The sequence below is a fragment of the Rhizobium sp. BK313 genome (genome assembly GCF_014193655.1).
Classification (GTDB): domain Bacteria; phylum Pseudomonadota; class Alphaproteobacteria; order Rhizobiales; family Rhizobiaceae; genus Rhizobium.
The window spans coordinates 514,774-630,116 of the sequence record NZ_JACHZQ010000004.1 but is presented as its reverse complement, the minus strand read 5'-3'; the positions used below and the strand labels follow the sequence as shown (position 1 = coordinate 630,116).

At 59.2% G+C, this 115,343-nt stretch carries 103 protein-coding genes and 1 pseudogene (2 of these 104 only partly in view); 55 read left to right on the top strand and 49 right to left on the bottom strand.

What is annotated here, in order from left to right; all coding sequences use genetic code 11:
• The 4 genes from FHT86_RS23130 to FHT86_RS23115 all read left to right on the top strand — a co-directional run.
• Positions 1-224, top strand: the 3' portion of a protein-coding gene (locus FHT86_RS23130) for a BON domain-containing protein (protein WP_133709880.1). The gene continues 424 nt to the left of window position 1, outside the view; 224 of the gene's 648 nt are visible here — the last part of the coding sequence; its start codon lies beyond the left edge, outside the window; the stop codon is at positions 222-224.
• Positions 225-607: 383 nt separating this feature from the next.
• Positions 608-1,042 (top strand): universal stress protein, encoded by a 435-nt coding sequence (locus FHT86_RS23125; RefSeq protein ID WP_133709788.1) that lies wholly within the window; start codon positions 608-610, stop codon positions 1,040-1,042.
• Positions 1,032-1,208: a hypothetical protein gene (locus FHT86_RS23120; RefSeq protein WP_166656916.1), complete on the top strand. Its 177-nt coding sequence runs from the start codon at positions 1,032-1,034 to the stop codon at positions 1,206-1,208. The genes FHT86_RS23125 and FHT86_RS23120 overlap by 11 nt, the downstream gene beginning before the upstream one ends.
• A complete protein-coding gene (locus tag FHT86_RS23115) occupies positions 1,201-3,069 on the top strand; it encodes a heavy metal translocating P-type ATPase (protein ID WP_133709787.1) in 1,869 nt (622 codons plus the stop codon). The genes FHT86_RS23120 and FHT86_RS23115 overlap by 8 nt, the downstream gene beginning before the upstream one ends.
• A gap of 1 nt (position 3,070) precedes the next feature.
• On the opposite strand, the gene FHT86_RS23110 is transcribed toward FHT86_RS23115, so the two are convergent.
• Positions 3,071-3,892 carry a universal stress protein gene (locus FHT86_RS23110; RefSeq protein ID WP_133709879.1) on the bottom strand — a complete coding sequence of 274 codons (822 nt, stop codon included), beginning with the start codon at positions 3,890-3,892 and terminating at the stop codon, positions 3,071-3,073.
• Between the two features lie 91 nt (positions 3,893-3,983).
• Positions 3,984-4,151 carry a hypothetical protein gene (locus FHT86_RS23105; RefSeq protein WP_166656915.1) on the bottom strand — a complete coding sequence of 56 codons (168 nt, stop codon included), beginning with the start codon at positions 4,149-4,151 and terminating at the stop codon, positions 3,984-3,986.
• A gap of 83 nt (positions 4,152-4,234) precedes the next feature.
• On the opposite strand from FHT86_RS23105, the gene FHT86_RS23100 reads away from it, so the two are divergent.
• Complete coding sequence (locus FHT86_RS23100) at positions 4,235-4,741, top strand: Hsp20/alpha crystallin family protein (protein ID WP_133709786.1); 507 nt, start codon at positions 4,235-4,237, stop codon at positions 4,739-4,741.
• 91 nt (positions 4,742-4,832) lie between these two features.
• On the opposite strand, the gene FHT86_RS23095 is transcribed toward FHT86_RS23100, so the two are convergent.
• Both FHT86_RS23095 and FHT86_RS23090 read right to left on the bottom strand, forming a co-directional pair.
• The gene (locus FHT86_RS23095; protein ID WP_210297853.1) at positions 4,833-4,997 is read right to left on the bottom strand and encodes a BON domain-containing protein; all 165 of its coding nucleotides are present in this window, start codon (positions 4,995-4,997) and stop codon (positions 4,833-4,835) included.
• A gap of 37 nt (positions 4,998-5,034) precedes the next feature.
• Entirely contained in the window at positions 5,035-5,868 is an 834-nt protein-coding gene (locus FHT86_RS23090) for a universal stress protein (RefSeq protein ID WP_183868881.1), read from the bottom strand.
• A gap of 180 nt (positions 5,869-6,048) precedes the next feature.
• Here FHT86_RS23090 and FHT86_RS23085 point away from each other — a divergent pair, with 180 nt between their 5' ends.
• On the top strand, positions 6,049-6,399 hold the full coding sequence (locus FHT86_RS23085; protein WP_312862467.1) for an MBL fold metallo-hydrolase RNA specificity domain-containing protein: 351 nt from the start codon (positions 6,049-6,051) through the stop codon (positions 6,397-6,399).
• 52 nt (positions 6,400-6,451) lie between these two features.
• Positions 6,452-6,808, top strand: a complete 357-nt coding sequence (locus FHT86_RS23080) for a hypothetical protein (RefSeq protein WP_183868879.1) — start codon at positions 6,452-6,454, stop codon at positions 6,806-6,808.
• 154 nt (positions 6,809-6,962) lie between these two features.
• On the opposite strand, the gene FHT86_RS23075 is transcribed toward FHT86_RS23080, so the two are convergent.
• On the bottom strand, positions 6,963-7,388 hold the full coding sequence (locus tag FHT86_RS23075; protein WP_133709784.1) for a DUF2267 domain-containing protein: 426 nt from the start codon (positions 7,386-7,388) through the stop codon (positions 6,963-6,965).
• Between the two features lie 327 nt (positions 7,389-7,715).
• Between FHT86_RS23075 and FHT86_RS23070 the strand changes: the two genes are divergently transcribed.
• On the top strand, positions 7,716-8,216 hold the full coding sequence (locus FHT86_RS23070; RefSeq protein WP_133709783.1) for a cytochrome b: 501 nt from the start codon (positions 7,716-7,718) through the stop codon (positions 8,214-8,216).
• A 134-nt stretch (positions 8,217-8,350) separates the two neighbouring features.
• Here the strand turns inward: FHT86_RS23070 and FHT86_RS23065 are convergent, their stop codons facing one another.
• Complete coding sequence (locus tag FHT86_RS23065; RefSeq protein WP_133709782.1) at positions 8,351-9,088, bottom strand: CBS domain-containing protein; 738 nt, start codon at positions 9,086-9,088, stop codon at positions 8,351-8,353.
• Between the two features lie 327 nt (positions 9,089-9,415).
• Between FHT86_RS23065 and FHT86_RS23060 the strand changes: the two genes are divergently transcribed.
• Positions 9,416-10,408 (top strand): zinc-dependent alcohol dehydrogenase family protein, encoded by a 993-nt coding sequence (locus FHT86_RS23060; RefSeq protein WP_133709781.1) that lies wholly within the window; start codon positions 9,416-9,418, stop codon positions 10,406-10,408.
• A gap of 116 nt (positions 10,409-10,524) precedes the next feature.
• Here FHT86_RS23060 and FHT86_RS23055 read toward each other — a convergent pair whose 3' ends face one another.
• On the bottom strand, positions 10,525-10,734 hold the full coding sequence (locus FHT86_RS23055) for a hypothetical protein (protein WP_133709780.1): 210 nt from the start codon (positions 10,732-10,734) through the stop codon (positions 10,525-10,527).
• 378 nt (positions 10,735-11,112) lie between these two features.
• Between FHT86_RS23055 and FHT86_RS23050 the strand changes: the two genes are divergently transcribed.
• Positions 11,113-11,283, top strand: a complete 171-nt coding sequence (locus FHT86_RS23050; RefSeq protein WP_166656914.1) for a hypothetical protein — start codon at positions 11,113-11,115, stop codon at positions 11,281-11,283.
• A 379-nt stretch (positions 11,284-11,662) separates the two neighbouring features.
• Here FHT86_RS23050 and FHT86_RS23045 read toward each other — a convergent pair whose 3' ends face one another.
• The gene (locus tag FHT86_RS23045; RefSeq protein ID WP_133709779.1) at positions 11,663-12,334 is read right to left on the bottom strand and encodes a CBS domain-containing protein; all 672 of its coding nucleotides are present in this window, start codon (positions 12,332-12,334) and stop codon (positions 11,663-11,665) included.
• Positions 12,335-12,444: 110 nt separating this feature from the next.
• The gene (locus FHT86_RS23040; protein ID WP_133709778.1) at positions 12,445-12,678 is read right to left on the bottom strand and encodes a hypothetical protein; all 234 of its coding nucleotides are present in this window, start codon (positions 12,676-12,678) and stop codon (positions 12,445-12,447) included.
• 246 nt (positions 12,679-12,924) lie between these two features.
• On the opposite strand from FHT86_RS23040, the pseudogene FHT86_RS23035 reads away from it, so the two are divergent.
• Positions 12,925-13,296: pseudogene (locus FHT86_RS23035) on the top strand (YihY/virulence factor BrkB family protein); the annotation flags it as partial.
• 259 nt (positions 13,297-13,555) lie between these two features.
• On the opposite strand, the gene FHT86_RS23030 reads toward FHT86_RS23035, so the two are convergent.
• The 10 genes from FHT86_RS23030 to FHT86_RS22985 all read right to left on the bottom strand — a co-directional run bounded on the left by FHT86_RS23030 (position 13,556) and on the right by FHT86_RS22985 (position 27,420).
• The gene (locus FHT86_RS23030; RefSeq protein WP_133709777.1) at positions 13,556-14,803 is read right to left on the bottom strand and encodes an oxalate decarboxylase family bicupin; all 1,248 of its coding nucleotides are present in this window, start codon (positions 14,801-14,803) and stop codon (positions 13,556-13,558) included.
• Positions 14,804-14,836: 33 nt separating this feature from the next.
• Positions 14,837-17,944, bottom strand: coding sequence for an efflux RND transporter permease subunit (locus FHT86_RS23025; protein ID WP_133709776.1), 3,108 nt, complete (start codon positions 17,942-17,944; stop codon positions 14,837-14,839).
• A gap of 4 nt (positions 17,945-17,948) precedes the next feature.
• On the bottom strand, positions 17,949-19,133 hold the full coding sequence (locus FHT86_RS23020; RefSeq protein ID WP_133709775.1) for an efflux RND transporter periplasmic adaptor subunit: 1,185 nt from the start codon (positions 19,131-19,133) through the stop codon (positions 17,949-17,951).
• Between the two features lie 49 nt (positions 19,134-19,182).
• Positions 19,183-19,392, bottom strand: coding sequence for a hypothetical protein (locus FHT86_RS23015; RefSeq protein WP_133709774.1), 210 nt, complete (start codon positions 19,390-19,392; stop codon positions 19,183-19,185).
• 207 nt (positions 19,393-19,599) lie between these two features.
• Positions 19,600-19,716 carry a LuxR C-terminal-related transcriptional regulator gene (locus FHT86_RS38145; RefSeq protein WP_409527618.1) on the bottom strand — a complete coding sequence of 39 codons (117 nt, stop codon included), beginning with the start codon at positions 19,714-19,716 and terminating at the stop codon, positions 19,600-19,602.
• A 1,149-nt stretch (positions 19,717-20,865) separates the two neighbouring features.
• Positions 20,866-21,234 carry a response regulator transcription factor gene (locus tag FHT86_RS23005; protein ID WP_133709773.1) on the bottom strand — a complete coding sequence of 123 codons (369 nt, stop codon included), beginning with the start codon at positions 21,232-21,234 and terminating at the stop codon, positions 20,866-20,868.
• A gap of 68 nt (positions 21,235-21,302) precedes the next feature.
• Positions 21,303-21,959, bottom strand: coding sequence for a response regulator transcription factor (locus FHT86_RS23000; protein WP_133709772.1), 657 nt, complete (start codon positions 21,957-21,959; stop codon positions 21,303-21,305).
• The gene (locus tag FHT86_RS22995; RefSeq protein ID WP_133709771.1) at positions 21,952-23,535 is read right to left on the bottom strand and encodes a sensor histidine kinase; all 1,584 of its coding nucleotides are present in this window, start codon (positions 23,533-23,535) and stop codon (positions 21,952-21,954) included. The genes FHT86_RS23000 and FHT86_RS22995 overlap by 8 nt, the downstream gene beginning before the upstream one ends.
• 512 nt (positions 23,536-24,047) lie before the next feature.
• Positions 24,048-24,881, bottom strand: a complete 834-nt coding sequence (locus FHT86_RS22990; RefSeq protein WP_133709770.1) for a formate/nitrite transporter family protein — start codon at positions 24,879-24,881, stop codon at positions 24,048-24,050.
• A 244-nt stretch (positions 24,882-25,125) separates the two neighbouring features.
• Positions 25,126-27,420: an FdhF/YdeP family oxidoreductase gene (locus FHT86_RS22985; protein WP_133709769.1), complete on the bottom strand. Its 2,295-nt coding sequence runs from the start codon at positions 27,418-27,420 to the stop codon at positions 25,126-25,128.
• 507 nt (positions 27,421-27,927) lie between these two features.
• Between FHT86_RS22985 and FHT86_RS22980 the strand changes: the two genes are divergently transcribed.
• From FHT86_RS22980 to FHT86_RS22950, 7 genes are all read left to right on the top strand, one after another.
• On the top strand, positions 27,928-28,068 hold the full coding sequence (locus FHT86_RS22980; RefSeq protein WP_246779616.1) for a hypothetical protein: 141 nt from the start codon (positions 27,928-27,930) through the stop codon (positions 28,066-28,068).
• 503 nt (positions 28,069-28,571) lie between these two features.
• Entirely contained in the window at positions 28,572-29,501 is a 930-nt protein-coding gene (locus FHT86_RS22975) for a sugar phosphate isomerase/epimerase (protein ID WP_133709768.1), read from the top strand.
• An 11-nt stretch (positions 29,502-29,512) separates the two neighbouring features.
• Positions 29,513-30,634 (top strand): Gfo/Idh/MocA family protein, encoded by a 1,122-nt coding sequence (locus tag FHT86_RS22970; RefSeq protein WP_133709767.1) that lies wholly within the window; start codon positions 29,513-29,515, stop codon positions 30,632-30,634.
• Positions 30,635-30,857: 223 nt separating this feature from the next.
• A complete protein-coding gene (locus tag FHT86_RS22965; protein ID WP_166656913.1) occupies positions 30,858-32,105 on the top strand; it encodes an ABC transporter substrate-binding protein in 1,248 nt (415 codons plus the stop codon).
• Between the two features lie 76 nt (positions 32,106-32,181).
• Positions 32,182-33,120 (top strand): carbohydrate ABC transporter permease, encoded by a 939-nt coding sequence (locus FHT86_RS22960; RefSeq protein WP_133709766.1) that lies wholly within the window; start codon positions 32,182-32,184, stop codon positions 33,118-33,120.
• Positions 33,120-34,028: a carbohydrate ABC transporter permease gene (locus tag FHT86_RS22955; protein ID WP_208116676.1), complete on the top strand. Its 909-nt coding sequence runs from the start codon at positions 33,120-33,122 to the stop codon at positions 34,026-34,028. The genes FHT86_RS22960 and FHT86_RS22955 overlap by 1 nt, the downstream gene beginning before the upstream one ends.
• Before the next feature lie 3 nt (positions 34,029-34,031).
• Complete coding sequence (locus FHT86_RS22950; protein ID WP_133709765.1) at positions 34,032-35,117, top strand: ABC transporter ATP-binding protein; 1,086 nt, start codon at positions 34,032-34,034, stop codon at positions 35,115-35,117.
• Between the two features lie 46 nt (positions 35,118-35,163).
• Here FHT86_RS22950 and FHT86_RS22945 read toward each other — a convergent pair whose 3' ends face one another.
• The 11 genes from FHT86_RS22945 to FHT86_RS22895 form a co-directional block, all read right to left on the bottom strand.
• Positions 35,164-36,225: a class I SAM-dependent methyltransferase gene (locus FHT86_RS22945; protein ID WP_133709764.1), complete on the bottom strand. Its 1,062-nt coding sequence runs from the start codon at positions 36,223-36,225 to the stop codon at positions 35,164-35,166.
• A gap of 178 nt (positions 36,226-36,403) precedes the next feature.
• The gene (locus FHT86_RS22940) at positions 36,404-36,955 is read right to left on the bottom strand and encodes a glutathione peroxidase (RefSeq protein ID WP_133709763.1); all 552 of its coding nucleotides are present in this window, start codon (positions 36,953-36,955) and stop codon (positions 36,404-36,406) included.
• 79 nt (positions 36,956-37,034) lie between these two features.
• Positions 37,035-38,885 carry an ABC transporter ATP-binding protein gene (locus FHT86_RS22935; RefSeq protein WP_133709762.1) on the bottom strand — a complete coding sequence of 617 codons (1,851 nt, stop codon included), beginning with the start codon at positions 38,883-38,885 and terminating at the stop codon, positions 37,035-37,037.
• A 51-nt stretch (positions 38,886-38,936) separates the two neighbouring features.
• Positions 38,937-39,695, bottom strand: coding sequence for a DUF1028 domain-containing protein (locus FHT86_RS22930; RefSeq protein ID WP_133709761.1), 759 nt, complete (start codon positions 39,693-39,695; stop codon positions 38,937-38,939).
• A 6-nt stretch (positions 39,696-39,701) separates the two neighbouring features.
• Positions 39,702-41,489 carry a gamma-glutamyltransferase family protein gene (locus FHT86_RS22925; RefSeq protein ID WP_133709760.1) on the bottom strand — a complete coding sequence of 596 codons (1,788 nt, stop codon included), beginning with the start codon at positions 41,487-41,489 and terminating at the stop codon, positions 39,702-39,704.
• Between the two features lie 22 nt (positions 41,490-41,511).
• Entirely contained in the window at positions 41,512-42,390 is an 879-nt protein-coding gene (locus FHT86_RS22920) for an ABC transporter permease (protein ID WP_133709759.1), read from the bottom strand.
• Positions 42,387-43,334 (bottom strand): ABC transporter permease, encoded by a 948-nt coding sequence (locus FHT86_RS22915; RefSeq protein WP_133709758.1) that lies wholly within the window; start codon positions 43,332-43,334, stop codon positions 42,387-42,389. Before FHT86_RS22915 ends, FHT86_RS22920 begins: the two co-directional genes overlap by 4 nt.
• A gap of 80 nt (positions 43,335-43,414) precedes the next feature.
• Positions 43,415-44,923: an ABC transporter substrate-binding protein gene (locus FHT86_RS22910; protein ID WP_133709757.1), complete on the bottom strand. Its 1,509-nt coding sequence runs from the start codon at positions 44,921-44,923 to the stop codon at positions 43,415-43,417.
• 91 nt (positions 44,924-45,014) lie between these two features.
• Positions 45,015-45,752, bottom strand: coding sequence for a FadR/GntR family transcriptional regulator (locus FHT86_RS22905; protein ID WP_133709756.1), 738 nt, complete (start codon positions 45,750-45,752; stop codon positions 45,015-45,017).
• A gap of 158 nt (positions 45,753-45,910) precedes the next feature.
• Positions 45,911-47,356 carry a M81 family metallopeptidase gene (locus FHT86_RS22900; RefSeq protein WP_133709755.1) on the bottom strand — a complete coding sequence of 482 codons (1,446 nt, stop codon included), beginning with the start codon at positions 47,354-47,356 and terminating at the stop codon, positions 45,911-45,913.
• Between the two features lie 8 nt (positions 47,357-47,364).
• Positions 47,365-48,498: an ROK family transcriptional regulator gene (locus FHT86_RS22895; RefSeq protein WP_133709754.1), complete on the bottom strand. Its 1,134-nt coding sequence runs from the start codon at positions 48,496-48,498 to the stop codon at positions 47,365-47,367.
• A 170-nt stretch (positions 48,499-48,668) separates the two neighbouring features.
• Here FHT86_RS22895 and FHT86_RS22890 point away from each other — a divergent pair, with 170 nt between their 5' ends.
• The 3 genes from FHT86_RS22890 to FHT86_RS22880 all read left to right on the top strand — a co-directional run bounded on the left by FHT86_RS22890 (position 48,669) and on the right by FHT86_RS22880 (position 52,102).
• The gene (locus tag FHT86_RS22890) at positions 48,669-50,195 is read left to right on the top strand and encodes an ABC transporter substrate-binding protein (RefSeq protein WP_166656912.1); all 1,527 of its coding nucleotides are present in this window, start codon (positions 48,669-48,671) and stop codon (positions 50,193-50,195) included.
• Between the two features lie 114 nt (positions 50,196-50,309).
• The gene (locus FHT86_RS22885; protein ID WP_133709752.1) at positions 50,310-51,230 is read left to right on the top strand and encodes an ABC transporter permease; all 921 of its coding nucleotides are present in this window, start codon (positions 50,310-50,312) and stop codon (positions 51,228-51,230) included.
• Positions 51,230-52,102 carry an ABC transporter permease gene (locus tag FHT86_RS22880; RefSeq protein WP_133709751.1) on the top strand — a complete coding sequence of 291 codons (873 nt, stop codon included), beginning with the start codon at positions 51,230-51,232 and terminating at the stop codon, positions 52,100-52,102. The genes FHT86_RS22885 and FHT86_RS22880 overlap by 1 nt, the downstream gene beginning before the upstream one ends.
• Positions 52,103-52,128: 26 nt before the next feature.
• On the opposite strand, the gene FHT86_RS22875 is transcribed toward FHT86_RS22880, so the two are convergent.
• Positions 52,129-53,028 (bottom strand): LysR family transcriptional regulator, encoded by a 900-nt coding sequence (locus FHT86_RS22875; RefSeq protein WP_133709750.1) that lies wholly within the window; start codon positions 53,026-53,028, stop codon positions 52,129-52,131.
• A gap of 114 nt (positions 53,029-53,142) precedes the next feature.
• Here FHT86_RS22875 and FHT86_RS22870 point away from each other — a divergent pair, with 114 nt between their 5' ends.
• The 4 genes from FHT86_RS22870 (at position 53,143) to FHT86_RS22855 (ending at position 58,070) form a co-directional block, all read left to right on the top strand.
• On the top strand, positions 53,143-54,564 hold the full coding sequence (locus FHT86_RS22870) for an aldehyde dehydrogenase family protein (protein WP_133709749.1): 1,422 nt from the start codon (positions 53,143-53,145) through the stop codon (positions 54,562-54,564).
• A gap of 99 nt (positions 54,565-54,663) precedes the next feature.
• Positions 54,664-55,140, top strand: coding sequence for a nucleoside deaminase (locus FHT86_RS22865; RefSeq protein ID WP_133709748.1), 477 nt, complete (start codon positions 54,664-54,666; stop codon positions 55,138-55,140).
• 250 nt (positions 55,141-55,390) lie between these two features.
• Positions 55,391-56,887: an MDR family MFS transporter gene (locus FHT86_RS22860; protein WP_133709747.1), complete on the top strand. Its 1,497-nt coding sequence runs from the start codon at positions 55,391-55,393 to the stop codon at positions 56,885-56,887.
• A gap of 253 nt (positions 56,888-57,140) precedes the next feature.
• On the top strand, positions 57,141-58,070 hold the full coding sequence (locus tag FHT86_RS22855; RefSeq protein WP_133709875.1) for an NADP-dependent oxidoreductase: 930 nt from the start codon (positions 57,141-57,143) through the stop codon (positions 58,068-58,070).
• Positions 58,071-58,198: 128 nt separating this feature from the next.
• Here FHT86_RS22855 and FHT86_RS22850 read toward each other — a convergent pair whose 3' ends face one another.
• The gene (locus tag FHT86_RS22850; RefSeq protein WP_133709746.1) at positions 58,199-58,996 is read right to left on the bottom strand and encodes a FadR/GntR family transcriptional regulator; all 798 of its coding nucleotides are present in this window, start codon (positions 58,994-58,996) and stop codon (positions 58,199-58,201) included.
• Between the two features lie 422 nt (positions 58,997-59,418).
• Here FHT86_RS22850 and FHT86_RS22845 point away from each other — a divergent pair, with 422 nt between their 5' ends.
• Together FHT86_RS22845 and FHT86_RS22840 are read left to right on the top strand one after the other, a co-directional pair.
• The gene (locus FHT86_RS22845) at positions 59,419-60,366 is read left to right on the top strand and encodes an NAD(P)-dependent oxidoreductase (RefSeq protein WP_133709745.1); all 948 of its coding nucleotides are present in this window, start codon (positions 59,419-59,421) and stop codon (positions 60,364-60,366) included.
• Between the two features lie 165 nt (positions 60,367-60,531).
• Positions 60,532-61,287, top strand: coding sequence for a 2-keto-4-pentenoate hydratase (locus tag FHT86_RS22840; protein ID WP_183868877.1), 756 nt, complete (start codon positions 60,532-60,534; stop codon positions 61,285-61,287).
• A 52-nt stretch (positions 61,288-61,339) separates the two neighbouring features.
• On the opposite strand, the gene FHT86_RS22835 is transcribed toward FHT86_RS22840, so the two are convergent.
• The gene (locus tag FHT86_RS22835; protein ID WP_133709743.1) at positions 61,340-62,038 is read right to left on the bottom strand and encodes a GntR family transcriptional regulator; all 699 of its coding nucleotides are present in this window, start codon (positions 62,036-62,038) and stop codon (positions 61,340-61,342) included.
• An 82-nt stretch (positions 62,039-62,120) separates the two neighbouring features.
• Here FHT86_RS22835 and FHT86_RS22830 point away from each other — a divergent pair, with 82 nt between their 5' ends.
• From FHT86_RS22830 to FHT86_RS22800, 7 genes are all read left to right on the top strand, one after another.
• Positions 62,121-63,125: an Ldh family oxidoreductase gene (locus tag FHT86_RS22830; RefSeq protein ID WP_133709742.1), complete on the top strand. Its 1,005-nt coding sequence runs from the start codon at positions 62,121-62,123 to the stop codon at positions 63,123-63,125.
• A 24-nt stretch (positions 63,126-63,149) separates the two neighbouring features.
• On the top strand, positions 63,150-64,400 hold the full coding sequence (locus tag FHT86_RS22825; RefSeq protein WP_133709741.1) for an iron-containing alcohol dehydrogenase: 1,251 nt from the start codon (positions 63,150-63,152) through the stop codon (positions 64,398-64,400).
• Positions 64,401-64,402: 2 nt separating this feature from the next.
• Positions 64,403-65,881: an NAD-dependent succinate-semialdehyde dehydrogenase gene (locus FHT86_RS22820; RefSeq protein ID WP_133709740.1), complete on the top strand. Its 1,479-nt coding sequence runs from the start codon at positions 64,403-64,405 to the stop codon at positions 65,879-65,881.
• A 65-nt stretch (positions 65,882-65,946) separates the two neighbouring features.
• The gene (locus tag FHT86_RS22815; RefSeq protein ID WP_133709739.1) at positions 65,947-67,062 is read left to right on the top strand and encodes a mandelate racemase/muconate lactonizing enzyme family protein; all 1,116 of its coding nucleotides are present in this window, start codon (positions 65,947-65,949) and stop codon (positions 67,060-67,062) included.
• 122 nt (positions 67,063-67,184) lie between these two features.
• On the top strand, positions 67,185-68,648 hold the full coding sequence (locus FHT86_RS22810) for an MFS transporter (protein ID WP_183868875.1): 1,464 nt from the start codon (positions 67,185-67,187) through the stop codon (positions 68,646-68,648).
• Positions 68,649-69,098: 450 nt separating this feature from the next.
• Entirely contained in the window at positions 69,099-70,145 is a 1,047-nt protein-coding gene (locus FHT86_RS22805; RefSeq protein WP_133709738.1) for an NAD(P)-dependent alcohol dehydrogenase, read from the top strand.
• A gap of 193 nt (positions 70,146-70,338) precedes the next feature.
• Positions 70,339-72,081, top strand: a complete 1,743-nt coding sequence (locus tag FHT86_RS22800) for a cation:proton antiporter (RefSeq protein WP_133709737.1) — start codon at positions 70,339-70,341, stop codon at positions 72,079-72,081.
• A 37-nt stretch (positions 72,082-72,118) separates the two neighbouring features.
• On the opposite strand, the gene FHT86_RS22795 is transcribed toward FHT86_RS22800, so the two are convergent.
• From FHT86_RS22795 to FHT86_RS22785, 3 genes are all read right to left on the bottom strand, one after another.
• Positions 72,119-73,027: an acetamidase/formamidase family protein gene (locus tag FHT86_RS22795; RefSeq protein ID WP_133709736.1), complete on the bottom strand. Its 909-nt coding sequence runs from the start codon at positions 73,025-73,027 to the stop codon at positions 72,119-72,121.
• 84 nt (positions 73,028-73,111) lie between these two features.
• The gene (locus tag FHT86_RS22790) at positions 73,112-74,809 is read right to left on the bottom strand and encodes a phospholipase D-like domain-containing protein (RefSeq protein WP_133709735.1); all 1,698 of its coding nucleotides are present in this window, start codon (positions 74,807-74,809) and stop codon (positions 73,112-73,114) included.
• A gap of 287 nt (positions 74,810-75,096) precedes the next feature.
• Positions 75,097-75,678 (bottom strand): dienelactone hydrolase family protein, encoded by a 582-nt coding sequence (locus FHT86_RS22785; protein WP_133709734.1) that lies wholly within the window; start codon positions 75,676-75,678, stop codon positions 75,097-75,099.
• A gap of 757 nt (positions 75,679-76,435) precedes the next feature.
• Here FHT86_RS22785 and FHT86_RS22780 point away from each other — a divergent pair.
• The 12 genes from FHT86_RS22780 to FHT86_RS22725 all read left to right on the top strand — a co-directional run bounded on the left by FHT86_RS22780 (position 76,436) and on the right by FHT86_RS22725 (position 90,946).
• On the top strand, positions 76,436-77,764 hold the full coding sequence (locus tag FHT86_RS22780; protein ID WP_312862461.1) for an adenylate/guanylate cyclase domain-containing protein: 1,329 nt from the start codon (positions 76,436-76,438) through the stop codon (positions 77,762-77,764).
• 376 nt (positions 77,765-78,140) lie between these two features.
• Positions 78,141-79,478 (top strand): lactate racemase domain-containing protein, encoded by a 1,338-nt coding sequence (locus FHT86_RS22775; RefSeq protein ID WP_133709732.1) that lies wholly within the window; start codon positions 78,141-78,143, stop codon positions 79,476-79,478.
• 476 nt (positions 79,479-79,954) lie between these two features.
• The gene (locus FHT86_RS22770; protein ID WP_166656911.1) at positions 79,955-81,709 is read left to right on the top strand and encodes a substrate-binding domain-containing protein; all 1,755 of its coding nucleotides are present in this window, start codon (positions 79,955-79,957) and stop codon (positions 81,707-81,709) included.
• Between the two features lie 31 nt (positions 81,710-81,740).
• A complete protein-coding gene (locus tag FHT86_RS22765) occupies positions 81,741-82,961 on the top strand; it encodes an ABC transporter substrate-binding protein (protein WP_246779615.1) in 1,221 nt (406 codons plus the stop codon).
• Between the two features lie 53 nt (positions 82,962-83,014).
• A complete protein-coding gene (locus FHT86_RS22760) occupies positions 83,015-83,899 on the top strand; it encodes a carbohydrate ABC transporter permease (RefSeq protein ID WP_133709730.1) in 885 nt (294 codons plus the stop codon).
• Positions 83,896-84,729 carry a carbohydrate ABC transporter permease gene (locus FHT86_RS22755; RefSeq protein WP_133709729.1) on the top strand — a complete coding sequence of 278 codons (834 nt, stop codon included), beginning with the start codon at positions 83,896-83,898 and terminating at the stop codon, positions 84,727-84,729. Before FHT86_RS22760 ends, FHT86_RS22755 begins: the two co-directional genes overlap by 4 nt.
• A gap of 2 nt (positions 84,730-84,731) precedes the next feature.
• Positions 84,732-85,517 (top strand): enoyl-CoA hydratase/isomerase family protein, encoded by a 786-nt coding sequence (locus tag FHT86_RS22750; RefSeq protein ID WP_133709728.1) that lies wholly within the window; start codon positions 84,732-84,734, stop codon positions 85,515-85,517.
• A gap of 2 nt (positions 85,518-85,519) precedes the next feature.
• Positions 85,520-86,296, top strand: a complete 777-nt coding sequence (locus FHT86_RS22745; protein WP_133709727.1) for an SDR family NAD(P)-dependent oxidoreductase — start codon at positions 85,520-85,522, stop codon at positions 86,294-86,296.
• 2 nt (positions 86,297-86,298) lie between these two features.
• Positions 86,299-87,405 carry a hypothetical protein gene (locus FHT86_RS22740; RefSeq protein ID WP_133709726.1) on the top strand — a complete coding sequence of 369 codons (1,107 nt, stop codon included), beginning with the start codon at positions 86,299-86,301 and terminating at the stop codon, positions 87,403-87,405.
• 1 nt (position 87,406) lies between these two features.
• Positions 87,407-88,468, top strand: a complete 1,062-nt coding sequence (locus FHT86_RS22735) for an ABC transporter ATP-binding protein (RefSeq protein ID WP_133709725.1) — start codon at positions 87,407-87,409, stop codon at positions 88,466-88,468.
• A gap of 118 nt (positions 88,469-88,586) precedes the next feature.
• Positions 88,587-89,741, top strand: coding sequence for an extracellular solute-binding protein (locus FHT86_RS22730; protein ID WP_166656910.1), 1,155 nt, complete (start codon positions 88,587-88,589; stop codon positions 89,739-89,741).
• The gene (locus FHT86_RS22725; RefSeq protein WP_133709724.1) at positions 89,738-90,946 is read left to right on the top strand and encodes a CaiB/BaiF CoA transferase family protein; all 1,209 of its coding nucleotides are present in this window, start codon (positions 89,738-89,740) and stop codon (positions 90,944-90,946) included. The genes FHT86_RS22730 and FHT86_RS22725 overlap by 4 nt, the downstream gene beginning before the upstream one ends.
• Positions 90,947-91,555: 609 nt before the next feature.
• Here the strand turns inward: FHT86_RS22725 and uxuA are convergent.
• The 9 genes from uxuA to FHT86_RS22680 form a co-directional block, all read right to left on the bottom strand.
• Entirely contained in the window at positions 91,556-92,743 is a 1,188-nt protein-coding gene (uxuA, locus tag FHT86_RS22720) for a mannonate dehydratase (protein WP_133709723.1), read from the bottom strand.
• A gap of 35 nt (positions 92,744-92,778) precedes the next feature.
• Positions 92,779-94,572 carry a GH39 family glycosyl hydrolase gene (locus FHT86_RS22715; protein WP_183868873.1) on the bottom strand — a complete coding sequence of 598 codons (1,794 nt, stop codon included), beginning with the start codon at positions 94,570-94,572 and terminating at the stop codon, positions 92,779-92,781.
• A 12-nt stretch (positions 94,573-94,584) separates the two neighbouring features.
• Positions 94,585-95,337, bottom strand: coding sequence for an SDR family oxidoreductase (locus FHT86_RS22710; RefSeq protein WP_133709721.1), 753 nt, complete (start codon positions 95,335-95,337; stop codon positions 94,585-94,587).
• 5 nt (positions 95,338-95,342) lie between these two features.
• Positions 95,343-96,179 carry a 5-deoxy-glucuronate isomerase gene (locus FHT86_RS22705; protein ID WP_133709720.1) on the bottom strand — a complete coding sequence of 279 codons (837 nt, stop codon included), beginning with the start codon at positions 96,177-96,179 and terminating at the stop codon, positions 95,343-95,345.
• An 11-nt stretch (positions 96,180-96,190) separates the two neighbouring features.
• A complete protein-coding gene (locus FHT86_RS22700; protein WP_133709719.1) occupies positions 96,191-97,237 on the bottom strand; it encodes an ABC transporter ATP-binding protein in 1,047 nt (348 codons plus the stop codon).
• A complete protein-coding gene (locus FHT86_RS22695; protein ID WP_133709718.1) occupies positions 97,237-98,319 on the bottom strand; it encodes an ABC transporter ATP-binding protein in 1,083 nt (360 codons plus the stop codon). The genes FHT86_RS22700 and FHT86_RS22695 overlap by 1 nt, the downstream gene beginning before the upstream one ends.
• The gene (locus FHT86_RS22690) at positions 98,294-99,418 is read right to left on the bottom strand and encodes an ABC transporter permease (RefSeq protein WP_409527617.1); all 1,125 of its coding nucleotides are present in this window, start codon (positions 99,416-99,418) and stop codon (positions 98,294-98,296) included. The genes FHT86_RS22695 and FHT86_RS22690 overlap by 26 nt, the downstream gene beginning before the upstream one ends.
• 22 nt (positions 99,419-99,440) lie before the next feature.
• A complete protein-coding gene (locus tag FHT86_RS22685) occupies positions 99,441-100,427 on the bottom strand; it encodes an ABC transporter permease (protein WP_133709717.1) in 987 nt (328 codons plus the stop codon).
• Positions 100,428-100,520: 93 nt separating this feature from the next.
• Positions 100,521-102,452 carry an ABC transporter substrate-binding protein gene (locus tag FHT86_RS22680; protein WP_133709716.1) on the bottom strand — a complete coding sequence of 644 codons (1,932 nt, stop codon included), beginning with the start codon at positions 102,450-102,452 and terminating at the stop codon, positions 100,521-100,523.
• Positions 102,453-102,656: 204 nt separating this feature from the next.
• On the opposite strand from FHT86_RS22680, the gene FHT86_RS22675 reads away from it, so the two are divergent.
• Entirely contained in the window at positions 102,657-103,652 is a 996-nt protein-coding gene (locus FHT86_RS22675; RefSeq protein ID WP_133709715.1) for a LacI family DNA-binding transcriptional regulator, read from the top strand.
• A gap of 63 nt (positions 103,653-103,715) precedes the next feature.
• On the opposite strand, the gene FHT86_RS22670 is transcribed toward FHT86_RS22675, so the two are convergent.
• The gene (locus FHT86_RS22670; protein WP_166656909.1) at positions 103,716-104,525 is read right to left on the bottom strand and encodes a sugar phosphate isomerase/epimerase family protein; all 810 of its coding nucleotides are present in this window, start codon (positions 104,523-104,525) and stop codon (positions 103,716-103,718) included.
• Positions 104,526-104,826: 301 nt separating this feature from the next.
• Between FHT86_RS22670 and FHT86_RS22665 the strand changes: the two genes are divergently transcribed.
• From FHT86_RS22665 to FHT86_RS22645, 5 genes are all read left to right on the top strand, one after another.
• Positions 104,827-105,885, top strand: coding sequence for a LacI family DNA-binding transcriptional regulator (locus FHT86_RS22665; RefSeq protein ID WP_133709713.1), 1,059 nt, complete (start codon positions 104,827-104,829; stop codon positions 105,883-105,885).
• 22 nt (positions 105,886-105,907) lie between these two features.
• On the top strand, positions 105,908-106,627 hold the full coding sequence (locus FHT86_RS22660) for an SDR family oxidoreductase (protein ID WP_133709712.1): 720 nt from the start codon (positions 105,908-105,910) through the stop codon (positions 106,625-106,627).
• Between the two features lie 40 nt (positions 106,628-106,667).
• Positions 106,668-107,420, top strand: a complete 753-nt coding sequence (locus tag FHT86_RS22655; protein WP_166656908.1) for an SDR family NAD(P)-dependent oxidoreductase — start codon at positions 106,668-106,670, stop codon at positions 107,418-107,420.
• 47 nt (positions 107,421-107,467) lie between these two features.
• Entirely contained in the window at positions 107,468-108,511 is a 1,044-nt protein-coding gene (locus tag FHT86_RS22650; RefSeq protein WP_133709710.1) for a hydroxyacid dehydrogenase, read from the top strand.
• 228 nt (positions 108,512-108,739) lie between these two features.
• Positions 108,740-109,744, top strand: coding sequence for a DUF4105 domain-containing protein (locus FHT86_RS22645; protein WP_133709709.1), 1,005 nt, complete (start codon positions 108,740-108,742; stop codon positions 109,742-109,744).
• Between the two features lie 361 nt (positions 109,745-110,105).
• Here the strand turns inward: FHT86_RS22645 and FHT86_RS22640 are convergent, their stop codons facing one another.
• The 3 genes from FHT86_RS22640 to FHT86_RS22630 all read right to left on the bottom strand — a co-directional run bounded on the left by FHT86_RS22640 (position 110,106) and on the right by FHT86_RS22630 (position 112,879).
• On the bottom strand, positions 110,106-110,873 hold the full coding sequence (locus FHT86_RS22640; protein WP_133709708.1) for an ATP-binding cassette domain-containing protein: 768 nt from the start codon (positions 110,871-110,873) through the stop codon (positions 110,106-110,108).
• A 3-nt stretch (positions 110,874-110,876) separates the two neighbouring features.
• Positions 110,877-111,863 carry an ABC transporter permease gene (locus FHT86_RS22635; RefSeq protein WP_133709707.1) on the bottom strand — a complete coding sequence of 329 codons (987 nt, stop codon included), beginning with the start codon at positions 111,861-111,863 and terminating at the stop codon, positions 110,877-110,879.
• A gap of 71 nt (positions 111,864-111,934) precedes the next feature.
• Entirely contained in the window at positions 111,935-112,879 is a 945-nt protein-coding gene (locus FHT86_RS22630) for a substrate-binding domain-containing protein (RefSeq protein ID WP_133709870.1), read from the bottom strand.
• Positions 112,880-113,283: 404 nt separating this feature from the next.
• On the opposite strand from FHT86_RS22630, the gene FHT86_RS22625 reads away from it, so the two are divergent.
• The 3 genes from FHT86_RS22625 to FHT86_RS22615 form a co-directional block, all read left to right on the top strand.
• Positions 113,284-113,493 carry a hypothetical protein gene (locus FHT86_RS22625; RefSeq protein WP_133709706.1) on the top strand — a complete coding sequence of 70 codons (210 nt, stop codon included), beginning with the start codon at positions 113,284-113,286 and terminating at the stop codon, positions 113,491-113,493.
• Between the two features lie 87 nt (positions 113,494-113,580).
• Positions 113,581-114,546, top strand: a complete 966-nt coding sequence (locus FHT86_RS22620; protein WP_133709705.1) for a hypothetical protein — start codon at positions 113,581-113,583, stop codon at positions 114,544-114,546.
• Positions 114,547-114,705: 159 nt separating this feature from the next.
• On the top strand, positions 114,706-115,343 hold the 5' portion of the coding sequence (locus FHT86_RS22615; RefSeq protein ID WP_133709704.1) for a DMT family transporter. 277 nt of this gene lie beyond the right edge of the window; only the first 638 of its 915 coding nucleotides appear in the window; its start codon is at positions 114,706-114,708; the stop codon falls past the right edge of the window.

Sequence of the window (115,343 nt, the reverse complement as noted above, 5' to 3'; positions counted from 1 at the left end):
AAGTCGCTCCCCGCGTCAGCGCGGCGGACGTCAAGAAGCGCATCGAGAATGCTTTGGAGCGTAATGCCGAACTTGAGGCGAAGGCAATTCATGTCGATGTCTCCGGCGGCAAGGTTACCTTGAAAGGCAGGGTCAAGACTTGGTCTGAACGGTATACGGCCGAACGCGCGGCATGGTCGGCTCCGGGTGTCACCACGCTCGATGATCAGCTGTCCATTGGTTGAGCAGATTTCGACAAATGTCGCGGCAGACAGAGGCTGTCGCCGCATCAAGATGCGAAGACGGATGCAACAACTATGAGCGCGACTTATACGCGAACAGGCGAAGCACTTCTTGCAGGTGCCGGGTACTCCCTCCCGCATCATCACCGGGACTGTGACTTTTGCCTCGACCAAACAGCGAACAACGAATGGCAAATTACGGTCCTGTCACCTAGCGCCCGTGCGTGGGTTCATAACGAATTGTGCAGTCCTCTCGGCCAAAGTTTAAGCGACAGCTTCAAAGTGGATATACTGAGTGCAGACCAATTTCTCAAAGAAGCACGTGCGCTCGGATTTCGAACCGAATTTGTCGGAAGAAGCGGCAAAGATCTCTTCTGAGGTGAAACATGTATAAGACAATCGTTTGCGCAGTGGGCCTTGGATCACGAGAAAGGGCCGAGCATCTGGTTCGCACGGCTCAGGCGCTTCTCGACACCGATGGAAGCTTGCATGTGGTTCATGTCGTGGAGCGTTTTCCTTCGCTTGTTAGTCAAGGACCAGACGACTGGGCTGTCTCGGTGATCGATGAGGCCGAAAAAAAGCTGTCACTGCTCTGCAAGCAGCTGTCGGTTCCTGCACTTATCCATGTTCGCACAGGCCGTGCCGCCGATACCATCCTGGCAATTGCCGCTGAAACCAAAGCTGATTTGATCGTCGTCGCCGCCCACGCCTCCGACATCCTCGATCGCGTCTTCGGATCCACCGTCGACCACATTATGCACCATGCAAAATGTTGCGTGCACGTCGATCGGATTATTCCGAGGCGAAGCAATGAAGACTGAAGGTATCGAATACTGCTTTGAGAAGCGGCGGGGCGCCATCGCAAACGATCTCGGCCGAATGTTCACTGATGATGATGGCGCCGATCGCATATCCAGCCGTGTTGTTCTTGATAGAGACATTGGCGTCCCCGCCGAATCCGACAGCGCCGAACAAGCTCATGCGTGAGGTCGTCGACCCCGTAGAGACAGCCGCCTCTGGCCAAGGGCCCACCGTCCTTTCTCTGATCCTGCGAGCCCGGCCAACACTGCTCCTTGTCTTAGCGGCCGTTGGTCTTGCAGCTGGTACGCTATTGCAGTGGTTTAGCGTTTCTTCCTGGTCAGTCTTGACTCTGATTGGTGGAGCGGTCGTCGTTTTGCTCGCGCTTGTGACCGAGGTTGTCTTTAGCTTGCGCAAAGGCGAATTCGGCCTGGATATCATCGCGGCTCTCTCCATGAGTGCGGCACTTTGGTTCGGTGAATATTTTGCAAGCGCAATCATCGCCGTGATGTATGCCGGGGGACAATTTCTGGAAAGTTATGCTCAAAAGCGAGCGGAGAGTGGGATGACGGAGCTTCTGTCGCGAGCGCCGCGCGTGGCTCTGCGGATCACTGATGCGGGTCTGTCGGATGTTCCCATCGCCCAGGTCGTCGCCGGCGATAGGCTTCTCATTCGCACAGGCGATCTGATCCCGGTCGACGGCCATATCGAGAGCGGACTCGCCGTCTTGAATGAGGCAGCTTTAACCGGCGAGTCCTCGCCTATGCGGCGGGATCCGAGTCAGATGATCATGAGCGGTGCATCCAATGTTGGCGATGCCTTCGAAATGATTGCAGTTTGTTCGGCGGCCGAGAGCACCTATGCCGGCATTGTTCGCCTGGTCACGCAGGCGCGAAGCTCCAAGGCGCACATGTCCAGACTGGCTGATCGCTATTCACTTGCCTTCCTTGCATTGACTCTCGCAATTGCCGGGCTTGCTGCATTCTTCTCAGGTGATCCGGCCAGGATTGTCGCAGTGCTCGTCGTTGCGACTCCTTGCCCCCTCATTCTTGCTGTTCCCGTCGCCCTCGTGGCTGGAATGTCGAAAGCTGCGCGAACCGGTATCCTGATCAAAGGTGCGAGCGCTCTAGAAGCCCTGGCGGCAATCACGGTCGTCGTCTTCGACAAGACAGGTACTCTGACCACCGGAGAGCCGACCGTCACCCGGATTGAGACAAGTCGGGATCCCGATGAACTGCTTGCCCTTGCGGCATCTTTGGACCAGGCGTCCGCACATACGATCGGTCGCACCATCGTCGAGGAGGCGAAGAAACGCGGTCTCAGGCTTTCGAAGCCCATAACGGTCAAGGAAGTGCCAGGAGAGGGCATTGAGGGGTTTGTTGGCAATCGCAAGGTCGCAGTCGGCGGTTGGAATTTCATCGCTGCGAAGACGAAGCTCGTTGCTCGCCCCCTGGGAAGCGCTAGACGTTCAGCCATGAGTTATGTGGCAGTCGACGGAACATGTGCCGGTACGATTGTCCTTGAGGATCCGATACGAAACGACGCCTCGGCAGCGATTGACTGCCTTCGACAGTCGGGTGTCAAGCGCTTCACTCTTGCCACCGGCGACAGGATGGAAGTCGCTAGTGCAATCGGTAAAGTTCTTCGTCTTGATGCCGTGAAGGCGGAGCTCACGCCGATCGAAAAGGTGGAAACCGTTAAAATGGAAGGAAAGCACGGTCGCGTGATGATGATCGGCGACGGTGTCAACGATGCGCCGGCGCTGGCTGCTGCCGATGTCGGCGTTGCCGTTGGCCAGCGAAATCTTGCTGCAGCAGCGGAAGCAGCAGACGTGGTCTTGTTGCGCAATGACCTTCGACACATTGCAGCCTCGCTGGAGATAGCGCGCCGATCCCGGACGATCGCCCTTCAGAGCGTCTACTCGGGAATCGGGCTTTCGGTCATAGCTATGATTGTCGCGAGCCTCGGATATCTGACACCGGTGCAGGGGGCGCTGTTGCAGGAAGTTATCGACGTCGCGGTTATCTTCAACGCCCTGCGCGCACTTTAGGTTAATGGGAAATCAGAACAGGCATCTCAAGTCTGGTCAGCAACGATCGGGTGACACCTCCGAGGATAAATTCGCGCAGTCTGGAATGCCCAAATGCTCCGGCGACAAGTAGGTGCGAGTAATTTTCTTTGGCGACAGATTGGATGACGTCGGCCGCCTGTTCCTTATGGGCTTTGACGGAGGCGGTCTCGACATTCAGGCCGGCATTGCGAAGCACGGTCGCGAACCGATCGCGGGCCTTCTCATTGATTGGCTTGTCATCAGTGACGGAGATCAACACGACTCGCGATGTATTCTCCAAGAGCAGTCGCGCACCCGTGAGTGCGCGCGATAGGTTAGCGCTCCCGTCCCAGGCAATCGCTATCGTGTCGATCCGGCCGCAGAAATTGTCCGAAGGAAACAGGACGAGAGGCCGGCCGCTTTCAAACAGAATGCTCTCGACAATTGGCCTTGTTACCACAGATGCTTCCATGATCGAAAAGTCGTAAGCGCGCGAAAGCTCGGCCAGTGTGCTGGCGACGAAGGGCTCCCGCTCTTCGAATGGCTGAATCAAGGCCCGTATTCCCGCCTTCTGTGCATAATCATGGACCGTCTCGCTCAGTGCCGTTCCATTGTCGCGGCTAAAGTGCTCCGCCTCGGAACTCATTTTCTTCGCATCGGCTTTGGGTAAAAATGATTGCGGGACAGGTGGCATCCTAATTTGCAAAACGCTTGCGGTGAGGTCGGCCTTTTGATGGCGGGCGAAGTCGACGGCATTCTGGACGACAGCAAACGAACTGGCCTCCGGATAAGTGACCAATGGCAAATGGAATTGAGGTTTCATATCAATCTCCTCACACACACTGCCGTCACGATTGCTCACCCGGTCCATCCTCACATTGATGAAAGTCAAGGTCTCCAGCTCGCCGGGCGGCTTATGGGTTCACAATGGTTTCCGCCACCGGCGCATGAGGCCACTGGCCCGGGCCTTCCGTCGCCTGAAGCGGCATTCCCTTCTTCATAATATTTCCGACGCCGACTGCGCCGTCACTGTCATTTTGATGCGGGTCAATGAAATGCCGGGCAGCAAAGATTTTAATCAACTTGCGTCTCACGCAGACGATTTGGAAAAGGACCGAGGATGAAGGGAAGTCCTAACGGTCACCGTAACGAAGAGGAGAAAGATATGGCCGATACGGCGAAGAAGCTCCCTGTGAGCCCTGAGAACAAACCTACACCCGCGATGGAACGCTGGTCGCCATTTGATAGCTTGCGGTCGGAGATCGATCGTGTCTTCAACGAATTCACGCCCGGCTTTTTCGACCGCACATTCGCCCGCTTGCCCACCGCCTTCACGCGCGGCGTGCCGGCGGTCGACTTCGTCGAGTCCGACAAATCCTATGAGCTTACGGCGGAGCTGCCGGGCATTGAAGCTAAGGAACTGGACGTGACGCTCGCAAACGGCATTCTGACAGTCAAAGGCGAGAAGCAAGAAAGCAAGGAAGAAAAGGCGAAGGAATTCTACCTTTCAGAACGCCGCTATGGCTCGTTCCAACGTAGCTTCCAGCTTCCCGATGGCGTTGAAGCGGATAAGATCGATGCCTCTTTTTCGAACGGCGTTTTAAAGGTTGTCCTGCCGAAAACACCTGCCGCACAAAAGAATGACCGGAAAATCACCATCAAGACAACCTAACGGCGCTTTGGGTGATCGTCGCGGCTCGGCTGCAATATCGCCAAAGCGCGGAGATGGACAAAGGGAGGGGCCTGCCCTCCCTTTTTTGGTATCAGCCGACATGAAGGTGGTTTTCAACAATCGTGACGCCGGGGACTGACCACGCGGCCTGCTCTGCCGCGCGCAGCTCATTCAATGCGTGCACGTCGCCTTCAAGTACGACTCTACTGTCGGACACGCGAACGTTTATCGCGTTTGCGCCAGCCGGAAAGATCAATTGGAAGCGCCCGGAGAAGTGCTCTGGGCGCCTTTTGTCAGTGGGCGAGAAACAGAGGTATATCGGAGTCTTCCAGCATGGATCGCGTCACGCCTCCAAACAGACGTTGCTGCAGCCGTGGATGATTGTAGGCACCCATGACGATCATGTCGGCAGAGATGTCGAGCGCGTGCTGTCGCAGCGTTTCGTCCACCCGTCGCCCACCGCTTGCGACGCGATCCACATTGACCTTAACGCCATGCCTTGCAAGAAAGGTTGCAACATCCGCGCCGGGTTCTTCACCGTTGACGGAGCTTGAGGCAAGCGGATCAACAAGTGTTACATGGACTGAGTCGGCCGCCTGCAAGAAATCGATCGACTGACGCGCAGCGCGCGCCGCTTCGTCGCTCGAATCCCAGGCCAGCAAGATTGCTTTTGGCGCGAGCCCCATCGTTTTGCTGCTCGGGTTGACAAGCATTGGTGTCGGCGATTGAAACAATGCCCCATCGATCACTCTTCGGCGAAGCTCCTCGTTGCGGGTGGCTTGCGGGCCAATAAGGACGAGATCGGCATAGAGTGCTCGTTCGGCAATATCCTGATCCGCCCAGGCGAATTCGGTATAGACCTCTTGCACGTCATAGGACATCTCGCTCCTGCCGAGTAACGCTCTAGTATCGGCCGCCTTTTCAGCCAAGGCGTCGATTTCGCGTTGTTGGTCTTGAAGCCAAACGGCGGAGAGGACGCTATAGGCGCCGACTGGAGGGGCTGTGCACATTGAAACTATAAGTGCTGTTAGATGGGCGTCGTGTGTTCGGCAAAAGTCGACTGCACTTTTCAGGTCATTGTCGAAGCGATTGACGTCGAGGACACTCAGGACAGTTTTGATGGCCATGGTCAGTTCGCCTTTCCTGTTGGAGATGACCAAAGGGTAGTCTTCATTGCATCTCCGTTTCCTTGATCTTTCTCAAAGCGGACAAGGATCTGCGCATATAAAGTCGATGGACATCCGAGGAGAGGCGAAGACTGATCCAGTTTAACATTTCTGTGGTGCAGCCGGGTCAGCTACCGGTTCGTGTTTCGCGCTTCAGAATTGATCGATTGGATTGCGGCCCGAGAGCCGATCCGATCGGGATTGTTTCTGGTGCACGGTGAGCCGGCCGCGCTGGACCAATTAAAATCTCGTCTGCCCTTGGAAAAATCAGATGCAGGGATCATAGTACCAGCGCTCGATGATGGTTATCGTCTGACTAGAAAAGCAGCGGTCCCGATTGCACCCACAGCACCGGCACCTCGTCCTGCTCCGCGAGACCTCGGGCATACAGATTGCCACAATGACTATCAGTCGAACGTTCTCGATTTGGAGGACCGCTTACGAAATACCGCCGATAAAAAGGGGACGTTCCATCATTTTGCGGCGGGTTAAAAGAGCCCTCGATGGGGAAGTCGGTGGAAGCTAGTTCCACGGGAGGAAAACCATGTTGATAACAGATCGGGAATGCCGGAGAGGTGGAGAGCGGTTTGCCGTGCCGACGCTCGGTGAAGTCGAGGGAAAACTCTTTGTTTCGGAGGTTGTCGCAACAAGTTGCCTGCGTCAGCTCTTCGCCGGACCGGACATTGACCCTTTGGCCTCAATAAGGCGAAGAACCAAACAAGCGCTTCAAAATCAATGCACAAAAGTAGGACTTTGCTGCGAGGACACCGATGCTGCAGTGGACTACGCCTTTCAACTACTCGATGCAGCTGTCGAAGCTGTCGCCAACCAACCCAAACCGAAATTCAAACGCTCTGAGACGGTCCATGGGTTGAGCCGTATGGTCGCATCAAAGCATTAGCTACCATGAAAGCAATGGCAAAAAACAACGATGCGATCTTTGAGTAAGCTCGCCATGCGAGCGCGCAAGCTGGTCTCCGCTACAAATGTGACCAGCGCGAAAATGATGACAGCATCCGAAGGTGGAAGATACTCGCTTGGATTGCGCGTCTATTCTACTCTACCTGCCATAGGGGATCGAGTGAAGCGCGCATCGTCGATTTGATCTTCTTTATAGTTGGTGCGTTCAAACGATGGTTGAGCAACTTGAAGACGTTCGTCACTGCCTGCTCGGTATCCATACCATTTTTAAATTTTGACCGCTTCTCAAATTGCGTGATGAATTCATTCTTACTTAGACATGGCCGAAATTCTTCTGGCTGCCAATTTTCGTAGAACATCCCCCGGATTAACACAGGCAGCTGGGACGAGAAGTCGGCCATTGCTTTCTGGTTCATCGAATCTCGAAGCGTGTGCAGGATGGAACGAAGACAATCGTACGCTTGCCGCCGTTCGCAGTGAAGATGTTCGGATGGCTCCGACACCCAGATCTCCGCCTGTCGCGCGGCGTCTGGGAACGTGTGGGATGGGACATAGTTCATGGCAAGCCTCCTCTATGGAGGCAATTGACACTCATTTTTCGAGAGCGGACATTGCTCTGGATCAAGATCGCGGTTTTTCGCCGGACCGTCGGGTCCAGTCGCGTGGAACTTTTGATTTGCGACAAATCAATGGTGTGTGTCGCCTCTTAGCTACAATGATTGATGGGACGCGTCGAGCTGGCTCAGCCTTATGAGTGGCGATGTCAAAGCCGGGCAAATCGGTCCGGCCGAGATGCTCATGAGCTCAACTAGCGTCAATTCATGTGAATGTCAGCTCAGACAAGCATCTTGAAATCCCATGGATTTGTACCCTGAGCGAGGTCATTTATGACACAATCAATGCCGTCGAAATATAGCCCAATGCAACGCCTCCTTCACTGGACTATTGCATTGCTGATTTTTTTTAACCTCCTGTTCCCCAATGGCATGAACGCATGGCATTACGTCGTGCGACAAGGCGGGAAACCATCGGCGGATGACGTTTCAGCCGCAAACATCCACGCCTATGTTGGAATTGCCGTCTTGGTCCTCGCGATGCTGCGCTTGGGCGTGCGATTTATCCAAGGGGTGCCGGATGAGGCTGCCAACGAACCTGCGCTTTTCCGGATTGCAGCGCGATTGGCGCATGTGGCTCTGTATGTGTTCATTTTTGCAATGCCTTTGTCCGGCATTGCCGCCTACTATTTTGGTGTCGAGTTGCTGGGTTCAGTCCATGCTGACATTTTGAAAGTCATGCTATGGGCTTTAATTGTTGCTCATGTCGCCGGTGCTCTGGCCCACCAATTCTACTGGAAGACGGATGTCCTGAGGCGAATGACAATCGGCTAGCGGCGCAAAGTCTCGGATGAGATCATCTAAAAAATGGACAATATGCTCTACAGGCAAGCAAGACAAAGGGAAGGGTGAAACGCGTAGGCGGGATGGCAGATCGATCACCACCATCCCATCCTACCGCCCTCCCGCTAAACCAACGGCGATTGCTCCGGTTTGGCGGGTTCAGTCGGTGCTGGCATGGCGGCGCCAAAATATGGGTCGATCCATGTGATCTGGTCGGAAACCTGCTTCACGCCGGGCACATTTTCTGCCGCAACTTTCGCCGCGAGGCGTTCGCGTTCATCGAAGATGCTCCCAGATAACTCCGCTACCCCATCGATGACCTTCACATTGATAAAGCCATTTCGGCTCCAGCTCTGCTGCGAGAGCTCCGCAACGATCGCTTCCTCGATGTCCTCGTCCTTTGTGGATGCTGCCTTGTTTGGCAGGAAACGGATCAAAGCCTGCAACAGATCTGATCGGCACACGATCCCAACGACTTTGCCTTTCACCACGACGGGGAGACGTTTGATGCCATATTTCTCCATCACGTCGACAGCTTCGTTGATCATGCTGCCAGGCAGGATGGTGTGTACGTCCGACGTCATCACTTCGTCGACGCTCCGGCCGTGTGAACGAACATACTCGTCGGCAATCTTGCCGGGGCTGGTGAAAAAATCGAGCAGCCAGGAGCGCTTGCGTTCGGTGCTCAGTTCGCCGCGGCGAAGGAAATCGCCCTCGCTGACGATGCCGATAAGATTTCCCTCATCGTCGACAACGGGCAGACCGCTGATGCGATGATCGAGCATGATCTTTGCCGCCTCGGCGACGGGCGTTTTGGGGCTAACGGTGATAGCCGGTGCGGTCATGATTGCTTGAATAAGCATTGCGCGTCTCCTGGATGCTGATCTAGCCTGCGGTCGCTAAAAGCACTTTGCGCCTTTCGACGAATGAGGGTTAACAAGCCCGCCATTCCGGTGCTTTGATCATCGTCAGTTTGAGAGCGCTGTTTGAGATCCTTCAGGGCGCCTAATCTTGATCCCGATCAAAGACAGGGCTTTACTCGGGTGAAAGGATTGCGAATGACCCAAGACATTGTTGGAGATTATCGACGATAGAATAGGCATCCGAAACGTTGGCTGTCTTCTGCGAACGATGGGCTTGTCTTTCGATCCTGAACTCCGACACACGCCACAACCTCGATCGGCCCCGTCATGCAAGCGATGATCCTTCACCAAATTGGGAAGCCCTTGGTATTCATCGAACGCGATGACCCCCAGCCCGGTGTGGGTGAGTTGAGGATAAAGGTGGAGGCCTGTGCCGTCTGCCGCACCGACTTGCACGTTGTGGATGGCGATCTCAAGGATCCCAAACTTCCACTCGTTCCCGGCCATGAAATTGTTGGTGTGATCGATGCCCTTGGCGAAGGCGTCGACCCCGCAAGGTTTGGCCGACGCGTCGGCATTCCATGGCTTGGTCACACATGTGGAAACTGCCCCTACTGTCAGATGAAAGCGGAAAAACTATGTGACCGGCCGCAATTTACCGGCTACAGCCGGGACGGCGGTTTTGCCACCCATGTCGTAGCTGACGCGGCATTTGGCTTTGACCTTGATAAAGATGCCGATCCGCTATCGCTTGCACCACTTCTATGCGCCGGACTGATTGGCTGGCGTTCGCTCAAAAAGGCTGGCAACGGCAAACGCATTGGTCTCTTTGGCTTCGGCGCCGCTGCCCACATTTTGACCCAGATCTGCGTTTGGCAGGGCCGAGAGGTCTATGCGTTCACCCGAGCCGGCGATCGCGCCGCGCAGCAATTCGCACTGGATCTGGGGGCCGTGTGGGCCGGTAGCTCACAGGACAACCCGTCGGTTCCACTCGATGCAGCGATCATATTCGCACCCGTGGGCGATCTGGTGCCGGCCGCGCTCAAAGCGGTTCGCAAGGGCGGCACGGTCGTATGCGGCGGAATTCACATGAGTGATATTCCGTCGATGCCCTATGTTATCTTGTGGGGTGAACGCGAACTTGTGTCGGTCGCCAATTTGACCCGTGAGGACGCTGCGGAGTTCTTTCCAATTGCCAGCCGTGCGGCGGTGCGAACACACACGACGGTCTATCCGCTCCGCCAGGCCAACGAGGCGATCGCCGATCTTCGCGCGGGACGTCTCATCGGAGCGGCGGTCTTGGTGCCGGAAGTGGGCTGAAGTGCAAGACACGCATTGTCTTATTACGTTGCTTTAGACTTCCGATTTGATGGTATCGCACTCAACTAGCCTTGCGTCCCATGCGTTCCACTTTTTCTAGCCACACCTCTGTTCGGCTATTCGTCCTCCAGCGCAGCGATAAAGTCGAGCACTGTCTTCAGAGACTGCCTATAGTTCAGGAGCTGGCGAGATTGAAAGGCCAATGGATGGTTGCCCTCCGGACTCAAGTCGCCCAAACCAGGATGCGTCTCTTCTAAGGTATCGATGAGTTTCCGATAGATGCGGGCTTGTTCGCTTAAGAATTTATGGCGCTCCGGGTCTTTCATTTCTCTCAAGCTCCAGTATGCGAGCCGGTCCCCAAATCCGACAGATCAATATGAGTTATTACTAAAATTGTTCCGAGCGACTTTGAACTAGGTCAAGTTTCGACAAAAGAATTGGAGTTCAGGGACGACCGCACGAATACGGATATGCGTCTGGCTTTTTCGTGTCACTTGCTTCGTTGCTCCAATGGATGTTTCTATCTATCTCCGGTCGATAGAAAGCTGCGAAAGCACTGACTTTTGTCGTTGCAGGCGCGCCGCTATCAATGCAATCTTGAATATTGTGCGGCGGCAACCGTTCTTTACTTTGTGTAAGGTTCGCTCTTGGCTGCAGCCGCCACATCACCACCAGCTGAAATTCAAGGTTGTGAGAAGCGGTGCATGCAAGAGTTCATTGCGCGGAAGAATATTGAGCGGTTTCGCACGCTGCTAAGTGAGACGCGCGATGAGTCGAAACGGCAAACACTTTTGCAACTGTTGAAAGCCGAAGAAAAGAAACTGGCGGATTTGCAGGTTTCCGCGGCCACGAAAAAGCCTGACGATCACATTTGAGCCGATGGGCAAATAGACGCGCCTGGCGACAACTATAGCAAGGCGTCTTTTGCCAGCCGGGTGCCTCTGCTGTAACAAAGACATAGATCATCGCCAAGACTGTTGATCTGGAAGGCGGATCCAAACGACGTCCTCTAGCGTCCAGGTGGATACGGAAACAGGGGCGTCCATAGCATATTCAGGCCAAATTCTGCCCCGCCTGGGAATAAGTGGCGATACCGCTTGGGTCGTCGTCGGCAACGCTGGTAATGAGGCTGGTCCGACACGAGCCAGCCGGTGGTGCCGCAAGCGAGCCAGGCGAGCCGGCAATCGCCAACGGAAAGACGTATCCTCGACGGTGACCAGTTCTTGGGTCATCACGTGGGTCGGGTTTTGGCAATCAATTCGGCTTTTTGTGAACGGGTAGCCTTGTCTGATCAACGTATCCGCCAATGCCGCCGATGCGTTCCACAAGCGATCTGATCGCTTTGCGCTGGACGCTCGTTTCTACCGTTCCTTCGACGCAGACCTGCCCGTCTTTCACCGTGACCATGACCTTGTCGCTACCGAGACCGAGATCCGTCGCCAGTCGCGTTGCGACAGCCAACCTCAAAGCATCGTCGTCCCTCGCGATTTTCTCGGAGGGCGCATCGATGACCAGGCTGAGCAGATCGCATCGGCTGATGATACCGACGAGGTGGCCGTGATCGATGACCGGAACCCGTTTGATCTTGTGCAAGAGCATCAACTTGCCTACCCGCCCGACGTCGGTGTCGGGGGCGATGCTTATGACATGGCTGTTCATCGCTTCCCCGACAGACCACCCATAGATTTGGATGTAGGTGTTCAACCCCTGTCGGTCGTCGCGCTCTCGCGCGTCATTCGCAGCCCAATTGTCGCCGACGCGCCGGATAAGATCCCCTTCGGTCAAAATCCCACAAACTGCGCCGTTGTCGTCGATCACCGGAAGGCCGCTGATGCCGTTTGCGAGCATAAGAAGTGCCGCGTTTCGGACGCTCATCATCGGCGTGGCAGAGACGACGTCCCTGGTCATGATGTCTTTCGCCAACATAGCCAATCTCCTGGCTCGGCCGCCGGCTTCGCTCCGCGTCCCAAGAAGGTAACGGATAGAGGGGCTCGGTGAAACCTTTCGAAAATGCACTGGGATTGTGTCATCGCCTATTAGGCATTCTCACGGATTGCACTAATGGCACTTGCCTGCTCTTCCGCGCATGCCAGCAGTTCTTCCGCATATTGTTCGGCCGATTTAGTGTCGGTGCCGCAAAGTTTGGCGTCATGGCATTTTCGATCGATCGCGTGCCGCATCGCTTTCATGAGGTCCGATTTCTCTTCCGCATTATGAAGGCGAATAAGGCGGGTGAGCGCCGTTAATGCGATGAGTTCGAGGATCATCATGCGACCCTCTACCTCGCCGAGCGAAGGAATAGCCTTAGAGGCCGCACCCCCGCGGCTGTCACGTCTGGCTCTTAGCATCGTCTCGATCCTTCATGAATTTTCCACATGAAGCAGTGTGCTGAGGACTTGCCGCAAGAACATTGATCGGAATCAAAATTGATCGGCATTAATAGTGAATAGAATTTCGTGGGTAACGACGAAAAGTGAAGAAAGGCCTGCTGTCTCGAATCCCGGGACAGCTCGGCCATGGTGGTCGTCGCCGCCGTGACCTGCGTCTATCGCTTCGGCCCAAGTCGGGAGCCTGCCCAGTTCAGATGGATGACATGGGGAGCGGTTCTCACGGCTGTGGCATGGTTCGCCATGTCGCTAGGTTTTTCGTTCTATCTGGATAACTTCGCCAACTATAACGCCACCTATGGCACGCTCGGCGCTCTAATGGGCTTTCTTGTCTGGACGTGGTTGTCCATCGCCATTCTGATCGTCGGCGGTGAGCTGAATGCCGAACTAGAACACCAGACCGCCATGGATACGACAACGGGCGCGCCATTGCCGATGGGGGCTCGCGGCGCATACGTTGCCGACACTTTGGGAGCGACCGTCGAGTCCGAGCGCCCTTGATTACGACGCCTGCATACGCGCAGCAGCTATCGAGACGATTGACAATGGCTTCACCGATTTGAGCTCCGTACGCACCAGAACATTAGATGAACGAAATTACGTCTGAAACGTTAGGTTCTCAGGAGAGATGCCCATGTTTGATACAGTCGTTTCGATAGCGACCCTCCACGCGTGCCGGGCATGATGGCACGCCGGGCCGCCATACGATTGAGGGCTTTACAGGAGTGTCGCGGTGCTGAGGGGCGCCGCGACTTTTGGTCTAACGGGGCATGATCCCCGGCTGGTCGGCGGGGAACTTGGCAATGTCGGCAAGACTGACATTGAGATGCTGCGCGACAAGTGCTGCCGGCGTGTGGGTGAGCCAGGACGACAGGCCTACCTCCTGATATTCCGCCACCTTGAAGACGGCGACGAACTGCAGATCCGTCTTTCCGGTGTTCTCGATGATGTGGCCCTGGCTTCTCTTCACGTATCCGATGTCGCCTGGCCGGAAGTCGGCGGTCTGGCTGCGCGGACCGGCATCGAACACAGTCATGCGGCCTTCACCCTTGATCCAGTACTGCCATTCGTCGGCATTCGGATGCCAATGCATCTCGCGTACAGCTCCAGGCTTGATCGTCTCAATCGCAGCGGCAATGGTCTTGGAAACCTTGAAGCTACTGCTGTCCGCAAGCTGGAGCGTGCCGGATGCGTTCTGCTTCAGCGGCGCCGATGACGTCAGCTTGTAGGTGAAAGGATAGGGTGGCAGGCCGGCCGCGGCGACGGCTTCCTGATCGGCGGAGAGCGGACCGGGTTCCTTGCCCTGGAAGATCCAGAGATCCTGCAACGGGATGTTCTTGAATGTATCCTGCGAGACGCCGAAGTTCTTGGCCAGCAGCTCGGGCGAGGTATGGGCCAGCCAGTCGGTCAGAAGCAGCGTGCCATATTCGGACTGATCGCCTTCGTCGAAGACGATCACAAACTCGCAACCATCAGGCCCGAGCCCCTGCAGCGAATGCGGAAAACCGGCTGGAAAATACCAGAGGTCGCCAGCTTCGACATCCTGCACATAGGCGCGTCCCTGGGCGTCGAGAACCGTGACGCGGCAACGCCCGTTCGTCATGATCGCCCACTCGGCGGCGCGGTGCCAGTGCATCTCGCGGATGCCGCCGGGACCGAGGCGCATGTTGACGCCGGCGACCGCGTCCGAGATCGCAAAATCTGCCTTGGTGACCTGGCGAGCCCAGGCACCGTTCTGGATGCGCTTGGCGGCATTGTTGAACGATCCCCAAAACAGCTGCATATCGCCCACATCAGTCGCCGGCGGGCTCTGAAAGGAAGGAAACTGCTCATTGATCGCGGGATTCTTCGGGCCTGGATCGGAGAGGCCGGCCGGATTAGCATTGATGGCACCTTCGGCCGGCTGGTCGGGATTGCCGAAGCTGGCTGCGTGGGCAGCGCCTGCCGCGAGCGCCGTGCCTCCCATCGCTCCGAGGGCAAGGACTGTCCGTCTTGATAGAGGTTCCATGGCTATTACTCCTTTAACGTGGATGGGGGAGGGCTATTCCGCCGGCGCCTGTGCACCGGCGATTGGCCGTCTTCGGCTGACGAGCTCGCTCAGTTTTTCAAGGTAGAGGTAGACGACAGGAGTGGTGTAGAGCGTCATGACCTGACTGATCAGCAGGCCGCCGACCATCGCATAGCCGAGCGGCTGGCGAAGCTCCGAGCCGGTGCCGTGACCGAGCATCAGTGGTACGCCGGCCAGAAGGGCCGCAGACGTCGTCATGATGATCGGGCGGAAGCGGAGGAGACAGGCTTGCCGGATCGCGTCCTCCGCCGACAGCCCCTGCTCGCGCTGGGCGGCGATGGCGAAATCGACGATCATGATGCCGTTCTTCTTCACGATGCCGATCAGGAGAATGACGCCAATCAGGGCGATGACGGTAAAATCAAAGCCGAAGAGCCAAAGCATAGCCAGCGCGCCGAGGCCGGCTGAGGGGAGGGTGGACAGGATGGTCAACGGATGGACGTAGCTCTCGTAGAGCACGCCGAGGATCAGATAGATCACGGCGATCGCGGCAAGCACCAACAGGGGCTCGCTCGCCAGTGAACTCTGATAGGCTTGGGCGTTTCCCTGGAAGCTACCGATGACGGTACCCGGCTTGCCCATTTCCGTTTCGGCCTGGCCGATGGCGGCCACCGCTTGGCTGAGCGCCACACCCTTGGCGAGATTGAAGGAAAGGGTGACAGAAGGGAATTGGCTCTGGTGATTGACGGCGAGAACCGCGGTTGGTTCGGTCGTCTGCTTGACCAGCTGGTTGAGCGGCACCTGTTCGCCAGTCAGGGGCGACTTGATGTAGAGGCCGTTGATCGCGAGCGGCGAATTCTGGAACTGCGGAGCAAGTTCAAGCACGACATGGTAACTGTTCAGGTCAGTGAAATATTGCGTTACCTGACGCTGCCCGAAAGCGTCGTAGAGCGTGTTGTCGATCGTCTGCGGCGCGATGCCGAAGCGCGACGCCTGGTCGCGGTCGATCGTCAGCGTCACGGTCGCGCCGCCATTCTGCTGGTCCGTCGCAACGTCGGCAAGTTCAGGCAGGGTCTTGAACTTGGCGAGCAGCCTGGTTGACCAGTCGTCCAACTCCTGCGCGTCACCGTCCTGCAGCGTATACTGGAACTGCGTGGCGGAGCTCCTGCCACCGACATTGATGTCCTGAGACGACTGCAGGAAGAGCTGAGCGCCCTGCATCTGCGCTAGCTTCGGTCGCAGCCTGTTGATGATCTCGGTAGCAGAGGCGTCGCGTTCCTCCTGGGGTTTCAGAGTGATGAACATGCGCCCGGTGTTGGCCGTCTGCCCCGAGCCACTGCCAATTGCCATACCGATGGTTGCCACGCCGGGATCGCTGGCAACGATCTTGCCTGCTTCGATCTGGAGGCGTGCCATTTCGGCAAACGAGATGTCCTGGGAGCCTTCGAGAAGGCCGGTGATCAGACCGGTATCCTGGATTGGGAAAAACCCCTTCGGAATGTTGACGAAGAGAAAGCCGGTTGCCGCCAGCGAGGCGAGAAAGGCAATCATAGTGAGGCGATGGTGACGCAGTGCAATGTCAAGCGTGCGGCGATAGCCCGCAAGAAGGAGGTCGAACGCATGCTCGAATGCATAATAGAGTTTTCCATGGCCGGACGCTTCGTCACGCTTTAGGAACCGGGCGGCCATCATCGGCGTAATAGTCAGTGAGACGAGCGCGGAGACGCCGATCGTCATCGTCACGGTGATGGCGAACTCTCGGAACAGTTCGCCGACTATTCCGCTCATCAGAAGCAGCGGAATAAAGACCGCGACGAGCGAGATGCTGATCGAGATGATGGTGAAGCCGATTTCTCGCGCACCATCGATTGCCGCCTGCTTGGGCGTCTTGCCCATCTCCATGTGACGATGAATATTCTCGACCATGACGATCGCATCGTCGACGACGAAACCGACGGCAATGCTAAGCCCCATGAGGGAAAGATTATCGAGGCTGAAGCCGGCGACATACATCAGAGCAAGCGTAGCCAGCAGCGCTAGCGGCACTGTGACGCTTGGTATGGCCGTTGCCCATAGATTGCGCAGGAAGACGAAGATGACCATGACGACGAGCGCGATCGTGATCATCAGCGTGGTTTCAACGTCGAGCACCGAGGCACGGATCGTAACCGTCCGGTCACTGAGGATGGACAGGTGAATGGCCGCAGGCGCGATCGCCTGAAGCTGCGGCAACGCCGCTTTGATTTGATCGACGGTGTCGATGACATTGGCGCCCGGCAGTTTGAAGATTGGTAGCAGGATCGCGGGTTTGCCATTCGCCCATGCGGCGAGTTGGGTGTTCTCCGGCCCGTCGATTGCCTGACCGATATCGCTGATACGCACCGGGGCGCCGTCCCGATAGGCGATGATCGCGTCATTCCATGGTGCGGCCTTCAGCAACTGATCGTTGTCATAGATCGTAAACGTGCGCTCTGCGCCCTGCACGCTGCCTTTCGGCGCGTTGCTTGTTATGCCGGTGACGGCGGTCCTGACATCCTCGAGCGACAACCCCATGTTTGCGATCTTTCGCGGGTCAATCTGAAGGCGCACGGCGGGCTTTTGCTGGCCAAGGATCAGGACTTGCGAAACGCCGTTGAGCTGGCTGATGTGCTGGGCGAGAACGCTCTCGGCATAATCGTCGACCTGGGTGAGTGGCAGTGCGTCCGAAGTCAGCGCCAGCACCATGATCGGCGGGTCGGCTGGATTGACCTTGCGGTAGGTCGGTGGCGACGGCAGCCCGGTCGGCAACTGCCCCCCCGCAGCATTGATCGCCGTCTGGACGTCCTGGGCGGCGCTGTCCACATTACGCGACAGATCGAACTGGAGGGTAATCGAACTGCTGCCGAGCGTGCTCGTCGACGTCATCTGGGTGACGCCGGGAATCTGGCCGAACTGCCGCTCCAGTGGCTGCGTGACGGACGAGGCCATCGTCTTCGGATCGGCGCCCGGAAACTGCGTTGACACCTGGATTGTGGGGAAGTCAACCTGCGGCAAAGGTGCGACAGGCAGCAGAGGATAGGCGACGACACCGATCGCAAACAGCGCGGCCATCAGCAGAGAGGTGGCAATTGGTCTTTGAATGAACCATGAGGAGATAGACATCATCCTACTCCTTCTGCGCTGCAACGGATGAAGACTGCTGCACGGAGACATGCGTGCCCGCATCGAGCCGATACTGACCGGCAGTCACGACCTGCTCGTTGCCGGTCAGTCCGCTTGTGACGACGGCGCGGCCGTTTTCGATCGGCCCGGGGGCAACCTTGCGGATGGCAGCATTGCCGTTGCTGTCGATAGTATAGACGAAGAAGCCATCCGCGCCCCGCTGCAGCGCCGCCGAAGGCACCGTGATCGCTTGATGAAGTGTTTTCTGCTTAATCCGCAGCACCACGAACTGTCCCGGCCACAGTGCCTCGTCCCGGTTCTCAAAAGTGGACTTGATGCGGATGGTACCGCTGTTCTGGTCGATCACGTTGTCGATCAGGGAAAGCGTGCCGGTCGCGAGTGTCGTGGACTGGTCCATCGACAGCGCGATGACCTCCACCGGACCCGATTTCATCGCATCCCGCACGGCGCTCAGATCGTCTTCCCGGAGCGTCGACAGCACCGAGATCGGTTGCGTCTGCGTGATCGTCACGATCGGCGTGGTGTCGGTGGTATGAACCTGGTTTCCTGCATCGACCCGGCGGACACCGGTGCGCCCATCGATCGGTGACCTGATTTCGGTATAGGATAGCGAAACATCCGCGGCCTCCTTGGCCGCCTGGTCTTCGGCAAGCTGGGCCGTGGCACTTGCTACCTGGCTCTGCTGCTGTTCGACGGTCTCCTGGGTCGCAATCTGCTGCTGAGAAAGCTTCTCGTCCTTGGCAAGCAGATATTGGGCATTGGCAAGATCCGCCTGGTCCTGCTTAATCTTCGCAGCAGCCTGATCGGCGGCCGCCTGATAGGGACGGGGGTCGATAATGGCAAGAAGATCGCCCTTTTTGACCGTCTGTCCTTCCGTGAACAGGACGTTCTGAAGTTGGCCGTCGATCCGGGGCGTGATGTTGACCGTATAGTTCGCTTGAACAGTGCCAAGACCGTCAAGGTAAACCGGTACTTCTTCTATCGACGGTGCGGCAACCTGAACCGGCACTGCCGGAGCGCCAGCCGCGGGCGCCGCCGCAGTCGGCTCGCTCCCGGCGAACCAGAACAACGCTGCCGACACGCCTGCAATCGCAAGGACAATGACGGCGGCCGCGACGGCAGATCGCCGATGCTTTGGGGGGGCGGCAATGATGCGGATAGTCGTCATTCTAGGCTCCAGACTAGGAAGATTGAACCATTGTGCGTGAGGCACTGCGTCAGCGGAAAGGCGGCCGATCGTGATGATATGAAGTCGCTTGCCGTTGGGCGTCCTCGCGGATGCGGACAGGCAGGTATTGCGGCTGCATCCAGAGGCCCCCGGCATGGCGCGCCGCATCGATGGCGTTTTCAAGTCGGATCGAGATTGACTTGCTGATGCCGTCCAATATTCGGGTCAGGACGGTTGGCTTCGTTTTGAACCTGGACATAGCGTCCTCCTGTCAGTGAATGTGACAACAGAAGGCTACGACTGGAGGAGCATCCGCACATCTATACCCAAGTCTAGTCGGGTCTCGCGAAAGGTATGTGCCAACCGGCCGGCGGCGAGAAATCGGCCCAGGCCCCCACACCCACTCGAGCCAGCCTGATAGACCCCGGAGGCCCACTTCTACGCGAGGATAGCTGCTTGCAGATGGCTAGATTATCGGGAGGCGACAAGCGGCCGTCACGGCCTGGACGCGATTGACGACATCCAATTTCTGCTCGGCGGAGCGCAGATAGGTATTGACCGTATGGCTGCTGAGATTGAGGATGATCGCGATTTTTCGCTACTCTTGCTTGTAGTCGCTGATGTCAGGCAGTCCAGCTCGCGGCTCTACAGCGCCTATCTTTGGGCTTTGCCTGCAGTGAATCCATCGAGCGCTTTCGCGGCATTATGGAGCAAGTGCCGCATTTGCTCCATAATGCCGCATTCATCTGCTTACTCCCTCCGGTCTATCGAGAGATGAATAGTGGAAGGCGAGCCGCAATCAAACCATGGCTTTAGGGGTACGGTTCAGCAGTGGCCGATAAATGCCGTTATCGGTCGAAGGCACCGAAAAAAATGGACATTTCCTTAACCACCACCGAAAAGAAGCTTCGTCGAAGCATTTACAATCGACGATGAGAAGTTCATCCGTCCGTCGACTTTAGAGCTCTTCGCATGACGCGTTCGAGACCCGATCCAAACGACATGATCGTCAATAGCCCCGATCCGCGCCAGACCGCGCGGCGGTCTGTTTTTGGATGTTGGTGACAAGGAGACGCGGCAATGACGAATTGGAATTCCAGAGTAAACCGGATCGCCAGAATTGGTGTCAAAGTCGCAGGAATGTCCGTGGCGGCCGGCATGGGCTGGTGGGGCATCTTCGAATGCGTCTTGTGGGCCGCAAGGAACATCGAGGCATCAGGGGTTTCCCCGGGCGCGGTTTTGACGCCTCTATGCATGGCGGCCGTTTGCGCGTTTCTTTACTGGCTCTCGGCGGAGGTGTCGTCAGTCGTCCGACCCCGGCTGGCTGAACTTGCGCGAGAGTCGGGACGCAGGCACCTGGTAAGACGCGGGTTCCCTGTCGATGGAGCATGGCGTCCTTAAGTGCCGCTGGCAAGCAGCGACGGCGGCGTCGACCAGCGGCTAATTGCGGATGCCGAGTACATTCTCAAGCAGTCATGGGCAATATTGCAGCCTTTAGCGGACGACGAAACTCTTGTGGCACTTGCTCCATAATGCCGCGCTTTCGTGAGGTCGAGAACCAATGTCGCCATCCCGCGCTTGCCGGACAACATCGTCAGATATTGCCGTCGACGGGCATCGTGCAGAGAAGTTCCGATGGTCCTTACCGAGCCGCACTGCTTTGATTAACGACGATGCCGGTCGCTACAGTGTCTCCCACTGGAGCCTCTGCAACTCAATTGTTACTCGGCCGTCAGTGGCCGAGCGCTGACTCAAGGCAACCGATCAGCTTCTCGATATCGACCGGCTTGCCGAGAAAGGCGAAGGCGCCGCCGTTGATTGCCGTATTGCGCGTCCGGTCATCCTTGTACGAAGTGACAAAGATCATCGGGGGATGGCCCGAATGCTTGCTCAATTCAGCCTGCAGCTCGATCCCACTGAGACCGGGCATCTTTACATCGACGAGCATGCAATCGATTGCGGATCGCGGTTCGAAGGCAAGGAACTCTTCTGCCGAGGCGAACAACCGGCACTCGTAACCGCAGGACTTCACGAGGTCGTCCATGGCTTCACGGATGGCCTGGTCGTCGTCGACGACGGCTATGGTAGGGATTGGGGGCAATGAAACGACCTTCGCTGACAGCTTTCTAATGGTTGTTATGCGCCCCTGACCGCTTCAAAGATACCATACTAAGATACAGGTGGAGGTACGCCTTCGCCCAGCATTTCGGCTTTTCGCACAAGGTCGGCAACTGAGCGAACTTCCATTTTCCGCATCACATTGCCGCGATGCAACTTCACCGTAACCTCGCTGATGCCAAGCTTATAGGCGATCTGCTTGTTCATCAGCCCCTGGACCACGGCCTCCATGACCTCGCGCTCGCGTGGCGTGAGGCTTCCCGCAAGCGAGGCGACGGCTTCGCTCTGTGCGCTCTGGCGCCGGCGCGCGGCGTCCCGCTCCATCGCGGCCGCCACAGCGTCGAGAATGTCCTGATCCTTGAACGGCTTGGTCAGAAAATCGACGGCGCCGGCTTTCATTGCTCGCACGCTCATCGGTATGTCCCCGAATCCGGTCATGAAGACGATGGGCATCTTGCTGCCGATGCGCTCCAGTTGCGTCTGGAAATCTAGTCCGCTAACGCCAGGCAAGCGGACATCGAGCAGAATGCAGCCGGGGCGATTGAAATTTGCCGTTTCCATGAATGCCGTCGCGCTCTCGAACGCCTCCGCGTCGAACTTCATTGAGCGGAACAGATCGGTCAGCGCTTCTCGCATCGACAAGTCGTCGTCGACGATGAAGATCACAGGTGCGGCTGGCTCCTTCCGGAGCTTGCGTGCATCAGGCATGTTCCACCTCCGGCTTTATCAGCAGGCGCATCTCGAAGATCGCGCCACCTTCGGGATGATTGGTTCCGTCGAGTGTTCCGCCACGGGCCTCCAGCGTACTGCGGCAAATTGATAGACCCATGCCGATGCCGGTCGCCTTGGTCGTGAAGAACGGGGCAAACAGCTTATCTTTCGCATCTTCGGTGATCCCGGGGCCGGAGTCACGCACTGAGATGCAGACATGCTCGATATCAGGTCGCTCCATCGCTATCCTGATGATCCGCTCCGCACTGCCGGCCTCATCCATTGCTTGGATGGCATTGGTGATAAGATTGATCAGCACCTGCTGTAGCTCGATCTTTACGGCGGAAACAGGCGGGATGTGAGGCTTCTGGTGGTCAATAAAAACGGTGATGCCGCTCCGCTGGAGCTCGTGCTCCATAAGGGCCATCGTTTCGTCGGCCAGCCTGTCCAGGCTGACATCCTCAAGCTTATTGCTCGAGGGGGAAAGGAGGCTGCGCGTGTTCTGGATGATCTCACTTGCCCGCAGGCTGTCGCGGATCATTCTCTCGGCCGAACGGCGCACGGCCGCAAGGTCGGGAGGATCACGATCAAGCCATCTCAGCAGCGTCTGTGAGTTCACGACGATCGCACCGAGCGGTTGGTTGAGTTCGTGTGCAAGTGATGCCGACATCGCGCCAACCGTCGCGGCCCTCGATGCCATCGTCAGCTCAGCCTGCGCTTCGGCCAAGGCCTTCAGAGCCATTTCGCGCTGGGTAATGTCGACCATGCTGACCACGACGCGGTTGAAAGCGGAGGGATCTTCGGGGAAGGAGATGCTGAGTAGCACGAGTTTGCCTTCGCCATTGTCCGACTGTATCTGGACCTTGTCTTCGAAGACCGTTTCGCCGTCCATGATCGCCTGAAGCACGTCAAGGAATTTCTCGTGCCTGGGAATGGTGGGGCGCCGAAGTATGCCGACCGCGGGGGACTCAGGCCCCAGCATCTCGCGCGCTGCTTCGTTTGCCGCGACGAAGCTGATGAGATCGACGCAATGATCGACGACGGCGGGATTGGCACGGGCATGCGCCTTGATGTCGGTGATGCCCTGCGCCCGGAGATCCATCAGATAGCTGCGTACCTTAGAATAGTCGCGCTCCCAGAGCGCAATACGGGTTCGGTCGAAAATCGAGCGGTATCTTGCCTCGCTTTCCTTCAGCGCGGAATTGATCGAATGCAGGGTGAGGCGCGAGGTCTCTGTCTTCAGGAGCAGCATGGTCGTCACGAACAGCGCAGCAAGAGCGACGATCATGCGGATCGTCGACTGAAGGTCTGCATCGTCGGCATGTGTCATGGCGTAGGAAAGAAGTGTGAGAACGGCACACGTTGCTGCGATGACAAGCAGGCCGATGCGCGTTATTGCTTGGGCGGCGAGCATCATGGTGACGACATAGAGAACCGCGATGGCCCCCTCGATATCGGTGAAAGTATCGACGTAAAAGACCGCTGCGGCCAGCGCCACTGCAATCAAGCCGAAGGCCAAGTTGTGGCCTCCATGAGCATCGCGAGCGCGAAGTATTGTTGATGCGATAGACATTGTTCCCCAGTCTGTTTGGCTGCGAGCATACCCTCTTATTGGCGCGATCTAACCTATACACAGGTGTTGTCGGGCTGGGTAGGAGCAACCATATCGCTGGAGGCCAGTCGCCGTCTTGTATGATAGCATTGCTATTCAGCGTGGATGTGGAGTGCCGACATTCACACACATCGCCGCGTCGCCGCTGCCGATCAAACAGTCGTTTCCTGCGCAAACTGTGCCGGAGCGGACACCTTGCGCTGAAAGTTCGGGTTCAGCGAACCCAATGGCATCGTTCCCATGAGCGTGACCAAAACGGCCCGGGAACGACGGCATAGGAACCGTCGGCATAGACAAGCACGGCGCTTTCACGTTGTTGGGCGATAGGGGGAAGGCGGCGTGCTTTGAAATTGAGTAAGCGTGCCAGTCACTGCCTTCCGCTGTACATTCGCCTTGGGGCGGTGGATTTGGATGGCAACAACAGGACCTTGCTGCTCAGGCTTCGGATCCCGAGCTGGTCGGCCATGGCGAGCTCAATTCTGGTTCCGGTTGGTGGAAATTTTTGCCCGGACGGCCACGGGCGCCGGCACAAACGAAACGTGCCCGCTGCTGCGGAACTGCACCCAGTAACCCAAGGCCATGAAGACCGAGCCGCCGATCAGATTGCCAAGGGTGACCCAGACCAAATTGTGGATCGCACCGGCAAGGGTGATGTTTGCGGGATGATCGCCCATCAGCGCCATGGAGAAGGTGAACATGTTGGCGACCGAGTGCTCGTAACCGGCAGCGACGAAAATCGTGATCGGCCAGAAGATCAGCATGATCTTGGCAGCCGCATTTTCGGTGCGCCCCGCCATCCAGATCGCCAGGCACACCAGCCAGTTGCATAGGATGCCGCGGGCGAAGAGCTCAACAGAGCCCGCCGACATCTTGGCCGAGACAACCGCAAAGAACTCCTGGCTTCCATCGCCCAGAAGCACGCCGCCGCCCGCCATGTGGAATAGGCCGGCGAGGATCGCGGCGCCGATCAGGTTGCCAATCCATGCACTGCACCAGACGAGCATCATGTCCGAAAGGCGGGCGCGCCCCGTTAGCACGGCGAGCGGCATATACATCGCCGTTCCCGTAAAGAGATCGGAACCGGCGAACACAACGATCGTCAGTGCGGACGAGAAGACCACACCCATGATGAGATGCGACCAGGCTGGATCCGCGTGAGCGCCGGCGGTGAACATGATGATGTCACCGAACCCGATATAGGCGCCGGCCATAGCCGCTCCAATGAGGAACGCGAAGAATTGTTTCCGGACGATGAGTGCCTTGTGTTCGCCAGACTCGGCGAGATGGATGATAGATTCCTGGTACACGATGAGATCCTTGCATCTTGCCCGGATCGAACCGAGCGCTTCGCTGGGTAATGCAAGGAGGCTAGTCGGAGACAGTGCTTTGCTGAATAATACCTATGTGTAGGTCGACAAGCGGAAGGTGTAGGCTTTGGCGAGCTTGACGACTGTCGACCGCCGCAGAAACCAAAGAATGTTGCTGCGACGCACAATTTCTCCCGGCGATGACGGCGCCGGGGGAGAGCCGTGTCAGGAATAGGGCGACCGGTTAGCCGTTGCTGGCAGCCACCATCACAGGTACGCCCTTGTAGGACGGCGTACCCGAGAGGCGATCGTAGTGATGCAGGGACACGACCGCGTTCATTTCCGGATAGTAGCCGGCAACGGAACCCTTTGGAATATTGTATTCGACTGCCGTAAAGCCACGCACGAGATGCGCTGCCTCGTCAGCTCCGACAAGGCCACGAATGTCAATCCGGTCGCCATCCTTGAGGCCGCGCCTGGCCAAATCGTCCTTGTTCATGAAGATCACGTCGCGCCGGCCGAAGACACCGCGATAGCGGTCGTCGAGGCCGTAGATCGTCGTATTGTACTGGTCGTGGCTGCGGATCGTGGTCAGGACGAGAGCATCCGGGTTCTTGATCAGCACATCCTCGTCGAGACCGGGGGCGACAAGGAAATTCGCCTTGCCGTTCTCCGTATTCCACCGACGGAAGGAGGCCGCAACATCGAGCCGGAATCCACCGCGAACGCGCGCACGCTTGCTGAACTCGTGGAAGTCAGGAAAGACCTCCTCGATTTTGTCGCGGATGCGGTCGTAATTGGCGATCAGCCCATCCCAATCGATGCCGTGCCGATCACCGAGCGTCGCCTTGGCAATATTCGCAATGATCGCCGGCTCAGACTTCAGAACATCGCTCGGCGGTTTCAGGAAGCCGCGTGAGGCGTGAACCATCGACATGGAATCCTCGACCGTCACAGCCTGAGGGCCAGAGGCCTGCGTATCGAGATCGGTTCGGCCAAGGCAGGGCAGAACAAGTGACGTCTTTGCCGTCAGGAGATGCGACCGGTTCAGCTTGGTGGCGATATGGACCGCGAGGTCCAGCTTACGCATGCCCCCGAAGGTCGCGTCCGGGTCGGACATGGCGACGGCAAGATTTCCGCCGAGGCAGATGAGCGCCTTCGATTCACCCGCGATGATGGCTTCCACGGCCTCGATCGCATTATGGCCCTTGTCTCCCGACGGGCGAAAGCCGAATGCACGCTCCATGCCGTCGAGGAGCGCTTTGTTCGGTATCTCCGTGATGCCGACAGTGCGGTCGCCCTGAACATTGGAGTGGCCACGGATCGGCGCGATGCCGGCACCCTGCCGGCCCATGTTGCCGCGGAGCATCAGGAGATTGGCGATTTGCTGGACGTTGCCGGTGCCGTTGGTGTGCTGGGTGATGCCCATGCCGTAGCAGACGATCACATTTTTCGCCTTCACGTAAACGTCGGCGGCACCCTCGATGGCATCCTTCGTAAGTCCGCTGACCGCGACGATCTGATCCCAATTGGTGGCTTCGACATCTGCACGCACTGCATCGAGGCCGACTGTATGCTCCTCGATGAACGCACGGTCGAGCACACCGGAACCGCCTGCTGCGATATCGGCGGCATCACGCTCCAACACAGCCTTCATCAGGCCCTTGAGTGCAGCGAGGTCGCCGCCGGTGCGTACCTGGTGATAGGCCGAGGCGATCGGTGTCGATGACAGCGTCACCATTTCGATGGGGTCCTGCGGCGCCGCAAAGCGCTCGAGTGCGCGCTCTTTTAGCGGATTGAAGACGATGATCGGCACACCACGGCGCGACGCATTGTGCAGCGTCGTCATCATGCGCGGGTGGTTTGTGCCGGGATTATGACCGAAGCTGAAGATCGCGTCTGCGTAGTCGAAATCCTCCAGCGTTACCGTGCCCTTGCCGACGCCGATCGACTTCGGAAGCCCGACGCTGGTCGCCTCGTGGCACATATTGGAACAATCGGGAAAGTTATTGGTCCCATAGGCGCGGACGAAGAGCTGGTAGAGAAACGCAGCTTCATTGGAAGCACGGCCCGACGTATAGAACTCGGCCCTGCTGGGATTGTCGAGCTTGTTCAGTTCGTCGGCGATGAGCTTGAACGCCGCACTCCACTCGATCGGTTCGTAGCGATCTTCTTCGGCGTTATATCGCATCGGGAAGCACAGACGGCCGGCATCTTCTAATTGGTGGTCGGTCCAATTCCAGAGATCAGAAACCTTATGGCGGGCGAAGAATTCCGGGCCGGCGCGTTTTGCCGTCGACTCCCATGTGACGGCCTTCGCACCGTTTTCGCAGAACTCAAATGACGAGGTATGTTTGGGGTCGGGCCATGCGCAGCCGGGGCAATCGAAACCATTCGGCTGATTGGCCTTCAGCAGCGTCATTGTGCCCTGCGCGACGACCTGTTGATGGGCAAGCGTCTTGGCGACCGCCTTGAGCGCGTCCCAACCGCCCGCCGGATGATCGTACTGTTCGATGCCGTCGGGACGCCGATCCTTCATGTTCGAAACTCCTTCGATCCTGTGCGGTCGCGTGACCGCCGCAATTGATTGGCACATCAGTCGGGAGAGCCTAGCAACAGGTAGGACCGCTGCACACTATACGGAGGCATAGGGCGTTACGGACCGTTCGAGCCGTGCCGTTGATGGTGCCGTACAGGTTTCACGCCTGTGCCGACGTTTCCAAGCTTCCGGTTCTTACAAAAAGAAAGGCCGTCTCCGGGCGGATGGAGACGGCCTAAGGCGGACCTTGAAGGATCCGCGGCTTCGGGTGGAGGGGAGGACACCGAAGCCTGGTAGCTGGGAGGAAGCTACTCGCCTCATCGAGGGTTGAGGCGATGAGTAAAAGTTAGTCCGATGCTGCCGGCCACGTAACTAGACTTAGGTATTGGGCCGCCTAGACGAGCAGCCGATTTCGAGCTGTCTGCATGCACTGCTTTTCTCTGGCGCCATCGACGAGCCGCAAGCAAAGGTTCTGTCGGCTAACCATATCGCTCAAGGGAAGTTGCCATGGACAGACGAACAGCAGCCAAAAACCGCAGCCTCGCGCTCACGACGCCAACCGACCTCGGTTCCAATGCGACCAAGGATATTGCAGCAGCCCTGACCGCTTTTCTTGCAGACATCTTTGTAGCCGCGGCGAGTTGCTGATCTGTGCCTGCTGGACGTCTATCTGCGCGTCGATGTTCTGCACATTGGCCTGCGCCGATTGCACCGATGCCTCCGCTTGGCTGACAGCAATCTTATAGTTGGTCGGATCGATCTCCATCAGCAGTTCGCAATCGTCGGATCCGTGTGGTCGGTTCCTATCTCGCCCACAGACCAGCTCTGTCTTCGGTGACGTAGGAGCTGAATTGAGTGTGATGTCAGGGGCCAGGCGTCCTTGGGGCGAGGCTCGCCTATCAAACACGATCAACCTCACTTCGTCAGAGCTGCTCAGCGGCCAAATTTCCATCTTCAAACTTACAAGCCAGCGTTTGGAAGATTCAAGCTAGCATCACCAAAAGGCTGCTTGACAGAGTTCCAGTTATCCATCATTCGTAACGTTACGAATTGCCGATTGGAGGGGTAAGAGGTTCCAATCGGCAAGGGATGTCGGCAAGAGGACGGGAGCTTCGCATCTCGCAGGCGACCGCATTCCATGGGAGGGTATCGTGGGCGCAGGCTCGCTTTTTTTCGGATCACCAATTTGGACGTTCAACTGGAACCCGCCCTATGAGGCGCCGCTGAAGCGGCTCGCTCGCACCGGCTGCAAGGGTTTCGAGCAAACCGCCTGGTCGGTCGATATGCTGGGCTATTACACGCCGGCGACGATCCGCGGTCTGAAGGAGATCGCTGAGGGTGAGGGGCTGACGCTCACCAATTTCTTCTTCAACCTACCCTTCAGCCGTCAGGCGGGTGCTGCCTTCTCCACCGTCGATCTCGACGGCTACAAGCGCGGCGTCGATGTCGTGGCCGAGATTGGCGCGCCGATCATGACCAGCATGACGCCCTATCCCTTTCAGTCCGACGTCAAGCCGATCCTGCAGCGACCGATCTCGCAGGAGTGGACGGCCGCCGTCGAACCGCAATGGGACTGGACGGCCGAATACAATGCTGTGGTCGACGGTTTCGCCAAGGCCTGCGAAATCGCGGGCTCAGCCGGCCTGCGCGTCGCCATCGAGCCGCATCCCTATCGCTGGGTCAGCTCCGGGCAGGGCATGCTGCGGTTGATCGAGCGCACCGGGGCTTCAAATCTCGGCCTGAACTTCGATCCGAGCCATCTTTTCCCGGCCGGTGACATGCCGCACTATGTCGTGCTGGCGCTCGGCGATCGCATCTTCAACACGCATTTCTCGGACAATGAAGGCCATACCAATGCTCATTGGCGCCCGGGGCGCGGCAAAATCGACTGGAAAGCGATTTTCGCCGCTCTGCAGGCGATCGGCTATTCCGGACCTATCACTCTAGAGCTGGAGGATGCGCCTGGCGCGTCGCACTGGACACATTTCCGCGAGGCGACGCCAGAGTTCGATCAGGAGATGCGCCGCGGCATGAGCTATCTGCGCGACGCCGCCGCCGAACTCAATATCACCATTTCTTAAAGGCTATATCCATGAGCACTGCACCCATGAAAGTTGGCATCGTCGGCGCCGGCAACATCAGCGCCACCTATGTCGCAACTTTGCACATGTTCGATTTCATCCGCGTCAAGTCGATCTACGACCTTTATGAGGAGCCGGCAAAAAAGCTTGCTGCCCAATTCGGCATCCAGGCCGTCTCGCTCGACGCCATGCTGGCAGACCCGGAAATCGGCCTGATCATCAACCTGACGACGCCGGTTTCGCACCACTCGATCAGCAAGAAGGCGCTTCTCGCTGGCAAGCACGTGTATTCGGAAAAGCCGCTTGGTATCAGTATGGCGGAAGCCGAAGAGCTGATGTCGATCGCGCGCGCCGGCGATCTGCGCCTCGGCTGCGCGCCTGATACTTTCCTCGGTGGCGGCCACCAGTTAACGCGCCGGCTGCTCGACGAAGGCAGAATCGGCAAGGCGGTGTCGGCCACGGCCATGCTGCTTCTGCCCGGCCATGAGCACTGGCATCCGAATCCGGCCTTCTTCTATGGCCGCGGCGGTGGGCCGATGCTCGATGTCGGCCCTTATTACGTCACCAATCTGATCGCTCTGCTCGGTCCGGTACGCGAAGTCTTCGGCGCTGCCAAGATTACCCGCATCGAACGCACGGTGAAGACCGATCCACGCCGCGGCGAGACGATCAAGGTGCTGGTGCCGACGCATCTGACCGGTGTGATGGAGTTCCATAGCGGTGCGACGATCACCATTGCCACAAGTTTCGATGTCATCAAGCACAAGCACAATCAGATCGAGATTTACGGCTCCGACGGAAGCATGGTAACACCGGACCCGAACAACTTTACCGGTAAGGTTGAGATATTCCGCGACGGCGGCGAGGCCTGGGAGGAGATCCCCGTTGACCATCCCTACACGGAAGGTGTGCCGGGCCATCTCGGACTGCGTGGTTTGGGCGCGGCCGAAATGGTAGATTCTCTTCGCGCGGGGCGTCAGCATCGCGTATCGTCGGAACTCGCCTTCCACGCGTTGGAAGTGATGACGGCGTTCGAGCGGTCCGCTCAGTCGCGCAAGGTGGTTGCAATCCACAGCAGTTGCGGCCGGCCGGATCCGATTCCGCGTGCAATTAAAGAGGGACGTTTCGTATAGGCTGGGTTATAGAGAGTTAAGAGTTAGGAGAAATTGGCAGTCCTCCCAGACTGCATGCTTGACGAACGGTCGATGCCGAGGAAGCATTGCCCGTTCGCCGCGGGGAATGGAGGCCCGGCGGCGCGATTCTGGAGGACGACAGCATTCGGCACCCGATGGTCTTGAGACGGCGGCGGCTGAAATACAGGCGTTTAAAAGAACGCCATCAAAGGAGGAGGAGCATATGCGTGGATTGTTAATGGCATTGGTTGGCGCCACGGCGCTGATCGCAGTGGGTGTCACCGGCGCTCAGGCTGAGGGAAAAAGAGCCGAGGTCCTGCACTGGTGGACGTCTGGTGGCGAAGCTGCCGCCGTGCGGGAACTGGCCAATGCATTCAATGCGGCCGGTGGCCAATGGGTAGACACCGCAATCGCTGGGTCCGGTTCGACCGCACGTCCGATCGGCATTAACCGCATCATCGGCGGCAACCCGCCGACCGCGATGCAGTTCAACACCGGCACGCAGATGAACGACTTGGCACAGCAAGGCCTGCTGCGTCCACTCGACGATCTAGCCAAGGAACAGGATTGGAAATCGGCGCTGACGCCAGCCTTCTATGATGCCATCCAATTTCAGGGTCATATCTACGGCGCACCGATCAACGACCATGGCCAGAACTGGATCTTCTATTCCAAGGCTGTCTTTGCCAAGGCAGGCGTGACCGAAGAGCCGAAAACCTGGGATGAGATGTTTGCCGCCCTCGACAAGATCAAGGCCGCAGGCCTGATTCCTGTTGCCGTCGGCGGCCAGCCCTGGCAGCTTCAGTCGATGTTCAACGCCATTCTGCTCGGCGAAGGGGGTAAGGATCTCTACAGCAAGGTCTGGAAGGATCTCGACACTGATGCCGTCAAGTCCGACAAGTTCAAGCACGTGGCGGAAGTCTTCGCCAAGCTGCGCGACTACCAGGACCCAGGCAGCCCGAACCGTGACTGGAACGTGGCGACCGGCATGCTGATCGACGGCAAGGCCGGCATCCAGTTCATGGGCGACTGGGCCAAGGGCGAGTTCATCCATGCCAACATGGTCGCCGACAAGGATTTCGGCTGCATTCTCGGACCGGGCGAATCCAACTTCATGATGGGCGGCGACATCTTCGTCTTCCCGGTCCTGAAGGACAAGACGGCTGTCGATGCCCAGACCCTGCTTGCAACGGTCATCATGTCGAAAGAAGGCCAGCTCGCCTTCAACTCCAAGAAGGGCTCCGTGCCGGTGCGTCTCGACGTCGACACCTCCAAGCTCGACGCCTGCGCCCAGAAGGGCCTGATCGCTCTCAAGGATCCGAGCCGTCAGATCCTGGCGCCGGACGTGCTTACGGCTCAGGACATCGTTCAGACCGAACAGGACCTGATCGCCCAGTATTGGACGACGCCGAGCATGACGGCCGACCAGTTCGCCGATCAGTTCGCACAGGTCATCGAGCAGGCGAAGTAAGCCTCATCCGACATCCATGCGGCGGCAGGGTCTACCTGCCGCCGGTTCCCATGAATGCGCAGGAGGAGCTGTATCCATGAGTACCCCCCAAACTGCCGCCGGAACCATCGCTGGGACCGTCGCCGGGACGACTGCCACTAGGAGGAAGAGACATCTTTCCGCCTATGTTGCCCTGTTCCCTGCCTTTATCATCGTGGTGCTCGCCTACGTCGTGACGGTTGTCTGGAACATCTGGATATCGTTTACCGACAGCAAGGTGCTACCAGTCAACATCTTTGTCGGCACCAAGCAGTACGAACGACTGTTCACGACGGCGCGGTGGATAATATCGCTGCAAAATGTCGTTCTGTTCGGCATCCTCTTCATCGCCGGCTGCTTGATCCTTGGCTTTCTGCTTGCCGTGGCGCTCGATCAGAAAGTCCGGTTCGAAAATACGTTCCGGACGATATTCCTTTACCCCTTTGCGATGTCCTTCATCGTTACCGGGCTTGTCTGGCAATGGATCATGAACCCGACGCTCGGCCTGCAAAAGGTCGCCGACGGGATCGGCTTCACCTGGTTCCGCTTTGACTGGATCGTCCAAAGCAATCTGGCGCTCTACGTCATCGTACTCGCCGGCGTCTGGCAATCGTCCGGATTGGTGATGGCGATCATGCTGGCGGGATTGCGCGGCGTCGATCGTGAACTCTGGAAGGCGACGCGCATCGACGGCATACCGACATGGCGTGTCTATCTCCACATCGTCATTCCGATCCTGAGGCCGACCATTATCACCGCCAGCGTGCTTCTGGCGATCGCCGTGGTCAGGGTTTACGAACTGGTGCTGGCGACCACCGGCGGCGGCCCCGGAATATCGACCGAGGTGCCGGGGAAATTCATCATGGATTACCTCTTCGGCCGCGGCAATATCGGCCTTGCGACTGGGGCCTCGACCGTCATGTTCGTCACCGTGGTCATCCTGGTCACGCCATGGCTCTACTATGAATATTTCCGCGAAAAACCGAGGGGGAACTGATGACTATGCCATCTTCCGTCGCACCGGTCATGGAAGGCCCGGCCGGGCGTAAGCCGCAGCATCTGTCCCCGGCGCGCATCGGCCTTTACGCCTTTCTCGTCATCGCGGCTCTGTTCTTCCTGCTGCCGCTCTATGTGATGATCGTCACCTCGCTGAAATCCATGCCGGAAATCCGGCAAGGCAATATCTTCGCCTTTCCGCAGGTCTGGACAGGCGAAGCCTGGGTGCAGGCGTGGAGCACGGCCTGCACCGGCCTTGAGTGCGGCGGCATCAGCGTCGGCTTCTGGAACTCCGTGAAGATCCTGATACCGAGCATGATACTGTCGATCTTCATTTCCTCGCTGACCGGCTATGCGCTGTCCTTCTGGCGGGTGAAGGGAGCGAATGTTCTTTTCGCCATCCTGCTGCTTGGCGCCTTCATTCCCTATCAGGTGTTCATCTATCCGCTGGTGCTCATTTACCGCGGCGTCGGCATCTATTCGACGCTGCCCTGCATCATCATCACCCACACGGTCTTCGGCCTGCCGGTGCTGACGCTGCTGTTCCGCAATTATTATTCCAGCCTGCCAATGGAGTTGTTCAAGGCAGCCCGTGTCGATGGTGCGGGACTGTGGCAGATCTTCTTCCGACTGATGATCCCTATGTCGATCCCGATCCTGGTGGTGGCGGGAATCCTGCAGGTCACCGGCATCTGGAACGACTTCCTCTTCGGCGTCGTCTTCGCCGGACGGGAGAATTTTCCGATGACGGTTCAGCTCAACAACATCGTCAACTCCACCCAAGGCGAGAAGCTCTACAACGTCAACATGGCGGCGACCATCCTCACGGCTCTGGTTCCGCTGATAGTCTATTTCGGTTCGGGTCGCTGGTTCGTGCGCGGCATCACCGCGGGCGCAGTCAAGGGATAATTCATGGCCAACGTTTCCATTCGCGAACTTGCAATCGATTTCGGCAGCGTCAGCGTTCTGAAATCGTTGAATATTGAAATCCAGTCGGGCGAGTTCATCGTCCTTCTCGGGCCCTCCGGCTGCGGCAAGTCGACTTTGCTCAATGCCATCGCCGGTCTCACCGACATTACCAGCGGCCAGATCTGGATCGGGGACCGGAACGTCACCTGGGAGGAACCGAAAGACCGCGGCATCGGCATGGTGTTCCAGTCCTATGCGCTTTATCCGACGATGACGGTCGAAGGAAATCTCTCCTTCGGCCTGCGCATCGCCGGCATGGCCAAGGAAGAGATCACCAAGCGCGTCGATCGCGCCGTGCAGATCTTGCAAATTGATCCACTGCGCAAGCGGCGGCCGGGCGAACTTTCGGGCGGTCAGAGGCAGCGCGTCGCTATCGGCCGTGCTCTGGTGCGCGACGTCGACGTCTTCCTGTTCGACGAGCCGCTCTCGAACCTCGACGCCAAGCTGCGAACCGAGCTGCGTGTCGAGTTGAAGCGCTTGCATGCCGGGCTCGGCTCGACAATGATCTATGTCACGCACGACCAGATCGAGGCGCTGACGCTCGCCGATCGCATTGCGGTGATGAGCGGCGGTGTCATCCAGCAGTTCGCCTCGCCGAAGGAAATCTACCGTCGGCCGGTCAACCGCTTCGTCGCCGGATTCGTCGGTTCACCGTCAATGAACTTCCTGTCGGGGCGAGTGACGAGCAACGGCGGTACGCCAGCCTTCATCCTGACCGACGGCCGCACGATCGATCTCAACGGCTATCAATTCTCCGGCACGCCGGGTGAGGGCCGCACGGCGACGCTCGGGGTCCGGCCAGAGCAGATGCAGTTCAATCCGGCAAGCGACCGCATGTCGAACCTGCCGGCAACCTTCAGCATCGTCGAGCCCATGGGCTCGGACAATCTGGTCTGGGGTCAGATCGGCAATGAGACAATGTCGGTGCGTATCGACGCCGATGAGGAGGTTGCGCTGGAGAGCGAGCAACCGGTCTATTTCCAGCCGGCGCTCGCGTCGCTGTTCGGCGAAGACGGTCAGCGTCTATAAAAGATTAAATTGCGCCGTGCGTTCGGTGGAGCGCGCGGCGCAGTTTTCATGCCCTGACTTCGAAGACCATGTTGAACGGCGTTTCGGCCGCCTTGCGGAAATGCGAATAGCCCGCATCCATGGCGACCTTGCGTAGTTTCATTTCGCCAGCTTGCGCGCCTAATCCTAGCCCGACCTCCTGCGACAGCGAGGCCGGCGTGCAGATCATCGTCGATGCGCCGTAGTAGACGCGACCGACCGGGTTGAGATTGTCCTTGAGACAATCATGCGCAAAGGGCTCGACGATCATCCAGGTCCCGTCATCGGCGAGGCTTTCCTTGACATGTTTGCCGGCGCCGACAGGATCGCCCATGTCGTGCAGGCAATCGAACATCGCCACCAGATCATAGCCGGCAGCCGGGAAATCCTTGGCAGTCGCCTGCTCGAAGGTGATGCGGCCGTCGACACCCGCCTCCTTCGCCGCAGCTTTCGCTCGCTCGATAGAGGGGAGATGGTAGTCGAAGCCGAAGAAGGTAGAGTTCGGATAGGCCTGCGCCATCACGATGGTCGAGGCGCCATGGCCACAGCCGACATCGGCGACGGCGGCTCCGGCTTGAAGCTTTTCCTGCATACCCTTCAGCGCCGGTATCCATTCCGAAACGAGATGGCTGTTGTAGCCCGGCCGGAAGAAGCGCTCCGTGCCGCGGAACAGGCAGGCGCTGTGTTCATGCCAGCCGACGCCGCTGCCGGTCTTGAAAGCACTGGCGATCTTCGGCTCGTCGAGCCACATGGATTGAACGACTTCGAAGGCGCCGCTGAAGAAGGCGGGACTGTTTTCCTCCGCAAACACCATCGCCTGTTCTGGCGAGAGGCTGAAGTGGTCGGTCTTTTCGTCATAGGTGATATAGTCTGCGGCGGCCTGCGCTGAGAGCCATTCGCGCAAATAGCGCTCTTTCAGTCCGGTCTTGGCAGCAAGTTCCGCTGAAGTCATCGGCGTCCCGTCGGCCATCGCCTTGAACAGACCGACATGGTCGCCGAGCACCACCAGGACTCCGGACATGGCCGCGCCGAGATCGCCGACAAGGCGCCCGACCAGAGCTTCAAGTTTCTGCATATCAGGTTCGCGCATGACATCCTCCCATCAGAATTGATGCAGCGTTCCGTCCGGGTATATTCGGAAAACGGAACATACTACCGGGTGGGAGGGGAGGCAATGACACGACCGGGCTAAGCATGCTTCGCGTTGCTGCCCTGGAAGAGGCGTAACCTATTAAGATAACGCCTATTTTGGAAACGCGCGAGGTGACTCAGCCGGCGCGAGCCAGCTCTTTTTCCAAAGCGACGAGCAAGCGCGGATCATCTGCCGTGACGTCAGGTGCGAAGCGGGCGGCAACCTTGCCGTCCCGGCCGATCAGGAATTTTTCGAAGTTCCAGACGATCCCGCCGTCCTGTCCGGTTTCGAGGCCGTTTTTTGCGAGGCGTTCCCGCATCGGCCCGTCACCCGTCGTCTCGACGCCGGAGGTGATCAGCCTGTTGTAAAGCGGGTGCCGATCCTCGCCGGTCACCGCGATCTTGGAGAACATCGGAAACTGCACGTCATAGGTGAGGGTGCAGAAGCTCAGAATTTCGTCATTCGTGCCGGGCTCCTGGCCCTTGAAATCATTGGCAGGAAAGCCGGCGATGACGAGGCCGTCGTCGCGCTTGTCTTCGTAGAGCTTTTCCAGCCCTTCATATTGCACCGTCAGCCCGCATTTGGAGGCGACGTTGACGACCATAATGACCTTGCCGCGATAGTCGGCGAGCGTCGTCTCGCTGCCGTCGATCCTCTTAACCGGAATATCGAGCACGGTATCAGTCATCACAATCACTCCAAATCATTTTGAAAACAGGGTGCAGATATCAACGCCGGAACCTGCCGAAGTCAACGACACGATTGTGTTACGCTGCCTCGTCCAGTCGCACCAGGTGGCCATTCGCGACCTCACGATATTGACGCGCCGGCGGATTGTAGCCGACCGGGCGCACGGGGCTCTTCAGCTCATCGACGGCGAGATTGCGCTTGATGCCGCGCCGGGACGGATCGGGCACCGGAACGGCCGCCATCAGCTTCTTCGTATAGGGATGCTGCGGGTTCTCGAACACAGAGGCGCGGGGTCCGATCTCGACGATCTCGCCGAGATACATCACTGCGACGCGATGGCTGACGCGTTCGACGACGGCCATATCGTGCGAAATGAAGAGATAGGCGAGATTGAGGCTCTGCTGCAGGTCCATCAACAGATTGCAGACCTGCGCCTTGATCGAGACATCGAGAGCCGAGACGCTTTCGTCGGCGACGATGACCTTTGGGTCGAGGGCGAGCGCGCGGGCAATGCAAATGCGCTGACGCTGGCCGCCGGAGAATTCATGCGGGTAGCGCGACATCATATCCGCCTTCAGCCCGACACGCTCCAAAAGGTCGGCGGCTTTCTCGCGCGCCTGGGCGCGGGTGCCGAGTCCGTGTTCGGTGAAGGGTTCGGCAACGGCGGCGCCGATGGTCATGCGCGGATTGAGGCTGGCGAAGGGGTCCTGGAAAATCATCTGGATGCTGCGGCGCATGCGGCGCAGATTGAGCGCATCGAGCTTCATCACGTCGTAGCCGTCGAGACGCACTTCACCGGCATTGGGATCGATGAGACGCATGATCGAGCGGCCGGTGGTCGACTTGCCGCAGCCGGATTCGCCAACCAGCGAGAGAGTTTCTCCCTGCGCCAGGTCGAACGAGACGTTTTCCACAGCATGGATGGCGCCGGTAACGCGGCCGAGAAGCCCGCCTCGAGTGGCGAAGCGGGTGACGAGGTTCTTCACCTCCAGGATCGGCGTCTTGCCATGGTCAACTGTATCAGCAAGCGCAACGGGATCGCTGCGCTCGCCGGTACGGGCGTCGACGATGGGAAAGCGCAATGGCTGGGCCTGGTCCTTCATCGAACCCAGGCGCGGCACGGCCGAGAGCAAAGCGCGCGTATAAGGATGTTGTCCGCGATGGAAGATGTCGTCGGTATTGCCCGTCTCCACCGCCTCGCCACGATACATGACGATGGTACGGTCGGAAATCTCGGCGACAACGCCCATATCGTGGGTGATGAAGAGGACGGACATGCCTTCCTCTTCCTGCAGCACCTTGATGAGATCCAGGATCTGACCCTGGATGGTAACATCGAGCGCCGTCGTCGGTTCGTCGGCGATCAACAGCTTCGGGCGCGATGCCAACGCCATGGCAATCATCACGCGCTGACGCATGCCGCCGGAAAACTGGTGCGGATATTCGTCGAAGCGGGAGGAGGCGTTCGGAATGCGCACTTTTTCCAGCAGACGGATGGTCTCGGCCTTGGCTTCAGCCTTGGAGATATCGCCATGGCAGGTGAGCGCCTCGGAAATCTGCCGACCAATGGTGAAGATGGGGTTGAGGCTGGTCATCGGCTCCTGGAAGATCATGGCGACGTCCTTGCCACGTACCCGGCGCATTTCGTTGTCCGAGAGCGAGAGGATGTCGCGGCCGTTGAGCTTGATCGAACCTTCGATACGGCTGCTGCCCTTGGCGAGCAGACGCATGATCGAGAGCGAGGTGACGCTCTTGCCGGAGCCGGACTCACCGACGATTGCCACCGTCTCGCCCGGCATGACGTCGAAGGAGATGTCCTTCACCACCGTGCGCCATTCGCCGTCGGCAAGGAAGGATGTCGTCAGGTTGGAGACCGAGAGGACAGGCTTTACGTCCGGGTTCGTCTGCTGCGCGGCTGTGGTCGTCATGGGCTCACCTTTATGATCTGGCGCATCGTATCAGGCATTATTCGATTCCGCTCATGATGGCTTCGGCGACGTGGCGAAGGAGGCAGACGGGCGGCCTTCGGCAATCCTTGCAGCCTCCAGGGCCGCGATCTTTTCGTCGATCTCGCGACGATCGGTCATGCCGCTCGGGTTCTGCCGCGTCGGGGTGGTTTCGGCGACGTGCAGATAACGTTCTTGTGCGACGGCATAGAGCCGTTCGAGCTCGGTCAGCGGGTCGGCACTGTCGTCGACGCGAATATTCAGCCACGCATAGTCCTGGTCGCGATAGATCACCAGCGCGGCGGATTGCTTGCCGCGCTTGTCGCCCCCGGCATCCTCGCCGGCGCGCATGGCTTCAAGCAGCCGCTCGGCGAGCGGCTTGCCCTTGTTTTTCTTGAAGGTCGACAGCGTCTCGGCGATCACCTGCGGTCCCGCGAGCATGTTGCCGGCGACCGAGACATTCTCATCGATCAGATGACCGGCCCAGTCGATGCATTTTGCGCCGGTGAAGGCAGCATTGTTGCCCTTGCTGTCGATCATGTGAAACTGGCGCTGCTCGCGACCTTCGTCGCGGGCAGTCAAGGTCTTGATGATTTCCTCCGGCGCATGGCCGGCGGCAAGCATCGCCAGACCATCGATGCCATAGAGCGGGCTGCTGAACGCCTGCGTGGCGACGGCGCCGACGCCGCCACGAATATTGGGCACGATGCTGCCAACCGCAAAGAAGCGGGTGGCAACGGCGATGGCGAGATGGCCCGTTTCAGGCTCGCGAGTGACGATTGACCAGGTCATGAGCGCTTATCTCCCAACCGCATAGGCCTGCATCAGACGCGGCGTGGCGGCCGCGCGCAGCAGGCCGCTGGCATCGCGCCGCGCGGCGGTCAGCCGGCCGACCGTCCATTCCGGCGCGACCGTCAGCTTGTGGCCCTTCTTGCGCAGTGCATCGAGCACCTCGGCGCTGAAATTGGCCTCTGCCGTGATGCTGCCGGGCTCGCGGGTGCGGGGATAGAAGGAGCTCGGGAAATGCGAGGTATGGAACAGCGGCTGATCGATCGCCTCCTGCAGGTTCATGCGGTGATGGGCATAGCGCAGGAAGAAGGAGAGCTGCCATTGTTCCTGCTGGTCGCCGCCGGGCGTACCAAAAGCAAGTGTCGGGCGACCCTCATAGAGACCGAGCGATGGGGTGAGCGTGGTACGCGGGCGCTTGCCTGGAGCGAGCGAGGAGGGCAGGCCAGGCTTCAGCCAGAACATCTGCGCGCGCGAATTGAGGCAGAAGCCGAGGCCGGGGACGATTGGTGAGGATTGCAGCCAGCCGCCGGAGGGCGTCACCGAGACCATATTGCCTTCGCGGTCGATGACGTCGATATGCACGGTGTCGCCGCGCTTTTCCGTCAGGTGCGACATGGTCGGCTCGTAGACTGCGCCAGCCTTGGCTTCCGGCGTTTCCAGCATATCCATGGTCAGATCATACTGACTTTCGAAGCCGGGCAGCTTACCGGGACGCAGCGTATGGGAGGCTTCCGAGCTGATCAGCTTGCTGCGCTCTGCTGCATAGGCGTCCGACAGCAGGATATCGAGCGGCACCTTGGAGAAGTTCGGATCGCCGTAATAGACCTCGCGGTCGGCAAACGCGAGCTTCATAGCTTCCGTGATGGTATGGACGAAATCCGCGCCGGCCGGGTCCATGGCCGAAAGATCGAAGCCCTTCAACAGCGACAGCGTCTGCAGGAAAGCCGGCCCCTGACCCCAGGGGCCGATCTTGGCGATCGTCCAGCCATGGTAATCATAAGTCAGCGGCTCTTCGATCGTCGCCGACCAATTGGCCATGTCGTCGGCCGTCAGCACGCCCTTGTGGCGTTGGCCGCTCGCATCCATGACCTCGGCCTTGCGGACGAAGGTATCGATCGCCTCGGCAACGAAGCCGCGATAATAGGCATCGCGGGCTGCTTCGATCTGTGCCTCGCGGCCGCTCTTGCTTTCCGCTTCCGAGACAACGCGCTTCCAGGTTTCGGCAAGAACCGGGTTCTTGAAGTTCGACCAGGGTTCGGGAGCGGAGCCACCGGGCAGCCAGGTCTCGTAAGAGGTCGGCCATTCCTTGCGATAGAATTCGGCGAGGCCGGCAATGGTCGCGGAGACGCGCGGCAGCACCGGATGGCCGTGTTCGGCATAGTAGATTGCCGGTTCGAGGACGTCGCGGACAGTGAGCTTGCCGTAGTCGCGCAGCATCAGCATCCAGCCGCCGAAGGAGCCGGGGACGACCGTTGCAAGCAGGCCGTCGCCAGGGATCAGTGAGAGGCCCTCGCTTGTATAGTGTTCCAGAGTGGCGCCGGCGGGAGCAGTGCCCTGGGCACAGATGACTTCGACCTTATCCTTCTTTTTCGAATAGATGACCGCCGGCATGTCGCCGCCCGGCCCGCAGAGATGCGGCTCGACGATCTGCAGAACGAAGCCGGTCGCGACGGCCGCATCGAACGCGTTGCCACCCTTTTCGAGAATGCTCATGCCGACCGCGGAGGCGATCCAGTGTGTGGAGGTAACGACACCGAAGGTGCCGAGGATTTCCGGGCGGGTCGTAAATGCGGTCATTGCAAAAGTCCTTTCAGATTATTCATGCTTCGCGCGGGTCGAGCGCATCGCGCAGGCCATCGCCGAGGAGATTGAAACCGATGACGACGAGAAAGATGGCAGCGCCCGGCCACATCGCCATCCAGGGCGCCTGCTCCAGATAGTTCTTGGCGACGTTGAGCATCGACCCCCAGCTAGGCGCCGGCGGTTGCTGGCCGAGGCCAAGGAAGGAGAGGCTGGCCTCGGCGATGATTGCCGTTGCGATGGTGAGCGTTCCCTGCACCAGAATCGGCGCGAAAACGTTCGGCAGGATGTAACGGATGATGATGCTGAAATGGTGCAGGCCGATCGAGCGCGCGCCCTCGACATATTCCTCTGTCTTCACCGCCAGCACCTGGCCGCGTGTCAGGCGTACGAAGACCGGCGTCGCCGAAAGTCCGATGGCAATCATCGCATTGGTCAGGCTCGGCCCAAGAAAGGCGGCAAGCGCGATCGCGGTGATGAGAAAAGGCATCGCCAGGAAAGCTTCGGTGATGCGCGAGACGATCTGGTCGATCCAGCCTCCGTAATAGCCGGAGATAAGACCGAAGGGTACGCCGATCGCCACCGCGATGGCGACAGAAAAGATGCCTGCCATCAACGATGCCTGCGCCCCCCAGATCATACGCGAGAGAATGTCGCGACCGATATCGTCGGTGCCGAGCCAGTGCGCAGCCGACGGGGCCTTGCGGATCGCCGACCAGCTCGTTGCAACCGGGTCGGGCAGCGGCAATACCGGTGCAAGAATGGCAAGCGCCGCAAAGAAAAGGATAATGGCGAGGCCGACGAGCGCGCCCTTGTTGGCCTTCAATTTGCGCCAGGCGCGGTTCGGTGCGCGCTTGGCTGGAGCGGCGGCTACTGACGTCTGCACGATTGCGGTCATAGGGCAGCCCTCAGGCGTGGGTTGAGGAGGACATAAAGAACATCGGCGATGAGATTCATTCCGATGAAACCGACGGCCGTGCAGAGCACGACACCCTGGACGACGGCATAGTCGCGGTTGAACACCGCATCGACGATGAGCTTGCCGAAACCGGGAATGGTAAAGATCTGCTCGGTCAGTACGGCGCCGGCCAGCAGTTCGCCGAAGAGCAGCGCGCTGACGGTAACGACGGGCAGGATGGCGTTGCGGAAAGAGTGACTGAGAACGACGGCCGCTTCCGAAAGGCCTTTGGCGCGGGCCGTACGAATGTAATCGGCACTGAGTACGCTCAGCATCGAAGAGCGGGTGTGGCGCATCAGCGTGGCGGCGAGCGCATTGCCGAGCACGAAGGACGGCATCAGCATGGTCTGGATTGAGCGCAGGGGATCATCGAAGAACGGTTGATAGCCAGAGGCCGGAAGCCAGTGAAGCTTCACCGATATCAGCAGAATCAGCATGATCCCGAGCCAGAAGTTCGGCACGGACAGTCCGCATAAGGCAACGATATTGGCGAGGAAGTCGATGACGGTATTCTTCTTCACCGCCGCCAATATGCCCATGGGGATGCCGATGACGAAGGCGAAGATCATCGACATGACGGCGAGCTGGATCGTCACCGGCAGCTTCTCGGCAACCAGTGTCAGCACCGGCTGATTGGTGCGCAGCGAAATGCCGAGGTCGCCCGTGAGAGCGCCCTTCAGCCAATAGCCGTACTGATAGACCACCGGATCGTTCAGCCGGTATTTTTCACGAAGAAACTCGATGACTTTCGGATCGCGCTCTTCGCCCGCCATCGCCAGGATCGGATCGCCCGGCAGCAGTTTTTGCAGGGAAAAGACGAAGATGGAAATGATCAGCAGCGTCGGTATGGCGACCAGCAGCCTTTTTCCGATGTAGGTATACATGAGCAGATCCTGATCTCGTCATCGACCACGGAGGAGGGGCATGCGGGGCGCGTCCTGCACCCCGCATGATGGTGTTTTGGTTAGCTGCTCTTCTTTACGCCGGCGAGGCGGATCATGCCGTCCGGCGATGGTACAAAGCCGGTTACAGACTTGTTGTAAGCCCAGATCCAGGCCTGATGCCCGAGATAGATGATCGGAAGCTCGTCGTTCATGATGACTTCGGCGGCGTCGTATTTCTGTTTGCGAACCGCATTGTCCTGAGACTGACGGGCTTCGAGCAGCAATTTGTCGACTTGCGGGTTGCTGTATTTGGAGTCGTTCAGCCCGGCGCCCGTGGTGACGAACTGCTGGATCACGCCATCGGGATCAGGACGGCCGGACCAATCGGAACGGCTGAACTGATAGTTGCCGCCGGTCTGGGCATCGAGAAGCGTCGCGAATTCCGTTGGCTTCAGCGTTACGTCGAAGCCGGCTTCCGCGACCATCGACTGAATGATCTGCATCGTCTGCATGGTGACCGGATCGTTGGTGACGGCGATTTCGACCGGCACGCGTTCATAACCGGCGGCCTTGATCAGCGCCTTCGCCTTGTCGACGTCGCGGGCGGGAACCGGAATGTCCTTGTCGTACCACGGGCTCTGCGGCGAGAAGGGCTGGTTGCCGGCAACGGCAGTGCCGTCGAAGACGATTTGCATCGCCGCTTGGCGGTCGATCGCCAGCGAGAAGGCCTGACGCAGGCGCTTGTCCTTGCCCATGGGATTGTCGGCGCGAGGGCCATTGCCGATGTTCGCATAGATCCCCAACCAGCCGGTGGAGACGGCGTCGGAATAGGCGAGGTTGGAGTCGCTCTTGACGGTGCCGATGTCCGAGGCGGCGACGCGCTCGATCATGTCGAGGTCACCCGAACGCAGGTTTGCCAGACGAACCGTTGTATCCGGGATCGGCAGGTAGGTGACCTTGTCGATAAAGATATTGTCCTTGTTCCAATAATCCTGGAACTTCTCCAGCACGATGCGGTCCTGCTGCACGCGCTCGACGAACTTGAAGGGACCGGCGCAGACTGGATGGTCGCCGAACTTGGCACCCGCGGCCTTGGCGGCGGTCGGCGAAACGATCATGCCGGCGCGGTCGGAGAGCTGGGCAAGCAGGGTGACATCAGGCGCCTTCAGCGTGAACGTCACCTCGTATTCGCCGGTTGCTTCGACCTTGTCGACGGAGGAAAGCTCGCTCTTGCGGCGCGATTCCGGCATCGTCATGTTGCGCTGGATCGTGTAGACGACAGCCTCGGCGTTCAAAGGCGTTTCGTCCTGGAATTTCACGCCCTGGCGCAGCTCCATGGTGAGCTGCTTACCGTCCGCCGACCATTTCCAGGAAGTGGCAAGCTGCGGCACGAATTTGAGATCTGGCGTCACGTCGACAAGCTTGTCGCAGAGCGCGGTGTAGACGATGCGGCCGACGAACGTGCGCGACTGTGCAGGGTCCAGCGCGTCCGCATCGTCCTGAAGGCCGATCTTGAGTTCGACAGCGAAGGCCGGCAGCGCGATCAACGCGCCGGCGGCTAGCGATGTCAGGAATTTGGCGATCTTCATCATGTTCTCCTGGTTATATTTTTTGCTTTAAATGCATTCCCGGCCGGTTTCCCCTCCGGTCGTCTGTTTCGGCGCCGAAGCACCCATGCTGTCAGTCCAACTCTTCGGCCAGTTCCTTCGGCGAACCCTGGGCATCGAGCGAGGTCACACGGATCAGGCTCTCCTGAAGCATCAGCAGATGCTGACGCATGGCTTCGGCGGCTTTCATCGGATCGCGGGCTGCTATCGCGTCGATGATCGCCACGTGCTGCGCGTAGGATACCGGGCGTGTCCTGTTGATATTGCGGGCCAATTCGCGAATGGTTTGCCATGCCTCGTCCTGGCGGACGTGGTTGATGACATCGAAGATCGTCAGAAAGAACTGATTCCCTGCGCTCTGCGCGATCAGGCGATGCAACGCACCGTCCCAGAGTTCGCGGCTGTCGGCATCGCCGCTGGCGAAGATCTTTTTCGTCAGCTCGTACATGCGGTCGATATCATCGGGTTTGGCGCGCATTGCGGCAAGCTGGGCGAGCTGCGGCTCGATGCGCAGGCGCACCTCCATGATTTCCATGAGATTGGTGCCGGCAATCAGCGAACCGACGTGCTGGCTCCAGTCATCCGGGCGCTGGCCCGCATAGGTGCCCGACCCCTGGCGCCGCCAGATACGGCCCTCGGCTTCCAGCACTTCCAACGCCCGGCGGATGGCGCGGCGGCTGACGCCAAACATTTCCGAAAGCGCCCGCTCGGTCGGCAGCTTGCCGTCCGGTTCCAGGTTGTCCGAGCCCAACAGGCCCCGGAGCTTCTCCAGGGCGTAGGTCGAATTTTCTGGAAGACTGCTAGCTGCCATGGTGTTAAATGGTTCGTACCAATTATCGATTGGTTCAATACAAATTCAACTCACACGCAGCGTCAAGCTCTTTTTTATGCAATATACTGTGATGCACAATAATTGTGCGGTGCACCCAATATTACAGCGAAAAGCGGAGCGCCGTGCCCTCGCGATGATCAGAGGCGGCCTGCTGAACGGGCAGAAAGCGTTACCTCGGGCGTGAAGGCAAAATCCTTGTCGAAGGGGTAGGTCGGCTTCTGCTTGCGCAGCCGTGGCAGGCGCTCGACGAACTGGTCGACGACGCCGGGCGAGAGCGCCATCAGGTTCGGATTGGCGATCGGAGCCAGTTCCGGAGAGAGATAGCCGGACTTCACGACGACGATCCTGGCTTGACGTGGATCGAGGCCGAGACGCGTGAAATCGGCGATATTGTGATATGGGCGGCGTTTTGCCGACAGCACCAGATCGATGCCGCTGATGGAGACGACCGCCTGGCGGTCCCTGACGTCGTCTGTTTCCAACAGAAATTTGACGGTGAACGCAGCGGTCACCGGTTTGCTGCCCTTGGTGTCCAGCGATGAGCCGACAGAGAGATCGAGTCTCGCGCCAACGCCGGCGGCGTAGCAGGCTTCCGTTGCCGCTTTGTCGGCGATTCCGGCGAAGACGACGCCGGTCGCACCCTTGGCGATCAGTTCCGCCAGGACATCGGTGCGGTCGCCGACACCGCCTCCGGTCGGGTTATCACCGGATTCCGCAAGCACCACAGGCGTTGTCGGGCTGGCGATCGACTTGGTGACGCACTCCTCGATCGAGCCGGTCTCGCAGCCGAAGACGAAATCCTTGCGGACATCCCAATAGGCCTGCGCCAGCCGTTTCGCTTCGCGCTCGAGAACGGCGCGATCCGTGCCGGTCAGGATGGCGGCCGCGGTGGCGCGCGGTTCGTCGGCCCAAACATAGCCGACCATCAGGGAGGCATCCCAGACACCGTCGATGGCATCGATGCCGGGCAGCAAGTCGTAGAGGCTTTTTGCGGGCTCATCGACAGTGCTGGTACGCTCGCCGGGCAGCACGACCGGGATCGGCGCCCAGAGCAGGATCGGCTTCACGCCGGTCTTCAGGCTCTCGGTGAGCATCGTCACCGCGCGGCGCATGGTTTCCTCGACGTCGATATGTGGTGCGGTGCGATAGGTGGAATACATGTCCAGCGCATCGATGATGCGCTGCGTGACGTTGCCATGCAGATCGTAGCTGGCCGAAAGCGTGCAGTCGTCTCCGACGACCTCGCGGGCAGCGCTGATCCAATCGCCCTCGGCATCCTCCATGCCTTCGACATACATCGCCCCATGCATGGCGAGGTAAAGACCGTCGAGCGGCAAGAGCGGCTTCAGCCGCTCCAGGAATTCCGCCTTGAAGGCTTCATAGGTGTGGCGGGCAACCGGCCCGCCGGCGATGGCCTTGGCATGGATCGTCGGCAGGAATTCGGCGTCATAGTCTTTGAGAAACGCGAAATAGGGCGCAGCCGTCAGCTCCTCGCCGCGTACGACGCGGAAATCCTTCTCTTCGTTCAGGACCGGATTGTACGTGCTGCATTCGATATGAATGCCACCGACGGCGATGCGCATGGGAAACCTCAATTCGGGTTGGGACCAATCAGGAAATTATGGGCGGCGATACTGGCAGCACCCCGCGCCCAGATGTCGCTGTCGACGCGCTGCGTGCGGATCGGTGTCTGGCCGGCGTAGCGCGGCAGCACATTGGCTTCGATGGACTGCTGAACCACAGTGCCGAACAACCCATCGAAATTGCCTTCGACGTGGGTGATCAGGATCATGCCGGGATCATTGAACTGGATCAGGTGGGCGATTGCCAGGCCAAGAGCGCCGGCGGCCCGATGCAGAATGCGGATAGCGACGGCGTTGCCGACCGATGCCTCTTCTTCCAGCTCGGTGAGGGAGGTGCAGGCGAGGCCTTCCGCCTTCGACATTTCCTTGATCGCTTTTATCGAGGCGACTGTATCGAGGCAGCCTCGCTTGCCGCAGCGGCAGGGCGAGCCGTTGGGCTCGATGGTACAATGGGCGATCTCGCCGGCGCCGCCATGATTGCCGCGATAGAGCTTGCCGCCGATAAAATGGGCGCAGCCGACGCCGTCGCCCAAGGAGACGACACTGAAATTCTGGATGTCGCGGGCACTGCCGAATAGCTTTTCACTGACGGCGACCGCCTTGGCATCATTCTCGATGAAGGTCTCGATGCCGGTTTTCTGCCGGATGATCTTGGCAAGCGGAACGTCCTGCCAGCCGAGCAGCGTGGATTGCACGCAATTGGCCTGCTTCTCGTCGACGAAACCGGAAAGTGCTACGCCGAGGCCCCACAATTTGTTCGCCACATCCGGTCGCCCGTCGAGCAGCTTCGGAAGCGCGTCGGCGATCAGTCCCGCTATAATCTCCGGATCGCGCGACAGCGGCATGTTCTCGCGGGCGATGATCTTGCCGTTGAGATCGCTGAGGACCATCGGCGCTGGATCTTCCAGCAGCGAAATGCCGACGAAGAATGCGCCCTCGGGATGCAGGTCGAGCAATATCGACGGCCGGCCCTGGCCGTAGACCGTCTCGGTCTCGTGCAGGACGCCCAGAGTAATCAGATCACGGGCGATGCCGCTCATCGCCGCCTTGCTGAGCCCCATCGACGCGGCAAGAACCGTCCGGCTGAGTGGGCCGGATTCGCTGATGACGCGCAGGAGCTGTCGCTGCGAGGAGGTGAGCAATTCGATGTTCCGCCTGGGTATTTGCCTATTATTTTGGCTTGACAATAAGTTCAGCAAATGAACAAATCAACCGTAATAAATTACAAAAGTGACTTAAGTCCATCGCCCGGTCGATGGATGAGAGACCTTCAAAAAGGGTGAACGAGATGACGATTTTCAGAAAAAAACTCATGAAAAGCAGCAGCTTGCTCGCAATCTGCGTGATCGCCGGCGCGCTGTTTTCGCCGATCGCAGCCATGGCCTCGACGCTGAACGTCATGCAGACCGAAGCGCCGCGCTCGATGGACCCAGGTGATCAGACTGCAACCTATACGGCCGCCCTCCTGGACCCGATGTATGAGGGCCTTCTTGCCCGCAGTTCCGATCTTACGCTGAAGCCAGCGCTCGCCACCGAATGGAAGAGCGACGATGCCGGTCTCGTTTGGACCTTCAAGCTGCGCGAAGGCGTGACCTTCCATGACGGCACGCCGTTCAATGCCGATGCCGTCGTCAAGAATTTTGCCCGCCATCTCGATACGAAACGCGGACTTGCCGCCAGCGGGCGCCTGCGCACCTTCATCGACAGCGTTACCGCCGTCGATCCCATGACCGTGCAGTTCAAGCTGAAGCATCCTTACCCAGCCTTTCTGGCGCTTTTGACCACCGGCGCGTGTTTGATGGTGAGCCCGACTGCGGACGCGGCCGGCACGATCGGCAGCAAGGCAGTTGGCACCGGCCCCTACAAGCTCGCGGAGTATAAATCCGGCGAATATGTGTTGGAAGAGAAAAACCCGACCTATTGGGGCGGTGCGCCGAAAGGGGTAGACGAGATCAAGTGGACCTGGACGTCCGAGCCGTCGGTCATGAACATGGCGCTGCAGACAGGCGATGCCGATGTCGTCAGCCCGCTGCCGCCGGCCTTCGCCAAGCAGATTGAAGCCAATCCGGACATGAAGCTCAACAAGAGCGACGGCTCTGCCGTCTTCTGGGTGGCGCTCAACACCAAGCTGAAGCCGCTGGATGATGTCCGCGTGCGCCAAGCGTTGAACTACGCGACCGACCGCGACGGGCTCGTCAAGGCGATCATGCAGGGCTATGCGACGCCGGCCAACTCGCCACTCGCGCCGGTGACACCTGGTTACGACAAGACGCTTGCGCCCTATACCTATGATGTCGACAAGGCAAAGAAGCTGCTCGCCGATGCCGGCTATCCCAACGGCTTTGCAACCTCGATCATCGTGCAGGAACCTGACGCTCGTCTTGGTGAGGTGCTGCAAGCCATGTGGGCGAAAGCCGGCGTGAAGCTCGATGTTCGCCGCATGGAAAGCGGCGTCTGGGCGAAGGCCGCCTTCGCCGATCCGGCCGGCAAGCAGGCCGATGGCACCGGGTCTGTCCTCGCCTCGTGGTCCTCGGGCGTCAATGGCGCCGACTTGCAGTTCCGCCCGCTTTATTATTCGGCGAGTGCCGCACCTGCCGGCGCCAATCTCGGCTTCTTCAACGAGCCGAAGCTGGACGAGGTGCTCGACAAGGCGGCATCCACCCTGGACGAAAGCGCTCGCAATGCGCTTTATGTCGAGGCGCAGAAAATCGTCAATGACGAGGCTCCGCATGTGCTGCTCTACACGACGCAGGATCTCTATGCGACCCGTGCCAACGTCAAGGGCGTCTGGGTGGTGCCCGGTGGCCAGATCGAGGTCAAGGACGCGGCCAAGGACTGATGATTTGCTGGACGGAGGCTGCCACAGCCATGCATCTTATCCGCCATTCATATGATGACATTTGAATGGCGGATGCCATAGTCTCCGTCCGCACCCTCCGGAAATGACCGTCTGATGAAAGCCTATATCGCCAGAAAGCTGCTCGCGCTGCCGCTGATCCTGATCGGCGTCTCACTGCTGGTTTTTCTCGCCATTCGCGCGCTGCCCGGCGATCCCGCCCGCCTTATGGCCGGGCCGGAAGCGACACAGACCGCGGTCGACGATATGCGCGCCCGCCTCGGGCTCGACCGCAGCCTGCCGGCGCAATATGCCGATTTCGCCTACGGCGCGGTGAGGGGCGATCTCGGCATGTCGATCAAGTCGAAGCTACCCGTCGTCTCCGAGATCGGCGAGCGTCTGCCCTATACGATCGCGCTCGCAATCACATCCTATCTGCTCGCCATCCTCGTCGGCGTGCCGGCCGGCATGGCAGGTGCGATTTTCCGTCATCGTTGGCCGGACCAGATCGTCATGCTGCTCGCCATCGCCGGCGCCTCGATCGCGAATTTCTGGCTGGCGTTGATGGCGATGAACACGTTTTCGGTCTCACTCGGCTGGCTGCCGCTGCTCGGCGCAACGTCTTGGAAAAGTTATATCCTGCCCTCCGTCTCGCTTGCCGTTCTGCCGATGGCCGTCATCGCCCGCATGACTCGCTCCAGCATGATCGAGGTGCTGTCGCAGGACTACATCCGCACGGCGCGCGCCAAGGGCGTGCCGGCCGCGAGCATCTATTGGAGCCATGCGCTCCGCAACGCGCTGCTCCCGATCATCACCATCGTCGGCCTGAATTTCGGCAGCCTGATCGGCGGCGCGGTGGTGACGGAATCGGTGTTCAACTGGCCGGGCATCGGCCGGCTGCTGGTCGATTCTGTTCGTTACCGCGACTATCCCGTCATCCAGGGTGTCACGCTCGTTGCGGTGACCGGCGTCGTGGTGATGAACTTTCTGGCGGAAATGCTGATTGCCGCCTTGAACCCAAGAATAAGGTTCGACTGATGGCGCTGCTTGAGACAGAGGGTGGAACGGCACCGGCGCCTGGACGCTATCGCACCGCGTGGCGCCGCGTGACCGCCCATCGCGGCATTCTCCTCGGCGGCATATTGATCGGTATCATCGTGCTCCTCGCCGTCTTCGCGCCGCTGATCACATCGGCCGATCCCTACGCGCAGGACCTGATCAACACGATGCTGCCGCCAAGCTTCGACCATTTGTTCGGCACCGACGACAACGGTCGCGATATCTTCGCCCGCGTCATCTACGGCGCCCGCATTTCGCTGCTGGAAGTGATCCTCAGCGTCGGACTTGCGACCGTTGTCGGCGTACCGCTCGGCATCGTTTCCGGGATGACCGGCCGCTATGTCGACCATGCGATCATGTGGATCATGGACGTGCTGTTTGCCTTTCCAGGCGTCGTGCTCGCCATCCTGATCGTCAGCGTCCTCGGCACCAGCCTCGTCAACATGATGATTGCCATCGCGATCTTCTCGGTGCCGGTCTATGCACGCCTCAGCCGCAACCTGACGCTGGGGCTGAAGCAGATGGAATATGTCGAGGCGGCGACCTCGCTCGGGATTTCACGCTGGCGGATCATGACGCATTACATCCTGCGCAATGCCATCGGCCCGATCATCGTGCAATCGACGCTAACGGCTGGAACGGTGATCCTCTCGGCCGCCAGCCTTTCCTTCCTCGGTCTCGGCGCACAGCCGCCGCTGCCGGAATGGGGCGCGATGATGAGTGACGGCCGCAACTATCTCGGCCTCAACATCTATATGTCGCTGTTTCCCGGTCTCGCCATCATGGTCACCGTGCTCGGATTCAACATTCTCGGCGATGGCCTGCGGGATATGCTCGACCCGCGTCGCTAGCAACGAAGTTTTGCGTTTTTCGGCAATTAAAAATGCCGACCGACTTCGTGGATCAGATCGACGAACGCCCGTAGCCCGGCTGGCAGAAGCCGGCGGCTTGGATAATAAAGGCAGAGGCCGGGTAAGGAGGGAGTCCAGTCCTCCAACACGCGCAGCAATCGCCCCGCTGCGATATCGGCGTCGGCGGACCATTCCGAAAGATGCGCCAGGCCGGCGCCCTCACGAGCCGCTTCCAGGATCAGCGTCGGCTCATCGAGTGTCAGGGAACCGGGAACATCGAGCGTCACCACGTCGCCACTCCTTTCGAATTCCCAGCGATAAAGCGCGCCGCTCGGCAACCGTGCACGGATGCAGCGATGTTGCACCAGATCCTGCGGCACGCTGGGCCGTGGATGTATTTCAAAATAGCCGGGAGATCCGACGACGGCAAAGCGAAGTGGCGGGCCGAACGGCACGGCAATCATGTCTTTCGGAACGGTATCCACCGTGCGGATGCCGGCATCGAAGCCATCAACGATAATATCGATCATCCGGCCCTCGGTCACGAGGTCGACCCGCATGTCCGGATAGCGTCTGAGGTATTCGAGAACGATCGGCGTCAAGATCTGGCGCGCGGCGCCTGCTGAACTGTTGATACGCAACAAACCGGCCGGCGTGTCGCGGTGGCTGTTGACCGCTTCCATGGCGCCGTGGATGTCCGAAAGCGCGGGCGCGACGGTGGCGACGAACTGCTCGCCGGCGGCCGAAAGCGATACGCTGCGGGTCGTACGGTTGAACAGACGCACACCGAGCCGGGCTTCCAATCCGGCGACGGCATGGCTCAGCGCCGTCGATGACATGCCGAGCTCCACCGCCGCAGCCCGGAAACTGCCGCGCCGGGCGACGGCGATGACGGCTTCGAGTTCGATCAGTCCGGACTTATGCATTATCCCGATTTCCGCACTGTCTCAAGACGTTTTGTCCTGCTTATTGATGCAAACCTATCGGCTTATATCGGAAATAGCCAGAGATACCGGGATCAGCCCGGCAAGGAGACCATCATGCGGATCATTGACAGGATTTATATCGACGGCAGCTTCGTCACGCCGCACGGAGAAGAGCTTTTCGATCTCTTCAATCCGGCAAAGGGCGAAGTTATCGGCAAGGTCAGGCTCGGTGATGCCGAAGATGCACGCCGCGCCATCGCGGCCGCCAAACGGGCCTTTCCGTTCTTCTCACACACGAGCAAGCAGGAACGCATCGCCTTGTTGCATCGTCTGCACGATGCCGTTCTCGCAAAGGCGGACGCCCTGACGGAGGCTACCATAGAGGAATACGGCGGGCCGGTTTCCCGTGCCGCCTGGGCAACACAATATGCGGCCGATTGTTTTCTGAACGCCGCGAAAACGCTCGAGCAATATGAGTTTATTCGGCGGATCGGATCGGCACAGGTGATTATGGAGCCCCTCGGCGTCGTCGGCCTCATCACGCCCTGGAACAATGACTACGGTTTCATCTGCAACAAGCTCGCGACCGCGATTGCCGCCGGCTGCACCGCCGTTATCAAGCCGAGTGAGATGAGCGCTTTGCAGACACAGATCCTGACGGAGTGCCTGCACGATGCGGGTCTGCCCGCCGGCGTGTTCAACATCGTCAACGGTCGCGGCGATGTGGTCGGCGCCGAACTGAGCAGTCATCCCGATGTCGCCAAGATCTCCTTTACCGGCTCGACCGCCGTCGGCAAGGCCATCCTGCGCACAGGCGCTGAAACCATGAAGCGGGTGACGCTGGAACTGGGTGGCAAGTCACCGACGCTGGTTCTCGATGACGCCGATTTTGCTGAGGCCATCCCGCACGTGATCGCCGCCGGATTCGCCAATAGTGGTCAGGCTTGCATTGCGGGCACGCGCGTGCTTGTGCCGGAATCGCGCGTAGCGGAATTCAACGCTATGCTCAAGGCTGCGGTCGCCGGCATCAAGGTCGGTGACCCCCGTGATCCCGCAACCGCGATCGGTCCGATGGTGAGCCAAAAGCAATATGATCGCGTGCAGCGCTACATCCATCTTGGGATCCAGGAAGGGGCGACCGTCCTTGTCGGCGGCGAGGGGCGGCCGGATGGTCTGGAGAGCGGTTATTTCGTCAAACCGACCGTTTTCAATGATGTCACCAACGATATGACAATCGCCCGCGAGGAAATCTTCGGCCCCGTCCTCTGTGTCCTCACCTACGGAAGCGAAGAGGAGGCGATCGCGATCGCCAACGATACCGTCTACGGCCTGCAGGCCTATGTTGTCTCCTCCAATCCGGAGCGCGCCCGTGCGGTCGCCTCGCGCATTATGGCCGGGCGCGTGCTGATCAATGGTTTCCACAACGAGCCCATGGCGCCCTTCGGTGGTTTCAAGCAATCCGGTATCGGGCGTGAATACGGCGTCTTTGGGTTGGAGGCCTATCTGGAGCCGAAGAGCGTGATTACAGCCGCATGAGTAGTTGATCTCCTGCTCCTGCCTCGAAATAGCGACTTGTCAGCCGGGTCTGCATCACGCAAGCTGCTGATATCCTGTTCATTGTGAGGCTTGGACCCAATGACCGCACCGCTCGATGACGAAGCCTTTTTACGCCGTTCGTTCGAGGTGGCGTCGCGAGCACTGGTGAACGGCAATCATCCTTTCGGGGCCATTCTCGTCGGACCTGACGGCACAGTGCTGATGGAGCAGGAAAACGCCTATAACCCGACGCAGGATATGACTGGCCATGCGGAGCGTGTACTGATGACGCGGGCTTCGCAGCAATATTCGCCGGGTTTCCTCGTGCAATGCACCATGTATACCTCTGCGGAGCCATGTGCCATGTGTGCCGGCGCCATCTACTGGGCTGGCGTCGGGCGTGTCGTCTACGGCCTCAGCGAAAGCCAATTGAAGGCGATTACCGGCAATCATCCCGAAAATCCGACGCTTGATCTGCCTTGTCGCGTGGTCTTCGAGGCGGGCCAGCGCAAGGTCGAGGTGGTGGGGCCGATGCTTTGCGAAGAGGCGACGGCGCTTCACGATGGCGTATGGTGAGCCAGGGATTTCGCCGTCCGGTTCAATTTTTCATAAAAACGTGAAGCGGTTGAGCGAGACGTGGCTTCGTTAAATGGTTGACATCTGCGGGCGCAAGTATGCAATGCCTGCTATAACGATTCAGCAGGCCAACGCCCCTATAGTTGCTTAACCCGCCGACGTTGATCTCAAATACCTATTATTCCGTCCATGGCCGTGTTGACGGCCTGCACGCGTTTGCGGCCGGGCGGAACAGTCAGAAAGGAATGTCATGTCCAGTACGGCCGATCGTTCGAGACGTCCGTTGGTCATTGTCTCGATCATGCTCGCGACCTTCATGGTTGCAGTCGAGGCGACGATCGTCGCCACCGCCATGCCCCGCATCGTCGGTCAGCTCGGCGGCTTCACCTATTATAGCTGGGTTTTCTCCGCCTTCCTGCTGGCGCAGTCCACGACGACGGTGATCTACGGCAAGTTGTCGGATATTTTCGGCCGCAAGCCGATCCTGATCGGCGGCATCCTGATCTTCCTCGTCGGTTCGGCACTGGCGGGCTTTGCCTGGTCGATGGCCTCGCTGATCGCCTTCCGGCTGCTGCAGGGCCTTGGTGCCGGTGCGATCCAACCGGTGACGATGACCGTGGTCGGCGATCTCTACAAGCTGGAGGAACGCGCCAAGGTGCAGGGCGTGCTCGCCAGCGTCTGGGCGGTGTCGGCTGTTATCGGTCCGCTTGCCGGCGGCATCATCGTCGACAACCTTTCCTGGGCCTGGATCTTCTGGATCAACCTGCCGGTCGGCGTGCTGACCATCATCGGTTTCACCTTCTTCCTGCATGAGCAGATCACCCCGCGCGAGGCAAAGATCGATTACCTCGGCACGATCCTGTTCTCGATATCGATCATCTCGCTGTTGGTAATCCTCACCGAAACCGATTCCGGCTTCAGCATCCTCGGTCCGCTCGCGATCGTCTTCGTCGTCACCGGCGGGCTGTTCCTCTGGCAAGAGCGGCGTGCGCCGGAGCCAATCATCTCGATCGAGCTCTGGGGGCGGCGGCTGGTGGCGACCAGCAATGCGGCCACGCTTCTGGCCGGCATGGCGCTGATCGGGCTGACGACCATCTTGCCGATCTACGTGCAGGGCGTGCTCGGCCGTTCGCCGCTCGTGGCCGGCTTCACGCTGACGATGCTGATTGTCGGTTGGCCGTTGGCTGTGATGTTGTCCAGCCGTTTCTTCCGCACTTTCGGCATTCGCAGGACGCTGCGTGTCGGCAGCTTCATGTTCCCCTTCGGCTCCGCCTTCCTGCTGTTCCTGACACCGGAGAGCAGCCCGATCCTGGCCGGTATCGGTTCTTTCCTGATGGGTTTCGGCATGGGCCTGATCAGCCTCACTAGCATCGTACTCGTACAGGAGAGTGTGGAATGGTCGATGCGCGGTAGTGCCACGGCGTCGATCATCTTTTCGCGCAGCCTCGGTAATACGCTCGGTGCAACCGCCTTGGGCGCCGTGCTCAACATTGGCATTGCCCATTTCGGCAGCGGCGATTTGGCCGCCAAACTACACGACGTGCTGAACCAGCCGACGGGCCTTTCTGACCTCGCCGGCGATCCGGCGATCCGCGGTGTCTTCGATGCGTCCCTGCACTGGAGCTTCTGGGGCGTCGTCGTCGTCGCTATCCTGACTTTTGCCACCACCTGGCTCATTCCCGTGGCCCACGATGCCGGACGCCGGCAAGTATCGAAGACGGATGCGCAGGAAGCGATGACGCACTGACTTTCTGCCCATTTCCTGGATGATGGACAAACCCGGCGAGATACGATGTACTCCGCCGGGTTTCATTTTTGCGATTATCCGCTCTTGCTTGATGATCCTTCCGGTAGAAGGGCAATTATCAAATCCGCCGGATTGCAGCAGTTTCTCCGTCATGAAAGGCCGCTCGATGGCCTTGGTTCAACACGAAGGAATGCAGCTCATGAACACGCACACCAACAAAGAAACATCGCAGCAGATCGCCGCAGGGCCGATGATGTCGGCCGCCAGGGTCCATCAATTCGGCGGGGTCGAGGCCATCATCATTGAGGAGATTGCCCGCCCGCAGCCGGGCAATGGCGAAGTGCTCATCCGCGTCGGCGCGGCCGGCGTCGGCCCATGGGACGGCTGGATCCGTGCCGGCAAAAGCGCGCTTCCGCAACCTTTGCCGCTGACGCTCGGCTCGGACCTTGCCGGCATCATCGAGGCCGTAGGCCCCGGGGTGAGCGAGTTTGCGGTCGGCGATGCCGTCTTCGGCGTCACCAATCCCCGCTTCATCGGCGCCTATGCGGACTATGCGATAGCCTCCGCCGGCATGATCGCCAAGAAGCCGGTCTGGCTCGGCGATGTCGAGGCGGCTTCGCTTCCCGTGATAGCCGTGACGGCATGGCAGGCGTTGTTCGATCAGGCAAAGCTCGTGCGCGGCCAGTCCGTGCTCATCCATGGCGCTGCCGGCAACGTCGGCGCCTATGCCGTGCAATTCGCCCGCCGCGCCGGCCTGGAAGTCACCGCCACCGCGAGCGCCCGTGATATCGAGCGTGTCCAGCAACTCGGTGCGGATCGTGTTATCGACCGCAGCCAGCCGTTTGAAGAGCAGGTGCACGATGTCGATGCCGTCATCGATCTTGTCGGCGGCGACACGCAGGCGCGGTCCTTCCAGGTGCTGCGTGCGGGCGGCACGCTGATCTCGGCCGTCTCGCAGCCGGATCAGGAGGAGGCCAAGCGCCATGGCGTGGAAGCGGCCTTCTTCCTTGTCAACGTGACGACGGCGACTTTGACGGAGATTGCCGCGATGCTCGATGCCGGCGAACTCGTAACCAATGTCGGCGCAGTCCTGCCCTTTGCCGACGCCAGACTCGCGCATGAAATGCTGGAAGGTACGCGCCCGCATCCCAGTGGCAAGATCGTCTTGAAGATCGGGGCGTAACCTATTGTTTTGTTGTGAAAGTCACGCGCTTCTTACGTATCGCGCGACCTTTGCGGCGCTATGTCAGGCGAGGCGGAGTGTGAAGAGCGTTTGCCAGTGAGCGGCTTTTGGAGCTGCGCCTTGCCGCCTCAGAAATCGTAGCGATCGATGCGCCAGGAATCGAGCAGGCGGTGCGAGGCCTTGAGCGCCGCATCGGGGTCGCGGGCGATGATCGCGTCCAGGACGTCTTTGTGATAGGGGAGGGAACGCTTTTGGCCTTCCGCCACTTCGTCATGGCTCGAAATCGCGCGGTTGGCATAGATCGCGACGGCAATCAAATCGATGAGCTGCGCATAGACCATGTTGCGGGTGGCGGCGAAGATTGCGGTGTGGAAGCGCAGGTCGGCATCGGCATTGATGTTGACGTCGCCGATGGTGGAAACCATGTCCTCATAGGCAGAGGCGATGGCTGCAAGGTCCTCTGCGGTGCCGCGGGCGGCGGCTCGTGCCGTCGCCTCCGGTTCCAGCACGCGCCGGAGATCCTTGATCGATCGCATGATCTCCACCGACGGCCCGGTCTCGTAGTACCAGACCATGACGTCGGTATCGAGATGATGCCAGTTGGAGCGCTCCTTGATCCGAGTGCCGACACGGGTCTTGATTTCCACCAGCCCCTTGCCGGCTAAACATTTCATCGCTTCGCGGATCACGGTGCGGCTGATGCCGTATTGCTCCACCAGATCCGGTTCGTTCGGAAGCGTCGTGCCGACCGGATAATCACCGCCGACGATGCGGCGGCCGAGTTCATGCACGAAATAGCCGAAGACGCCGCGCCGCGGGATCGTGCCATATTTGCGCACGTAGGCATCGAATGGCGACTGCGTCACGATCAGTTTCGTTTCCGGGCTTACCCGAGAGGCAGGCGTCGCATCAATGCCGTATTTCATTATCCCGGACTCTCATTCCTGGTTGAAGAGCCAATACGAGTGAGATCTTCAGCTTATGATGGGCTCTTGAGGGCCTTACGCTGATGTTTTCGGTTGCTCGTAATGGTTCCATAGTTGCTCGATGTCGATTCGGTCGTTCTCGTTGCGCCCTATCTCGACGGAAGACTCTACCATGTCTTGTGTGCGCGTGCCTACTAGCGCCACATCGACCAGTTTGTTCGACAAAACGGACTGAGTGAGGCTCGGCGCATAATCGAAATTAATGCCTGCCTTGGAACGACGTCGGTCTCGATCCTGTTTCACGATCGCGTGAGCTTCAGGGTCGAGTAGACCATTCACCTGCTTCCCGACCTTGCACGCGCCCATGTCTTCGATGCAAAAACAGGGTTGCGGATCGACTAGCTCCCAGATCGGACCAATCCATGATCATTGCGCATCAATATTCCGAAGCCTTCACGAACCGCGTCAGTGCCGCACTCGATAGTGAGGTTCGCCTCGTGCCGGTTGCTGCAGATGCGCCATGGACGCCGCCAGCGGATGCCGAGGTGTTGTTGGTCGATCCTGGTATTGGCGGAAAGCTGTCGCCATCCTCTCCACGGCCGCAAGGCTGGCCTGGCAACTTGCGCTGGGTGCATATGCGCTCGACCGGTATCGACCGCTTTCCGGCATGGTTCTTCGAAGTGCCGCTGGTCACCGTTTCGCGCGGTGCGCAAGCGGTCGCGATCGCCGAATATGTGCTGACGGCCATGCTCGCCTTCGAAAAGAGGCTGCCGGCGCTCTGGGTCAGCAGTCGCGAGGATTGGGGTGGACGGGATATTGGCGGTCTCGCCGGCAGTACGCTCGGCATCGTGGGTTTCGGCCATATCGGCGGCGCGGTCGCTCGCCGCGCCCTGGCCTTCGACATGCGTGTGCTCGGCTCCAGACGCACGGCCGGCTCAAGTGGCATGGACGGCGTCGAGGCGGCGTCATTGGAAGAGGTGTTGCGGACGAGCGACCATCTCCTGATCAGTACGCCGCTGACGGAGGAAACCAGGAACATGTTCGATGACCGTGCTTTCGGCCTGATGAAACGTGGGGGGCATCTCGTCAATGTCGGGCGAGGGGCGGTCGTCGATACCGATGCGCTGCGTCGCGCCTTGGATAGCGGCATCGTCGCCATGGCAAGCCTCGACGTTACCAATCCAGAGCCGCCACCACCGGGCCACTGGCTCTACACCCATCCCAATGTACACCTAACGGCACACATCTCCTCGACCGGCTCATCGACGGAGGCACGGGCGGAGGAAATTCTGCTGGGGAACATCGCCGCCTATCACGCAGGTGATCTCCAGCGCATGCATGGCATCGTCTTGCGCGACAAGGGTTATTGACGTTATCTCGCAACGCTTATTGTTGACAGCAAGTGCGACTTCGCGGCTTGACGGGATCGCCTTAGCAATTAATATTGCCAAAATCACATATCAGATCGGATTTTATGCTGCGGCGCTCGGTCCCGGCTTTCCGGAATTCCAGACAATAGAGCAGGGGAGAAGACCTTGATAGAGAAGTGTGTTGTCGCGGCGGCGAGGAATTTGTTGAGCGCTCGGCGCAGCGGCTTCTATCTTGAGGGGTTGGCAGACGATTTTGTTCCCGAAAGTGTCGAGGCTGCCTATGCAGTTCAAGATAAGCTGGTCGAACTTAGCGAAGAGGCGATCGGCGGTTGGAAGATCGCAGCCGGGACCGGCCCGCAGCCGCTTTGCTCGCCCATTCTCGCCGGTGTCTACCGTAGCGGCGGCGATGTCCTGAACATTGCCGGCTCCATGGCGACCATCGTCGAGGCTGAAGTCGGCGTCCGTTTCGGCAAGGAGCTGCCGCCGCGCGACACACCTTACAGCCGGCAGGAGGTCCAGGCGGCGATCGCATCGCTGCATCCTTCCCTCGAAATCCTGGGAACGCGTTTCAATCCTAAGCTGGAGGTGCCGCGGCTTACCGTTATTGCCGACCTGCAAAACAATTCCGGTGTCGCCGTCGGCGCAGCAAAGGAGAACTGGCAGGACATCGACCTATCGCGTCTCGCCATCACGCTGAGAATTGGGACTGCGGTGTCGACTGTCGATAACGGACCGTCTCTTACCGATATGCTGGAAGCATTGACTTGGCTCGCCAATGGCCGTGCCCGCGGCTACGGCGGCTTCAAAACCGGACAGGTCATCATTACCGGTTCGCGCGTAAATGCCCCTGTCAGCTGTCCCGGCGAAACAGTCAGCGCCGATTTCGGCGTGCTGGGAGCCGTTTCGCTGCCTCTCGTTTAAGGTCCCCAGGCACAGTGAAGCGATTGCGTGCGTTGGCGGGTCGCCCGCAAGCCTATTCGCCGCCGAAGATCACCATGAACCGCTTGCGCGACCGTTCGACATGGTCGCGCATCGCCGTTTCGGCGGCGGCCGAATCCTTCTGCCTGATCGCGGTAATGATGCGCTCGTGTTCATCGTTGGCATCCGTCGTGGCGCGGGCGTGAAAGAACAGGCGGAAGAGATGCACATGCGTGTGCAGCCGTGCCAGCGTCTCGTGGATCAGCAGATTGCCGCTGCCGATGGCGATGAGGTCGTGGAAGGCGCTGTCGCTCTGGGCGAACTCGCCATAGGCAAGACGTGGATCGTCATTGCGGGCCGAGCGCATGTCCTTGTCGACCTTCTCCAGCGCATCGATAGCCTCGTCCGTCATATTGACGGCGGCGCGCCCCGCGGCGAAGGGCTCCAGCAACAGACGCAATTCATAGAGTTGCTGCAACCGATCCTTGTCGAGCTGCGGCGCAGCGCTGTAGCCGATGAGATGGGTCTTGACGACAAGGCCGAGCGCTTCCAGCCGAGACAGCGCTTCGCGGATCGGAGTCTGCGAGACGCCGAGCTCGCGCACGAGGCTATCGACCGAGATACGGCCGCCCGGCGGGATCTTCAGCGACATCAACTGCGCGTAGATCGCGTTGTAGACCTCGTCACCGAGGCGGGGAGGGCGGCGCACGAAACTGCTGCCGGTATCACTTGTCCCGATCAGGCCCTTTACCATTGAAAATTACTCCCTTGACGCAATCTTTCCTTAGCAGCATAGTGCCTCGGCTTCAATCAGATATCCGATCGGATTTTATGTTGTGACCGTCGTTGACGCGAATTTGTTGCAAGATGTGGCTGCCAAGGCACTCAGACGTGCCGGTATTCCACAGGATCATGCCGATCAGCAGCTTAATCTCCTATTCGAAGCCGAACTTCGCGGCATCCCGTCCCACGGTTTTCTCCGTCTCGACCGAATCACGCGCCGCATCGCCAATGGCGTTGTGGATCCTAATGTGCGCGGTCTGCATGAATGGCGCAAGCATGCCTTCCTGAGCGTCGACGGCCAGCGTGGGCTCGGTCCTGTGGTCGCCAATGCGGCTCTGGAAGCGGTGACGATGAGGGCGCGGGAGACTGGAATCGCCGTTGCCGCAATCCGCAATTCCAACCATATCGGCATGCTTGGCTGGTACGCCGAGCGGGTTGCCGCCGAAGGCTTCACCATCATCGCGCTGTCGACCAGCGAAGCCTTGGTGCATCCCTGGGGCGCCCGCCGCGCCATGCTCGGCACCAATCCGATCGCGATCGGCATCCCGACCGAGGATGGCTCCTTCATGATGGACACCGCCACCGGTGTCGTATCGATGGGCGAGATCCATGATCATGCCCATCGCAAGGTGCCGATCCCGCAGCATTGGGCGCTGGATGCGGCCGGCAATCCGACCACGGATGCCGAGGCGGCCAAGAAGGGCGCGATAGCACCCTTCGGCCAGGCCAAAGGCTATGCGCTCGGCCTTGCCTTCGAGCTGTTGGTCAGCAGTCTTGCGGGCGCCGCGATTGGGACCGATGTCCGCGGGACACTCGACGAGACGGAGATTTCCAACAAGGGCGACGTCTTCATCGTCATCGACGGCCCGCATTATCGCCTCAAGGCCTATCTCGATGAAATTCGTGCACTGGAGCCGGCCGCGGGCTTTGATCGCGTGTTGATTCCCGGCGAGCGCGGCCGGGTCTGCCGCGAGCAGCGGCTGCGTGACGGCGTGCCGATCGCCGACGAAGTTTGGGAACGGCTGCAGATTTTGGCCGGAACGAAAATTGCGGCCTGATGAGCCGCTAAAGGAGAAATGGCATTGTCATTGTTCGGTACACTGCGCACACCGCGTAATCTGGTCTTTGGCGTTGGCCAGCGACGTGCGCTCGCATCCTATGCGGCCGGCCTCGGAAAACGGGCGCTGATCGTCACGGACGAACGGTTGGCGGACGACGGTGAGTTCAAGCAGCTTATCGATACTCTCTCCCAAGCTAATGTAAAGACGAAGATATTTGATGGAACCATTGCCGAATTGCCACTGGAATGCATTGCCCGCGGTGTCGCGTTGGGCAAGGCTTTCGGCGCCGATCTCGTCATCGGCATCGGCGGCGGCAGTTGTATCGATGCCGCCAAGGTGATTGCGCTGCTGCTGGCGCATGGCGGCAAGGCTCAGGACTACTACGGCGAGTTCAAAGTGCCGGGACCGGTCCTGCCGCTGATCGCTTTGCCGACGACATCGGGCACCGGTTCGGAGGTGACACCGGTCGCCGTCATCACCGATCCAGACCGCGCCGTGAAGGTTGGCATCGCCAGCCCGCATCTGATTTCGCACACCGCGATCTGCGATCCGGAATTGACCTATTCCTGCCCGCCTTCCTTAACTGCGGTGTCCGGCGCCGACGCGCTGACCCATGCGATTGAGGCCTATACGACCGTCCGTCGCGAGCCGACTGGAACGATCGTCCACGAACATGTTTTCCTCGGCAAGAATGCGCTGAGCGACAATTATGCGCTGATGGCGATCTCCCATATTTCCGCCAGCCTGAAGTCAGCCTGTGACAACGGCAATGATCACATGGCGCGTGAAAGGCTGATGCTGGGGGCGACCGCCGCCGGCCTCGCTTTCGGTACGGCGGGCACGGCTGCGGCCCATGCCGTGCAATACCCGGTCGGAGCCATGACCCACACGCCGCACGGCATGGGTGTGGCCGTCATGATGCCCTACGTCATGGAGTTTAATCGCAATCATTGCGAGGCCGAACTTGGCGAGATTGGCGTTGCCATGGGCCTCGATCTTGCCGGCGCATCCGCCTTCGATCGTGCTTCTGCGACGATCGATGCGGTTGATAGCCTCTTCGCCTCGATTGGCATTCCCAAGACCATCGCCGATCTCGGAGTCGTCGCCGGCCAATTGCCTGTTGTCGTCGAACAGGCGATGGGCAGCGCCCGACTGATCAAGAACAATCCTCGTCCGCTCGACACGGCGACAATGGAAGTGCTGGTCGAAGCCGCATTCAGCCGCGACCGCACCCGTCTTCGCGCCATGGCATCCCACCGAAAGGCAAACTAACCATGAACGCCATCCAGAAAATCTCCGCTGCCATCAGCTTCGATATCACCTCCATTCCGACCGATCTCTATATCGGCGGTAAATGGCGACCTGCTAAGACGGGCAAGCGCGCCGATGTGCTCGATCCCTCGACCGGCGTCATCATCGCGTCGATTGCCGACTGCTCTGTTGATGAGGCCATGGAAGCGGTTGCTGCCGCCCATGCCGCCGCCGCGGGCTGGGCTGCAACCGCGCCGCGCAAGCGCTCCGAGATACTGCGCCGCTGCTTCGAGCTGATGATCGAGCGCAAGGATATGCTGGCCAAGCTGATCAGCCTTGAAAACGGCAAGGCGCTGAACGATGCGCATGGGGAGGTCGCCTACGCCGCCGAATTCTTCCGCTGGTTTTCCGAGGAGGCCGTGCGGCTGAACGGCGATATCTATTCCGCCCCCTCGGGCGCCAATAAGATCATCGTCCAGCATCAGCCGATCGGCGTTGCCGTGCTCGTCACGCCCTGGAATTTCCCGGCGGCAATGGCGACGCGCAAGATTGCGCCCGCGCTGGCCGCCGGCTGCACCTGCGTATTGAAACCGGCGACGGAAACGCCATTGACCGCCTTCGCACTGGCCGAGATCTATGCCGAGGCCGGTGTGCCGGATGGCGTCGTCAACGTCATTACGACATCGCAGGCCGGCCCGGTCGTCAGCGCCATGCTGCACGATCCGCGCGTGCGCAAGCTCTCCTTCACCGGCTCGACGCCGGTCGGCCGCAAGCTGCTGCATGAGGCTGCCGATACCGTCATTTCCTGCTCGATGGAGCTTGGCGGAAATGCGCCCTTCATCGTCTTCGACGACGCCGATCTGGATGCGGCGATTGAAGGCGCCATGGTCGCCAAGATGCGCAATGGCGGCGAAGCCTGCACGGCGGCGAACCGCTTCTATGTACAGAAGGGCATCGTCGACGAGTTTTCCAAGCGCCTTGCCGAGCGCATGAGCGCCATGACGGTCGGCGTCGGCTACGACAAGGCGACGCAATGCGGGCCTGTCATCAACAAGACCGCGCTCGACCGCATTGCTGGCCTTGTCGATGATGCGACCGCGCGGGGCGCGAAAATTCTGACCGGCGGCAAGCCGCTGGATCAGGAGGGTTATTATTTTCCGCCGACGGTGCTTAAGGACGTCGCCGCCGATGCGAACATTACTGCTGCCGAGATTTTCGGCCCGATCGCCGCGATCACGACGTTTGAGACCGAGGAGGAGGCCATTCGTGCTGCTAACGACACCGAATTCGGCCTGATCTCCTATGTCTATACCCGCGATCTCAGCCGCGGCCTGCGTGTGTCGGAGCGGATGGAAAGCGGTATGGTCGGTTTGAATCGCGGCCTCGTTTCCGATCCCGCTGCCCCGTTCGGCGGGACCAAGCAGAGCGGTCTTGGCCGTGAAGGGGCCCATCACGGCATTCTGGAATTCTGCGAAACCAAATACATCGCCGTCACGTGGTGACGGCAGCACAGTCCCAAAAGTACGGAGTGGTTTTGGGACAAGATATGAGTTAGGGAGAGATCGCCTTGAAAATCAAATCTGTAGAAGCCTTTCAGTTGCCGATGGGCAGTGGAGAGGCGGGGTCACCGCGTTGTGCGTTCGTTCGCATCGAAACCGAGGACGGCCAGTTCGGCCTCGGCGAGGCTTCGCCGATGCAAGGCGGTGTCGCCTCGCTTGGCATCATCGCCAGAGACATGGCGCCCTATCTCGTCGGCAAGGATGTGCTCGACCATGCCATCCTGCTCGACACGCTGTTCCATAGATGCGTGAAACTCGGCCCGGAGGGAGCGACGACCGCCGCTCTTGCCGCTCTCGACATCGCCCTTTGGGACCTGAAGGGAAAGCTTCTAAGCCAGCCGGTCCATAAGCTGCTCGGCGGCGCCTGGACGACGAGCCTGCCGTGCTACACCTCGATCGGCAACAATTCCGGCCGAACGGTGGATGAAGTTCTCCGCGTCGTCGAGCGCCGTGTCGCCAAGGAAAAGCCGGCGGCGGTGAAGATCCGCTGGGATGGCGACCGCACCAGGCAGGACGTCGATCTTGCGGGCGATATTGCCAAGGCCAAGGCCGTGCGCAAGCTGTTGGGCGATGATTTCGTCATCGGCTTCGACGCGAATAACGGCTACTCGGTCGGCGGTGCCATCCGCGTCGGCCGTGCGCTGGAAGAACTCGGCTACATGTGGTTCGAAGAGCCGGTGCAGCACTATAATGTCCGCGCCATGGGTGAGGTGGCACAGCGGCTGGACATCACGGTTTCGGCAGGCGAGCAGACCTATACGTTGCAAGGCCTTCGCGAACTGATCGACGCCGGTGTGCGCATGGTGCAGCCGGATATCGTAAAAATGGGTGGCATCACCGGCATGATGAAATGTGCCGCGGTGGCTCATGCCCACGGTGTCGAGCTGGTTCCGCACCAGACACAGCCAACCGTCGGCCATCTCGCCAACATACACGTGCTCAGCACGATCATGCACCTCGCCAAGCCAGTGGAACTGGCCGACAATTGGGAGCGGGGCTCCCCTGTCTTCGTCAACCCATCCGAGCCGAACAATGGCCGCTTCGAACTGCCTACGGCACCGGGGCTTGGTGTCCAATTCGATGCGGTCGAATTGGAGAAACGTAAGATCGTGATCAAATTCTGATCCGACCGTTAAGCGAAACGTGATCGTCCCGTCGAATGATGGGACGATTTCCGTCTATCGGAAACGGTTCCGAACCGTTTAAAAGGGCGGGGGATGTGAGGCGGATTCGGAGCAATTTTTGAATGACTGATATGTCCACGGGCAAGCGGGAAGTGGTAACACAAGCTTCCAGTTCGAGCCCGCTGCTGATCGCATTGCTCGTGGCGGGCGCCTTCTTCATGGAGAACCTGGACGGCACGGTCATCGCCACTGCACTGCCGCAGATGGCGGTGTCCTTCGGTGCCCGACCGGTCGATCTCAATATAGGCATGAGCGCCTATCTGCTGACGCTTGGCGTCTTCATTCCGATCAGCGGCTGGATCAGCGATCGTTTCGGCGCCCGCCTGGTTTTCACCACTGCCGTCGTCGTCTTCACCTTGGCATCCGTTCTCTGCGGCTTCGCCAATGGCGTCGGCTCCTTTGTCGCCATGCGCATCCTGCAGGGCATCGGCGGTGCGATGATGGTGCCGGTCGGTCGCCTTGTGGTTCTCAACAATACGCCGAAGGACCAGTTGATCTCGGCAATTGCGACGATCACGTGGCCGGCGCTCGTGGCACCCATTCTGGGGCCGCCACTCGGCGGTTTCATCACTGATCACGCGAGCTGGCGCTGGATTTTCTTCCTCAACCTGCCGCTTGGCATATTGGCGTTCATCTTCGCTCTTATGCTGATCCCGGAGACCAAGAGCGCGACGCGGCCGCCGTTCGATTGGATTGGCTTCGTCATCAGCGGCTTCGGGCTGGCGAGCCTGATGTATGGTTTGGAGCTGATTGGCCGTCCCGATCCGGTCTGGCTGGAGGCCTGGGCCTATGTCATTGCCGGTTTTGTTTTTCTTGCCGTTGCCGTGTTCCACTTTCGCCGAACCGAACATCCGCTGATCGAGCTTGTGGGGCTGGCACGGCCCACCTTCGCCATCACCATCTCCGGTGGCTCGCTCTTTCGCATCGCTATTGGCGCGGTGCCGTTCCTGCTGCCGCTGATGTTCCAGGTCGGCTTCGGCCTTAGCGCCTTTCACGCCGGCATGCTGACCTTGGCGGTCTTTGCCGGCAACCTGGCGATGAAGCCGGGCACGACGCCGATCCTGAGGCGCTTCGGCTTCAAGCCGGTGCTGGTGGTCAACGGCATCCTCAATGCGATTTTTATCGCTGCCTGCGCATTGTTTTCGCCCGATACATCGCTCTGGTTCATCATCCCGGTGCTGTTCATCGGCGGCATGTGCCGGTCGATGCACTTCACGGCGCTGAACACCATTGCCTTTGCCGAAATCCCGCCGCAGCAGATGACAGGTGCGAACACGCTGTTCAGCACGGCCTTTCAATTGACGATGGGGATGGGAATTGCGGTCGGTGCCATCGGCATCCGCATTGGCCAGGCGATCAGCGCACCGCTCGGCATGAACGGGATCACCGCCATCGAATTCCGCCTGGCTTTCGTCATGCTCGGGATCATCGCGCTGCTTGCCGTTCTGGATTGCCTGCCGCTCGATCCGAAGGCCGGCGACAATGTCTCGCGCAAGCCGAAACCAAGCGCGAAAAAGGCGGCCTGAACGGTCGCCTTGGCAGGAGCGGACAGCTGGACCGATCTCCCGATCGGCAGCTCAATAGTGATAGTGGATAAGGTTGTAGCGCAAGAGAAGGGCAGGCACTGTGATCAAAAGGAGAAGAAGCACTGCAATGCTCGCCGCACGCAACATTCTTAAGCGGCGCGTGCGCTGACCGGTCCAGTCATATACCATTTTACATGTCTCCCCGTTCCGTGCGTGCTAAAGGGCAATAAAATCAAGCTCTAGTCAATACTAATAATAGAATGACCTTTAACAAGTGCCGTCTAATGCATTGGATTGGCGAGTGGTTCGTTCTGACTGGAGCCGCCTCAATTTGCCCCTGGTTTCGCAGAAAGATCGTTTTGTGACGACGGTCATGGCTATATAACGGTGGAGGATGTCCTTGCGGCTGCGCAGGGATGGGAGTTTGCTTCCGAACAGAGGAAAGACGTGATGAGCAAGATGCGTGCCCTGGTACTGGAGCGTCAACATGAGCTGGCGCTGCGCGATATCGACCTGCCGCAGGAGGTCGGGCCTGGTGAGGTGAAAATCAAGATCCATACAGTCGGCGTCTGCGGATCGGACGTGCATTATTATACGCACGGCCGCATCGGCCCATTTGTCGTCAATGCGCCGATGGTGCTCGGCCATGAGGCGGCCGGCACGATCATCGAAGTCGGCGTGGGTGTCACGCATTTAAAGATCGGCGACCGCGTCTGTATGGAGCCCGGTATTCCCGACCCCAATTCCAAGGCCAGCCGCCTTGGCATGTACAATATCGATCCCGCCGTCACCTTCTGGGCGACGCCGCCGATCCATGGCGTGCTGACGCCGTTCGTCGTGCATCCGGCCAATTATACCTTCAAGCTGCCTGACAATGTCAGCTTTGCCGAGGGCGCAATGGTTGAGCCATTCGCGGTCGGCATGCAGGCAGCCACCAAGGCGAAGATCACGCCCGGCGATACCGCCGTCGTGCTGGGCGCCGGACCGATCGGCACCATGGTCGCCATCGCCGCACTCGCCGGCGGCTGCGCCCGTGCCATCGTTGCCGACCTTGCTCAGCCGAAGCTCGATATCGCCGCTCAATATCAGGGCGTGATCCCGGTCAATATCCGCGAGAAGAACTTGATTGAAGAGGTCAAGCGTCTGACGGATGACTGGGGCGCCGATGTCGTGTTCGAGTGTTCCGGCTCGCCGAAGGCATGGGAAGCGGTAATGGAGTTGCCGCGTCCTGGCGGGGCTATCGTGGCTGTCGGCCTGCCGGTCGCCCCGGTCGGTTTCGATGTCTCGACGGCGTCGACGAAGGAAATCCGCATCGAGACCGTCTTCCGCTATGCGCATCAATATGAGCGCTCCATCGCCCTGATCGCGTCCGGCCGTGTCGATCTGAAGCCACTGATCTCCGAAACCTTCAAATTCGAGCAATCGATCGAAGCCTTCGATCGCGCGGTGGAAGCACGGCCGAGTGATGTAAAGCTGCAGATTGTTTTGGATCACTAGGCGTCGCTCTCACAGCCGCGTCATCTAAATGGCGCGGCGGTTTGCTTTTTTAACTTTGCGTGATCTTGTCCAAAAACACTGTCCGCTTGTCGAGATCGGGCCCGAACCCGTAGACGTCGCTGCAAAAGCGATGCTAGCGTAGTGTCAAACAGAAGGAACAAGGCGGCAACGCCGGAAAACGGGAAGGACCGCTGTGCCGCACGACGTCGCATTGATAGCACTAATCGCCGCCGGTTTCGTGTTTGCGGCCATTTTCGGCTATCTCGCCGACCGGCTGCATCTGCCACCGCTGGTCGGATACCTCGTTGCTGGTGTGCTGATCGGCTCCTCGACGCCCGGTTTTGTCGCTGATACCGCTCTTGCGTCTCAATTGGCCGAGATCGGCGTCATTCTTTTGATGTTCGGTGTTGGCCTGCACTTTTCGGCGGCCGATCTGCTGGCGGTGCGCGGAGTCGCAATTCCCGGCGCCATCGGTCAAATCGCCATTGCCGCACTCTTGGGTGTTGGCCTGACGTCTCTATGGGGCTGGGGCATCGGCGCGGGCCTTGTTTTCGGTTTGAGCCTTGCCGTTGCCAGCACCGTGGTGCTGTTGAAGGCGTTGGAAGAGCGCAACCTGGTCAGTTCGGCCAATGGTCGCGTCACTGTAGGCTGGCTGATCGTCGAGGATTTGGCGATGGTGCTGGCGCTCGTTTTACTGCCGGCATTTGCCGGGGTTCTTGGCGGCCATGCCGGAGTGGGCACGCACGCTAGCTCCGGGCCGATCGAGCTAACCATCGGCATTACCATCGTCAAGGTAGCGGCGTTCGCCGCCGTCGCGATTTTCATCGGCCCGAAGATCGTTCCTTGGCTGCTTATCTCTGTTGCAAGGACCGGGTCACGCGAGCTCTTTACTCTGTCGGTTCTGGCCATCGCGCTCGGCATCGCCTTTGGAGCCGCGCAGATATTCGGCGTTTCTTTTGCGCTCGGCGCGTTCTTCGCCGGCCTCATCATGAGTGAATCCCACCTCAGCCATCGGGCTGCAGCCGATTCCCTGCCGTTGCAGAATGCCTTTTCCGTATTGTTCTTCGTTTCCGTCGGCATGCTCTTCGATCCGTCGGTACTGGTGCGCGAACCGCTGATGATCATGGGCGTACTCGCCCTCATCATCATCGGTAAATCGCTGGTCGCTTTCTGCGTCGTCGTGCTGCTGCGTTATCCCGCCAGCATGGGTTTTGCCGTCGCCGCCGGGCTTGCACAGATCGGCGAGTTTTCCTTCATCCTTGCTGGCCTCGGCGTCTCGCTGGGTCTCCTGCCGCGCGAAGGGCAGGACCTGATCCTTGCCGGTGCCATTTTGTCGATCACGCTCAACCCACTGGTTTTCGTTGGCATCGAGCGGCTGGAAAAACTGGCCTTTTCCCGATGGCCGGTACTGGTAGCCGGCTATGGTGCGGCAAGGCACGATCGCCTGTGTCGTGAACTGGCCGTAATCGGCAAACAGCGCGAGGAACGGGACCGGCAGCATCACTTGGAGATCGAGCAACTAATCGAGACGTTTCCGATGTTCGACGAGGTCGACGAGAACGCGCAGGAGGAACTGCTTCTGCTCTTCCGGCCGAGATCGGCATCGCCGGGCGATCGCGTCATCCGCACCGGCGACCGGGGTGACAGCATGTATTTCATTGCGTCCGGTGCAGTTGAAGTACAGCTCGAGGACGACGAGATTCCGCTCGGCGCCGGCTCCTTCTTCGGCGAAATGGCGCTATTGACAGGCGCCCGCCGCACAGCAGACGTCGTGGCGGTCGATTTCTGTCAATTCCTCGTCTTGGAACGCCGCGACTTCAACCTGTTCATGTCCCGTCACCCGCGGCTGCGCGCCGCCGTCAGCAGCATGGCACAGGAGCGGCGGGAGATGAACGTGTCGCGCCAAAGGCGGGACCAATCGCTGGACGCGGGTTGACCCGCCCGAGGCGGTTCCAAAGGGCTGCACGGCGGCGTTATCGCCGCGCAAGCCAGGCCTTGGACACGCGGCAGGCCATGGTGTAGGCCGGATCGAAAACATTCCCGACGTCATAACGCACGACCTGGCCAAGCAGATGGCTGGCGGCGGTCTTGTCGAGTCCGTAGTCGGAGGTCAGCCAGCGAAGCATCTCGCTGGTCGCATGCTGCAGCGCCTGGTCGAGCGGCCGGGCATTGCCGACCGTGAAAATGTCGTCTGCGGTTTCGCCACGCGGCCACACGATCTTCTTCTTCTCGACGCTGAGCCGCACCGTCACTTCGAAGGTGGTCTCGATGCCGGTCCCGACGATCTCGCCGTCGCCTTGTACGGCGTGGCAATCGCCGAGGAAGAAGAGGGCGCCCGGCGCCGACACCGGAAACCAGATTGTCGTGCCTGGTCCCAAAAGGCGGTAGTCCATGTTGCCGCCGAATTCGCCGCTGGTGGCGGTGGATATGGCCTGACCGAGCGAGGGGGCGACGCCGAAGCAGCCGATCATAGGTGACAGCGGTAGCACGAAAGATTCCAGACCGGCGACCGGCTCGGAAAGTCGGGCCGTCAATGCCGTGCGATCGATCTGCCAGATCGCCTTGTCGCTCGGCGGCAGCGTCCGCACGTCTTCCGGGTCAACGACATTGGCGGCAACGACGCTCCGGGTGAAGCCTGTGTCGCGCGTCGGGACCATGCCGAGGATTTCGACCTTCAATGAATCGCCTCGTTCCGCGCCTTCGACAAAAATCGGGCCGTTCATGGGATTCGGGCCTGACGCCTGCTGAATGCCTTCCTTGTCGTAACCGGCGGCATCGATCGTCTCAGTGATGACCGTGTCGCCATCGGCAATGTGCAGTGCCGGAGGAAGAGAACCGATGACGTTGTGATAGGCCGTCGGAGTGAAACGATGGGTTGCCATGAAGCGTCAGCCTTGTCTGAAATTGAGTCAACCCAACCTATGCCGGATTCGGCCTTTGCGGAAAGTGCAGAATGGTCGCAATTCTTACGGTCCGACGAAATATCTCCGGCGCTTGGCTTTGTAGCTTCGTTCGTCGAACTGGCCGCGAAGCCAGTCTTCGGGGTTCGCCTTGAGGTATCCGGCACCTGGATCCTGCCGGTCGGAATTGGCGAGCTTCTTGACGATATAGCGCGCGTAATGATGGTCGAAAATACGCATGAACTCGCCGAAATAAATGTCGGCCACACGCGTATCACCTCGAATGACGATCATGTTCTCATCATTTATGCGCTGCGAAGGCTGGCTGAAATTCGCCGAGCCGCTGACGACCAGCGGGTCATCGCTCAACGGGTCGACCAGCATGAACTTGTCGTGGATGTAGTCATTGGTATTAAGAGGATTGTCGCGCTCCGCCAGGAAGTTTGCCAAGGCACCGCTTTCCAGATGACCGCCGGCGGCGAAGAGAACGTCGCGGTCGCGCCCGATGATCTCGCCATCTCCCAGATCATCGTCCTTTACGATGTAGCGCAGCACGTCGTTATCCTGCGCGATTACCTTGCTGAAAACCTTGTCCAAGTTGAAAGCCAGCGTGATGCAGGAGATCTCCTGTGCCTCGGCCATCCGGTCGGCATACCATTGCAAGGATTCGCTGCTGTCCTTCTCGTCGCGTGCGCTGAAGACCGGTGTGACGCTGTTCGGTGCGGGGCGGGCCGGGGGCAGTGGCGTCAGTTCACGATTTTTTGGCCTCAACTTGGTCGGCGTGAGATTCTCCGACAGAAGCGTCCAATATTTGAGATAGGTCTTGGCAATTTCCGGGCTCCAGACGATGTGGCCGACATTCGAGTGACCGAAGATGCCGCCATCCGATATGTTCGTCGATCCCGTCCAGACCGCGACCGGCTTCTCGTCCTTAAGCAGGATGATGAACTTGTTGTGCCGGATGCCCTCCGTCACCGTACGTGGAATGACCACCTTCATCTCGTCGAGGCGGGCATTGTGGATGACCGCTTCGTTCGCAGCCTTGTAGGTCTTCTCGTCGTCGAAGACGATCTTCACATCGGCTCCGGCTTCCACAGCCTTGGCAAATGCGTTCGCGACAGGCTGATAGTGGAATTCATAAAGCGCCGCCCGCAGCCCGAAGCGGTGATCCTTGGCGAGGCCGATGAATTTGATGAGCGCTTCGAAGAGGCCGCGCGACAGCCAGACCATTTCCTCGGCCATGGGATTGTCGGCATCCGGCTTGCGATTGCCGAAACGGCGCGCATAGGCCTGTGAGCCGATCACGCCGCGATTGAAATAAACATCGTGGCGCGCCTCGTCGTTCTTCTTCTCGGGATGTAGCAGGTATTCGAGCTCGGTTGCGATTTCGACGGTAACCGCGGAAGCAGTGTCGAGCTGCAGCATCTTGACCGTGCCGTAGACCGGGACGATCTGGTAGCGGTAGGTGTGATCGGTTTCCGCCGTATAGTCGGCCCATTGGAAGCTTTGTACCGGATGATCCGCCGTGCTGACCGGAGTGCCCGGCGCGAGACCTCGATCCTTGTCCTTGAAACGCTTGATGCCCGTCATCCAGTAACGCTCGACGACGACACCGTCCTTAAGCTCCTCGCGCTGAATGGCAAAACCCATCAGCCCCGTTTTCTTGGCGTCTTGTCCGGGAAGGAAATCCCAAGCGAGGACGACCACATATGTTCCCGCAATCGCCCGCGCGCGCAAAACCCCACTTGCTGCCGTAACCCGCATGTCTCGCCCTCCCCAATCTGGCTTCATTCATCGAATGGTCGGAGGGTCGATCTGCTTCCCTGGTTCGGACTGCGCATCAACTCTCATGCGAACGACGACGAAAGAACAGCACACCTTTTCAGCGAAGGTAAACTCTTACCATAACAACCGGATGAATGCTCCCACTGGATTGGGGGGATAACCTGCTCTGTTCGTTTTTTCACTACGACGCGTGTAGGCGCGACCTGAATCGTGCATCGATGCGGCTGTTAGGTCCGCGTCCCGCTCGAAGTCAAGGCAGCCATCGGTCAGACGCGGTCCAGGAACGCAAGTACCCGTCGGGTGAGCAGTGCGGTCGCGTGGGCGTCGTAAGACGGGAGCGAGCTGTCTGCAAAGTAGTGCTGATCGCCGGGGTAAAGGAAAAGCTCCGCATCCTCGACTTTCTCGACAATCTCGCGGGCGGCATCGATGTCGCCCTCGCCGACGAATACTGGGTCCTTGTCCATGCCGTGGATCTGGGCCGGCACACCGTCCGGCCATGGTCCAAAGGACCACTCGCCGCTGATCGGGAGGCAGGAGTAGAAGAGCAGTGCTCCGCAGGCTCGGCGCCGTGTTTGTGCGAGCTTCTGCGCCGGTAGCACGCCGAACGAGAACCCGGCGTAAACGAGCTCGAAGGGCAGTTCGTCGGCGACGCGAACACCGCGCTCCCGCATCTCGTCGAACCCAATCTCGCCGATATAGGCCAGCCCCTTATCGATGCTTTGGAACGTGCGTCCGTCGAACAGGTCCGGCGTGTGTATCGTGTGCCCGGCGCGCCGCAGGTCGTCGGCGAAAGCGCAGACACCGGGGGTAAGCCCCTGTGCGTGATGAAACAGTAGGACCTCGGCCATAGGGTGCCTCCGGACGGGATGGTCGGATCTACGCGTTCGACTATCCTACGGCGTCATCGCCTCGCCGTGAAGAGTGCGTCTACCGGGAGGAGGGGCGTTTCGTGGGCTCGATTGGATTAGGGGGGTATGCTGTGCCACCATCTCATCCGCGGTAGCCTGACGCTGCGGGAGCCTTGCGGAAATTGCGTGGGTCGTAGAGCAATCGTCTCGACCAACCGGAATCGCGGGTCGCCTTCAACCAGAAGCAGCTTTGTGTTACGACATCCAGGCGGGATTGAGGTGTGCGTACGAGGGGGAATAGACATTTCAAATGCTCTCACTCTTCCAGAACTTAAGGAAATTTTCCGGCTCGATGATCAAGCACTCGATCCGAAGGCGGATCGTCGCGATCGCTGCCGGCCTGATCATCCTCATGATGGCGACTTCTGTACTGTCGATGATGATGGTTGGACGGCTGGGCCATCTACTCGATGAGCTGACGGCAAGGTACAATCCGGCCAACGAGCATTTGACCCGGGTTCATATCCTCTCGCTTGAAAGAGCTCTCACACTGCGTCGCATGGTGATTGCAAAGATGCAGGAGCCACCCGATGAGATGGGATATAAGGCTCGCAAGCAGCAATACGATGCCAAAGGCGCCGAAGCCGAGCGCGAGGTGCAGGCTGCGCGCGAACTCATCAATGCGATCATTGCAGATACGAACACGCCCTCGGACAATGCGGCACTGGCACGCATCGAGAGCCGGATCGATAGCCTGATGAGTGACGGTCGCAGCCTTCTGCTTCAGGAGACTGGGGAGCTGCTTTCATTCCTTGATGCGCGGGATTTTGCCGGCGCGAGAGATCGCCTTTCGCGCGTCGACGCGCTGCGTGACGAACTCAATCAAAAGATCGATGCTCTTCGTCAGGAAATGCTGAAAGTGAGCCATGGTGCCATCGCAACGATTAGGATGGAGCAGTCTCGGGCGGTCCTAATCTCCGCGATCGCTACACTGCTTGCCGCAGTCATCGGGTTAATATTCGCCAACCTTGTAAGCGGTGGCATCATTCGCTCGGTCCGGCAACTGCTGGAGGGGACACGCGCGGTCGAGGCCGGCCATCTCGATCAACCCATCGACATAACGACGCGCGACGAAATTGGAGAGCTGGCCGCCGCGTTCAACCGGATGGTCGTGCAGTTGCGCGACAACCAACGCGTCAGGGAAACCTTTGGCAAATACATTGATCCTCGCGTCGTGGAAGGTCTTATCGATCGTCCAAATTTGACCGCAGCCGAAGGTCAGCGTCGGTTGATGACGGTGCTGTTCTGCGATCTGAAGGGATTTACGACCCTGAGCGAAGGCTTGGTGCCCCAAGGTCTGGTCAAGATCATGAACCGATACTTTTCACTTATGTCCGAGCCTATACGAACCAATCGCGGGATCATCGACAAATATATCGGCGATGGCATCATGGCCTATTGGGGCCCTCCGTTCGTCGACGAGGCAGATCACGAGCGACTTGCATGTCTGGCCACCCTGGAAATGATCGAGCGCATTGAGACGTTGCGTCGGGAAATCCCCGACTTGCTGGGTGTCCGAGGCACGCCGATGGAGAAGTGCGATTTGCGGATAGGCGTCGCGACGGGTGAGGCATTGGTCGGAAGTATCGGCTCTGACCTCATGATGAGTTATACGGTGATGGGCGACGCGGTAAATCTCGCCTCGCGCTTGGAAGGCGCAAACAGGGTTTACGGCACCCGCAATCTGGTAAGCGAAAGAACAGTGGCTGCGGCGGGTACCGCGATCGAGTTTCGGGAAGTCGATCGGATCATAGTCGCGGGCCAAACCCGTCCGGAGGTCGTTTTTGAGGTGCTTGGACGCAATGGCGAACTGACGCCCGAACTCTTGGCATCACGGGACTTGTATCAGGAAGGGCTTGTGGCATACCGCGAACGTCGATGGGATGATGCGCTTCGCGCGCTCAAGGCGTTGCTGGATGTAATGCCTGGTGACGGACCGTCGCTGGGTCTGCTGGTTCGCATCGAAAGCCTCAAGGCAAACCCACCCTCCGCGGACTGGGACGGGTCATGGCGCATTGAAAAATAGGCATCGATGCGTGCCTCGCCGGAACTTTAGGCTCGGCGATCCGGAATAACCGCCGTTTTATGCGACGGCCATGACTTCATACTTTGCGGCACAGGCCCACCGCAGCAGCTTATTCAAGCTTTTCGGAGAAAGTCGCCGCGAGCGATACGGCTGATCGCTGCTCGCGTGTCCCATATTTCGTTGCAAACAGTATATCGCTCGGCGATGGAGGCTGACGGTTGGCTTGGCGCCACCGGGCAATTGCCCTTCCGATCTCGATCACGGCTACAGACGGCTCTATTTTTAGCAGGCGCTTGGGACAGAATATGGTTGCGATTTCGATTTTCTCCGCAATTATCCGCTGAACGAGAAGTCTCTTTGAGAAACGAGGAACGCCATGGTTTCGGTAAGATTTCCGGCCATCTCTTTCAAACATCTCGACGCGGTGCAACTTCCGGACGTGTGTCGCGTGCGGCTCCACCATCGGCGTGGCGACCCGGTGAAGGACGTCGAGGCGACGGCAAGGGCCGCGGTTCGCAGTAGCGTGCGGCTTCAGGCTCTCGCAAAGGGCGGCAGTGTCGCGGTGGCGCTCGGCAGCCGTGGCATTGCCAAGATTCCCTTGATCGCCAAGGCAGTGATCGACGAGTTGAAACTGATGGGGCATCACCCCTTCATCGTGCCGGCGATGGGAAGCCATGGCGGCGGCACGGCCGAGGGGCAGGTCGAAGTTCTGAAGAAGCTCGGCCTTTCGGAAGAAGCACTCGGCGCGCCGATCCGCTCCAGCATGGACGTCGTCGACTACGGGGTCACTGCTGACGGAGCACGCTGCAAGTTCGACAAAAATGCCGCCGGCGCCGACGCGATTGTCGTGGTCAACCGCGTCAAGTCCCATACGACCTTCGACCGGACCATTGAAAGCGGTCTGGTCAAGATGGTGGCCGTCGGGCTCGGAAAGGCGGAGGGCGCCCGCTCCGTGCATCGGACAGGTCCGCCGGCTCTCATCGAGACGCTGCCGGCTCTTGCCAAAATCGCGCTTCAGCATTCGCCGATCGCACTCGGCATCGCCATCGTCGAGAATGCTCAGAAGGATCTCGTCGCGCTCGAAGGTGTTGCGCCGGAGGATTTCTTCGACAGCGACGTGAGGCTTCTGAAGGTGGCCAAGTCCTTCATCGCCCGGCTTCCGTTCGGCACAATGGATGCGCTGGTCGTCGAGCAAATTGGCAAGGATATCAGCGGGGCGGGCATGGACTATGCGGTCATGGGCCGCGCGGATCTGCGAACAGTTCCCAATCCGTCCGAACCCTTCGCCTCGCGCGTCGCCGTCCTTGGCCTGTCGGAGGCGACCGGTGGCAACGGCCTCGGCATCGGGCTTGCCGATTTCACGACCATCGACGTGGTCAACCGTATCGATCTCCAACAGATCTACATGAACTCGCTGACATCGACACTTGTCGAGAAATCCCGCATTCCCATCGTGCTGCAGAACGACCTCGATGCCCTGAGAGCGACGGTCTCGACGAGCTGGTCACCCACGGATCTTGAAACCCGTCTTTGCCTCATCCGCTCCACCCTGCACTTGCAGGAGATCCTCGTCTCGGGGAGCCTGCTTGACACGGCCCTTGCGGACGGCAAGGCCGAGCGGACGAGCGATTTTTTTCCGCTGACATTTTCCGAGAATGGCCGTCTGCTGACGCGGGTCTATGCGGCTGAAGATCTATCGAAGGTCAAGGCATGACCTGGAAATCAGCAAATGCTGGCAGGCTGAGAGCGGCAATCGTCGGCTGCGGCTGGCTGGCGGGGGCGCAGGTGATGCCTGTCAGCCGAGGGCGCCGCTGACGCTGCACTTCGGGCGGGAGCTCGTAGTCCTAAGTCATCGATCGCCGCTGCACGACGGCGGACGATCAAAACCCGGTTCCTTCGTCAGGCCGTCCGGAAATGTTTCCTTTACCGCACACACTCGGCTCCGAATGATGCCACGATCTCGGCTTGGTCCGAGCCGGTAGATCGACGGTCATCCAATTCGACCAGTTGAAGTCGGGCAGCATCGCGCGGCTACCGTCAATTTAGACGGAGCGTCCATTGTCGACGAAACGATCATTTTTGTTTCAATTCGATCAATATGATCAATATGATCAATATGCGGCGCAATAGGGCTTTTTTCTTGACCAAAATTGCGTTCTTCGTCTTCCTTACATGAGAAAGGCAGGTGGTATGATCAATTCGCTCAAGTTTATTCGGCAATCAAAGATCATCTCCATTCTGGATGAATGCGATGAGCTCTCGGTGCACGAACTGGCGCGCAGACTCGGGCGCATATCGGTGGTCACCGTGCGGCGGGATCTTTCCGAACTGGTGGCGAAGGGCATGATCCAGCGGCGCCATGGTGCCGTCGCTCGGCTCGGGGCCACTGCCGCCGCGACCGAAACAACGGGCGCCTCCATCGATGATCAGATCGGCGATGTGGATGCGCTGATCCTTCCGCCGATCGAAGGCGGCGGTGCCGATACCCTGCGCAGCATGGCGCGCCGCCGCGGTATTCCGTTCCTTGCCGAATCGTCGGAGCAGGAGGGCGGTGTCTATGTCGGCCCGGATAATTTTGCGGTTGGGCGCGAGCTTGGAAACCGCGCCGGTCGTAGCTTGAACGGCAAAATCGCCACTGCGCGCGTGTTGCTTGTCTCATTGGAGAGATTGCCAAACACGCGCAGCCGCTGCGACGGTTTTGCAAAGGGCTTCGCCGAAACGTTCAAAGGTCCGACGGAAAGCTGGAGGATCGACGGTCGAGGGCGCTTTCGGGATGCGCTTAATTTCAGCATTGATGCATTCTCCGCGCACCCGACGATTAATATCGTTTTCGGGGTCAATGACCATTCGGTCCTGGCTGCACTCGAAGCATCGAACAGGCTGGATATTGAGGAGGTCTACGGTTTCTGCGTTGGAGGGGAGGGCGGCGCGCTCTTCGATTTGCTGCAGTCCGGGCACAAACTTCGTGCCTGTGCCGCGCTGTTTCCCGAAATCGTCGGCACGCTTGCCGTCGACGCTTTGGCAAGGGCACTGAACGGGCAAGCGCTGCCTAAAGAGATTCTTACCCCGCACGCCATACTGACCCCCGAAAACCTTGCGGAATTCTATGACCACAAGGAAGAACAGTGGACGCTGAAAGCCGAAACGGAAGCAAGGCTCGCGAGCGAGCCTGCGGCGGCCAAATCCGCCGGCCCACGCAAGATCATCGGGTTCGTGCCTCATTATCCAGCCCATGATTGGTATCGCAACATGATCCGCGCCATGCGGCGCCGCACCGATGCGCTGGGCTATGAGCTACGCGTCGCGGCCCCCCAGGCGGGTATCGCACGGGAAATAAAGGCACTTCGCGAGCTTATCGCCCGCGCGGCTGCCGCCAAGGTGGAGCCCGGCGATATCGTCGCGGTCAACGCCGGCGAGATCGGACTGATGCTTGCCGACGAACTGTCAAAGCTTCGCGACATCACAGTGGTCACCAATGCGCTGGAGATCATGGAGCGTCTGGATGGCGTGGCGGGCATCAAGGTGATCATGACCAGCGGTGAATATTATTCGAAATATCGCTGTCTAGTGGGGCCCAGTCTCGGCGCGCTGTTCGAGACGCTCAAGGCGAATAAGGCATTCCTGTCGGTGGACGGTGTAAGCACGCATTTCGGACCATCGGCAGTCGACGAGCGGCTTGCACTTGCGGCACGACGCTTCATCGAAGGTTCGCGGCAGGCCTTTGTTCTGGCCGATCATTCGATCGTCGGCGTCGACGCCAACAATCGGATCGCGCCCCTGCGATCCATTGTGGAAGTCATTACCGATGGCGGCACCCTGCCTGTCGACCGGCTGGCATTGGCCGCGGCCGGCACGGTGGTGACGCTTGCGGATTCTGGAGAGGAGCGAGCCGGAACACCGCCGGCGAAAGGCAGACATCCACCGCCACGTGCGGCGGTGGCTTAACATCAAGCTCATCCAACGGGAGGAAACTAGGATGAAACTGATTACTATGCTGACCGCAGCCGCCTTTGCCGGCGCTGCTTTTCCGGTGATGGCTCAAGACACCATCACGCTCAAGTTCTGGGACAATCAGCAGACCGAGTCCGGTCTTAGCCAATATCAGCAGGAGGCGGTCAAACGGTTCGAGGCGGAAAATCCCAATATCAAGGTGGAGGTCACCACCGTTCCTTATCCTGAATATCAGCAGCGCCTGCTAACGGCCGTCCAGGGCGGCAATGCGCCCGATGTCTCGACGCTCGATCAGATCTGGATTGCAGCCTTCGCCAAGGCCGGCGCCATCATGCCGCTCGACAAGGAGGCCGGCGAGGCCGGTGTCACGCCCGACAAATTCTTCAAAGGAGCGTGGGAGTCTGCCAACTACGACGGTAAGCTCTGGGGTATTCCGTTCAACGTGGACGTCTGGTCCTTCTCCTTCACCAACAATGCGCTGTTGAAGGAGGCGGGTGTTGACCCTGCGTCCATGGTGACTTTCGAGGGATTGAAGGCGGCGGCGCAAAAGCTGACGGATACCAGCAAGGGACGATATGGCATCGGCCTGTTTGGTCACAAAGGCGAAGATACGGTCGTCGTCATGGACAGCTTCATTTTCTCGAACGGCGGCAAAGTGCTCGACGACAACGGAAAATGCGCACTCACCAGTCCGCAATCTGTCGAAGCGCTGGCCTATCTCCAGTCGCTTGTGCCTTATGCGCCGCAAGGCATCCTGAACGCCTCGTCCGGCGATATGCGCGAACTCTTCCTAAACGGGTCGCTCGCTGTCGAATTCTGGCCGGCTCTTGAACAGCCAACCTTGCAGAAGTCGAAGCTCGACTGGGATTTCGTGGTCGGTCACGCTCCTGACGGCAAGAAGCCGATAGGCACCTATGGCGGCTGGAACCTCGCCATCTATGAATCGTCCCAGCACAAGGAAGCTGCCTGGAAATTCGTGCAGTTCTTGACGCGAGAAGATGTGAACGGCGCGGTCGTCGATCTTATCCCCGCCAACGTCAAAGCGGCCAAGAGCTTCCTTGAGGCAAACCGGAAGGGCGCGGACAGGATCATGGCGCATCTGGAGAATGCGGCGCCGCGCCCACTCTCGGCACGCTACCTTGAGGTCTCGGATATTCAGGTGAGCCTTGCTCAGGATGTTTATTCCGGCGGTGATCCCAAGGCGGCTGCGCAAAAGGCCTGTGCGGCAATCGATGCCTTGAACTGACATGGCGGCCGGGCCTTCGCGCCCGGCCAACCCTCCTCCAGTGGACATAAGATATGTTTCGTCACGAACGCCGGCTTAATCTGGTCTTCATAGCGCCAGTTGTGCTGCTGATCGCCGTGCTGATGTATTATCCGATGGTTGGCACCGTCATCGAGAGTTTCTATTCCACGTCCTTCATCAACCCGGCCCCGAAATTTATCGGCTTCGAGGCCTACGGCAGGATATTGGCGGATGTGAATTTCAGTTCCGTCGTCTGGAATTCTTTCGTCTGGACGATGGGCGTTGTCATCTTGCAGAACGTCATCGGCTTTGCGGCAGCGCTCCTGCTCAATCAGAACCTTCCAGGCCAGGGAGTCATGCGTTCCCTTGTGCTGCTGCCCTGGGTGCTGCCGGGCGTCGTTGCGGCGATACTCTGGCGCTTCATGTATGACCCGCAGCTCGGCCTTATCAACTCGGCATTGATAAGCCTCGGCATCATCGATCATGGCATCGCATGGCTCGCGCAGCCCTCGATCGCCATGGCCTCTTCCATCGTTGCGGCGGTGTGGAAAGGTTTTCCATTCTCCTGCATCGTCTATCTCGCCGCTCTGCAGACCGTCGACCAGGAGCAGATCGAAGCTGCAACGATCGATGGCGCCGGCAGCGTCCGTCGTCTGGTCGATGTCGTGCTGCCGGGAATGAAGGATGTCATCACCATTAACCTCATCCTGACGACGATCCTGACCTTCAATTATTTCGACATGATCTGGGTACTCACTCGCGGCGGGCCGCAGAACGCGACGCATATCTTCCCGACAAAGATCTACGAGCTCGGCTTCGGCCAGTTCCGTTTTGGCGACGCCGCGGTCTACGGCGTGTTCTCGATCATCGTTCTCGCCCTGATGATTACGCTCTATTTCATCGTGCAGGCCCGCGGCCAGGGGAGGAAGCCGGCATGAGCGTGCGACAACCGAAGAACCGGCGTATCCTGTTGTTCTGCCTCAATCTCGTGCTGGCAGCGATCATCCTGATGCCGTTCTTCTGGATGGTGTCGGTTTCGCTCAAGCCGGCCGCAGAGCCCTTCGCCATCCCGGCGCGGCTTTGGCCGGAGCATCCGACATTCGAGAATTACGTGACGGCGTTCCGGCCGGAATTCCGCATCTATTTCGTGAATTCCATCATTGTGTCGGCCGCGACACTGATCATCACAGTCGCGCTTGCCCTGTTTGCGGCCTACGCCTTCACGCGCGCCCAATTCAGATTGATTTCGATTGCGATGACGCTCGTCATCGTCTCCCAGATGTTTCCTGCGAGCGCGATCATCATTCCGATCTACAAGATGATGAAGGCCGCAAATTTGCTCAACACCTACACATCGCTGATCCTCGCCTATGTCACCGTCACGCTGCCGGTTGCGATCTGGATGATGCGGGGCTTCATGGCCAATCTTCCGCTCACACTCGAAGAAGCTGCCGCAATCGACGGGGCGGGGCCGCTTAGAACCTTCTTCGAGATCATCCTGCCGCTTTGCCGTCCAGGCATCGTTGCGACGGCGGTCTTCGTGCTGATCGTGACTTGGCAGGAATTCCTCTTCGCACTGTCTTTCACTTCGACCAAAGAGATGCGCACCCTGCCAGTCGGCGTCAACGACTATATCGGCCAGTACGGCATTCGCTACGGCGAACTGATGGCAAGCTCGGTACTGATATCACTGCCCGTCGTCCTCGTTTTCTTCCTCCTGCAACGGCAGTTCGTCGCCGGGCTCACGGCCGGCGCGGTGAAAGGCTGATCATGACCAACAATCTTCTTCTGAGAGACGTTATCGAACCCGGCATCGTTTGCCTGACGTTCAACCGGCCGGAAAAGCTGAATGCCCTGTCGACGCCGATGATCCAGGCGCTGGAAGAGCAGCTGGATTCGATTGCGCGCGACAGTGCCGTACGGGTTGTCATCCTCACGGGCGCCGGCGATCGTGCCTTTGTAGCTGGCGCTGATATCGGCGAATATCGTGGCAACAGGGCAGAGGCCTTCGCCGCGTATCAATTCGAAAGCCGACGCGTCTTCGACAAGCTCGAGGCTCTGCGCCAGCCGACGATTGCTGCGGTGCGCGGCTATGCGCTGGGTGGCGGTTTCGAGCTTGCGCTCTGCTGCGATCTGATCATCGGTGCGCAATCGTCGCGTTTCGGATTGCCCGAGGGCCTGCTCGGCCTTTCGCCGGGCGGCGGCGGCACGCAGCGTCTGACGAGGGCAGTCGGCCGGGCGATGGCTTCCGACATCATGCTTGCGGCGCGTCGCATAACCGGGGAGCGCGCCTACCAAATAGGCCTCTCGATCGAACTGCCTTCTGACGAGGCACTGATGGAGACGGCGATCGTCCGGGCACAGGCAATGTTGAAGGTCGCGCCTCTTGCTCAGGCCGAAATGAAACGTCTGATACGCCAAGGCTTCGACGCACCGCTACCGGTTGCGCAATCCTTCGAGCAGGAAGTTCTGCTTCGTCTCTATTCGACGCAGGACGGTCAGGAGGGCATTGCAGCCTTCCTCGACAAACGTCAGCCGGAATTCAAGGGGAGGTGAAGATGTTTGCGCGTGAATTTGAAAACAAGGTCGTCATCGTCACGGGCGCTGCCATGGGCATCGGCAGGGCCTGCGCAGAGCTCTTCTGTAGCGGCGGGGCGTCCGTCGTCATCGCCGATGTCGATCTGGATGCCGGCGCCAGGGCAGCGGAGGAGATATCCTCGGCCGGCGGCTCGGCGGTCTTCAAGCGAACCGACGTTTCCGTGATGGCAGACATGGAACGGCTGGCGGCGGAAACGGTCGCCCTTTACGGCGGTATCGATATTCTCGTCAACAACGCTGCCCGCGCGCTCGGCGGCCGGGTCGACCAGATCGACGAAAGCGACTGGAACACCGTCATCAACACCAACCTGACAAGCGTCTGGCGCGGCATGAAGGTTGCGGTTCCGGAAATGATCAAGCGGGGCGGAGGCGCCGTCGTGAACATGTCCTCCGTGCAATCGCTGACCGGTTTCAAGGGCTGGGCTGCCTACGCCTCTGCAAAGGGGGGGATCAACGCCCTTACGCAGCAAGCGGCGATCGATCTCGCCCCCTTCGGCATAAGAGTGAACGCTGTTGCCCCGGGCACGATCATGACGCCGCTCAATCAACGCATCTTCGACACCGTCGATGATCCGCAGGCGCTGATCGACACCTGGAACAGGGCGCATCCGATCGGCCGTTTCGGTGAGGCATCGGAAGTGGCCGAGGCGGTCGTGTTCCTGGCGAGCGCGCGCGCCTCGTTCATCACCGGCGAGATCCTCCGCGTCGACGGCGGTCTCGTCGTGCGGGGAGAATAGGGATGGTCGCGACCTACGGGCTCGAAGCGAAAGGTATCCGCGTCGGCATCGATCTGGACGTCGGGCATCTGGCGTACTTGGAGATCGAACGTGACGGACGTCGCACGGCACCGTTCCACCGCGCGCCCTGGGCCGACGATGCGCGCCCGGTAGCCGGTACCGAGGATGCACCGCATCTGGCAAGTCTCTCCGGCGATTTCTTCTGCGCGCCCTTTGCCGCCTCCGACGTGGAACCGGCGCCGGCCCATGGCTGGTCCGCCAATGCGCCATGGACGCCGATCGGCTCCCATGCGGTTGAAGGAGGGATTTGCGCGCGCTTTGAGTTGACCCGACGGATTATGGGCGCGCGCCTCATCAAGGAACTGAGCGTTCGCGACGGGCATCCGTTTCTTTATCAACGACACATTTTCGAAGGCGGTGCGGGCGCGATTCCGGTCGCGAACCACGCGATGCTGAGCTTGCCGTCCGGCGGACGCATGTTCTTTTCGCCCAAGCGCTGGGCGGAGACGCCGCCCGATCCTCTGGAGCCGGATCCGCGGAAAGGGCGCACGATTTTCCAGTACCCGGCACAGGCGGTCGACCTTCGTCAACTGCCCTTGGCGGACGGCGGGACCGCGGACCTGACGCGCTATCCTGTCGGCACGGATCATGAAGACCTGGCGATGCTCGTTGAAGCTGGGGAATCGAAGCTCGGATGGTCGGCGGTGCTGCGGCCGCAGGAGGGCGATCTTGCCCTCATGCTGAAGGATCCTCGTCTGTTGCCTGCCACCGTTCTGTGGTTCTCGAATGGCGGGCGTTCCTATGCGCCCTGGAGCGGCCGTCACAGGGCCGTCCTCGGTGTCGAGGACGGCTGCATCTATTCCATCGCGGGGCACAGGGCTTCCATCGAACCCAATCCTCTCACGCAAGTTGGCGTGCCGACCGCGATACGGCTCGATCCCGAAGGCAGCATCGCGATCAACCACGTGATCGGAGCGATCCCTGTCCCGAATTGGCTGACCGACGTCGCCAGCATTTCCATCGACGGCGATTTCATCATCGTCGCGCCGAAGGCCGGCGCGGCCATCTCTCTTCCTTTCGACGCCGCATTCCTGTTCGGAGAAAACTGAAATGGCGACCGTATCGCTCGACCGTATCACGAAGAGCTTCGGCGCCTTCACCGCACTTCACGACCTTTCGCTCGACATCGAGGACCGCGAATTCCTGGTTCTGCTCGGTCCGTCGGGCTGCGGAAAGACAACGACCATGCGGATGATCGCCGGCCTCGAGGATCCGACAAGCGGCGATATCCGCATCGATGGCGAGCGCGTCAACGACAAGCCCGCGCGGGATCGTGACCTGGCGATGGTCTTTCAGAACTATGGTCTCTACCCCCACATGACGGTGGCCGACAACATCGGATATCCTTTGAAGGTGCGTGGCATGGCCCGCCAGGAGCGGCTCGAGCGGATAAAGGCGGCCGCCGCGCGCGTGGAACTTTCGAATCTTCTCGAGCGCAAACCGGGAGAGCTCTCCGGTGGTCAACGCCAGCGCGTGGCATTGGCGCGGGCAATCGTGCGTACGCCCCGGCTGTTTCTCATGGACGAACCGCTTTCCAACCTCGATGCGAAGCTTCGCAATCTGATGCGCGCGCAACTGAAGCATCTTCAGAGGGATCTCGCCATTACGACCATCTATGTCACGCACGACCAGACGGAGGCAATGACGCTGGCCGATCGGATCGTCATCATGCGCGACGGCCGTATCCAGCAGTCCGGATCGCCGGCGGAAATATACGAAAAGCCAGGCAACGCCTTCGTCGCCAGCTTCATCGGTTCGCCGCCAATGAACCTCATCAATGGGACCATCGCCAATGGCAAGTTCGTACATGCTGCCGGATCGGTTCCGGTCTCAGGCCTGCCGGATGGACCGATCATCCTTGGCGTTCGCCCGGAAGATATCAAGCTCAGCGAACCGGGTGCGGCGGACATCACGGGCACGGTATTCTCCTCCGAACTGCTTGGCGATTCAGTGCTGCTGGGCGTCACGGCCGGCACCGATCTCATCAATGTGAAAGTCGGGCCGCGCAATGGGCGGCAGATCGGCGAGCCAATTTCCATCGGTCTCGACCGCGGCAAGCTGCACGCCTTCGATGCACAGCATCACAATAGCATCATGGAGCGGCGGCCGTGACGAACTACCGCTTTGCCACCTCGCCGTCCCCGGTCCTGCCCATGTCGCGCGCTATCTGTAATTTCGATGGGACCTTCGGCGAGACCGATACTTTGGCTCCTGCATTGTGGCGAGGCCGATGATGGAGAGCAGGCGTTTCAAGGGGCTGACATGGGATCATCCGCGGGGCTATCGCGCTCTGGAAGCCGCCGCGCGACGGGTTCCCGAATTGCTGGATTGGTCGCGCCAGCCGCTGGAGGGTTTCGAAAGCCATCCCGTTGCGGATCTTGCGGCTCGCTATGACCTGCTGGTGATTGATCATCCGCATGTCGGCGAAATCGCAAAGGAGGATTGCATCCGGCCTCTCGAAGAGATTTTTTCCCCCGAGGAAATCGAACAATGGGGCAGGCAATCGATCGGAGCTGCACTCCGCAGCTACCGATGGGACGGACGTCACTATGCTTTTCCGCTGGACGTGGCCATGCAGGTCGCGGCCCGGGATCCAGATCTTGTGGCCTCAGCTCCCGATACCTGGGACGAGGTATTGCGGCTCTCTCATAGAATCCCGACGGCGCTTTCTTTGGCGGGCCCACATGCGCTCCTCACCTTCTATTCGATCTGCCTCGCGCTCGGCGAGGAGCCGGGTTCCGTTGAACTGGTAAGCGATGTCGTGGCTCTTGCCGCGCTCGACATGATGCGGGCCCTGACGGCAAACGCTCCAAGGGGAAGCGAGACGCTCAATCCGATCGCGCAGCTCGAGACGATCGCGAACCGATCCGGCATTGCTTTCGTACCGCTGGTGTTCGGCTACGTGAACTATGCGGCGCCATCCTCACGTGGCGTCGTCGGGTTTTCTGAAGCGCCTCGCATTGCGCCCGGCGGACGCCGGGGAAGCGTCCTCGGCGGAACGGGTATCGCCCTAGTGCGGCGAACGGAGCCAAGCCTTGCACTGCTGGACCATCTGCGATGGCTGATGCTGGAGGAGACGCAGACTGGCTTCATCCCCGCCCATGCTGGACAACCGTCGGCGCTCAGCGCCTGGCGCGATCCGTCCGTCAACATCGCAAGTGGCGAATTCTACGCCGCCACCTTTGAAACCGCCATGAGCGCATGGGTCAGGCCGCGTTTCGATGGGTATATCGCCTTTCAGAACAGGGCGTCTGCAACGATCCGCGACGCGCTCCTGAACGACGACCCCGCGACCGATACGCTGAAGCGTCTTCGCACTCTCTGGCAGTGCGCCCTCGACGGGGCGCAGCGCGATTTCATCTTCATTCAAGGACAGCTACCATGACCGAAAAAGCACTCTCCGACGTGACCATTCTCGATTTCAGCCACCTCCTGCAAGGGCCGTTCTGCACGCAGCTTCTTGCTGACATGGGTGCGAACGTCATCAAGGTCGAACGACCCGGCCAGGGGGACCTCTTCCGCACGCTTACCTTCAACAACAAGTGGGTCGGCGGCAGCGAGAGTCCTAATTTCCTCGCCTGGAACCGCAACAAGCGTTCGCTGGCACTCGATCTCAAGGCACAGGACGCCAAGGGTATCCTCTATAAAATTGCTGAGAAGGCCGACGTCGTCGTGCAGAATTTCCGCCCTGGCGTGCTGGCCAAGCTCGGTTTCGGCTATGAGGATTTCAAGCGCATCAATCCGAGGATCATCTATTGCTCCGGTTCCGGCTACGGCGACAGCGGGCCTTATCTCAGCCGGCCGGGGCAGGACATGCTCATCCAGGGACTGACTGGAATTGCGGCAGCTACGGGAAGAGGGGATGGTCCTCCGGTGCCCGTCGGCTCCGGCTTTTCCGATCAAATCGGAGCGATGAATATGGTGTACGGCATTTTGACAGCCTTATACTGGCGCGAGCGCTCAGGCAGAGGCCAGGAGGTGAAGGTCGATCTTCTGTCGGGTATGCTGGCTCATCAAGGACAGGAAATGCTGACGGCGATGAATTTCAACGAGGATTTCAAACGCCCCAATTCAGGCATAGGGCATCCGGGCATGGACGCGCCTTTCGGCGTCTATCCCACGTCGGACGGTTGGGTCACGATCGCTATGAGCCCCTACAAGAAACTCGTCTCCGTGCTGGGTGATGAAAGTCTCCTCGTCTACGACAATCCGAAGAGCCTGTTCGATCAGCGCGATGAAATCTGGGAAAAATTATCTGCGCTTACGCGCAAATGGACGACGCACGATCTGCTCGAAGCGCTGCTGGCGGTTGATATCTGGTGCGGCGAGGTCAAGACCCATCTGCAGGCAGCGGACGATCCGCAGGTCAGGCACATGAATATGATCACGAGCTATGACCATCCGGTAGGCGGAACGGTAAAGGTGGTTGCGCCGGCGACAAAACTATCAGAAACGCCGGCCTCGGTTGATCGGCCGCCACCTCTTATCGGAGAACATACCAGGGAGATACTGCGGGAATTCGACTACAGCGACGAAGAAATCGATGGCTATCTGCATCAAGGTGTTATCGCCGTGAAGACGGCGGGATGATCTTCAGCATCGGCGTTAAATTCTTCACTCAAGTCATTCTTATTGCAAGGTTTCCGGTCACGTCGAATACGGAATCATGCGAAGTGTTGGCGCCGATCCCCAAAGGTTCAAAAGCAGCGCCATGAGCGTTGACGGGTGAGTCCTCCACCGCGCCAATATTCTTGTCGACCCGCAGGACGTTGGCTAGCGAAGCTCGAATCGACTCCATTTGCGATGCAGCTGTTGTGCAAAGTTGATGAATATTCGAATGAGCACGAACGCCAGAAGGATGACGGCGATTGTGGAGATATCCCAAAATGAAATGGATTGCATTTCGGTCGGGAACCTGTTCCCGACGTCGAGAGCGGCTGCCGTGTGTATAGACATGGTCGGCTGCCTCCACCGCAGCGCTGCGAGAGACATCAGCGCCCCTAAGGCTTTATTAGAAGAAGATTACGTCTTCTTGATGTTGAGCGAACACGCCGGCATCTCGCCCGGCCCTGGGCCTCAAGCGCCACCGTCTTTATTTTTCCCTGGGAGAGCGAGGATCGTCTGTGCCGCGCAAAAGAGGTTGGGGATACGCCCTCGTTCGCGCGGCAATGGATCGATGATGTCCCCTTCTTCTCCACCTCAAAGGGTGTTGCCAGTCAATTGGTCGACGGCAGCGATCACGCCGCGCAGTTCGGCCAATCCTTTTAGTCGGCCGATGCAGGAGTAACCGGGATTGACCTTTTTTTGCTGGTCGTCGATCAGAAGATGCCCATGATCTGGCCGCATCGGAATGACGCTGTCGGCCCTGCCGGCGGCCAGACGCCGACGCTCTTCGGCTCGTAGCACACTGATCAGCGACACCATGTTGACGTCGCCCGCCAGGTGCTCTGACTCGATGAACGAACCGTCTGGTTCCTTGCTGACATTGCGAAGATGGGTGAAATGGATGCGAGCGGCAAAGCGTTTGGCCATCTCGACGACATCATTGTCGGGGCGGGAGCCGTAGGAACCAGCGCAAAGCGTGATGCCGTTGGCTTCCTCGTCAACTGCGCGAAGAATCGCTTCGATATCGGAGGGCGTCGAGACGACACGCGGCAGGCCGAAAAGTGAAAACGGCGGATCGTCAGGATGGATCGCCAGCCGCACGTTGTTTTCGGCCGCAACCGGCACGATTTCCTTCAGGAATTCCGTCAGATTGCCGCGCATGTCGTCGCTGGAGATGTCGCTGAAAGCGGCGATCTCGCTGCGGATCGTTTCGCGCGTATGGATGCCTTCTCCGCCCGGAAGACCGGCGATGATGTTCCTTTCCAGCGACGCAATCTGCTCATCGCTCATGGTGGCGAGACGCTTTTGCGCGGCCTCGACGGCTGCGGCCGGATAGTTTGTCTCGGCTGCGTGCCGTTTCAGCACGAACACATCATATGCGATGAAATCGATCATGTCGAAACGCAGAGCAAGGCCGCCGGCTTCGGTCAGGTAGCGCAGTTCGGTGCGCGTCCAGTCGACAACGGGCATGAAATTGTAGCAGACGACGGGGACGCCGCCCTTGCCGAGATTGGCAAGGCTGATCTTCCAAGCATCGACATAACGCCGCCAACTCGCGTTTCGCAGCTTGACTGCCGACGTAACGGGGATTGATTCGCAAACGGACCAGACCATGCCCGCCTTCTTAACGATCGCCATGCGTTCGGCGACATCGTCCGGCGTCCAGGCTCGTCCGTCATAGATATGATGAAGCGCCGTGACGACGCCGAGCGCGCCCGCTTGGCGGGCATGAGAAAGGGTAACCGGGTCTTCTGGTCCGAACCAACGCCAACTTTCCAGCATGGTCTCAAACTCCTTTATTAGTGGGATAGTCGTTCTCAGAGTTCGACAAGAGCCGGCTCGCTGGCCTGGCCCGATAATGTCAGCGCCGTGACCGTAGCAAATTTGATCTTCGTGTCCACGGGAACGATGGCTGCCTTCGCAAGCAATGTTTGATAGTGCGGCTGGAACGGACCTTCTCGTCGCTCGGAAAGAGAAACTGTGAAGGCTGTCGCCGATGCCGGTGACGACCAGCGCAACAGCATTTCCGTGCCACCTGCAGGCGTGGTGTATCGTTCACTGGAGAGAATGACGGGAGCGTCTGATGCCTTCTGTTGGCGTTTTTCAATCAGTACGAGATTTGCCGAAGGCAGCGGGATGGAAAGGTCGAGCTGCAAATCGCTTTCCAATACTCCCGACTGGATAGCCACCGGCTCCGCTGCTGCGCGCATCTGCGCCAGTTGTTCGTCCGTGGGACTCGCCGGTGCACCGAGGCGTTCCCAGACCGCAAAGGCGGCATCGCCGGCAAGCTGGTAGACCGTGTAGTCATATTGACCGTCAGCCTTTCCGAGGCTCAGCTTTATCGGTGTTTCTCCCGAGCGGCGGATGGCGTCGACGCTGTTGTAGATCAGCACGGCCAGTCGGCCATCGTCATGGCGCGTGGCAATGACGCCAAGCCCGTTATCGTCGGGCGCCAGGATCGGATCAGCGTTGACGGCAAGCCGTTCCTGACCGAGCAGACCCAACAATTCCATGATCGCCAGTGACGGCTTTTTGACGAAGGCAAGCGGCACATTCTGCGCGGCGTCCAGGCCGGATAGATCGGTGATCCACTCGGACTGCGCCTTGGTGTAGGATTTCGGCCCGAAATAGGTGAGCTGAGTGCGGTGGCCCCACGTGCCGAGAAAACCATTGTCATTGGCGAGAAGGTCGTAAGGTACCTTTTCCTCATCAATCATCAGGCGTTGATGCTGGTCGATGATTTTGGCCATCAACGCCGGTGTGTAGGAGGTTGCGTTCCAACTGTGAGTATCGTGCCAGCCAACCTGCGGATCGCATTCATTGTTGATGATCGGCACGTTGCGCAAACGCGGATGGTGTTGGCGGATGTAGTCGACCGCCAACATCTCGCGTCGGCAGATCCCGACCGTGTCAGGCGTCAGGTCTTCCAGATGCATGCGCACGCCCTTCTCATGGATCGAGATGAAGTCGACACGCGGCGGACCGTCATTGGTCAGGCAGCTCGTGCCGCTGTCGCAATGGGCTACGAATGCCTTGAACATGTTCGAAAGCGTTCTTGCAGTGCCCGGACCACCGATGCGAAGCGTCGGATCAACGGCATCGATGCCGGCAACGCAGGCGTCGTAGTAGTTGGTAAACCCGTCTTCGCCGTGTTTCCACCAAGCGAGATCGGGCTCATTCCAGGTTTCGAAATACCATTTGCTCACCTCTTCGGCGCCATAGCGTTCGAAGAAACGGCGGACCAGTTCGGCGACGAAATCGCGCCAGACGAGGATGTCGTTGCGCTCGGTGAAACCGGCGAAGACGCCGGAAGGGTTGCCCATCAGTTCGAAGAAGGGTCGAAAGCCGAATTCAACCATGGTGTCGACGGCGCGATCCAGCAGCGACCAATCATAGGAAAGGCTGTGGCCGGTGCGAGTGGCACGCACCAATTCGAGCATATAATGAGGGCGCAAAAACTCCACCCCGTGTCCAGGGGTGGCGCCAACTAGGGCGAGCGTCGCGCGCATCTCCGGCTCCAGCAGCAATTGGCCTGGGGAGAACCCGCTTGCGCGCCAGAAGTGATTGAAACGTCCGGCGGAACGGCTGGGATCGATCGTGATGCTTGTCATCGGGTAGTATCCTCAAAGCGAGGCCAGAATGCCGCCATCGACATAGAGCACCTGGCCGTTGACAAAGTTGGAAGCCTGGGAGGCGAGAAAGATGGCTGCGCCGGCGAGTTCGTCCGGTTGCGCCCAGCGGGCGGCCGGCGTGCGGTTTTTCACAAAGGCATCGAATTGCGGATCGTTGAGCAGGGCGCTGTTCATTTCCGTGGCGAAATAGCCGGGACCGATGCCGTTGACTTGAATATTGTGCTGGCCGAGTTCCGTCGCCAAGCCGCGTGTCAGCATCTTCAGCGCCCCCTTCATCGTTGTGTAGGGAACGATAGTCTTGCGGCCGAGTTCGCTCATCAGCGAGCAGATGTTGATGATCTTGCCACCGCCTCGACTGATCATGCCGGGGATGACAATGCGAGAGGGCAGCACCGCCCCCATCACATGGGTCTCGAACATCAGCTGCCAGGTCTCGACACTGTGTTCGACAAAGGGCGCCCTGATCTGGATGCCGGCATTGTTGACGAGGATATCGATGGGTGCAATCGCACTGAGCTTGGCCCCGACGTCGACCGCTCTGGTGATGTCGCAGACCACACCGTCGGCCCGATAGCCTTCAGCGCGCAGACCCTCGACAGCCTTTGCAAGCGAGGCTTCGTCACGGCCGTTGATCGTCACGTGTGCTCCGGCGCTTGCCAGCCCCCTAGCCATTGCGAGGCCGAGACCGCGGCTGGCGCCGGTCAAAAGAGCGTGTCTGCCGCTGAGATCGAAAAGGGAATGCATGGGCTTCACCGGAACTTGTCACGCATCGCCTGGATGCCGGGAAAGGCATCCAGCAGATAGTCGTGGCGTGGATCGAAACTTTGGATGAGGCCGCGCCGGTGACGACCGACGAGAATGGTGAATATATAGCCGCGATGGCCCGGCGAGGTTGATGTCGGGTGGTATCCCTTATCAAGAAGAAAAGTATCGCCGTTCTGCGTCACCAGGTTCTGCGGAGTCTCGCCGGCATTGTAGATGCCTTGCGCGCCGAAGCCTTTTTCCGGCCAGAAGCGGTAGTGGTAGAGCTCCTCATGGTCGGTCTCTAGATTGCCGTTCTCGGTATCGTGTTTGTGCGGCGGATAGCCGGACCAGCAGCCGGGATCGGCATAGAGTTCGCTGACCAGCAGCCGTCCGACGCGTCCCGCCTGGCGCTGGCCGAGGATGTGGAAGATCTGACGATGGGTGTGGGTTTCCGCAGAGCCGACATCCACCATGTCCACCTCTTCCGGTGTAATACGGAAAGGCGTCAGGGGCTCTTCGGTCAGCCCGCCGGCGATCGCGATCTGCGATTTTGCGCGTGCAGTGATGGTGACGGCCGCTCCGACCGGTGCGTAGACGGATTCGGCATTGCCGGACCATATGTCCTTGCGTTTGCCGACATCGTCGAAGGCGATGCCGTCGACGATGATGTCGACATTGCCGTCCATCACTACCGCCAGCGATTCATGATCTGGCAGGCGGTAGTCATGACGCTCGCCGGGAGCGAGCGTCAGCAGATTGAAGTAGACGAGATCGAGGGTATCGTTCCCCTCGCTCACGATGGGCATATTCGCGTTGTCGTAGCTGCGGATGAGTTTGGCCATGGGTCTTGATCTTATTGGAGGTCAAAGGCGCCGCGCAGTTCCAGACTGTCGGCATAGTGGCAGGCGGTTTGGTGACCGGGGCTTGCAGTGGGCTGCAATTGCGGCAGCTCCGTTTTGCAGCGGTCGGTCGCAAAACGGCAGCGTGGATGGAAAGGGCAGCCGGACGGCACATTGGCGGGATCTGCCACGTCGCCGGGCAGGCGAATGCGGCGAGAACGGCCTTTGACCGCCGGGTTGGCGACAGGCACGGCCGACAGCAGCGCCTCGGTATAGGGGTGGCGCGGGCGTTCGAAGAGGCTATCGACCGGCGCCATCTCGACAATGCGGCCGACATACATCACGGCGACGCGGTCGCAGATATGCCGCACCACGCTTAGATCGTGGGATACAAAAAGGTAGGTCAGTCCCAATTCGCTCTGGAGATCCTGAAGCAGGTTGATGATCTGCGCACGCACGCTGACATCGAGCGCCGAGACAGCCTCATCAGCAATGACGAAACGCGGATTGGGAGCCAAAGCGCGGGCGATGCTGATGCGCTGGCGCTCACCTCCGGAAAAGGCATGCGGAAAGCGCCCCATGGCCTCGGGCCGCAGGCCGACTTTCTGCAGGAGCTCCGCCACTCGCGATTCAAGATCTGCAGCGGAGACGAGGTGGTTGACCTTGAGCACTTCGCCGATGATATCGATCACCCGCATACGCGGGTTTAAGGAAGCCTGCGGATCCTGGAACACCGCGCGCATGTCGCGATAGATCGGGATCATCTGTTCCTGGTTCGCCTTGGCAAGATCGACCACCGCGCCATCGGCCTGCCGGTAGTTGATGGTGCCTTCCGTCGGCGGATTGACCCGCAGCAGCGCACGCGTAGTCGTCGATTTGCCGCAACCGCTTTCACCGACCAGACCGAGCGTCTCCCCGGCATTGATATGAAAGCTCACGCCATCGACGGCCTTGACATGGCCGACGACACGATTGAAGAGCCCGGCGCGAATGGGAAAATGCACCTTCAGATTATCGATCTCGAGCAGCCGCTCTCTTGTCTCATTGGTGGGCTGAAGCATCAGGAAAGCTCTCCAAGAGCACGATCGATGTCGCCACGATCGGCATGCAGGTGACAGCGCACGACACGGCCGGGCTCAGGATGGACCGGCCACGGAACCAGACGATCGCAAACGCCGGGCATGAACGCGTCGCAACGTGGATGGAACATGCAGCCGGCAGGACGTTCGAATGGCGACGGCACCATTCCCCTGATGGTCTGCAGCCGGCCGCCCCGTTCGCGCGTGAATGTTGGGATGGAGCGCAAAAGCGCTCGTGTATAGGGGTGTTTGGCATTCCGGAAGATCGAGAGGCTGTCGCCCTGCTCGACGATTTTGCCGAGATACATCACGGCAATTTCGTCCGCGATCTCCGCCACCACACCAAGATCATGCGTGATGAAGACGATGGAGATCCCCAGTTCTTCCTGAAGTCCGAGTAGCAGATCGACGATATTGGCCTGTGTGGTCACATCGAGCGCTGTCGTTGGCTCATCGGCGATCAGCAGTCGGGGCGAGGCGGATAGCGCAAGTGCAATGCAGATGCGTTGACGCATGCCGCCGGAAAATTCAAAGGCGTAATTGTTAAGACGCTCCGCTGGTCGCGGAATGCCCACCTTCGCGAGCATTTCGACAGCATGAGCATCGGCGGCCTTCTTGCCGAGCTTGGTATGAAGCCGGATCGCCTCGCGCATCTGGTTGCCGATGGTATGGACCGGCGAGAGCGCCGCCATCGGTTCCTGCGAAATCAGCCCAATCTCGCCGCCGCGGATGGAGCGCATCTGTGCGCCTCGCGGATCGAGCTTGGTGATCTCAACAGGCGCTTCGCCGGGTCGGCGATGGTAGCGAATGTTGCCCTCCACGACCTTTCCCGGGCGGGGCACCTGATTGAGGATGGCGCGACCTGTGATCGATTTTCCAGACCCGCTTTCGCCGACGATGCAGAGCGTCTTGCCTTGGGGGATGGTCAGCGACACGCCTTCGAGCGCGTCGATGACGCCGTCATGGGTGAAGAAGCGGACTTTCAGGCCATCGATCTCGACCAGCGGGCTGGATGTGGCGGCGGCCTTCGGGCGGGCTTCAGTGGGAGTAAGGGTCGACTGCATCACGCAAACCGTCTCCGAGGAAATTGAGGGCGAGCACGGCGATGACGACCGCAAGGCCGGGCAGGAAGAGCCACGGCGCGCTCGATACCGCGAGGATATTCTGGGCATCCTTCAGGAGGACCCCCCAACTGACGACCGGCGGCCTGAGGCCGATGCCGAGGAAGGAAAGCGAGGTTTCCGCAAGGATCATGCCCGGGATGGCAAGCGTGACGGAGGCAATGATGTGGCTCATGAAGCTCGGCACCATATGCCGCCAGATGATCCGCTGCTGGCGACAGCCATCGAGCCGTGCAGCGATGACGAAATCCTCTGTTCGCAGCGACAGGAAGCGGCCGCGAATGACGCGGGCGATATCGGTCCACCCGAGCAGCGACAGGATTACCGTGATCCAGAGATAGACCATCAGGGGATCGATGTTGGGCGGGATGGCGGCGGCAAGACCCATCCACAGCGGAATGGTGGGAATGGATTTGAGGAATTCGATGACGCGCTGGATGATATCGTCGATCCAGCCGCCGTAATAGCCAGAGATGCCGCCCAGCGTTATGCCGAGAAGCAGCGAAATGGTGACGCCGACAAGGCCGATCGACATGGAGACGCGGGCCCCATAGACAGTACGGCTGAAGACATCCTGACCGAGCCGGTCGGCGCCAAAAATATAGAAGGGCCTTCCCTTTTCCACCGGGCCGATCAGGTGGATCGACATGGGGATCAGGCCCCAGAGGCGATAGGATTCGCCGCGGACAAAAAAGCCCACCGGAATGACCTTCGAGGGGTCGGTCTCGAAAGAGCGCGACAGGGAGATTGGGTCGACCTTGACGGTGTAGTCGTTGACATAGAGGAGATGGTGTTCCCCATCACTATCGGTCCCCCATATCTTGATCATCTGAGGCGGCGCATAGGTATAGGAAACCGCGTAGGTTACCGGCGAAACCGGAGCGACGAATTCCGCGAACAGCGCCACGAGATAGATTGCGAGCACGATGATGCCGCTGACAAGCGCCGCCTTGTGCATCTTGAACCGCCGCCATGTGAGCACCCAAGGACCGGCGGAGCCCGGACCCTTGGCGAGAGCGGTCGAGACGACTGGAGTGAAAATGGTTTCGGCCACTGGCTTTCTCCTAGCGGTATCGAATGCGCGGATCGAGGATGGCGAGAAGGATGTCCGACAAAAGCGTGCCGACCAGGGTGAGCCCCGACAGCAGCAGGATAAGACCGCCTGCCAGGTACATGTCCTGAGCAAAGAGCGCTTTGAGCAGCAACGGCCCGGCGGTCGGCAGGCTGAGAACGATGGATGTTATCGTCTCGCCGGAGATCAGCGCCGGCAACACCCAGCCGATCGTCGAGACGAAGGGGTTGAGCGCGACACGGACGGGGTATTTGAGCAGAAGTTTCGTTTCGTGTACGCCGCGGGCTCGCACCATCTCGACATAGGGCTTGTTCAGTTCGTCAAGGAGATTGGCGCGCATGATGCGGATCAGCGCCGCCATGCCGGATGAGCCGAGGACTATGACGGGCAGCCACAGGTGCTTGCTGAGGTCCAGAACGCGAGCCCAGCTCCATGGTGCGTTGGAATAGGCCGGAGAGAACAACCCGCCGACGCCGGCCCCGAAATAACGCGAGGCAACGTACATCAGCACCAGTGCAAGCAGGAAGTTCGGAATTGCCAGGCCCAGGAAGCCGAAGAAGGTCGCGACAAGATCTCCGGCCGAATGCTGCCGCACGGCGGAGTATACGCCGATCGGAAAAGAGATCAGCCAGACGAACACAAGAGTGGTCATCGAGACGATGAGAGTCAGGCCGAGCCGGTCCCAGATAAGGCTTGAGACCGGCAGGTTCCACTCGAAGGACTGGCCGAAATCGCCGCGGAATACGATGCCGCTGATCCAGTACCAATATTGCACATACCAGGGCTGATCGAGCCCGTACTGCGCGCGCAGTGCTATTACCAGCGATGTATCAAGCACTTCGTTTTGCGCGGCTTTTTCTGCCGTCAGAGCCGTCAGGAAGTCACCCGGCGGAAGCTGGATGACGATGAACGCCACCAGCGAGATGACGATCATGGTCGGGATCATCAACAGGATTCGTCGGATGATGAAAGACAGCATTGTTCGCGCTCCGCCTTGGTGCAGCCGCTGGTCAGAATGGCTCAAAGAATGCAAGCCGGCCGTTTGAGGTGCCGACTTGCATTGGAGTTTGGGTCAGTTCTGGGAGAAGTAATATTGTTCCGGGTTCGTCGGCCCGGGTGTCACATAGAAGAATGTGTTCGGCATGGAGGCCGGCACGTTGTGCATGTTGTTCTTCACGACACCGACCTTGTCCGGGTCCATGTTGGTGCCGATGATGTAGAACTGATCCTTTGTGATCGCCAGAACCTGTTTCATCAGCTCCATTTGCTCCTTGAGCGAACTGGCTGTTTGAACCTGGCGATAGAGATCCTGCTGCTTCTTGATGATGGCCGGCGGCTCTTCGGCATGCGGATCGGACGGATTCTGATAGTACAGACCCCATGCGGTCGCGTAGCTCGATTCCTTGCTGAAGGGCACGTACCATTTGGGATCGAGAAGCCCGAGCAAATCGTATCCGCCGCCGCCAATCCAGACGAGCGCATCCTCGTCGTTGGATTGCAGCCGGGCAAAGGCGAGCGATTGTTCGACCGGGCGCACCTGCATGTCGATGCCGACTGCGGCCCAGTAGACCTTGATCCGTTCCAGGGCGTCGATCTGCAGCGGCATCGTCGTCAATACGTCAATCGGAAAGGAAATGCGGTTGCCTTCGCTGTCGAGGCGGAAACCCTGTGCGTCCTTCTTGGTGAGGCCGGCTGCGTCCAGATGCTGGTTGGCCCTATCGACGCTGTATTCGGTGTATTGGTGCGCCATTCCGTCGTCATAGAGGACCGTATTCGGACGCGGAGAACCTTGGTAGGGCTGGGCCACACCCGCATAGATCAGCTGGTTGAGTTCGTCGCGGTTTATGGCGTAGCTGAGGCCAATGCGGAAATCCTTGTTGCTGAAGGCCTTTCTGAGTGTCGGGTTCTTATCCGTCTGGTTGAGGTTGATCAGCATTGCGTTGGACCAGGCAGGCTGGGAGATGAAGAGCTTGTAATCGCCCTGCTGCTGGTTCTGGACGATGACGGGACGTACGTCGACGGAATCCAGATATTGCGTCTGCATGTCGATCTGGCCGTTGATCGCCTTGAGCACCACTGCCTGAGGGTCTTGGACGACATCAAGCGCGACCTTATCGATATAGGGCAATTGATGGCCGGCCGGATCGACCTTGTAATAATAGGGGTTGCGCGCGGCCACGACCTGCGACGTCCCGGAGTAGGGCGTATCCAGTTTCCAGGGATCCAGCACCGGGCGCTTGGCGTCGCGCCAGCGGTTGGGCTGGATGATCTTGTTGGTGATCAACTGCACCCAGTCCGCCGCACCCTGCGCCTTCGCAAGGGCCGCAACACCATCCGGATTATATTTCTTGTGAAACTGCTTGAGATATTGTTCGGCGGAGCCGGCAATGATGTCCGATCCGGCGATTGTCGCCATGGTCGGCAGAAACAGGCCGTTGGGCGCGGCAAAAATAAAGGCCACTTCGTAGTCGCCACGCTTTACGACCTTCACCGGTTGACCACCGCTGACCAGCCAGCTCGGCACTGCCGGCGTGATATCCTTGTTCATCAGGATATCGTTGTACCAGAACAGGATGTTGTCGGCGGTAAACGGTGTGCCGTCAGACCATTTGGTGCCTTCACGTAGCTTGAAGACGAACTCCGTCGCGTTGTTGTTCTCCGTCACGCTCTCGGCAAGATCGGGCACGATCTTCGTCCAGGCCGGGTCCCAGCGCACCAGGCGGGTATAGCCGATTGTGCGGTCGAGCATGCTGTCGGAGCTGCCGATCATCGCCATTCGCCATGTGCCGCCATATTGGCCGACGGATTCGGTCGGCTGCACCACAAGTGGGTTCTTCGGCAGGCGAGCCTGTACCGGTGGCAAGGTGCCAGCCGTGACCTGGGCATCGAGGGCCGGTGCCTCGGAATAGGTCTGCGCAAAAGCGCTCGTCGATATCAGCAGGCTTGATGCGAGGGCTAAGGCGAAGCTCCGCACCCGAGGGCGAAGCCCTGTGTCGTCAATCATCATTTCCTCCCTGCGTATCACTCCCTTGATACGTTAACGATAACGTATGAGAGGCGATCTTTTTTGTCAATCCACAGAATGGAAAACTGCTATTTTGTGGGAAAAGCCCGAAAATATAATGAGTTTGAATGCGATGGCGCCTGAGGGATTGCATAATCTATGAGATAACGTTAACTGAGAAAATCAGTCTTTTCGGCGAGGATCATGAGCAAGACCCGGCTATCCGACGTAGCGCGAGCAGCGGGAGTTTCCCCGATGACGGTGTCGCGCGTCCTCAATGGGCAAGGGGGCGCCAGCCCGGAAACCAGCGAGCGCATTCGGCAGATCGCCGACGAGATGCGCTATCGTCCCAATGCCTTGGCTCGCGGCCTCAAGTCGGACAAGTCACGCATCGTCGGGGTGCTTGTGCCTGACATCGCCAATCCGTTTTTCCCTGAGATCATCCGGGGAATTGAGAGCGTGGCGATGCAAAACGGCTATAATCTGCTGTTGTGCAACGTTGTAGAAAGTGCTGAGCGCGAAATCGACCTCATGCAGATTCTCGAAAGCCAGCGTGTCGACGGTATCGTCTGGTGCAGTGCGCGTTTGCCCGAGCAGTCCCTGATCAAGGCGCTGCAGGGCTACAAGGCAGCGGTGTTGGTAAACCGCAGCGTGGCTCCGAGCATTGCTGGAAGCATCATGATCGATTATCGCTCGGGCGCTGCGGATGCGGCACGACACCTTTGGAGCCTTGGGCGGCGGCGCATCGGCGTATTGGCAGGACCAATCGCCTCGCAAGGGGCGGCCGAACGGCTTGAAGGTATCCGCATGGCCTTCGGCGGGTTGGGAACGGAAGCCGTTGCGATTGTTCACTGCAAACCTGATGTCGGCGGTGGTGCGGTTGCGAGCCGCCAGATCCTCGCGGACCACCCCCATATCGACGGTCTCATCTGTTACAACGACCTCAATGCGGTCGGAGCGCTGCAGACGTGCGAAGCATTGAACATCGGCGTTCCGCAGGACCTCAGCATCATCGGTTTCGACGGCATCTCGCTCGCCGAGTTGGTTCGGCCGCAATTGTCGACACTGCATGTCGATAAATACAGCATCGGTCAGCTTAGCATGCGCATGCTGCTGGATCGCATCGATGGGAAATTCATCCAGCACAGCATCGTCATTCGTCCGGAGCTGATATTGCGTGGCTCGACATCCAAGGCATGATCCCAAAGGTGCAAAACCGCCCCAAGATCATGTCTGATGAAACAAATCGGACGCCGAGGCGCCCTAGTTTGCGAGCAGTTCTTTGAGATAGTTGAGATCTTGCCGCAGGTAGGGGGTCACATCATCGCCCATACGTGGGCCATGACCGTCCGGATCGCTATATTCGGCGGGCAGGCAATAGGTTCCCGAAAAGCTGATTTTCTTGAGGCACGCGACCAGTTCCTTCCACGAATAGACCGAATGCTGATGGGTCGTCCAATGCACCTTATAGCTTGCGATGTCTTCCGGTCCATTGGTGCGATTGCGGAATGCGCTCTTGAAGTTCACTAGCCCGTGCATCCGATCCTTCAGGATATCCACGGCAATAGCCGTCGCTTCCCCATCGAGACCGCAATGGGCCATGTCGAGAACGGCGCAGACATGCTTTGGATCATATTTTTCGATCAGGTGGAGAACACCGATAGCGCTGCCGATATAGTTGCCGCTGTGATTTTGGATGCCGGCAGTTACGCCGAAGCGATCGAGCAGCGGCACCATCGCATCGAACTCGCGCCGGTAGTTGTCTATCTGCTTTGCGTAGCTGACGGTGGGGTCGATCGTCATGCAGATGCGGATGATCGGCACGCCGGCGTCGCCGCAAGCGGCAATCATCGGCTCGTCAACGGTGCCTGCGATGCTGGCGATCTTCAGTCCGCGTTCGCCGAGCGTCCTGGCGGCGGCGCTAAGATCGCGCCGGACATTTTCGGGGGTGACCTGATACCCAGGCCGGACCGGAAGCTCTACGCCGCCCAATCCCAGACCTGCCAGCTTGTCGGCCAGCGAGGGCAGGGGCTCTTTCCAAGGCTTGGTGAAGACGGAAAAAATATCGGACATTTGCAAGCCTTTCCTGCGTGAGGATGGAGCGAACGATTGCCTGTCTCTGGTGCGGTCGGCGATTGCGTTCGACATGGGATCGCGCCGACTTTCACGCTTCGTGGAACAGTTTGTGTAACGTAACACTACTGCTCGAATGTGTGTCAACGAAAATATTTTCCAACATATGTAACAAAATATTTGTGGCCATTTGACATGATTGGCTTATAGGCTTTATGAATTAGTAAAACGTTGCACCAGTGTGATGAATATGTTTCTTATGAGATATTCCCGTGACTGGGGATTGCAGGCGGTGAATTGAATGGCTGGAATCCATGAGGTCGCGCGCATTGCCGGAGTATCCGCCAGCACCGTGTCGAACGTCATCAACGGTCGGGACGAGAAGATGCGGCCCGAGACCAAGCGTCGCGTCCTCGATGCGATCACGCAACTGAACTATTCACCCAATATCGCGGCCCGCCAGCTGAAATCGGGACAGACGTCCACGATCGGTCTGATCGTTCCTTCCGTGGCCAATCCGTTCTGGGGCTCTGTTGCGCATCATGTCGAGCGCGTCGCCTTGCAGCATGGTTACAAGGTGCTGATCTGCAATGCCGAACGCGATCCTGTCGTGGAGACGCGTTACGCGGAAACCTTACTGGCCTCCGGCATCACCGGCATCATCCTGGGCTCGTCGCCTTTATCTTTCGAGCACCTTCGCGATCTCGCTGACAATGGTCTCCACATCGCCGCCTTCGATCGTCGAAATCATGGCGCGGAGAATGTCGTCGCCTGCAGCGTCAGTCTGGATCAGGAGCTTGCCGGTATGATTGCCGCACAGCATCTGATCGGTCTTGGTCATAAACGTATTGCCGTCGTCTCGGGGCCATTTAAGACAAATAGTCGCCTCGGTCGCTTGAACGGGATCCGGGCGGCCATGGGACGCGCCAAGCTGGAGCTGCCCGATGATATGATCTGGCAGGGCGGCGATGTCATCGGATTTGGCGACAATGAAGGGGCGGAACTCGGAAGGATCGGCATACGTGAGCTCTTGAGCCGCGATTATCCGCCGACGGCGATCATTGCCGTCAATGACATGTATGCGCTTGGGGCCTATGCCGGAGCCCGCGATCTCGGCTTCCGGGTGCCGGAGGATTTATCGATCGTTGGGTTCGACGACATTGTCCTGTCGGAAATCGCACAGCCCGCCTTGACCACCATACGTCAACCAGTGCCCGCAATGGCCGACGCCATCGTGCGCGCTCTGATCAGGCGTATGGAAGGCGAAGCTGTCGAAGGCGAGCAGGCGCATATCGACGTTGCGCCGCAGCTCATCGTGCGCGGATCGACAGCATCGGTGCACAGAGCTGATCGGGCGTGAGGAGTGGAGGAGATGAGAGCACATGGGTGAGGACATCGCAGGAGAAACGATATTCATTGCCGGCGCAGGCGGCGGCATGGGACGCGCCATTGCAATCGCAGCTGCCAAGGCAGGCGCTGACTTGATCCTGCTCGGGCGGAGCGCCGATGGTCTTGCGAAGACCGCAGCCGCGGCTGGTCGCGCAAAACTTTCCATCGTTGCCGATGCATCGGACGCGGCGGCGCTTGCAGCCGCGCTCAAGCCGCATGCAACGCACCTCGAAAAGGTCGGAGTGTTGGTCAACGCCATCGGTACAAACATCGTCGAGCGCTCGTTTGATCGATTGACGCCGCAGTCTTGGGCCGCAATGCTCGATGCCAATCTGACGGCGGCCTTCAATCTGTCTCAGCTCGTCCTGCCGTCGATGCGTGCCAATCGAAAAGGCCTCATTATTCACGTTTCATCGACCGCAGCGCGCAAGCCCGACCTTTCGGGCGCCGCCTATCAGGCGTCGAAGGCCGGCGTCATGGCTCTGACCCATGCCATCATGGAGGAAGAGTGGGCGAATGGCATCCGCGCCACATCCATTCTACCCGGCATGACCAACACGCCCCTGCTCGACCGAAGGCCCGTGCCCGTCACCCCCGAAGCCCGTGCGGCGGCGCTTCAGCCCGAGGATATCGCTGCTGCCTGTATGTTTGTCATGCAGCTTCCCGCGCGTGCGTATGTATCGGAGATCCATCTTCAGCCCAGTCGCCGTTGAGCGCCCTTTCACGCGCAAATCCCTTCAGACAGGAAGAACCATGAATTTTTCAGGAAAAGTCGTGCTGATCACTGGCGGAGCCTCCGGCATCGGCGGAGCGACAACGCGCGCCTTTATCAAAGCGGGCGCCAAGGTCGCGTTCACCTATCTCACCAGCGCCGAAGAGGCCGTACGGATCGAACGAGAGGCAGAAGAGGCGGGCACGATTGCGCTTGGGTTCAAAGCGGATGTGAGCCAACCCGATGCTGTTGCGCAGTTATTTCTGGAGGTCGAAGGCACCTTCGGGCCTGTCGACGTCGTCTTCGCCAATGCCGGTGGCCTCATCAAGCGCAGCCGCTGTGTCGATGCGACTTTGGATCTCTGGCAGGAGGCCATGTCCATCAATGTCTTCAGCACGTTTCTCACAGTCCAGGCGGCGTTGCGTTCGATGGAAAAGCGCGAAGCCGGCGCCATCGTCACCATGTCGTCGCTCGCGGGCTTTGACGGCGGTGGTATGGGCGCTTCGCATTATGCCGCGAGTAAGGCAGCCGTTGCCACCTTCACGCGGGCGCTTGCAAAGGAGGTCGGCCCACTCGGCATTCGCGTCAACGGCGTCGCGCCGGGCCTGATTGGAACGCGCTTCCACGACACGTTCAACACGCCCGACGGCCGCGCCGCCGCAGTCGAACGGACGCCGCTCAGGCGTGAGGGAGCTCCAGACGACGTTGCGCAAGCCGTACTTTATCTGGCTTCGGACGCAGCGGCGTTTATCACTGGCGAGATCCTGCAGATCAATGGTGGCACCGGCTTCTGACGTTCGCTTTGCCTTGCCCGTAATTCAGCCAATAGGGATGCCTCTTCATGTCTACCGAAAGCAAGCCTTCCGCCTCCTTGTCGACCAGCCGTCCGACGGTGGCCATATTGCTCACGCCGGCGATGCGCAAACAGGTCGTCCCCCCTGCGGCAGAGGAAAAACTGGCTGCTGTAGCGAATATCCGCGCAGCCGCCGAAGGCGAACTGTCGACTGAAAATCTGCCGCGTCTCTTGGAAGGCGCGACGGCGGCGATTACTGGATGGGGCACCCCGTCGCTCGATGAACTGCTGCTTGCCCGGCTTCCCTCGCTGAAGCTGCTTGCGCATGCGGCTGGAAGCGTTCGCAAGCTCGCACCTTTGGCCGCAATCGAGGAGGGCAGGCTGCAGGTAACACATGCAGCAAGCCAGATCGGTTCCTCCGTCGTCGAGTTTGTTATCAGCCAGACGCTTTCTTTCCTGCGCAATCCGAGCAAGCTCAATGACGGCATGAAGGCCGGAGAATCCTGGTTCGATCTTCGGGAGAGATATCTCGGCCGGCTTCTCGGGGCTCAAACGGTCGGTGTGGTCGGAGCCGGTTATGTTGGAAGGCTGATGATCGGTTTGTTCCGCGCTTTCGGAGCCCGGGTCCTTGTTAGCGACCCTTATCTGTCTGTCGGGCAGGCCGCCGAACTTGGTGTGGAGCTATGCGACCTCAACGATCTGTTCCGCAGCAGCGACATCGTCTCGCTGCATGTGCCGTCTCTTCCGGAAACGCACCGCATGATCGGCGAAGCGCAGCTTGCTCTGCTCCGTGACGGGGCGCTGTTTATCAATACAGCCCGCGGCACGATCGTTGATGAAACGGCTCTGATCGAAGCCCTCCAACAGAATCGTTTCACAGCGATCCTTGATGTCTACGAAAACGAACCGCTTCCGGCCGATAGCATCTTCCGCACATTGACCAATGCAATCATATCGCCGCACGCTGCCGGACATACAGTCGAAACACGCCTGCGGCAGGGAAGTGCTGCAGTCGACGAAGTCTGCTTGTTCCTCGCCGGGAAGCCGCTTCGCTACGAAGTCACAAAATCCATTCTCGCGACGATGGCGTAAGCGATATCGCTTTTCGCCCACCGCCTCCTGCGGGTCGCAAGTGTTCGGATGGTGGCAGACACGATAAAAGCATCTGTCGAAGGCGGGGAATAAAAACATCTTAGAGAGCGAGGAGTCGTCATCCCTGACTGATTGGGATATTACGGAATACGAGTAGTTCCGCCATATATCTCAACCAGCTGGATCGCCAAAGCGTGTGCGTTGCCACCGACTAGGGAAGGACTGAACTTGCGCCGTGTCGTTTGGATCGTCTTTGGAATCCTAGCCGCATTATTCATCCTACTTTCGGCGAGTTGGGCATCCCTTGCCATCTGGTACCGTCTGCCAGCCCCGATTTTTCTCCGAGCAATCGTCGCAGTGTTATTTGCGTTGTTCGGCGTTATCACGGTCGTTGCGCTATTTACCGGCTGGCGCATAAAGGCTGCGCTTGCATTCGCAATTGTGTTGCTCCTTGTGCTGGGATGGTGGAGCACGATCGAACCGCCTGCCAACGCGCAATGGGCACCGGATGTGGCGAGGCAAGTCACGGGAGTCCGCAATGGCGACATCCTGACGCTTACGGATCTGCGCGATTTCGACTGGAGGAGCAACCAAGACTTCAGCGAGCGGTGGACGACAAGGACATACGATCTCTCCCGGATCGAAAGGATTGACCTCTTCATGTCCTATTGGGCCGGGCCGGAGATGGCCCACATGATCTTGAGCTTCGGCTTTGCCGGAGGCGAGCAACTCGCCTGGTCCGTGGAGGTCCGACGGCGTCAAGGTGGGGAGTTCTCGCCGATCGCCGATCTGTTCAAAAGTAACCCATTGGTCATCATCGCGGCCGACGAACGCGATGTTGTCGGCGTGCGGTCCAACGTACGCGGTGAGGATGTCCAGCTCTACCGTCTGAGAGCCTCGCCCGAGCAGGCGCGGGCGCTGCTTCTGCAGTATGTCGCCGATGCCAACGCGCTCGCCACGAAACCGGAATTCTACAACTCGATCACGACGAACTGCACGACAACCGTGGCGAAGATGATGCGTGCGGTCGGTGACGTCGTGCCCTTCGATTGGCGATTGATCGTCAATGGCTATCTGCCCGATTACGCGTATGACCGGGGCGCCCTCGATACGCGCCTGCCGATGTCGAAACTGAGGATGCTGTCCCATATCGACAAACGGGCCGAGGCAATCGGCCTTTCCGAGGGCTTTTCGACGGCCATCCGTGTCGACGTCCCCGATCCGAAATCTTGAAAAAAGTGTTCGTTGCCTATCGTCGGCCGCCGGCGCAGATTCTAAAAATGGTTGCGGGGCGGCTGAACGAGCCTGGGCGACAGCTATGTCGCCTAGCTTACGGTCGGTGACATTACTCGCCCTCAAAAAGGTAGTGGCCTGGTCGAGAAAAACGACCAAGCCACTTTTGCCAGGTCAGGGGTCAAATCTGATCAGAGCAAGCTAACAATAAGTAACGCTTAGTGGTTGTCAACAGCACCTAACCCCAAATCGGGCCGCCTGTTCGCCCACGCGCGGTCCCCACCGCAGTAGGGTCGCAGTGGCACATTCGATGCCGGGTTGTAGAGCCATGAAGACTTGTTCGGGTTGGGCGGGAACTCAATCAGGCGGTAATGGCATTGAGCATTTCCTCGCCGGTGATGATTCTTTCGACCTGCTCGATGGTCGTTTTTTTCGGATCTATGTCGTCTGCGACAATCCGTCCGCCTCGCATAACGATAATGCGGTCGACCACCTGAAACACGTGGTGGATGTTGTGGGCGATGAAAATGCAGGAATGACCGGTGTCGCGTGCTTCGCGAACGAAGCGCAACACTCCCTGCGTTTCGGCAACGCCCAGATTGTTGGTGGGCTCATCCAAGACGATCAGATCACTGTCAAACTGCATGGCACGAGCGATCGCGACTGCTTGGCGTTCACCCCCGGACAGGGCAGCGATAGCAGTGTCCGGCGGGATATCCTTCGTAATGCCTACTCGCTTCAAAAGGTCTCGAGCGGACGCGTTCATTGTGGCTTGGTCCAATCGGCCTAAAAAGCGACTTCCCTTGATGGGCTCCCGCCCCAGGAAGAGATTTCGGGCGATTGACAGCTGCGGAACGAGTGCGGAATCTTGAAAAATCGTCTCAATTCCGTGCGCAATCGCATCGGCCGTGCTTTTGAGTTCGACTTTTTCCCCCTTGATTATGATGTCCCCAGTCGTCAGTGGTACGGCGCCGGATAAGACCTTAATCAGGGTTGATTTGCCCGCGCCATTGTCGCCGAGCAAGCCCACCACTTCGCGCGTTTTGACGGTGAGGCTAACGTCGCGAAGCGCATGAATACGGCCGTAGAACTTGTTGATTTTCTCCATACGGATGAGGTCTTCGGCCATCGTCTACACTCCCGCGTTATGTCGCCGTTCGAGCCATGAATGCAGCGCCATCATGCCAAGGATGATTGCCCCAATGAAAATATTGTAGGCGAGCCCAGGCACCCCCACCATCACGATGCCGTTTCGCATGATGCGCAGAATGAAGATGCCAAGCACCGTTCCAATGATGGTCCCCCGCCCCCCGGTCAGCACCGTACCGCCAATGACGACCATCGCGATCACCTCAAGCTCGTAACCGGTCCCGCTATTTGGATTCGCCGCCGACGTGCGGATGGAGCTGATCACCCCCGCAAGCGAGGCCATGGCCGAAGACACCATGAACAAGTAAACCTTGGTTCGGTTAACATTAACGCCGCGAGCACGCGCCGCGTTGGGATTGCCGCCGGAAGCCTGTATCCAATTGCCGAATTTCGTCTGAGTGAGAACAAAGTGGGCGGCGAACGCCGCAATCGCGAACCACAGCACTGACATGTACATGCGGAAGCTGCCGATGAAGAAGCTCCCAGCCAAGAGGTCGGCAAACCAATTGCCCTCGGCTGTCCACGTGCGCTGGGGAAAGCCGTCCGTAATATAGAGAGCGGTGCCTCGCACCACCAGGAGCATGCCCAGCGTGACCAGAAAGGACGGGATGCTCAGCTTTGTAACGAACCACCCGTTAACAAAGCCAATGAGGAGACTGACAGCGAGTGCGACGAGGAAGGCGGCACCGAGCGGCATCAGATTGCCGTTGAACACCGTCCACATCAAAACTGCGGAGAAGCCGAAGACCGAACCGACGGACAAATCGAATTCCCCTGCGGTCATCAGCAGGGTCATCGCCAACGCGATAAGCCCGAGTTCGACAGTAAACGAGAGAGTATTGCTGATGTTTTGAAGTGAGAGAAAGTCCGAATTGAATGACCAGAAGATCACAAGCTCAAGGACCAGCAGGACGAGTGGGCCGAATTCGGGCTTCGAAACAAACCGTTGAAGAAAGGAATGTTGTTGCATTGATGCTCACCGATTGGGGTGGGCCACCCGGTTTGAACCGGGTGACACAGCCAGTACGACTTTCGACGACGTTATTTGCCAGAGAGAATTTTGTCGTAGATCGCGGCTTTGTCTTTTTCGTAAAGAGCGCCGGTGATGATGTTAAAGCCGGGCGGGATCTTGCCCGCTGCCATGGCTGCCATTGACAAAGCCATGTAGCTGGTTGCCTGCGGATCCTGCCATTGAGCGGCATTCACGTAACCCGTCAGAACTTCCTGCGTGGTATCGGGCGAATTGCCCCAGCCGACGACGGGGATTTCGCCTGGCTTTACGCCGACCTGATCGAACACCCGCTTGATGCTTCCGGTTACGAGATCGCCGAGCCCGATGATTGCCTTGACCTTCGAGCGATTGGCGGTGAGGTAATCCGACATGCGCGTGATGATTTCAGCCTGGTCCAACGTAGCGTCTGTCACTTCCCACGTGATGTTCAGCGGCTTGAAGACGCTGGATATTCCTTCTTCTTCCTGCACGCCGTAAGTCGCACCGGGAACCTCGACCGGCATCCAGACGAAGTCACCAGATTTCACCAGCTTCTTGTCAACGAGATATTGCGCCCAGTTCCGGCCGAAAGCCTTGTTGTCACCACCAACGTAGGCGTTAAAGCTCGCCTGGGGATCGGGCGTGTTGAAGTTGATGATTGGGATATTGGCGGCGTTGGCCTCCTTAACAACCTGGACGAGGCTGCCCGGGTCGGGGCTGGTGGTCACGATCCCGGTAGCCCCCGCCGAAATTGCAGCCCTCACAGCCTCCTGCTGCGCGGGAACATCACCGTTGTGGAACGATGTGTTGACCTTGTTGCCGGTGTCCTCAGCCCAAAGCTTTGCTCCTGCCAGAAAATAGGTCCAGACAGGATCGGCCGGAGAACCGTGCGAGATCCAATAGTAGGTTTTGCCCTGCGCATAGGCCGCCGAAACGAAGCCTGCTCCTACGGCAATGACGATCGCCGAGAGTAACGTGATAGCTTTCTTTAGCACGTGATAACTCCTCCCTTGGCCCGGTTGTCTGACCGAGCTGTTTGATTCGCTGACCTCCCAGTCAACATCAAAATGCTTCGCATGCTGCGTCATTTTGACGTTCAAAAGCCAGCCGGAGGTTGAGGAAGATGTCAAGCGACTCTGGTCTCGAATCTGAGCCGGCGGAGCAGAATATGAAGTTATGGATGAACCAACCCATCATTTTGAAGTAGTCGAATATCATGTGGCAGGTGCCGTTGCTTTTCGGCGGCAAGATCGCGGCTGCGGACACGTTCATTTACATTTTGTATAAGTCGGAAAACTCACGACCATGTCGCGGCCAATTTAATCGGGCAAACATGGAAGGCCACCTCCCACACTAGCTGTGGCCATTTCGTCGGTACTTTATTTTTCAAGGAGAAGAAATGCGTGCGATGATCAACGCGCCCTCGCGCAAGGGTAGTGAGAGGAGCTTTCAGCAGGAATGCCAGTTTGCAATCGAGCCCTCGATGTTGGGACTTCTCGAAAAGGCCCAGACTGCCGGCTGGAGCCGGCAACAGGTTGCATGCGCCATGATCGTCCTGGCGGCTTGTTTTCTCGACAGTCAATCGTCTTCGCCATTTGCTGCGTGCTGACCGAGATTTTGGTATAATTGTGGTGCCGCCGGCTTGGGGACCTGCGGGTGGTGTCACGAGAAACCATGATCCCGAGAGGAATATGAGATGCTCGATGTCCACAAGTCCAAGCCGAAAGACCTTGAATCCATCGCTCGCAGTGGCAGCCCTCTTCGCCGAATTGCGGCACGTATCCCGACATATCTGACCGATGTGCGTGAAAATCCGGCCTGGTTGCCGATGTTCCTCTTGGCGCGGACGATGCCGTTTCGCCGGGCTCACTGGCTGATGGCCGAGCCGGTTCCGCAGATATCTGCTCCCGAGCCGTCAATGTTCGGCGCAATCCAAGCTGAAACCGTGTCAGCGGAACTGAAGAGGACCGGTATCTTCATTGGCCTGACCTTGCCGCCGGCAATCCACGAGGAGATCGCCCGCTTTGGACAAGAAACGCCGTGTTTCGGGAATTTTGAACGCAAGCTTGAATTTCTCGCCAAAGATCATGCGGAAGCCGAGCGGCGCTTCGGTCGCACGATATTGAGCGGACATCATTTCGAACGTGTCCTGCAATGCGAGGCCGCCATTGCCGTGCAAAAGGACCCGTTGCTTCTCAATGTGGCAAGGCACTATCTCGGGGGCGAGGCGAAATTGATCACTACGCGGCTATGGTGGAGTTTCCCGACAAAATCCGCATCAGATGCCGACCTCAGCCGCGCTTCGTTCAAATACCATTTTGATCTCGATGATTGGCGCATGCTGAAATTCTTCTTCTATCTCTCCGACGTCGATGGGGATGCAGGTCCGCATGTCTATATCCGCGGTAGCCACAACCGTCGGAGCATAAAACATCAGATAACGCTGCTGGTAGGGCATCCGGCAGAAGAAGTGCTCAAGTTTTATGGTGAAGACAGCGTTTTGACGTTGACCGGCAGCGCCGGGACAGGATTCGTTGAGGATCCCTTCGGCTTCCATATGGGAACATTGGCAAAGCAGACGCCGCGCCTGATGATGGAAGTCGGATTTGGCGTGTCGAAGCCGTCAAAGCGACGCTATCACGGCGAGCCTGTCGTACGCTGAACACCTTCGCTAAAGCGCTGGTGACTTCCGCTCGGAGCCCCGTATGCGCCATTCTGCCGAAGACGATGGATACGCTTGAATCGATGTAGGATGGTCACCTTGCGGAGGAGATGCAAAACCGGCTAAAGCCCGGGATCACCATTAATCGAAAGAGACGCCATGAACGTTCGAACGACCGGCACTTACGGCAATGCCGTCGTCATTGGCGTACTTCTAATGTTGCTCGGCGATTTCCTATTTTCGCTGAACGATGCAATGGGCAAATGGCTGGTCGAGAGCTTTTCAGTTGGCCAGGTGCTGGTGGTGCGCTCGCTCGGCTCCTTTATCATCCTCGTGCCTTTGATCGCACGGCAGGGAAGCGACAAGCTTTTCCGCGTCGAGCGCGTCCCGCTGCAGGTCCTGCGTGTCGTCTTGACGACCGCCGACGTCGGCCTGTTTTATGCCGCCGTCGCCTATTTGCCGCTGGCGGATGTCATGACCTTCTATATGGCCGGCCCCATCTATGTGGCGGCGCTCTCGCATTTTTTCCTCGGCGAGACCATCGGATGGCGTCGCTGGCTCGCGGTGATCATCGGCTTCATCGGCGTTTTGATTGCACTCAGACCCTCCACGGCGATGCTATCCTGGCCGTCGATCTTTGGTCTTGCCGGTAGCCTTTCGTTTTCGCTGACCTTGGTCCTCGGACGACGCTTGCGTCTGACGAGCGACGTGACGCTCGTCACGTGGCAGACGGTCGCTGCTCTAATGACCGGTTTGGTGCTCAGCCTTGGCCACTGGCGTTCCTTCTCAGCGCTCGA

Bases quoted from the DNA above. Each gene is read 5' to 3' on its own strand.
- FHT86_RS23125 (WP_133709788.1), top strand. From the start codon at position 608: ATGTATAAGACAATCGTTTGCGCAGTGGGCCTTGGATCACGAGAAAGG.
- FHT86_RS23120 (WP_166656916.1), top strand. From the start codon at position 1,032: ATGAAGACTGAAGGTATCGAATACTGCTTTGAGAAGCGGCGGGGCGCC.
- FHT86_RS23115 (WP_133709787.1), top strand. From the start codon at position 1,201: ATGCGTGAGGTCGTCGACCCCGTAGAGACAGCCGCCTCTGGCCAAGGG.
- FHT86_RS23110 (WP_133709879.1), bottom strand. From the start codon at position 3,892: ATGAAACCTCAATTCCATTTGCCATTGGTCACTTATCCGGAGGCCAGT.
- FHT86_RS23100 (WP_133709786.1), top strand. From the start codon at position 4,235: ATGGCCGATACGGCGAAGAAGCTCCCTGTGAGCCCTGAGAACAAACCT.
- FHT86_RS23090 (WP_183868881.1), bottom strand. From the start codon at position 5,868: ATGGCCATCAAAACTGTCCTGAGTGTCCTCGACGTCAATCGCTTCGAC.
- FHT86_RS23080 (WP_183868879.1), top strand. From the start codon at position 6,452: ATGTTGATAACAGATCGGGAATGCCGGAGAGGTGGAGAGCGGTTTGCC.
- FHT86_RS23075 (WP_133709784.1), bottom strand. From the start codon at position 7,388: ATGAACTATGTCCCATCCCACACGTTCCCAGACGCCGCGCGACAGGCG.
- FHT86_RS23070 (WP_133709783.1), top strand. From the start codon at position 7,716: ATGACACAATCAATGCCGTCGAAATATAGCCCAATGCAACGCCTCCTT.
- FHT86_RS23065 (WP_133709782.1), bottom strand. From the start codon at position 9,088: ATGCTTATTCAAGCAATCATGACCGCACCGGCTATCACCGTTAGCCCC.
- FHT86_RS23060 (WP_133709781.1), top strand. From the start codon at position 9,416: ATGCAAGCGATGATCCTTCACCAAATTGGGAAGCCCTTGGTATTCATC.
- FHT86_RS23055 (WP_133709780.1), bottom strand. From the start codon at position 10,734: ATGAAAGACCCGGAGCGCCATAAATTCTTAAGCGAACAAGCCCGCATC.
- FHT86_RS23050 (WP_166656914.1), top strand. From the start codon at position 11,113: ATGCAAGAGTTCATTGCGCGGAAGAATATTGAGCGGTTTCGCACGCTG.
- FHT86_RS23045 (WP_133709779.1), bottom strand. From the start codon at position 12,334: ATGTTGGCGAAAGACATCATGACCAGGGACGTCGTCTCTGCCACGCCG.
- FHT86_RS23040 (WP_133709778.1), bottom strand. From the start codon at position 12,678: ATGATGATCCTCGAACTCATCGCATTAACGGCGCTCACCCGCCTTATT.
- FHT86_RS23030 (WP_133709777.1), bottom strand. From the start codon at position 14,803: ATGGAACCTCTATCAAGACGGACAGTCCTTGCCCTCGGAGCGATGGGA.
- FHT86_RS23025 (WP_133709776.1), bottom strand. From the start codon at position 17,944: ATGTCTATCTCCTCATGGTTCATTCAAAGACCAATTGCCACCTCTCTG.
- FHT86_RS23020 (WP_133709775.1), bottom strand. From the start codon at position 19,133: ATGACGACTATCCGCATCATTGCCGCCCCCCCAAAGCATCGGCGATCT.
- FHT86_RS23015 (WP_133709774.1), bottom strand. From the start codon at position 19,392: ATGTCCAGGTTCAAAACGAAGCCAACCGTCCTGACCCGAATATTGGAC.
- FHT86_RS23000 (WP_133709772.1), bottom strand. From the start codon at position 21,959: ATGCCTGATGCACGCAAGCTCCGGAAGGAGCCAGCCGCACCTGTGATC.
- FHT86_RS22995 (WP_133709771.1), bottom strand. From the start codon at position 23,535: ATGTCTATCGCATCAACAATACTTCGCGCTCGCGATGCTCATGGAGGC.
- FHT86_RS22985 (WP_133709769.1), bottom strand. From the start codon at position 27,420: ATGAAGGATCGGCGTCCCGACGGCATCGAACAGTACGATCATCCGGCG.
- FHT86_RS22980 (WP_246779616.1), top strand. From the start codon at position 27,928: ATGGACAGACGAACAGCAGCCAAAAACCGCAGCCTCGCGCTCACGACG.
- FHT86_RS22970 (WP_133709767.1), top strand. From the start codon at position 29,513: ATGAGCACTGCACCCATGAAAGTTGGCATCGTCGGCGCCGGCAACATC.
- FHT86_RS22965 (WP_166656913.1), top strand. From the start codon at position 30,858: ATGCGTGGATTGTTAATGGCATTGGTTGGCGCCACGGCGCTGATCGCA.
- FHT86_RS22960 (WP_133709766.1), top strand. From the start codon at position 32,182: ATGAGTACCCCCCAAACTGCCGCCGGAACCATCGCTGGGACCGTCGCC.
- FHT86_RS22955 (WP_208116676.1), top strand. From the start codon at position 33,120: ATGACTATGCCATCTTCCGTCGCACCGGTCATGGAAGGCCCGGCCGGG.
- FHT86_RS22950 (WP_133709765.1), top strand. From the start codon at position 34,032: ATGGCCAACGTTTCCATTCGCGAACTTGCAATCGATTTCGGCAGCGTC.
- FHT86_RS22945 (WP_133709764.1), bottom strand. From the start codon at position 36,225: ATGCGCGAACCTGATATGCAGAAACTTGAAGCTCTGGTCGGGCGCCTT.
- FHT86_RS22940 (WP_133709763.1), bottom strand. From the start codon at position 36,955: ATGACTGATACCGTGCTCGATATTCCGGTTAAGAGGATCGACGGCAGC.
- FHT86_RS22935 (WP_133709762.1), bottom strand. From the start codon at position 38,885: ATGACGACCACAGCCGCGCAGCAGACGAACCCGGACGTAAAGCCTGTC.
- FHT86_RS22930 (WP_133709761.1), bottom strand. From the start codon at position 39,695: ATGACCTGGTCAATCGTCACTCGCGAGCCTGAAACGGGCCATCTCGCC.
- FHT86_RS22925 (WP_133709760.1), bottom strand. From the start codon at position 41,489: ATGACCGCATTTACGACCCGCCCGGAAATCCTCGGCACCTTCGGTGTC.
- FHT86_RS22920 (WP_133709759.1), bottom strand. From the start codon at position 42,390: ATGACCGCAATCGTGCAGACGTCAGTAGCCGCCGCTCCAGCCAAGCGC.
- FHT86_RS22915 (WP_133709758.1), bottom strand. From the start codon at position 43,334: ATGTATACCTACATCGGAAAAAGGCTGCTGGTCGCCATACCGACGCTG.
- FHT86_RS22910 (WP_133709757.1), bottom strand. From the start codon at position 44,923: ATGAAGATCGCCAAATTCCTGACATCGCTAGCCGCCGGCGCGTTGATC.
- FHT86_RS22905 (WP_133709756.1), bottom strand. From the start codon at position 45,752: ATGGCAGCTAGCAGTCTTCCAGAAAATTCGACCTACGCCCTGGAGAAG.
- FHT86_RS22900 (WP_133709755.1), bottom strand. From the start codon at position 47,356: ATGCGCATCGCCGTCGGTGGCATTCATATCGAATGCAGCACGTACAAT.
- FHT86_RS22890 (WP_166656912.1), top strand. From the start codon at position 48,669: ATGAAAAGCAGCAGCTTGCTCGCAATCTGCGTGATCGCCGGCGCGCTG.
- FHT86_RS22885 (WP_133709752.1), top strand. From the start codon at position 50,310: ATGAAAGCCTATATCGCCAGAAAGCTGCTCGCGCTGCCGCTGATCCTG.
- FHT86_RS22880 (WP_133709751.1), top strand. From the start codon at position 51,230: ATGGCGCTGCTTGAGACAGAGGGTGGAACGGCACCGGCGCCTGGACGC.
- FHT86_RS22875 (WP_133709750.1), bottom strand. From the start codon at position 53,028: ATGCATAAGTCCGGACTGATCGAACTCGAAGCCGTCATCGCCGTCGCC.
- FHT86_RS22870 (WP_133709749.1), top strand. From the start codon at position 53,143: ATGCGGATCATTGACAGGATTTATATCGACGGCAGCTTCGTCACGCCG.
- FHT86_RS22865 (WP_133709748.1), top strand. From the start codon at position 54,664: ATGACCGCACCGCTCGATGACGAAGCCTTTTTACGCCGTTCGTTCGAG.
- FHT86_RS22860 (WP_133709747.1), top strand. From the start codon at position 55,391: ATGTCCAGTACGGCCGATCGTTCGAGACGTCCGTTGGTCATTGTCTCG.
- FHT86_RS22855 (WP_133709875.1), top strand. From the start codon at position 57,141: ATGTCGGCCGCCAGGGTCCATCAATTCGGCGGGGTCGAGGCCATCATC.
- FHT86_RS22850 (WP_133709746.1), bottom strand. From the start codon at position 58,996: ATGAAATACGGCATTGATGCGACGCCTGCCTCTCGGGTAAGCCCGGAA.
- FHT86_RS22845 (WP_133709745.1), top strand. From the start codon at position 59,419: ATGATCATTGCGCATCAATATTCCGAAGCCTTCACGAACCGCGTCAGT.
- FHT86_RS22835 (WP_133709743.1), bottom strand. From the start codon at position 62,038: ATGGTAAAGGGCCTGATCGGGACAAGTGATACCGGCAGCAGTTTCGTG.
- FHT86_RS22820 (WP_133709740.1), top strand. From the start codon at position 64,403: ATGAACGCCATCCAGAAAATCTCCGCTGCCATCAGCTTCGATATCACC.
- FHT86_RS22810 (WP_183868875.1), top strand. From the start codon at position 67,185: ATGACTGATATGTCCACGGGCAAGCGGGAAGTGGTAACACAAGCTTCC.
- FHT86_RS22805 (WP_133709738.1), top strand. From the start codon at position 69,099: ATGAGCAAGATGCGTGCCCTGGTACTGGAGCGTCAACATGAGCTGGCG.
- FHT86_RS22795 (WP_133709736.1), bottom strand. From the start codon at position 73,027: ATGGCAACCCATCGTTTCACTCCGACGGCCTATCACAACGTCATCGGT.
- FHT86_RS22790 (WP_133709735.1), bottom strand. From the start codon at position 74,809: ATGCGGGTTACGGCAGCAAGTGGGGTTTTGCGCGCGCGGGCGATTGCG.
- FHT86_RS22785 (WP_133709734.1), bottom strand. From the start codon at position 75,678: ATGGCCGAGGTCCTACTGTTTCATCACGCACAGGGGCTTACCCCCGGT.
- FHT86_RS22780 (WP_312862461.1), top strand. From the start codon at position 76,436: ATGAGTGACGGTCGCAGCCTTCTGCTTCAGGAGACTGGGGAGCTGCTT.
- FHT86_RS22775 (WP_133709732.1), top strand. From the start codon at position 78,141: ATGGTTTCGGTAAGATTTCCGGCCATCTCTTTCAAACATCTCGACGCG.
- FHT86_RS22770 (WP_166656911.1), top strand. From the start codon at position 79,955: ATGATCAATTCGCTCAAGTTTATTCGGCAATCAAAGATCATCTCCATT.
- FHT86_RS22765 (WP_246779615.1), top strand. From the start codon at position 81,741: ATGAAACTGATTACTATGCTGACCGCAGCCGCCTTTGCCGGCGCTGCT.
- FHT86_RS22760 (WP_133709730.1), top strand. From the start codon at position 83,015: ATGTTTCGTCACGAACGCCGGCTTAATCTGGTCTTCATAGCGCCAGTT.
- FHT86_RS22755 (WP_133709729.1), top strand. From the start codon at position 83,896: ATGAGCGTGCGACAACCGAAGAACCGGCGTATCCTGTTGTTCTGCCTC.
- FHT86_RS22750 (WP_133709728.1), top strand. From the start codon at position 84,732: ATGACCAACAATCTTCTTCTGAGAGACGTTATCGAACCCGGCATCGTT.
- FHT86_RS22745 (WP_133709727.1), top strand. From the start codon at position 85,520: ATGTTTGCGCGTGAATTTGAAAACAAGGTCGTCATCGTCACGGGCGCT.
- FHT86_RS22740 (WP_133709726.1), top strand. From the start codon at position 86,299: ATGGTCGCGACCTACGGGCTCGAAGCGAAAGGTATCCGCGTCGGCATC.
- FHT86_RS22735 (WP_133709725.1), top strand. From the start codon at position 87,407: ATGGCGACCGTATCGCTCGACCGTATCACGAAGAGCTTCGGCGCCTTC.
- FHT86_RS22730 (WP_166656910.1), top strand. From the start codon at position 88,587: ATGATGGAGAGCAGGCGTTTCAAGGGGCTGACATGGGATCATCCGCGG.
- FHT86_RS22725 (WP_133709724.1), top strand. From the start codon at position 89,738: ATGACCGAAAAAGCACTCTCCGACGTGACCATTCTCGATTTCAGCCAC.
- uxuA (WP_133709723.1), bottom strand. From the start codon at position 92,743: ATGCTGGAAAGTTGGCGTTGGTTCGGACCAGAAGACCCGGTTACCCTT.
- FHT86_RS22715 (WP_183868873.1), bottom strand. From the start codon at position 94,572: ATGACAAGCATCACGATCGATCCCAGCCGTTCCGCCGGACGTTTCAAT.
- FHT86_RS22710 (WP_133709721.1), bottom strand. From the start codon at position 95,337: ATGCATTCCCTTTTCGATCTCAGCGGCAGACACGCTCTTTTGACCGGC.
- FHT86_RS22705 (WP_133709720.1), bottom strand. From the start codon at position 96,179: ATGGCCAAACTCATCCGCAGCTACGACAACGCGAATATGCCCATCGTG.
- FHT86_RS22700 (WP_133709719.1), bottom strand. From the start codon at position 97,237: ATGCTTCAGCCCACCAATGAGACAAGAGAGCGGCTGCTCGAGATCGAT.
- FHT86_RS22695 (WP_133709718.1), bottom strand. From the start codon at position 98,319: ATGCAGTCGACCCTTACTCCCACTGAAGCCCGCCCGAAGGCCGCCGCC.
- FHT86_RS22685 (WP_133709717.1), bottom strand. From the start codon at position 100,427: ATGCTGTCTTTCATCATCCGACGAATCCTGTTGATGATCCCGACCATG.
- FHT86_RS22680 (WP_133709716.1), bottom strand. From the start codon at position 102,452: ATGATTGACGACACAGGGCTTCGCCCTCGGGTGCGGAGCTTCGCCTTA.
- FHT86_RS22675 (WP_133709715.1), top strand. From the start codon at position 102,657: ATGAGCAAGACCCGGCTATCCGACGTAGCGCGAGCAGCGGGAGTTTCC.
- FHT86_RS22670 (WP_166656909.1), bottom strand. From the start codon at position 104,525: ATGTCCGATATTTTTTCCGTCTTCACCAAGCCTTGGAAAGAGCCCCTG.
- FHT86_RS22665 (WP_133709713.1), top strand. From the start codon at position 104,827: ATGGCTGGAATCCATGAGGTCGCGCGCATTGCCGGAGTATCCGCCAGC.
- FHT86_RS22660 (WP_133709712.1), top strand. From the start codon at position 105,908: ATGGGTGAGGACATCGCAGGAGAAACGATATTCATTGCCGGCGCAGGC.
- FHT86_RS22655 (WP_166656908.1), top strand. From the start codon at position 106,668: ATGAATTTTTCAGGAAAAGTCGTGCTGATCACTGGCGGAGCCTCCGGC.
- FHT86_RS22650 (WP_133709710.1), top strand. From the start codon at position 107,468: ATGTCTACCGAAAGCAAGCCTTCCGCCTCCTTGTCGACCAGCCGTCCG.
- FHT86_RS22640 (WP_133709708.1), bottom strand. From the start codon at position 110,873: ATGGCCGAAGACCTCATCCGTATGGAGAAAATCAACAAGTTCTACGGC.
- FHT86_RS22635 (WP_133709707.1), bottom strand. From the start codon at position 111,863: ATGCAACAACATTCCTTTCTTCAACGGTTTGTTTCGAAGCCCGAATTC.
- FHT86_RS22625 (WP_133709706.1), top strand. From the start codon at position 113,284: ATGCGTGCGATGATCAACGCGCCCTCGCGCAAGGGTAGTGAGAGGAGC.
- FHT86_RS22620 (WP_133709705.1), top strand. From the start codon at position 113,581: ATGCTCGATGTCCACAAGTCCAAGCCGAAAGACCTTGAATCCATCGCT.